Below are 115,343 nucleotides of genomic sequence, written 5' to 3'. Positions count from 1 at the left end.
CACGGCCTGGGCGTGGGGTGCCCAGACGACGAACGAGGTGCCCCAGACGGCGGAGTAGGTGCCCCAGTGCTCGCGGTGGTGGGCGCCGAAGACATGCCAGAGGCGCTCGTGGCGCCCCTCGCCGAAGAGGAACTGGTCGACCTCGCCCACGACTGGGAGGAAGCGGTAGGGGTCGTCGACGATGTGCGGAACGCCGTCGCTGTAGACCGTCTCGATGCGGTAGTCGTCGAGGCCGTGCTCGTGCACGCCCTGCCAGATACCGTGGGCGAGATGCTGCAGCTCGACCCGCTCGCCGCTGGACTCGAGGATCGCGGTGACGCGCTCCGCGAGGGGGCGACGCGCTCGGATGAGCGTGCGCCCGTCTTCCTGCAGGTGCTGCCCGAGGATCGCGTGGGGGCCGGAGTGCGTGCCCTCGGCGACCGAGCGCAGCTCACCCTCGGGAACGCCGATCGGTGCGGGAGCGGCGGGCTTGAGTTCGTCGGTCATGGTGTTTCCGTTCTCGAGATCGTCCGGTCGCGCCGCCTGGCGCGACCGGACGACGGGTCAGAGTGCCGAGTGCCTGACGCGCAGGATGTGCGCGGGGAGGGTGGATGGGTCGAGGCGCACGTAGTTCGCGCCGCCCCAGACCCATTCGTGCCCGCTGAGGAGGTCTTCCACCCCGAACTCCGTGTCGGACGCGAACCCGAACTTCGTCTGGTCGATGTAGACGGTCGCCTCCTCGATACCGGAGTGGTTGAGGTTCACCGCGACGATCACCGTGTTGGAGACGCCGTCGGCGGCGTACTCGGCGGGCAGGTGCTTGGAGAAGACGAGCACGTTCTCGTTGTCGCTGAACTGCACCTCGAAGTTGCGCAGCTGCTGGAGCGCCGGGTTGGCGCGGCGCAGCTCGTTGAGCTTCGTCAGCAGCGGAGCGAGGGAGTAGCCGCTCGCTTCCTGGGCCGCCCAGTCGCGCTGCTTGAACTCGTACTTCTCGTTGTCGATGTTCTCCTCCGAACCGGGGCGGGCCACGTTCTCGGCGAGCTCGAATCCGGCATAGACCCCCCACAGCGGGGAGGAGGTGGCGGCGACGATCGCTCGGATCTTCGCGGCGTTGCGCCCACCCTTCTGCAGGTACTCGGTGAGGATGTCCGGTGTGTTGACGAAGAAGTTCGGGCGAAGGAAGTCGCTGGACTCCTTCGATACCTCGGTGAGGTACTCCTCGAGCTCCGTCTTCGTGTTGCGCCAGGTGAAGTAGGTATACGACTGCTGGAAGCCGGCCTTCGCGAGCGCGTGCATGATGGCGGGTCGGGTGAACGCCTCGGCGAGGAAGATGACCTCGGGGTGCTTGGCGTTGACCTCGTGGATCAGCCACTCCCAGAACTGCAGGGGCTTCGTGTGCGGGTTGTCGACGCGGAAGATCTTGACGCCGAGGTCGATCCAGTACTCGACCGTGTCGAGGACCTCCGCGTACAGGCCGTTGCGGTCGCCGTCGAAGTTGATCGGGTAGATGTCCTGGTACTTCTTCGGCGGGTTCTCGGCGTAGGCGATGCTGCCGTCTGGCAGCTGCGTGAACCAATCAGGATGCTCAGCTACCCACGGGTGGTCGGGGGTCGCCTGCAGGGCGAGGTCGAGGGCGAGCTCCATGCCGTTCTTCTCGACCTCGCTGACGAAGTACCGGAAGTCCTCGACGGTGCCCAGGTCGGGGTGGATGTCGCGGTGGCCGCCTTCTGCGGACCCGATCGCCCACGGGGAGCCCGGGTCTCCAGGCTCCGTCGTAAGGGAGTTGTTCGGCCCCTTGCGGTTGGTGTGCCCGATCGGGTGGATCGGCGGAACGTAGAGCACGTCGAAGTTCATGGCTGCGACCGCAGGCACTCGCTCGGCAGCGGTGCGGAACGTGCCGGAGGTCCAGCTGCCGTCCGCCGCCTGCCTGGCGCCCTCCGAGCGGGGGAAGAACTCGTACCAGGCCGCGTTTCCGGCCAGCGCGCGGTCCACCTGGATGCTGCGCTTGGCCGAGCGCGTCACGAGGGAGCGGACGGGGTGCGCCTCGACGACCTCGAGCACGTCTTCGGCGAGCAGCGAGGCGAGGCGGAAGGAAGCGGACCGGGAGGTGAAGCGCGACGCGGTCGCCGCGTCCCGCAGCACGGCACTCTGATGCGCGGTGAGCTCAGGATTGGTGGCCGCACGGTCGACGACCATCGCACCGAGCTCGAGCATGACGTCGACATCGATGCCTGCGGGGATCTTGATCTCCGCGTTGTGCTGCCAGGTCGCGAAGTCGTCGTTCCAGGCTTCGACCCACCACTCGTGGGTGCCGGCGGCGGTGACCTGCGCCTCGGCGAGCCACGAGTCGGTGCCCTTCGGGCCAGGCTGCATGCGGATGCGCGTGGCCTCCGCGCCGGGCTCGGTGAGCACGAGCTCGACGCCGATGATGTCGTGTCCCTCGCGGAAGGCGACGCACGAGAAGGGCACGACATCGCCCACGTACCCCTTCGTCGGGAAGAGGTTGTCGACGAGCTGCGGCTGCAGGTCGAGGATGGGGATGCGGCCGATCACCGGGACGTAGCCGGAGCCCGGGAAAGCGTCGCCGGTCGGCGGGAGCGCCGTCGCGACGGCCGCGGCTGCGGCCGGCATCGCCGCTGGAGCCTTCGGCTTGCGCGCCCTTGGCGCCTTGGCCGAGGAGGGCTCGGGTGCTGCCGCTGCGCTCACTGGCGCGTCCTGCACCGCTGGGGCAGGCTTCGGCGAGGTGCTCGCTCGCTTCGCGGCTGCCCGACGTGGGCGGCTCGGTGGAATCTGGTCGTCTGACGCTGGTGTCGTTGCCACATCCGAACGCTACCAACACCCACCCGCATCGGGGCTGTTCGCGTGTCACGGAATGCGAACGACCCCCACGCCGTGGTCTAGATGTGGTGGTGTCCCGGCTCGACGTCCACGGCGTAGACCTGCACGGAGGGTCCCTCGAGACCGGTGAGCTGACCTGGGACGAGCACGCGACTGGCGCTGAGCGCCTCGTCCGGGTGCTCGTGCGTCGAGTCCCAGAGGAGCCGGTACCCGGTGATCTCGTCGACGGCTGGCGCGCGGAGCGCCGCGTCGTCCTCGCTGCCGTGCACGACGAGCAGGAGCCGGTCGGTGAGCATCCGCACCCCGTCGACGAGCTCGGCGTCGCCCGTGAAGTCGGCATCGGCTTCCGGGATGTAGGCGTCGAGCAGCACCTGCAGGGTTCGCCCGCCCGGCCCCTGCCAGGAGCCGTCGCCCATGGGGTTGCCGAGCGCGTCGAACCACCGGCGCCTGGTGCCGTGCTCGCTGAGCGCGTGCCCGTGGTTGAAGCTGCTCGGACGCAGCACCTGGTGCTGCGCACGCAGCTCGATGAGCCTGCGCGTGTGCGCGAGCTGGGCGAGCTGGACCTCGCTCAGCTCCCAGGAGAACCAGGTGAGGGGCGAATCCTGGTTGTACGGATTGTTGTTGCCCTTCTGCGACCGCGCGACCTCATCGCCCGCCGTCAGCATGGGCACACCCGCGCTCAGGAGCAGAGTGCCGAGGAGGTTGCGCATGGAGCGCCTGCGCAGCGCTTCGATGTCGCCGCGGTCGCTCGGCCCCTCGACGCCGAAGTTCCAGGAGCGGTTGTCGCCGGTCCCGTCGCGGCCGAGCTCGGCGTTCTGCAGGTTGTGCTTGACGTTGTAGGAGACGAGATCGCGAAGCGTGAAGCCGTCGTGGGCCGTCACGAAGTTGACGGAGGCGAGGGGCCCGCGGTCGTCGCTGAACATGTCGGACGAGCCGGCGAGCGAGGTGCTGAACGCGCCAGCACCCTCGGGATGCACGCCGGAGCTGCGCGCCTCGGCGATGTCCCTGACCCAGAACGAACGTGCGTGGTCGCGGAAGCTGTCGTTCCACTCCGACCAGTCCTCCGGGAAGTTGCCCGTCTGCCAGCCGCCCATGCCGACGTCCCACGGCTCCGCGATGAGCTTCGTGTCGGCCAGGCGGTCGTCGCGGACGATCGCCTCGAGCAGGGGGTGATGCGTCTCGAAGGCATGGTGCGCATTTCGGCCGAGCGTTGCCGCCAGGTCGAAGCGGAAGCCGTCGATGCGGAACTCCTCCACCCAGTACCTGAGCGAGTCGAGGATGAGCTCGCGCACGATCGCCTCCGACGTGTCGAGCGAGTTGCCGCAGCCGGTCTGGTCGATCGGGTTGCCGTGCATGTCGTGCCGGTAGTACGTGGCGTTGTCGAGGCCGCGGAACATGGACGTCTCGTCGCCGCGCCCACCCTCGGAGGTGTGGTTGTAGACGACGTCGAGGTACACCTCGATGCCGGCTGCGTGCAGGTGCTTGACCATGCCCTTGAACTCGCGCGCGATCGCGTGCGGGCCCGCCGCACGGGCGGCGGGGGAGGCGTAGTCGGCATGCGGGGCGAAGAATCCGAGCGTGTTGTAGCCCCAGTAGTTCGCCATGCCCTGGCGCCGCAGGAACGACTCGGACGCGAACGCGTGCACGGGAAGCAGCTCCACCGCCGTGACGCCGACCGATTGGAGGTAGGCGATCGTGTCCTCGTGCGCGAGGCCGGCGTAGCTGCCACGCAGGTCTTCCGGCATGTGCGGGGCGAGCTGCGTGAATCCCTTGACGTGCGCTTCGTAGACGACGACGTCGCGGAGGGGGAGGAGCGGTGCTCGCACCTGACCCCAGTCGAAGGGCTCGGACTCGACGACCTGGGCGGTCCAGACCGGGACGGCCGGGCTGCCGACGTTCGCGACCTGCCTGGCGTACGGCTCGACGAGCAGCCGATGCCTGTCGAAGGCGTTCGTTCCGCTCGACGGCCCGTCGGCGCGCACGGCGTACCGCTGCCCGTTCACGAGCTCGGCGCATTCTGCCTGCCAGACGCCGCCTGGCATGCTGGCCATCTCGATGGTCCGCGTGACCGTGCCGTCGGCGGCCACGAGGCACAGCGTCATCGAGGTCGCGTGCATCGAGAACACGCGGAGGCGCGCGATTCCCTGGCGGTGGGTCACGCCGAGGTCTGAGCGGGTCTGGGAATCGGGCATGAGGCCTAAACTGTTCGAATCGAGCGGCCGGGCGCCGTCCGGCGGCTTCCTGGTCACATGCGTGCGTCCTGGTGCGCACAGATCGCGCAAGTCTATGTCGAGAGTGAGGCGAGGAGCGAAATGGCCGTTTACCTCGACCACGCCGCGACGACGCCAATGGTGCCGGAGGCGAGGGCTGCGCTGCTCGCGGGACTCGAGCTGACGGGGAATCCGTCGTCGATTCACGGCCACGGGCAGGCAGCGAAGCGGATGCTCGAGGGGGCACGAGAGCGCGTCGCAGCCGCGCTCGGCGCGGACCCCATCGAGGTCGTGTTCACCTCTGGCGGCACCGAGGCCATCAACCTCGGCGTCAAGGGCCTCTACTGGTCGCGATTGCGGCAGCGGCCGACCCGAACGCGCATCCTGGCGCCTCGAGGTGAGCACCATGCGACGGTGGATGCGCTCGAATGGCTCGCCGCGCACGAGGGAGCGGTCATCGACTGGCTGCCTGTCGATGCAGCAGGCCTCGTCGATCTCGAGGTCGCGGCAGCACGAATGCGCGAGCACGCCGACGAGATCGCCCTGGTCACGGTCATCCTCGCGAACAACGAAGTGGGATCCGTGCAGCCCGTGCGTGCGCTCGCCGAGCTCGCGAATGAGCAGGGGATTCCCGTGCACGTCGACGCCGTCGCGGCGTTCGGGCACATTCCCGTCTCCCTCCGCGATCTCGGCGTCGCGGCGCTCAGCGTCTCCGCGCACAAGATCGGCGGACCCGTCGCGATGGGGGCTCTCGCCCTCGCGCGCGCCCACACGGTCGAGGCGCTGATCCACGGTGGAGGGCAGCAGCGGGGTGTGCGCTCGGGCACGCAGGACGTACCGGCGGCGCTCGCCTTCGCAGCGGCCACCGATGCCGCGATGACGCGTATGGCTGCGGAGGGGGCGCGCCTCGACGGCCTCGCGCTGCGGCTCTCGGAGGGCCTCGCGCGCATTCCGGGCGCGCAGCTTCGAGGGGCACCGCTGGACGGCGCGCTCGTCGATCGCGGCGTGGAGGTCAGGGCGCGGGTGCCCGGGAACGTCCACGTCACCTTCGAGGGCTGCCAGGGCGACTCGCTGCTCTTCCTGCTCGACATGGCAGGGTTCTCCGTCTCGACGGGCTCGGCCTGCCAGGCCGGCATCGCGGAGCCCTCTCACGTGCTGCTCGGCATGGGCCTCGACGAGCGTGCGGCGCTCAGCGCGCTCCGCTTCACGCTGGGCACCTCGACGTCAGCTGCGGACATCGACGCCCTCCTCGCAGTGCTGCCGCGGATCGTGGAGCAGGCGCGCACCGCCGGTTTCTCGGACCGCGCCGTCTAGTTTCAAGTCGTCTCCGCTGAGCAGGCCTCGGCTCTCGCCTCAGTGTCGGCGGATGCGCCTACGCTGACGCCATGACGATGCGAGGCGCTGGAGGCGGGCCCCCTGCCGGAGGCCGCGTGCGCGATGAGTCCGTGCTCCGCGCGGCGAACGAGCAGGCCCCACAGATCGACGACCTGTGGCAGCGGGTCATCCGACTGTTCTCGCCGTACCGGCGGAAGATCGCCATCGCGCTGGCGCTGGTGCTCGTCACCGCCGCCATCTCGGTGCTGCCTCCGCTGCTCACCGAGCAGGCGTTCGATGTCGGCCTCTTCCCGCCCGATGGAGCTGGGCCGAACATCGGCGAGCTGTGGAAGATCGTCGGGCTCATGGCGCTGCTGTGGGTCGCCTCGAGCGCGCTCGGGGTCGTGCAGACGTACTTCACGGCCAGCGTCGGCAACTCGGTCATGGGCGACCTCCGCGTGCGGCTCTTCGAGCACCTCCAGCGCATGGAGCTCGCGTTCTTCACGCGCACGAAGACCGGCGTCATCCAGTCCCGCCTGCAGAACGACGTCGGTGGCGTCGCATCCACGCTGCAGTCGATGATCACGAGCGTCGTCGGGAACATCGTCACCGTCCTCGCAGCCGTCGTCGCGATGGCGCTGCTCTCGTGGCAGCTCACGATCATCGCCTTCGTGCTCATGCCAGCGCTCGTCTGGGCGCAGCGTCGGGTCGGCCAGGTGCGTGCCCGGATCGCGACGAAGACGCAGGAGTCGCTCTCCGAGATGACGGCCATCACGCAGGAGTCGCTGAGCGTCTCCGGCATCCTGCTCGCGAAGTCGTTCGGTCGCGAGGAGGCCGAGGGGCAGCGGTATCGCGCTGAGAACCTCAAGCAGATCGGCCTCCAGGTCAAGCAGACCATGAGCGGCCAGAGCTTCTTCGCGTTCGTGTCGATCGTGTTCTCGCTCGTTCCCGCGGCCGTCTACATCGTCGCCGCGTACCTCATCACGGGTGGCGTCGATCTCACGGCCGGGGCGATCGTCGCCTTCACGACGGTGCAGACGAGGCTCACGATGCCGCTCATCGGACTCATGCGGATCGGTCTCGAGGTGCAGACGTCGAAGGCGCTCTTCGCCCGCATCTTCGAGTACCTCGACCTGGCGCCCGCCATCACGCCGTCGCCGGCGCCGACGCCCCTCGACGAGTCGAGGCTCGGCGAGGTGACGTTCGATCACGTGTCGTTCAGCTACCCGGACGCGGAGACCGACGCGGCCCCCACGCTCGACGACGTCTCGTTCACGGTCCGTCCCGGTGAGTTCGTCGCGTTCGTCGGGCCGAGCGGTGCCGGGAAGACGACCATCGGCTACCTGGTTCCGCGGCTCTACGAGGCGTCATCCGGAGCCGTGAGGTTCGCCGGCACCGACGTGCGAGACCTCGACCACGACGCGCTCATCGCCAACACGGGCATCGTGAGCCAGGAGAGCTACCTGTTCCATGCGTCGATCGCAGAGAATCTGCGCTTCGCGAAGCCCGAGGCGACGCAGGCGGAGATCGAGGATGCGTGCCGGCAGGCCAACATCCACGAGACCATCTCGAAGTTCCCCGACGGGTACGAGACGCTGGTGGGGGAGCGCGGGTATCGGCTCTCCGGCGGTGAGAAGCAGCGCGTCGCCATCGCGCGAGTTCTCCTCAAGGACCCGGCCGTCCTGGTCCTCGACGAGGCGACCAGCGCTCTGGACACACGGTCGGAGCGATTCGTGCAGCGTGCGCTGGACGCCGCATCGCGGGGGCGCACGGTGCTCGCCATCGCGCACCGCCTCTCGACGGTGAAGGACGCCGACGTGATCTGCGTCCTCGACGAGGGCCGCATCGTCGAGCGTGGCAGCCACGCAGAGCTCATGGCCGGCGGCGGGCTCTACGCCGCGCTCCACGAGGAGCAGCGCACCGACGTCGAGCCAGAGCTCGAATCCTGACTCAGCGGGCCAGCTGGATCTCGTCTTCGATCTTCCACTTGCCAGCAAGCGCGGGGGCGAGCGGGATGACGCCGAGGGTGAGCACGGCGAGGAGGCCAAGCGGGATCGACCAGTTGCCCGTCGCCGTGGCCAGCACGCCGACCGTGAACGGCGCGAGGGCAGCGAGGGCGTAGCCGACGAGCTGGACGAAGCCGCTCAGGATGGCCGACCCGCGCTGGCCCGATGCGCGAAGGCCGATGAGCGTGAGGCAGATGGGGAAGATCAGCTGTCCGAAGCCGATGAGCAGCACCCAGGCGACCGGGGCTGCCGTCGGGGCCAGGATGAGGCCCAGGTAGCCGAGCGCGAAGCCGGCCGCCGCGGAGATGAGCGGCCACGTGGTGCCGAGGTGCTTGATGACAAGCGGGGTCGCCAGCGAGAGCGGGATGCCCATGGCCGCGAACAGCGAGAGGTAGCCGGCCGCGGCGACCGTGTCTGCCCCCGCCCGCTCCTGCAGGATCGTGGGGAGCCAGCCGAAGCAGCAGTACGCGTTCATCGACGAGATCGCGAAGGTCGTGGCGAGCGCCCATGCCCGCTTGGAGCGCCAGATGGAGCGTGCGGGCCGTGCGGGCTTGCCGTTCGGCAGCGTCACGGCGCCCGTCGTCTCGGGCACGTGTCCGCGCGCCGCTCGCACCTGCGCGCGAACGAGGAGGATGAGCCACGGCACGGCTGCCGAGGCTGCGACGATGCCCCACATCGAGAGCGAGGTCCGCCAGCCGGAGGCCAGGGCGACGGGCGCCGCGAGCAGCGGAGGCAGCATCGTGCCGAGCGCGACGACGATCGCGTAGGTGGAGGTCATGACGGGGATGCGCGACCGGAAGTACGTGACGACGACCGGCGGCAGGAGGATGTTGCCGATGCCCATGCCGAGGAGGGCTATGCCGCTGCCGCCGAGGAGGGTGGGGACGTCGGGGGCCGCTCCTCGGAGCAGGTGGCCGGCGATGATGGCGGCCAGGGCGAGGACGATGAGCAGCTCGAGGCGCACGCGACGCAGCAGCCACGGGGTGACGAGGCCGGCGATCGCGAACGCGACGGGAGGCAGCATCGTGAGGAGCCCGGTGGTGGCGCCCTGGAGCGGGAGGTCGACGGAGATGAGATCGAAGATCGGCGAGGCGTTGGTGACGGCGGTCCTCAGGTTCAGTGCGAGGAGCACCAGCGCGAGGACGGCGAGTGCCGTCCAGAACCACGGGGACCGTGCGCTGCCTGAGGGGTTCGGAGCGGGGAGAGTCGACACGAGGTGCCACTGTACCCAGGACCTGCACAGGAAAGTTGCACTTGTGAAACTTTGCACTCATGCATATTCTTGAGTGGTGTCGAATCCAGCCCTTTCCCTCCGCGAACGCAACCGCATCGACTGCTGGCACGCCATCCACGATGCCGCTGCCGACCTCACGATCGAGCGGGGCCTCGACGAGACCACGATCGACGCGATCAGCGATCGCGCCGGCGTCTCACGCCGAACCTTCTTCAACTACTTCCCGAGCAAAGAGGATGCGGTGCTCGGCATGCAGGCACCGACCCTGCCCGACGGCGCCCTCGCGGACTTCCGCGCAAGCGCGGGTGACTCGTTCGGCCGCACGATGCGGCTCATGCTGGCTGTCCTCGATTCGGCAATTCCCGACCACGACGACTTCCCACGGCGGCGCACGCTCGCCGACCAGAACCCAGTGCTCGAGGAGCGCCTCAGGCGCCACATCAGCGCGGCTGAGGACATCGTCCTCGCGATCCTGACCGAGCAGGACGGCGACAGCTCGACCGAGCCGCTGCCTGACGGCATCGAGTCCGCCAAGGCACTCCTGTCGCTCGCCGCCACCATCCTGCGCTTCACCAGCCGGAACGACCCCCACGGCATCCTGGTCGACCGGGAAGCCGCCATCAACCGCTCTATCGACGTATTCAGGAAAGCGATCTCAGAATCCCTATGACGACTCCCCCCAGCATCGATTCGCAGGCCCGCGCCGAGACCGGCACAAGAACCGGCGCGAGCGACGGCGCGCGCGCAGCGAGGCCCGCGGCTGGCGCGACCACCGGCACGTCCCACAAGCGGAGCATCGTTCCGCTCTTCCTCGGCCTGATGGTCACGATGCTCATGGCATCGCTCAACAACACGGTCCTCTCCAGCGCCATGCCGACCATCGTGGGGGAGCTCCACGGAGTCGAGCACATGAGCTGGGTCGTGACGTCGTTCATCCTGGCGTCGACCGTCATGATGCCCGTCTACGGCAACCTCTCCGACCTGTTCGGACGCAAGCCGCTGCTGCTCATCGCCATCGGGCTGTTCATCGCCGGCTCGGTGCTCGGCGGCCTGGCTCCCTCGATCGAGCTGCTCATCGGCGCGCGCATCGTCCAGGGGCTCGGCGGCGGTGGCCTCATGATCCTGTCGCAGGCCGCCATCGCCGACGTCGTCCCCGCGCGCGAGCGTGGCAAGTACATGGGGGTCATGGGCGCGGTCTTCGCCTTCTCCTCCGTGGCTGGCCCGCTGCTCGGTGGCTGGTTCACGGAAGGGCCGGGATGGCGCTGGGTGTTCTGGATCAACCTGCCGCTCGGTGCTCTTGCGCTGCTGGCGACGATCTTCCTCCTCCGTCTCCCCAAGCGCCCCGCGCAGGAACGCACTCGGATCGATGTCAGCGGCATGGCCCTCATCTCCCTCGCGACGACCGCGCTCGTGCTCGTCGGAACGTGGGGCGGATCGCAGTACGCGTGGACGTCGCCGACGATCCTGCTGCTCGCAGCGCTTGCCGTCGTCTCGGCCACGGCGTTCGTCTTCGTCGAGCGCGGTGCCGCCAACCCGATCATGCCGCTCGGCATGTTCCGCGACCGCAACTTCATCCTGACGACGATCGCCAGCCTCTCCACGGGCGTCATCATGTTCGGCACGCTCGGCTACATGCCGACCTACCTGCAGATGGTGACGGGGTCCGGACCAACGGTGTCCGGCCTGCTGATGACCCCCATGATGGGTGCGCTGCTGATCACATCGATCCTGAGCGGCCAGTACGTCTCGCGCACGGGGCGCTACAAGTGGGTGCCCATCGCGGGGTCCGCCGTGCTCGGTGCCGGGCTCCTGGTGCTCTCGTTCGTCACGGTCGACAGCCCGGTGTGGATGATCTGCGTCGCCCTCGGCATCATGGGGATCGGACTCGGCGGGAGCATGCAGCTGCTCACGCTCATCGTGCAGAACTCGTTCCCCGCTCGCATCGTGGGCACCGCGACGGCGGCCAACAACTACTTCCGCCAGGTCGGCGCGACGCTCGGCTCCGCGGTTGTGGGCTCGGTCTTCGCAGCGCGGCTGACGCAGATGGTGGCCGACCGTCTTCCGGACGGGGCAGCCGCCGAGGACGGCGCGAGCTCCTTCACGCCGGCGGCGATCGCTGAGCTGCCCGATCAGCTCAGGGCCATCATCATCGGCTCGTACAACGAGGCGCTCATCCCGATCTTCCTCGCGCTTGTGCCCCTGACGGTCATCTCCATCATCGCGCTGTCCTTCCTGAAGGAGAAGCCGCTCGCGACCGGTGCTGAGCCGGCCACGACAACCTCGGCGACGCACATCGGCTGACCCCTACCTGTTCCGCACACGGGGCGGTGTCGGAGGCCCGACGTACACTTATCCGGTGAAAGTTCTAGCCGCCATGAGCGGCGGGGTCGATTCCGCCGTCGCAGCAGCCCGAGCCGTCGAGGCCGGGCACGAAGTCATCGGCGTGCACCTCGCGCTCTCCCGAATGCCAGGCACGCTCCGCACGGGGTCTCGAGGGTGCTGCACCATCGAGGACTCGATGGACGCCCGTCGTGCCGCCGACCTCCTCGGCATCCCGTTCTATGTGTGGGACTTCTCCGAGCGGTTCAAGCTCGACGTCGTCGATGACTTCATCGCGGAGTACAGCGCCGGCCGCACGCCGAATCCTTGCATGCGCTGCAACGAGAAGATCAAGTTCGCGGCGCTCCTCGAGAAGGCCATCGACCTCGGGTTCGATGCCGTGTGCACGGGGCACTACGCCACCCTCGCGACGGGCGAGGACGGACTCGTCGAACTGCACCGAGCGAGTGCTTGGGCGAAAGACCAGTCGTACGTGCTCGGCGTGCTCACCCAGCAGCAGCTCGAGCACTGCTACTTCCCGCTCGGAGACACGCCCTCCAAGGATCTCGTCCGTGCGGAGGCCGCCGAGCGCGGAATCAGCGTCGCGCAGAAGCCCGACTCGCACGACATCTGCTTCATCCCAGACGGCGACACTCGGGGATGGCTCGGTGACCGCATCGGCACAGCCACCGGCGAGGTCGTCGACAGCGCCGGCGCGAAGCTCGGCGAGCACGACGGAGCGACGGCCTACACCGTCGGCCAACGCAAGGGGCTCCGGCTCGGCGTTCCAGCCCCCGACGGGAAGCCGCGGTTCGTGCTCGAGATCCGCCCGAAGACCAACGAGGTCGTCGTGGGGCCGAAGGAGGCGCTGAACATCGCGGAGATCGCCGGCCAGCGGATGAGCTGGACGGGCGCCGCGAAGACGGAGGCCGACGGCGCGTTCCGCTGCGACGTCCAGATCCGCGCCCACGCCGATCCGGTCCCCGCCACCGCGCGTGTGAGCGCGAGCGCCGCGAGCACGCGTGACGACGCCACCATCCCGGGCGTCGAATGGAGCGTGGTCGTCGACGAGCCGCTTGTCGGGGTCGCACCAGGCCAGACTGCCGTGGTCTACGTCGGCACGAGCGTGCTCGGCCAGTTCACGATCGACCGAACCGTGAGCGCCGTGCAGGAGAGCACCGCGCAAGATGGCGTTGCAGGCAGCGCAGACGGGCAGGAGGCGGCATGAGCAAGCAGGCTGAGGGCTCGGTCCTGAAAGACGGCGAGGCGATGGACATGCTCACCGACCGAGCGGAGCGCTGGGCGGCGAAGTACAAGAACCTCTCCGACTCGGAGCGCTGGCGCAGTGACTACGACGAGCACTTCGACGCGCCAGCCCTCCAGCTCGCGAAGCGCTGCACCCTGGAGGCGCGCCCGTTCGGAGTGAAGGACTGGATCCTCGCCCTCGTGCTCTGGTTCCTCATCGGCGGCACGGTGTTCCTCGCCTCGAACTTCCTCATGCAGCTCGAACCCACCTGGCAGATCGTGTTCGCCGTCTTCGCGGTGCTCATCGCCGTCGTCGGCATCGTGCAGAGCTACCTCGAGACGACCAGCGAGCGGCGCGCCGCCAAGCGCCTCGCGGGCAAGAAAGACTGGCTGGTCTCCGTGAGCCGCAAGGCCGCGATGGCGACGCTCAGCTCCCGCGCAGGAGCGACAGCGTGACGAGCTTCGAGGATGCACGGGAACGCGTCGCCGAGGTGCGGGAGCTCGTCGCCGAGTACCAGGCGGCGTACTACGAGCGCGACGCGCAGCTCGTCTCGGACGCCGAGTACGACACGCTCGTCCGCGAGCTCGACGAGCTGGAGCGCGAGCATCCCGAGCTGCAGTCGCAGGACTCCCCGACGCAGACGGTCGGCGGCGGCGTCGCTGACGGCCTGCGGCCCATCGAGCACGCGGAGCGCATGCTCTCCCTCGACAACGTCTTCTCGATCGACGAGCTGCGCGAGTGGTGCGCCAAGACGGAGGCGGCCGCGGGCCGCCGAGTCGCCTGGCTCACGGAGCTGAAGATCGACGGCCTCGCCATCGCCCTGCGCTACGAGCACGGCAGGCTCGTCACCGCGGCAACCCGCGGTGACGGTCGCACGGGCGAGGAGGTCACGCAGAACGCGCTGCAGATCGACGGCATCCCCGAAGCGCTCTCGGGCGAGGGGCACCCGCCGATCGTCGAGGTCCGAGGCGAGGTCTACATCCCGGTCGCCGCGTTCACGCAGCTCAACGAGTTCCAGGCGTCGCTGCGCCCCCGTGCCGTCGACGAGTACCGGGCGAGGTGGGAAGCCCGGCCCGCCGCGACGCGCGGTGAGTTCGACGAGCAGGCCGAGCTGGAGCGGGCCACGAAGCGATTTCCCGACTTCGCGAACCCGCGCAACGCGGCCAGCGGGGGCCTGCGGCAGCAGCTCGAGAAGAAGAGCGGCCTCGAACGCGAGGCCGGCGAGCTCCGACTCCACTCGCTGCGGATGTATGTGCACGGGATCGGCGCGTGGCCCTCACCACCGGTCGATTCGCAGAGCCAGGTCTACGAGCTCCTCGCCGGATGGGGCCTGCCCGTCACCCCGTACGCCAAGGTCGCCGAGGCGGTCGACGACGTCGTCGACTTCGTCGAGCACTACGGGGCCGAACGCCACTCCGTCGAGCACGAGCTTGACGGCATCGTCGTGAAGGTCGACGAGCTCGAGCTGCACGACGAGCTCGGCATGACCAGCCGCGCGCCGCGCTGGGCCATCGCCTACAAGTACCCGCCAGAAGAGGTGCACACGAAGCTCCTCGACATCGCGGCGAGCGTGGGACGCACCGGGCGCGTCACGCCCTTCGCGATCATGGCACCCGTCAAGGTGGCGGGCAGCGTCGTGCGGATGGCGACCCTCCACAACCAGGACGTGGTGCGGGTCAAAGGCGTCAAGATCGGCGACACGGTCGTGCTGCGCAAGGCCGGCGACGTCATCCCGGAGGTGCTCGGGCCGGTGCTCGAGCTGCGCGGCGACGACGTGCGCGACTTCGTCATGCCGAGCGATTGCCCGGAGTGCGGGACCCCGTTGCGTGCCATGAAGGAGGGCGACGTCGACCTGCGCTGCCCGAACGCCCGCTCGTGTCCTGCCCAGGTCCGAGGCCGAGTCGAGCACATCGGCTCGCGCGGGGGACTCGACATCGATGCGCTCGGCGAGGTGACCGCCGCAGCGCTGACCCAGCCGACGGTGCCCGAGCTGCCGCCGCTCGAGACCGAGGCTCGGCTCTTCGCGCTCACCCTCGAGGAGATCGTCCCCATCGAGGTCGTCGTCCGCGACTCGGAGACGGGAGAGCCCAGGACCGACGATGAGACGGGCGAGCTCATCCGGAGGGCTCCGTTCCAGAAGGTCTCACTCGTCTACCCGCCGGGCTCCGAGGAGATGACGCCCGCCGAACGACGCAAGGCCGGCATCAAGAAGGACTTCAGGCTCGTCGAGCCTTCAAAGCAGGCGACGACCCTCCTCGAGCAGCTCGAGGTCGCCAAGACGAAAGACCTCTGGCGTCAGCTCGTCTCGCTCAACATCCGCCACGTCGGCCCCGTTGCCGCGCGGGCACTCGCGGACTGGTTCGGTTCCCTTGAGGCGATCGAGGCGGCTCCGGCCGAGGAGCTCGCCCAGGTCGAGGGCGTCGGCCCGACCATCGCGGACGCGATCGTCGAGTGGCTCGCGGAAGACTGGCACCGTGACATCGTCGAGGCCTGGCGGGCTGCCGGAGTGCGCTTCGCCACGCCGGACCATCCGGGCCCCGGCGCGCGGACCAGCACCGAGGGGCCGCTCTCCGGCCTGAGCGTCGTGGCGACGGGAACCCTCGAGGGGTTCACGCGGGACGGCGCCAAGGAGGCGATCATCGCCGCCGGCGGGAAGGCCGCTGGCAGCGTGTCGAAGAAGACCGACTTCGTCGCGGCAGGGCCCGGAGCGGGCTCGAAGCTGACGAAGGCCGAGGAACTCGGCATCCCCATCCTCGACGCAGACGGCTTCCGCCTGCTCCTCGAAGGTGGACCCAGCGCGGTCGAGCACCTGCGAGCCGTCGCGGAATGAGAGCTCGGCGCGCACCGACGACAGGAAGCGGATTCCGAGGCGGCGGACCGGTCGCTCGGCTACAGTGTGCAGGCCGTGGCAATGGCTCGCCGCGGGGGAACGGGGAACCATGCTCAGCGTGAGCTTGCAAGATCTGGCGGACGACGCCGCCATCCTCCACTTCGACGCGCACGCGCAGCTCACGGAGCAGCTCGGCGACGCCGGATGGGACGTCGACCTCACCGCCCCGTCGATCACGTATCAGACCCAACCGACCGCGACGGTACTTCCGGTGCAGCTGATCGGCAGCGTCGCGCAGAGCGCCGGCACGTGGATGTGGGGCTGGAACAACGTCAACGGCTTCCCGGAGCAGGCCATCGAGCTTGCCGGCCGGGTGCGCTCGTTCGTGCTCGACGGTGGCCCAGAGCAGCTCTCCTCGTCGGTCGTGAAGACCGACGAGGCGTCTCCGCTCCACCTCGTCCTCGCGGCCAAGGCGCTGACGCGCTCACGCGACAGCGTCGTCGTCGAAGCGGCGCCCGGCGTCCAGGTGCATCTCATGGTGCAGGCGGGGCCCGACGCGGCCACAACCGCAGAACGTGCGACCCGCGCCATCCTCGACGCCGTCGACGCGGGTGTCCTGAGCGACCACGTGCGTGCGCTGCACTCCTACGCGGCGCGGACGCACTCGCAGCTCCAGCGCACGGGAGCCGCGAGCTACGAGCTGGCGACCGGCGACGGACTGGTCGAGATCACACTCGACGACGCCCAGCAGGTGCTCGTGGTGCGCGTGGCGCCCGCCGCCGCGGTCCCGGCCGGAGACGACAGCGCTCCCGAGGCCGCAGTCGAGCCCGCGCCCGTCTCGGAGCCTGCGCCGATTTCGGAGCCTGAGCCCACTACGGAACCCGACCCCGCTCGGGGGCCCGCGCCTCTCTCGGATCCCGCGCCCGCTCCTCATCCCGGTGTCGAGCACACCACCGCAGCGGACCCCCACCCGGCTCCCGAATCGGCCGCGGACACCGCCTCCTCTTCGCTGACCGCCCCATCGGCCACCCTCGACTCGCGCACCGAGGGCGAGCAGGGCCCAGAGGCCGAGCTTTCATCGGAGAGCCAAGCGCCGGCCGAGCTGCACGTCAGCCCCACCGCCTCCTCGACCGCCGCTCCGCCGGTGCATCCTCGCGAGGCGCCGTCGTTCGAGGCCCAGCAGCCCGCGCCCGTCCCGGTCGTGCCGCCGGCGGGGCTCCCGACTCCGCCTCCGCCCGTCGTGCCGGCTTCAGCTCCGTACGTGCCGATCCCGCAGCGCCGGGATCAGCCGAGCGCGGCGTCGGCGTCGCAGGCGCCAGCAGCATCCTCGGCTACTGCCCAGCAGCAGGCGCCGAGCGCGCCCTGGCAGCCCTTCGACGCCTCGCCCCGATGGGAGCGCACACCAGCATCCGCCGTCGCTCCTCCCAACGGCGGACCTCCGCCCGTGCCAGCACCTGCGCCTGGTGAGGGCGCGGCCCAGGGGTTCCTGCCGCCGCACCTGGCCAACCCACCGCAGGACGCTCAGCCGACGCAGTTCGGGCAGCCGAGCAACCAGGGCCAGCCTCCTCGTCAGGGCTGGCCGCAGCCCGGCGCCCAGCCCGGGCCTGGCCAAGGCCAGGGAGCGTGGCAGCAACCTCAGCCGCAGCAGAATCCCGGACAGGCCTACCCGGCGGGGCAGTCATTCCCGGGCCAGCAGGCGCCGGGACGGCAGTTCCCCGGCCAGCAGGCGCCGGGGCAGCAGTTCCCAGGGCAGCAGTTCCCGGGTCAGCAGGCGCCGGGGCAGCAGTTCCCGGGCCAGCAGGCTCCAGGTCGGCAGTTCCCGGGTCAGCAGAATCAGGGAACCCAGGGGCAGCCTGGCCCGGCAGGCGGGTATCAGCCTCAGGCTCCATGGGGTGCAGCGCGCCCCGGACAGGGCCAGCAGCCAGGGCCGCAGGGCCAGCAGGGACAGCCGCCGCAGGGGCGGCCGCCGCAGCAAGGGGGTTCCTGGCAGGGGCAGCAGCCGGCAGCCGGCAACGACTTCGGTCGCGCGCCGTCCCAGCAGCAGCGTGACCCACGCCAGGGACAGCCGCAGTATCCGGGCCAGCACAACCAGGGTCAGCAGTATCCGGGCCAGCCCAACCCGGGCCAGCCCAACCCGGGCCAGCCCAACCCGGGCCAGCCGTACCCCGGCCAGCAGCAGCCGGGCCAGCCGTACCCGGGCACTCCCTACCCTGGCCCGGCCGGGGGCTTCGATCCCCGCCAGCAGGGCGCCCCGCAGCAGTTCCCGCCGACGCGCGGCGCGCAGCAGAACCCGCAGCCCGGCGGATGGAACGGCCAGCCTGCGCGCACGCAGCCCCAGCACGGCCAGCCGCCGTACCAGGGCCAGCCGCAGACTCCAGGCCAACCGCCGTACCAGGGCCAGCCGCAGTACCCGGGGCAACAGCCCGCTCAGCCGGGGCAGCCGCCCTACCAGGGGCAGCCGCAGTACCCGGGACAGCAGCCCGCCCAGCCGGGGCAGCCCGGATACGACCCCCGCTGGCAGGGCAATGGGCCATCGTCCCAGCCTCCCCAGCAGCAGCCACCACGCCAGTAGCCACGGATGGAGCACGGCCGCGTCAGCACGCGGCCTAGACTTGTCCAGCCCTGGCCGACTCACTATCGGAGACGAATGACCGACATCACTGCCGCCGACGTTGAGCACCTCGCTCAGCTCGCGCGCATCGACCTCGCCGAAGGCGAGATCGAGCGCGTCACCGGCGAACTCATCGAGATCCAGCACCTCATCCAGAAAGTGCAGGAGGTTGCGACGCCTGACGTCAAGGTGACGACCCACCCGATCGCCATGCACAACGTGACGCGAGCCGACGAGGTCGGCGAGCCGCTGGACCGCGACGCCGCACTCGCGGGTGCCCCGGACAGCGACGGAACTCGCTTCCGCGTGACCGCGATCCTGGGGGAAGAGCAGTGAGCACCGACATCACGCGCCTGAGCGCGACCGACCTCGCCGCGTCGATCGCCGACGGCAGCATCAGCTCCATCGAGGCGACCACCGCGCACCTCGAGCGCATCGAGGCAGTCGACGGAGACGTCCACGCCTTCCTCCACGTCGACGCCGACTCCGCACTCGCCGCAGCCGGACGTGTCGACGCGAAGCGCCAAGCGGGGGAGAAGCTCTCACCGCTGGCCGGCGTCCCCGTCGCGGTCAAGGACAACATCGCGACCAAGGGCACCCCGACGACCGCCGGCTCGCGCATTCTCGAAGGGTGGGTGCCTCCGTACGACGCGACCGTCGTCGAGCGCCTCCGCGACAACGACCTCGTCATCATCGGCAAGACCAACCTCGACGAGTTCGCGATGGGCTCCTCGACGGAGCACTCCGCCTACGGGCCGACCCACAACCCGTGGGACCTCGAGCGCATCCCAGGCGGGTCCGGCGGCGGTTCCGCCGCTGCCGTCGCCGCCTACGAGGCGCCGCTCGCGCTCGGCACCGACACGGGCGGGTCCATCCGTCAGCCCGCATCCGTCACCGGAACCGTCGGCATGAAGCCCACCTACGGTGGCGTGAGCCGCTACGGCGCGCTTGCGCTCGGCTCGTCGCTCGACCAGATCGGGCCGGCAGCACGCGGCGTGCTCGACACCGCCGCACTGCACGACGTCCTCGCCGGTCACGACCGACGCGACTCCACCTCCCTCACGGGCGAGTGGCCGTCGTTCACGCAGGCGGCGCTCGCGGGACGCGCGGACGACTCCGTCCGTGGCCTGCGCATCGGCGTCCCCAAGCAGATCGCCGACGGAGCCGGCTTTGAGGCCGGCGTCACGCAGCGATTCCAGGAGGCGCTCGCAGCCCTCGAGGAACGCGGCGCGATCATCTCCTGGATCGAGACCCCGCACTTCGAGTACGCCGTGGCCGCGTACTACCTGATCATGCCAGCGGAGGCCTCCAGCAACCTTGCGCGCTACGACTCCGTGCGCTTCGGCCTGCGGGTCACCGACCCCTCGGGGACCACCGTCGAGCGAGTCATGTCCGCGACGCGCAGCAAGGGCTTCGGCGACGAAGCCAAGCGCCGCATCCTCCTCGGCACGTACGCGCTCTCCGCCGGCTACTACGACGCGTTCTACGGCTCGGCGCAGAAGGTGCGCACACTCGTGCAGCAGGACTTCGCCGCCGCGTTCGCCGAGGTCGACGTGCTCGCAGCACCCACCTCGCCGACGACCGCCTACAAGCTCGGCGAGAAGGCGGAAGACCCGACGGCCATGTACCTGGCCGACCTCACGACGATCCCGGCGAACCTCGCCGGCGTCCCCGGCATCTCCGTTCCGGGCGGCCTCGCGCCGGAGAACGGCCTGCCCGTCGGCATCCAGTTCATGGCAGCCGCCCGTGACGACGCGCGCCTCTACAGGGTGGCCGCGGCACTCGAACAGACTCTCGAAGACCGCTGGGGTGGGCCCCTGCTCTCGCAGGCCCCCCAGCTGAAGGCAGGTGCACGCTGATGGCCAAGCCAGAGCTCATGGACTACGACCGCGCACTCGAACTCTACGAGCCCGTCATCGGTCTCGAGGTGCACGTCGAACTCGGCACCAAGACCAAGATGTTCTCCGACACCCCGAACCACTCGGGCAACGAGGTCGGCGGAGAGCCCAACACCAACATCGGGCCGGTCGACCTCGGCCTCCCGGGCACCCTGCCCGTCGTCAACGAGCAGGCAGTCCGCTACTCGATCGCACTCGGGCTCGCGCTTGGCTGCGAGATCGCGGAGGTCTCGGGCTTCGCGCGGAAGAACTACTTCTACCCGGACAACCCGAAGAACTACCAGATCTCGCAGTACGACGACCCCATCGCGTTCGACGGCGAGGTCGAGGTGGAGCTGGAAGACGGCACAGTGTTCCACGTGCCCATCGAGCGCGCCCACATGGAAGAGGATGCAGGGAAGCTGACCCACGTGGGCGGCTCCACCGGGCGCATCCAGGGCGCCGAGTACTCCCTGGTCGACTACAACCGCGCTGGCGTCCCCCTCGTCGAGATCGTGACGCGGCCCATCTTCGGCGGCGAGGCGCAGACGCCGCAGCTCGCGGCGGCCTACGTCTCGACGATCCGCGACATCGTGCGCGCACTCGGCGTCTCCGAGGCTCGCATGGAACGTGGCAACCTCCGCTGTGACGCGAACGTCTCGCTGCGTCCGCGCGGTGAGGAGAAGCTCGGCACCCGCACCGAGACGAAGAACGTCAACTCCTTCCGATCCATCGAGCGAGCCGTGCGCTACGAGATCCAGCGTCAGGCAGCGCTCCTCGCGGCAGGGGGCAGCATCACGCAGGAGACGCGACACTGGCACGAGGACACGGGACGCACCTCGTCCGGTCGTCCGAAGTCGGATGCCGACGACTACCGGTACTTCCCGGAGCCCGACCTCATGCCGCTGCGCCCGAGCCGCGAGCTGGTCGAGGAGCTGCGCGCCACGCTGCCAGAGGCACCCGTCGCTCGCCGCCGCCGCCTCAAGTCGGAGTGGGGCTTCGCCGACCAGGAGTTCCAGGACATCGCCAACGCTGGCCTCCTCGACGTCGTCCACGCGACCGTCGCCGCCGGCGCCACGCCTGCCGGTGCGAAGAAGTGGTGGATGGGCGAGCTCTCGCGCATCGCCAACGACCGTGGCGTGCAGGCGACCGACCTCGCGACGCCGGCGCAGATCGCGGAGCTCGACGGGCTCATCACGGCGGGCACCGTCAACGATCGACTCGCGCGAGACGTGCTCGAGGGTGTGCTCGCAGGCGAGGGCTCACCCGCGGAGGTCGTCGAGTCACGCGGACTCGCCGTCGTCAGCGATGACGGTCCGCTCATCGAGGCCATCGACGCTGCCCTCGCGCAGCAGCCCGACGTGCTCGCCAAGATCCGCGACGGCAAGGTGCAGGCCGCAGGCGCGGTCATCGGCGCCGTCATGAAGGCGATGAGGGGCAAGGCGGACGCGGCACGCGTTCGCGAGCTCGTGTTGGAGCGCGCGCAGAACTCGTAGGACCCACGTCGTACACCGAGGAATTGTCGGGCACGACTGAGGTGCCTCTGTGGCTCTGGCGCTAGCGTCAGAGCCACAGAGCCTCGGTGAACGGAGCAGTGAGTCGTATGGGCAAGAAGTCGAACAAGAAGTCAGGCAAGAACACGCCGGTCGAGCGACCCGACGCCACCCAGGGCGGCCCTCGGGCGAAGGTCAAGAAGGAGCGCGTGCAGCCGCCAAAGACGGTGCTGCGGCCGGCTTCCCTCGGAGACGTGGCCGCGCCGTCAGCTGCGGATCCCGTCGCCGCGGCAGAGCCCAAGGGCAAGAAGCAGCACGCCGAGTCCGCCACGAAGACCACGTCGGCCAAGAAGGCCAAGTCGGACAAGAAGAGCAAGTCGGACAAGAAAGATAAGTCAGACGAGAAAGCCAAGTCTGACAAGAAGACCAAGTCAGACGAGAAGGCTAAGTCGGACAAGAAAGCCGAGTCAGACGAAAAGTCGAAGTCGGGCAAGAAAGCCAAGTCGGACAAGAAGGCCAAGTCTGACAAGAAGAGCGAGACCGGCAATCCCGGCCGCGAAGCCAAGCAGGTCGGCAAGAGCTCCCTCGAGGAAGACTCGTCTGCCGAGAAGCCTCGCGCGTCAGCTCCGGACGACGGGCTCAGCACGCCAACGCAGCCAGGAGCGAGGAAGCCGGAGGCGAAGACGCCAGGCAGACCCGCTCCCGCAGCTGGCAAGCAGAAGCCGGGCAAGGCCGAACCGAGCGCGCGTGAGCGCACCGTCCGCGACGCGGCGCTGCTCTCCGACGAAGGCGACGAGGCGCACGGCTTCGCGCGTCTCATCCGCGCCATCCCTGGCATCGTCGCGCTTGTCGAGCAGCACGACACCTCCGTGCACCGTGCAGTCTTCGATACCTACGTGACCGCCGTCGTCGAGTTCGGCGTCGACGCGGCGGATCTCTCTCCCATCGACATCCGCACGGTGGCCCCCGATGCGCCGACGAAGGACGAGAGGCCCACCAGGTCGTCCGGCCGGAGCGGCTCCGGTGCCGCCAGCGTCGGGTCGGGGGTGGAGGCCAGCGCCAGACGCGCGCGCCGCCCCTCCGGGATCAACAGCGCCAAGGACCCGGAAGCCGTCTCGCCCTCGTCCGTGACCGGTGCGCCGGGGCGAGTCGAGGATGAAGCGGCAGGGCCAGGACGGGTGCGAAACCCAGGCTCGTCCGTGCGCGCGTCGACTCGAGTCCGTGCTGGTCAGGGGCGAGCGTCCGCTGCGGGGCGAGCCGGCGACTCAGCTCCAGACAGTCGCGGTGGGAGCACCAGCACTCCCATCGCATCCCGCACGAGGGCGGGTGCGCGCGGCGCCGCGTCGAGCCGATCTCGTGCCGCCTCGCAGGCGAAGCGCAGTCTCGAGGACCTCGCGTCCGACCTCAAGCCGACGAACAACGGGCAGCGCATCGCGATCGCGGTCGCCGCCATCCTCAGCGCCGATGGTGAGGTCACGGCCGCGGAGATCGCTAACGCATTCGAGCGCATGACGTGGCGTGTCCCCGTCAACGTCGCCGCGGCGGTCCGGCAGGCAGCACGAGCGGGTCTGGTCGAGCTCGAAGGCCCCACGGGGACCCGCCTGAGCGAAGACGGCGAACGGTACGTCGCAGGGGGCTGATCGCCTCCCGAGGCTGCGGCCCGCCCGTGCGTCGCAGGGGCGGGCCACCCGCTACTTTCCGGTCGTGTCGGAGGCTGACTCGGCCGCCGCTCCGCCATCCGCATCCGGAGCAGCGCTGTGATCGGCTGGCGCAGCTGTCGCGTTGCGGTTCTGCTGGAGCGCATCCCGCACCTTCTTGCGCAGCACCTTGCCGATGAGCGACTTCGGGAGCTCCTCCCACACGACGTAGGAGCGAGGGACCTTGTGCTCCGAGAGTCGCTCGCGAACGAATGCGCGGGCCGCTCCCTCGTCGAACGTCGCCCCCTCGTCGAGCACCACCACTGCGGTGACCACCTCAGCACCACCGCCGCGCTTGATGCCGACGACGGCTACCTCGGCGATGCCAGGGATCTCGGTGACGACCCGCTCGACCTCGGAGGGCGAGACGTTGAAGCCGCCCGTGATGATGAGCTCCTTCTTGCGGTCGACGACCGTCACGAATCCATCCTCGTCCTGCACGACCAGATCACCGGAGCGCACCCAGCCGCCCTCGATGAGCACCTCAGCGGTCTCCTGGGGGCGGTTCCAGTACCCCTGGAAGGTCTGCGGCCCCCGGATGAGCAGCTCGCCGACCTCGCCGAGCGCCACTTCCGTGCTCGGGTCGCTGGGGTCGGTGACCTTGATGTGCGTGGACGGGAAGGGGATGCCGATGGTGCCGGTCTTGCGCTTGTCGGTGAAGGGGTTCCCGAGCGCCACGGGGGAGGTCTCCGTGAGGCCGTAGCCCTCGACGAGCTGCCCGCCTGCGACAGCCTCCCACCGGTGCACGATGCCGTCGTTCAGCGTCATCGCGCCGGAGATCGCGTAGATGACGCCGGAGAGGTCGAGCTTGCCGTCCTTCGCGACGCGAGCGAGCCGGTCGTACATGGGCGGGACGGCCGGGATGAACGTCGCCGGCGACTTCTTTGACGCCTCGATGACGAGCTCGGGGTCGAACGTCGGGAAGAGCACGGCCTTCGCGCCGACGCTCACGGAGTAGATGACCGACAGCAGCACGCCGAACGCGTGGAACATCGGGAGGACGCCGTAGATGGTCTCGTTGCCTGCCGTGAACTCCGGCATCCACGCCGCGCCCTGACGGGCGTTGGACCACAGGTTGCGGTGCGTGAGCATGGCGCCCTTGGGGTTGCCGGTCGTCCCGCTCGTGTACTGCAGGCTCGCGAGATCCTCCGGTCCGGGCGTCGGGATGCTCGCGTCGAGGAGCTGCTGCTTCGCGAGCTTCTCGAACGGCACCGTCCCCGGAGCCTTGGCGCTGAGCTTGGCGCGCGACGCGCGTGCCTTGGCGATCGGCAGGCGCAGGAGCAGCTGCGTCTTGAGTGGCATGCCCTTCGTCACATCGACGGCGATGACGTGGCGGATGCCGAGGCTGTGGGGGAGGGACTGCACGGTCGGAGCGGCCTTGTCCCAGGCGATGACGATCTCGGCGCCGTGGTCTTCGAACTGAGTCCGGAGCTCGTCGCGCGTGTACAGCGGGTTGTGCTCCACGACGACGGCGCCGAGGCGCAGTACCGCGTAGAAGGCGACGACGTGCTGCGGCGCGTTCGGCATGATGAGCGCCACCCTGTCACCTCGCTTCACCCCGATGCGGCGGAGGCCCTGCGCGAACCGCAGCACCTGGTCCTGCAGCTCCGAGAAGGTCGTCTGGGCGCCGAAGAACTCGATCGCGGGCTTGTCCGGGAAGCGCTCGGCGATCTCCGCGAGCATGTCTGGGAGTGATCCTGTTGGGACTTCGATGTCCTTCGGGGTTCCGGGTGCGTAGAAGGCGGTCCAGGCGCGAGACTCGTTCAGCTGCATGCGCAGAGTCTATTCGCGCAGAGCGTCCAGCAGATGTCGGTGGGGCGACGCACAATGGATGCATGACCAGGAAAGACATGGGGGCGCGGCAGACGGGGGTGGCGTCCGACCGCGACGCATCCGCGAGCATCCTCCACGTCGACATGGACGCGTTCTTCGTGGCCGTCGAGCTGCTCGAGCGGCCCGATCTCGTCGGCAAGCCGGTGATCGTCGGTGGCACCCGGGAGCGGGGCGTGGTGTCGAGCGCCAGCTACGAGGCGCGGGCCAGGGGCGTCCGCAGCGCCATGCCGATGCATCAGGCGATCGCCCGCTGCCCGGAGGCGGTGGTGCTGCAGGGCAACATGGGCAAGTACCGTGACGCCTCGCAGCAGGTCATGGAGATCTTCCGCGAGTTCACGCCGCTCGTCGAGCCGCTCTCCATCGACGAGGCGTTCCTTGACGTGTCCGGCGCGAGTCTGCTGTTCGGCTCGCCGGGTGAGATCGCGGCGAGCCTTCGCGCGCGGGTGAAGGCGCAGACGGGGCTGACCTGCTCGGTGGGTGCCGCATCCACCAAGTTCGTGGCGAAGCTCGCGTCGGGCAAGTGCAAACCGGACGGCATGCTCGTGATCCCGCACGAGGAGACGATCCCGTTCCTGCACCACCTGCCGGTCGGCGCGCTCTGGGGTGTGGGAGAGAAGAGCGAGGCGAAGCTGCGCGGCATCGGCATCCACACGGTCTTCGACCTCGCGCACACGCCGGCGCCCGTGCTGGAGCGGGCGGTCGGCAAGGCGGGGGCGGGCAAGCTGCACGCACTCGCGTGGGGGAGGGACGAGCGGGGAGTCGAGGAGGCGAGCCGTGAGAAGTCGATCAGCCATGAGCAGACGTTCCTGGAGGACGTGACCGACTTCGTCTTCCTGGAGCGCGAGGTGCGGGCTCAGGCGGATGCGGTGGCGACACGCCTGCGTCGCGCGGGGCTGCAGGCGCGCCAGGTCGGCATCAAGCTGCGCTGGTCCGATTTCTCGACGATCACACGCTCGCACACGCTTGCCGAGCCCAGCGGTGTCGGCCACTCGCTGTACCTCGCTGCGCGGGAGATGCTGCGCGCGGCTCTCGTGCCGCCCAGGCCGGTGCGCCTCATCGGCGTGCGTGCTGAGCGGCTCGTGGAGGCGGGGAGCTCAGGTCAGCTGTCGCTCTTCGGGGCGGAGGAAGACGACGACTGGGAAGCGGCGGAGCGCGCCGTCGACCAGGCGGTCGCCCGCTTCGGGAAGTTCGCGCTTCGACCGGCGTCGCTGCTCGGCCGCGGGGAACGCAGCGACGGCACGGTCGGCATCAGCGAACGCCCGAACCGCAAGCAGGACGAGGCCCCGAACCAGCACTGAGACAGCGGGCTCGGCCGGGTGTGCGTGCCTAGGATGCCGCCTTTGCGCCGCTTGTCGTGGTGGCACTGCTTGCTCGGTTGCCGCCTGTTTCCCGGGCCGCGATGCGGGCCTGCACCTCAGGGCGACGCAACGGCGGCACGGTCTTCGGCGGCTGGCGCCGTTCCGGGAGGTCCTCGAGGAGGTGCTCGGTGATGTGCGCGATCTCGCGGACCGCCTTCTCGAAGGCCTCGCGCGTGCGCGCGGTCGGGTGCGTGATGCCGGAGACCTTGCGCACGTACTGGCGGGCGGCGGCTTCGATCTCGTTGTCGTTCGCGGCTGGTTCGAGCCCGCGCAGCTCTGTGATGTTTCTGCACATGCGCGACAGGGTACGCCGAGGCGCTGCAAGCGACAGGCGAACAGCGCCCCGCTCCGGTCTTCCCCGCCCCGGTTCCGGGCTCGGTTCGCGGTGCGCGTGTCCAACTTCAGTGCAGATTCCGGCGGTTGTGCCGGTTTCTGGTCGGCTGCGTCCGAATGTGCACTGATGTTGGTCAGCGCGGGCCGCCGCCGACTCTGCGCCGCCCCGGGCTCGCGGAGCGGCGTCCCGGTCCCGGTCTCGGCGGTGCGCCGGTCCGCCCCGCCCGGCCGCGCGCTCCGATTTCGGGCTCGGTTCGCGATGACTGTGTCCAACTTCAGTGCAGATCCTGGCGGTTGTGCCGGTTTCTGGTCGGCTGCGTCCGAATGTGCACTGATGTTGGTCAGCGCGGGCCGCCGCCGACTCTGCGGCGCCCCGGGCGGGCTGCCGGTGTTCCCGCCGGCAGCTCCGGGTAGCCGGTCAGAAGCTAGCTGACGCGGAGGACGGCGGCGCTCTCAGCCGGAAGGCGGAGCGGGACGGCGGACGCGCCCACCGGTGCGCCCGTGACGGTGCCGGTGGTCTGGCCGAGCGTGGCACGTGCATCCGTGGAGAAGAGCACCTCGGTGGCTCGGTCGACTCGCAGCTCCCGCTCGTCCGCCGAGAAGTTCACGGCGATGACAAGACCGCCTCGCGTGATGACCAGCGTGCCGTCTTCCTGCGACGCCTCGACGCTGCTCGCATCGATCCAGGGCGTCGTGATGTCCGCCTCCCGCCTGCGGAGTGCGATGAGCTCGCGGTAGGTCTCGAGGAGCTGGGCGTGCTCCGGCTTCTCGAGCTCGCTCCAGTCGAGCTTCGACCGCTCGAACGTCGCGACGTCCTGGGGATTCGGAACGACGGCTGCGTCCCAGCCCATGCGCGCGAACTCGCCGATGCGCCCCTCGGTGGTCGCCTTCGCCAGCTCCGGCTCCGGGTGGGAGGAGAAGAACTGGAAGGGGGTCGTGGCGCCCCACTCCTCGCCCATGAAGAGCATGGGAGTGAAGGGCGAGGTCAGCTCGAGTGTGGCCGCGATGGCCAGCTGGCCGGGGGAGAGCGTCGCCGTGAGGCGGTCGCCGATGGCTCGGTTGCCGATCTGGTCGTGATTCTGCGACGAGACGACGAGCCGCCAGGTGCGCGTGTGAGCCGGCAGGGGGCGGCCGTGATGGCGACCTCGGAAGCTCGACAGCGTGCCGTCGTGGAAGAACCCCTTCTCGAGCACCTTCGCGAGGGTATCGAGACCCTCGAAGTCGGCGTAGTAGCCGCTGGTCTCCCCGGTCAGGTTGACGTGCACGGCGTGGTGGAAGTCGTCCGACCACTGAGCATCGAGTCCGTAGCCGCCCGCCTCGTCCGACGTGATGAGGCGTGGGTTGTTGAGGTCGGACTCGGCGATGAGGGTCAGCGGGCGACCCACGTGCGCCTCGAGCTCGTCGACGTCCCGGGCCAGCTCCTCGAGGATGTGCACGGCGCGGTCGTCGATGAGGGCGTGGACCGCGTCGAGCCGGAGCCCGTCGACGTGGAAGTCGCGCAACCACATGGCCACGTTGGCGCGGATGAACGCGCGAACCTCGTCGGAGTTCTCCCCGTCGAGGTTGACGGTGTCGCCCCACGCCGTGGCGTGGTGATCGGAGAGGTAGGGCCCGAACTTTCCCAGGTAGTTGCCGGAGGGGCCGAGGTGGTTGTAGACGACGTCCTGGATGACGCCGATGCCACGCTCGTGGCAGGCCTCGACGAAGCGCTGGTAGGCGGCCGGTCCGCCGTAGCCCTCATGGACGGCGAACCAGTCGACGCCGTCGTAGCCCCAGCCGTGGGTGCCGCTGAACGCGTTGACGGGCATGACCTCGACGAAGTCGACGCCGAGCTCCTGCAGGTGGTCCAGGCGGTCGATCGCCGAGTCGAGCGTGCCCTCGGGGGTGAAGGTGCCGATGTGCACCTCGATGATGACGGACCCCGCGAGCGGGCGGCCGGTCCAGTCGCCGTCCACCCACGGGTGCCGGTCGGCGTCGAAGGTGCGCGAGAGGCCGTGCACGCCGTCCGGCTGCCACCGCGAGCGGGGGTCCGGGATGGGGGTCGTGTCGCCGTCGACGAGGTAGCCGTAGTCGTGGGTGTCCTCGTCGAGCTCGAGCGCCGTGTCCGGTACCCACCAGTCGCCGTCGGCGCGCCGCATCGGCAGCTCGGTGCCGTCGAGGTGCAGGGTCAGCGTCTCGGCGTGTGGTGCCCAGACATCGAAGCGGGAATCGCGCACGGGGAAAACTCCTTGGTGGGAAGCGAGGTGGTGTGGATGCGGGTGCCGGCTAGGACCTGGCGAGCAGCGCCACGGGGTACTGCTGCAGGAGCGCGGCGAGCGGGACGTCCTTGCCGCCGGTGAAGACGGCTGCGGTGAGCTGGTCGATCCACTCGCCCTCGGGGAGGGGGATGGTCGTGCCGATCCATCCGCCGCCCTGCTCGAGGCCGATGGGGAGACGCGTGCCGATCGTGATGGCACCGCCCCGCGAGAACGCGAGTGCGTGCTCTGCCGCCGGCCCGTCGGCGGTGATGCCCTCGTACTCGGTGAAGAGCTCCGGTCGGCTGCGGCGCAGGCGCAGGCAGGCCGCGGTCACGAGCAGCTTCGCGGCACCGGAGTCGTCGATCGCGGGGACCGCTCCGTGCAGGATCGCGTCGAGCGCCGCAGTGCGCGACGAGTAGTCGACGCTCTGCCGGTTGTCTGGGTCGACGAGGGTGCGCGTCCACAGCTCCGTGCCCTGGTAGACGTCGGGGATGCCCGGCATCGTGAGCTGCACGATCTTCGCGGTCAGCGAGTTCGACCAGCCCGCCTCCTGCGTCTCGGCGACGACGTTCTGGACGACGTTCGACGCGACGGGGTTGTCGAAGACGGCGTCGACGGCCGCGTGCAGCTGCCCCTCGAACGTCTCGTCCGGGTTGGTCCAGCTCGTGTGCAGGTCGGCCTCGCGCGCGGCCTTCTCGAGGTAGTCGGTGAGGCGCTCGCGGGATGCGGGCCAAGCGCCGACGATGGCCTGCCAGGTGAGCTGCGCGAACGCGTTGTCGTCGATGGGGGCCACGTTCTGGAGCTCGGCGACGCTCTCCGCCCAGAACTCGGGGACCTCGCTGAGGGCGGTGATGCGTGCGCGGGTGTCCTCGCCGCGCTTCGTGTCGTGGGTCGACAGCGTGGTCATGGCGTCTGGCCAGTCACGGGCGCGTGCCGTCTGGAGCTCGTGGAACCGCTCCGGGGTGATGGAGAAGACGTTCGGGTCGCCGCCGACCTCGTTGAGGGAGGTGAGGCGTGCGTAGCGGTAGAACGAGCGGTCTTCGACGGCCTTCGCCATGATCATGCCGGTGGTCTGCTGCAGGCGCAGCGCGGCCTCGGCTTCTGGCGCCTCGAGGAACGGCAGGATGCGGGCGATCGACGCCGCGAGATCCGGTCGCTGCTCGGTGGCGGCCTTGGCCGCATCGGCGAGGTGGTTCGCGCCCGTCGGAAGGTAGCTGCGGTACACGCTGAAGTGGGCGGCGATCTCGGCGACGGAGTCCTCGATGAGGTCGTCCTCGAGGCCCGTCGCGCGCAGTTCTCGCGCGATGCGGCGGATCTCGGCGTTCAGTGACACGTCGGCCACGGCGCGCTTCGCCTCGTGGATGAGCTGCTCCCAGTCGACCGGGTCGCCGTCTGCTCCCGCCGCGAGCTCGTCGAGCGGCTCCTCGGCGTCGGCGTCGACGAGCACCCGGTCGATCTGGCCGAGCGCGTCGTAGCCGGTCGTCCCTGCCGTGCGCCAGTCGGCGGGCAGCGCCTCGTCGCCCTCGAGGATCTTCTCGACGAGCACGTACGCTCCGCGCGTTCGGTCGGCGAGATGGCGCAGGTAGCCGCCCGGGTCGCGGAGTCCGTCCGGGTGGTCGATCCGGAGCCCGTCGACGAGGCGGTGCCGCATCCAGTCGAGGATCTCCGAGTGGGCTTCCTCGAACACGTGCTCGTCTTCGACGCGGATGCCCGCGAGCGAGGTGATGGTGAAGAAGCGGCGGTAGTTGAGGCGACTGTCGCCTTGGCGCCAGTGGATGAGCTGGTAGTGCTGGTTGTCGAGCACTTCCCGCACCGATGCGCCTTCGGGTGCCGAGCCTTCCGCGAGCGGGTACTCGGTGGAGTGGTAGCGCAGCACGCCGGCCTCGGTGTCGACGGTCACGTTGCCGATCGCGTCGCCCCGCTCCCTGGGCATGTCGTCGTCGCCGACGGTGGGGATGAGGAGCTTGCCGCCGCCCGCCTCCCAGTCGATGTCGAAGGACTCGGCGTGCGCGGCCTGCTGGCCGTGCTCGAGCACATCCCACCACCACGGGTTGTCGCGTGGTGTGCCGACTCCCATGTGGTTCGGGACGATGTCGACGAGCACGCCGAGGCCCAGCTCGCGGGCCTTCGCGGAGAACCGCTCGAGCCCCTCGCGCCCGCCACGTTCGTCGTCGACCCTCGAGGGGTCGACGACGTCGTAGCCGTGCGTGCTGCCTGGGGTCGCCTGGAGGATGGGCGAGAGGTACACCCATCCCACGCCGAGCCGCTCCAGGTAGGGCAGCTGCTCGGTCGCGGCGTCGAGGTCGAACTCCGACGTCAGTTGGAATCGGTACGTGCTGGATGGGATGCGCATCATGGTCTCCGTGGCGCGAGGTGCTTCTGAGATGGCTCTGGCGGGGTCAGCTGCCGAGGGGCGGCCGCGTGATGATGGGGATGGGGGTGGTCATCGCGGCGACGGAGGCGGCGACCGAATGGTCTGGCTTCTCCTTGAGCTCGGCTTCGCGCAGCACGACGAGCGAGCGCGGCTCGAGTGGGATGGTTGCTCCCGGCTCGACGGCCTCGAGGTCGGTGTGCATGCCGGAGGTGTCGATGACGATGTCCCAGTGGGAGGTGATCTCGACGCTGGGGATGGTCGCCTCGACGACCGTCTCGCTGGCGTTGAAGTAGACCATGAAGCTCACATCGGTGATCTCCTCGCCCCGCTCGTCGCGTCCGGCGATGGCGTTGCCGTTGAGGAACATGCCCATCGACTTCACGAACTCGGCGTTCCAGTCTTCGGATGCCATCTGCGTGCCGTCGGTCGAGAGCCACACGATGTCGGGCAGCGCGGATCCCTCGGCGCGCTCCTCGACGCGGCCGTTGAAGAAGCGGCGTCGACGGAACGTCGGGTGGTCGGCGCGCAGCTGCGCGACGGCCCGCGTGAACTCGACGAGCGGCTCGTCTGCGTTCTCCCAGTGGACCCAGCTGATCTCGCTGTCCTGCGCGTAGGTGTTGTTGTTGCCGTTCTGGGTGCGCCCCAGCTCGTCGCCGTGGAGGAGCATGGGCACGCCCTGGCTGAGCAGCATCGTCGCGATGATGTTGCGCTGCTGGCGGGCCCGCATGGCGTTGATCTCGGGGTCGTCGGTGGGGCCTTCGACGCCGAGGTTGTAGGAGCGGTTGTGACTCTCGCCGTCGTTCCCGTTCTCGCCGTTGGCGTCGTTGTGCTTCTCGTTGTAGGAGACGAGGTCTCTCAGCGTGAAGCCGTCGTGGGCCGTGACGAAGTTGATGGAGGCGAAGGGGCGGCGTCCGGAGTGCTCGTACAGGTCGGCGGAGCCGGTGATGCGGCTCGCGAATTCGCCGAGGGTCGATGGCTCGCCTCGCCAGAAGTCGCGCACGGTGTCGCGGTACTTGCCGTTCCACTCTGTCCACTGCGGTGGGAAGTTGCCGACCTGGTAGCCGCCGGGGCCGACGTCCCACGGCTCGGCGATGAGCTTCACCTGCGAGACCACCGGGTCCTGCTGCACGAGGTCGAAGAACGTGGACAGCTTGTCGACGTCGTGCAGCTCGCGCGCGAGGGTGGAGGCGAGGTCGAAGCGGAAGCCGTCGACGTGCATCTCGGTGACCCAGTAGCGCAGCGAGTCCATGATGAGCTGCAGCGAGTGCGGGTGGCGCATGTTGAGCGAGTTGCCGGTGCCCGTGTAGTCGGTGTAGTAGCGCTTGTCGTCGTCCTCGAGCCGGTAGTAGGCGGCGTTGTCGATGCCGCGGAAGCTGAGGGTCGGGCCGAGGTGGTTGCCTTCTGCCGTGTGGTTGTAGACGACGTCGAGGATGACCTCGATGTTGTTGGCGTGCAGGGTGCGCACCATCGACTTGAACTCCTGCACCTGCTGGCCTGCCGTGCCCTGGGAGGCGTAGTCGGCGTGCGGGGCGAGGAACGAGATGGTGTTGTACCCCCAGTAGTTGCGGAGTCCCTTCTCGATGAGGGTGCTGTCCTGCACGAACTGGTGCACGGGCATGAGCTCGATGGCGGTGACGCCGAGCCGCTTGAGGTGCTCGACGATCGCGGGGTGCGCGATGCCGGCGTACGTGCCGCGGATCTCCTCGGGCACATCCGGGTGCAGCTCGGTGAGCCCCTTGACGTGCGCCTCGTAGATGAGGGACTCGTTGTAGGGGATGCCGGGCTTCCGGTCGCCAGCCCAGTCGAAGTAGGGGTTGATGACAACGCCCTTCATCATGTGGGGCGCTGAGTCGAGATCGTTGAACGAGTCGGGGTCGCCGAAGTTGTAGCTGAAGAGCGACTGGTCCCAGTCGATCTCGCCCGTCGTCGCCTTCGCGTACGGATCGAGGAGGAGCTTCGCCGGGTTGCAGCGGCTTCCGTTGATCGGGTCGTAGTCGCCGTGCATCCGGTAGCCGTACTGCTGGCCGGGTTGCACGTGAGGGAGGTAGGCATGCCAGACGTGCGCATCCTGCTCGTAGAGCCTCACCCGCTCCTCGTTGCCGTCGTCATCGAAGAGGCACAGCTCGACCTTGTGGGCGGCCTCGCTGAAGATCGCGAAGTTGGTGCCACTTCCATCGAACGTCGCTCCGAGGGGGTAGGCATTTCCGGGCCACGTTTTCATGCACGCTCCTATTGCTTCATCGAAGAACATCGCGTGTGGATGCAGGCACTAAAGCTACCAAAGGGTGGGAGCGCTCTCGCCCGCAAGCACACAGGACTTCTCCTGGTTGGCAGGCATGTCGACGACCTACGCTGGCCGCATGACGAACCTCACACAGAACCTCACGGACTCGGTCAAGAAGCTCGGCGTCACCCTCGCCTACGGCGAGAAGGTGGAACTCGGCAAGTCCACGATCCTTCCGGTCGCTCTCGTCTCGTACGGCTACGGCGGTGGTGAGAGCACTGAGGAGGGTCAGGAGAACTCGTCAGGCGGCGGTGGCGGCGGGATGGCCGTGCCGGTCGGCGCGTACGTGGATGACGAGTTCGGCACGAGCTTCCGGCCGAACATCATCACGCTGCTCGTCGTGTCGATTCCGCTGGTGTGGACGGTCGGGCACGCGCTCCCGCGTCTCATCAAGGCGCTCAAGAAGTAGCTCAGGCGCGGTACGGCCTATACTCGGGGGTGTTCACGGGAGTCCGGTAGTCCGGGCTGAGAGGAAGGCTCAAGCCTTCGACCGTCAAACCTGATCTGGGTAATGCCAGCGCAGGGAGGCACATCTCCGAGCAGGGTCGCCCACGGCTCTGCGCCCGTGCACTTTCACTCGAAAGGGCACACAGCATGACAACTTCCCCGACTCCATCTCCGACTGCGGCAGCGCAGGTTCCGGCTCAGGCGAAGGCGCCGAAGAGCCGCTTCCGCTGGCGGGTCATCGACATCGTCACGGCGGCCGTTCTCGGTGTCGCGACGGGCCTCATCTTCGTCTTCTGGAACAGCGTCGGCTACCTGTGGTTCACGACGATGGACGCATTGACGCCGGGCTTCGGTGGCATCGCGGTCGGCATCTGGCTGCTCGGCGGCGTGCTGGGCGGGCTCATCATCCGCAAGCCGGGGGCTGCGCTCTTCGTCGAGGTGCTCGCGGCGTGCGTCTCCATGCTGCTCGGCAGCCAGTGGTCGATCGAGACCGTCTACTCGGGTATCGCGCAGGGCCTCGGTGCTGAGCTCATCTTCGCGCTCTTCCTCTACAAGCGCTTCGGTCTGAGCGTCGCGATGCTCGCGGGCGCTGGTGCTGCCGTCGCCGCGTGGGTGCTCGAGCTGTTCCTCAGCGCGAACATCGAGAAGGGCCCTGAATTCCTGACGATCTACCTGGTCGCTGTCGTGGTCTCGGGTGCGGTGCTGGCGGGAGTCGTCGGCTGGCTGCTCACGCGAGCACTCGCCGCGACCGGCGCGCTAAACCGCTTCGCGGCGGGCAGAAGCGCGAAGCGAATCGGCTAGCGGTCGTGGGCGCGAGAGTCGAGGCGAGGGGGTGGGGCTGGCGCCACGCCGATCGGGCGAAGCTGGCGGTCAGCCAGCTCGACCTGACGATCGAGCCCGGAGAGGCCGTGCTGCTGCTCGGGCCGTCGGGGGCGGGCAAGTCCACGCTCCTGGCGGCTCTTGCCGGGGTGCTCGGCGACCACGAGGACGATGGCCAGGAGCTGGGCTCGCTGCTGGTCGACGGCAGGCATCCGACGGATGCGCGCGGCGCGGTGGGGCTGGTCCTGCAGGATCCGCAGGCGAACACGGTGCTCGCCCGAATCGGCGACGACGTCGCGTTCGGCTGCGAGAACCTCGGTGTGCCGCGCGCCGAGACCTGGGTTCGGGTGCGCGAGGCGCTCGACGCCGTCGGGCTGCGGATGCCGCTCGACCGCTCGACCGCGCAGCTGTCCGGCGGTGAGCGCCAGCGCCTCGCGATCGCGGGCGTGCTCGCGATGCGGCCGAACCTCATCCTGCTCGACGAGCCGACCGCGAACCTCGACCCGGCCGGTGTCGAGGAGGTTCGCGAGGCGGTTGTGCGTGCCGCGGAGGTCACCGGCGCGACGCTCATCGTCATCGAGCATCGGGTGGATGTGTGGCGTTCGAGCGTCGACCGGGTCGTCGTACTCGGCACCGAGCAGCACCTGCTCGCAGACGGTGCCCCTGACGTGATCCTGGAGGAGCAGCGGGAGTCGCTCCTCGCGGCGGGTGTGTGGATAGGCGGCCACGAACCCTCGGTTCCCCGGGGCGAGCGTGCCCCGGGGGAGGACCTGCTCGTCGCCGACGGCCTCGGGTTCGGGCGTGCCGACCATCCGCTGCACACGCAGTTCGGCGCGACGCTGCGGGCGGGGGAGTCGACGGTGGTGCTCGGGCCCAACGGCGCGGGCAAGACGACGCTGGCGCTGACGCTTGCTGGCCTGCTCAAGCCGGTCGCGGGCGACGTGCGTGCGAGCAGTGCCCTGCGTGAAGCTGGCCAAGACGCTGGCCGTCGACGGGGTGGCTGGGCGCTCGACAGGTTCCGCGCGGCGGGCCCGGTCGGCCCGCATCCGTCTGCCTGGCGTTCCCGTCAGCTGCTGACGAGGATCGGCACGGTCTTCCAGCAGCCCGAGCACCAGTTCGTCGCGGGCACGGTGCGGCGCGAGCTCGAGGTGGGACCGGATGCGGTGGGGCGCGGCAGACGCGAGACGAGCGAACGCGTCGACGAGCTGCTCGCGGCGCTGCGCCTCTCGCACCTCGCGGAAGCGCACCCCTTCACGCTCTCCGGCGGTGAGCAGCGTCGCCTGTCCGTCGCGACGGTGCTCGCGACGGCGCCTCGGGTGCTCATCTTCGACGAGCCCACCTTCGGGCAGGACCGCAGGACCTGGACGGAGCTCGTCACGATCATGTCTCGCCTCGTCTCCGAGGGGCACTCGCTGGTCTCCGTGACTCACGACGAGCAGCTCGTGCGTGTGCTCGGCGACCAGCGCATCCGCATCGAAGCTCACGACCGCAAGAACGAGAAGGTGCCAGCATGATCGGCAGCGGCGCGGGCGTCGCCTCGGCGGATTCCCGCCCGGCACGGTCGGCCACATCGCCCCAGGTCGATGCCGACGGCGTGCCGCTCGAAGTGCTCCCCGTCGGCGGACGGTTCCTCGACCGCGTGAACCCGGTCACGCCGTTCCTGGCGGCGGTGCTGTACTCGATTCCCCTGCTGACGACGCTCGATGTCGTCTCGGCGGCCGTCGCGCTGACGCTCTCGCTCCTCGCCTTCGGCGTCGCCGGAGTGCGCCCCATGGAGGTCCTGCGATCGAGCTGGATCCTCCTCATCGCCGCCCCCGTCTCCGCCACGAGCATGCTGCTGTACGCCAAGCCCGGCGGGGCGAGCTACGGGCAGTTCCTCTACGCGAACATCACCGACAACTCCATCCAGCTCGCGATCGCCGTCGGCGTGCGCGTGCTCGCGATCGGCGTGCCGACGCTCGTCGCGTTGAGCCGCATCGACCCGACCCGCCTCGCCGACGGTCTGGCGCAGGTCGCGCACCTCCCGGCGAGGTTCGTGGTGTCGGCGCTCGCGGGCATCCGCCTCTTCGCCGTGTTCCGCGACGACTGGACGGCGATGAGCCAGGCGCGCCGCGCTCGCGGTCTCGGCGACTCGGGTGCCATCCGACGGTTCATGACGATGGCGTTCGCGCTGCTCGCTCTCGCGCTGCGACGGGCTGGGACACTGGCGACCGTCATGGAGGCTCGCGGCTTCGGCGCCGAGGACATCACGCGGACGTGGGCTCGCCCCTCACGTCTCGACTGGCGGGACCTCGTTCTCGTGCTTGCGGCAGTGGTCATCGCCGGCGCGGCTATCGGAGTGGCCGTCGCGGCGGGGTCGTACCGGCTCGTGGGCAGCGCGTGAGCGGGGTCGCGGCGCTGCTGGACCGCGTGCTCGCGGATGCCCGCGGCTCGCGCCCGGTCGTGATCATCGACGGCGGGTCGGGCTCGGGCAAGACGACGCTCGCGGGGGAGCTGCTGGCGGAGTTCCGGGCGCGCGGCTTCGAGAGCGCGCAGCTGGTGTCCCTCGACGACGCCTACCCGGGCTGGGGTGGCCTCGCTGCCGCCTCGCAGGCGGTGCACCGCGACATGCTCCATCCCGAGCAGCTGGGGCCTCCGCACCGCCCCGGCTATGAGAGCTGGGATTGGGCGGCGGATGCGCCCGGTCCGTGGCGCGAGCTCGATGGCTCCGCGCCGCTCATCGTCGAGGGCTGCGGTTCGCTGTCGCACGAGAGCGCGCCCCTCGCGACGACGAGCGTGTGGATAGAACTCGACGAGGCCCACCGGAAGCCGCGGGCGCTCTCGCGTCCTGCAGACGTCGGCGTCTTCGCGGAGTTCTGGGAGATGTGGGCGGCTCAAGAGCGCGAGCACTGGCGACGCAATGCGCCGTTCCTGCTCGCCGACGTCATCATCGAGGCCGTGCCCGGCGCGTGACGGGGTTTCGCGGCGGGAGCAGTGCCGTCAACGCGGGCCGGTGCCCGTCTGGTCTGAGCTCTGCCGGCGGCGAGCGCGCACGTAGCGCACGGTGAAGATCACGGCGATGACCAGCCCCACCAGCGCCGCGAGCAGCCAGATGCCACCGACGATGAGGCCGTAGACGGCGTCGTCGTAGTCGATGCTGGTGCCGGGACCGGCGTCGAGGGAGAGGCCGGTGCCGATGCTGTCGGCGACCGGCCGCAGCAGGAGACCGGCGAGCGCGCCGACTCCCGTCGCGAGGGGGATCGCGAATGCCCACCCCCAGAGCACGGAGCCGAACGTCGGACCGGCCGCGCCTGCTGTGCGACGAGCGGCCTGGATGCTCCGCGCCCCGAGCAGGATCAGCACGACGAGGCCGGCACCTGCCGAGACGAACATGGCCCAGAACGCGAACGCGGAGAGCAGCGTCTGCCCGGTCTCGACGAGCGGTGGGATGGGCCCGACGGCGTCGACCGTGATGCTCGCGGCAGCAAGCGCCGAGAGCAGACCGGTCACGGCCATCCACAGTGCGAAGGCTGGTGCCGCCAGGACGAGGACGATTCCCCAGAGGAGGCGTCCTGGCCGGAGGGGCCCGCGGGCTGGTGGCGTCTGCTGCATCCGGGAAGCGTACCGGGGACGCGCGAATCGGGAGGCTCTACGCCCAGCCGAGCTCGTGGAGCTGCGCGTCGTCGATGCCGTAGAAGTGCGCGATCTCGTGCACGAGCGTCGTGTGCACCTCGTCGCGGAGGGTCTCCTCGTCGTCGCAGATCGACAGGAGCGGTTCGCGGAACAGCACGATGCGGTCGGGCAGCTCGCCGAAGCCGTACTGGCCGCGATCCGTGAGCGCGAACCCCTCGTAGACGCCGAGCAGGTCGAGCGAGCCGTCCTCTGGCCGGTCCTCGACGACGAAGATCACGTTGTCGAGGCCGTCGACCATCTCGTCCGGCAGCTCATCGAGCTCGTCGACGACCAGGGCCTCGAAGTTCTCCCGCGACATCTCCATCCGCTCATTGTGTCGCAGGGTGGCTGGACAGGGACCGGCGGCGAACCGAACTTGCACTGCGAGCGCAGTACAAGTTGTGCTAACTTCGCAACACAATATTTTGTCCGCACCGCGCGAGCGGCACCTTCGGAGGCATGAGTGATCGACCCAATTCTCAACTTCATCCGCAGCCTCTCTTCCGGGGTGCGGGAGTTCCTGCCGCTGGAGGTGGCCATCACCTTCGGCTTGGTCCTGTTCGCCGTCTCGTGGGTGAGGCCGCGCCGAATCGTCGCGCTCCCTGATTCGGGTTTCAGGCGGACGGTGCTGCTCTGGTGCGGGGTCGGTGGCTGCCTCCTCATCGTGGCCGTGGCGACGCTCACGAGCGCCCTCGCTACCGCTGGAGGAGGATCTGACGTCTCCGGTTTCGATGGATGGTGGCGTCGGCCCGCTCCACTTGTCGCCGCGATCGTGGTGGTCGCAGTGGCCGGTCTGGCTCTGCGTTCGGTCCCGCTGACAGCTCCCGGCACGAGGGCCCTCGCGCCTCGGAGACGCTGGAACGCCTTCGCTCCCGGTCTGTGGCTCTGGGTGGTGCGATTCTCAGCCGTGCTGATCGCCGTCACTGCGCTCTGGCAGATCCTGATCGCCGTCTCGGCACCGCCAGAGGGTCCGTTCTTCGGCGACGTGGCTCGCTACACCACGCTTCCCATCTATTCGCACTTCAACGGCAGCTTCGGATACCTGGCGGGTGCCGGCTGGCCCAACCACCTGGCCACGCTTGCCACGCTTCTTGCCGCGGCGGGTGTCTTGATCTGGGTGCTGAAAGCAGACGCGAACCGCCCCGAAGCCCTTCCCGCAGCCACGCTCAAGACCCATCGCGACGCGACCGCGCGCGTGCTGACGCTCATCGTCCTCGCGGGACTGGTCACCACGTTGGGTGCTGTCTGGATGCACGTCGGCTCCACGAGCACGATGACGGTCGGTCTTGACGAGCGCTGGGTGTCAGCGGAGGTCTCCTACCCGCAGCTCTACATCGAGGGGGGCTTCAGCGCGCTGTCGTACCCGATGAACGTGACCGGGTATCTGCTCCAGGGGGTTGGGGTCGCACTCGCGCTCAGGCTCGCGGTGGACACCGTGCGTGCTGCCGCGGCGCGGCCGGCCGCAGCCGCAGCGGGGGCATCGGTCTCGGCGGCCGCGCGTTGACCGTGTCAAAGTCTGCCGAGGATCTCGCGGAGTTGTTTCGAGGTGCTATTCGATCTGGCGTTCTCGGTGACGGCGAGAGGCTTCCCACGGTGCGGCAGACCGCACGCGACTTCGAGGTGGCGCAGGCAACGGCGGCAAAGGCGTATCGCTCGCTGGAGCGGGAAGGGCTCGTTGTCACTCGCACTGCGGCGGGGACGCGTGTGGCTCCCGGGGCATCCCGAGCGCCTCAGGCGGTGATCGAGCACATCCGTTCGCTGCTGGATGCGAGCCGTGAAGCCCGGGTGCCGCTCGATGACGTCGTTGCGATTCTCAGGACAGTCGCCGCTCAGGAGTCAGGCAGCCGCGATGGTTTGCGCGAACCTGAGTGACACCGCGGGTTCTTCGCCTCGACCCCCAGGTGAGTTCACGCGTCTCTAGGCCTGCGCTGAGGCGTGGTCGTAGGCGAGGGGGAGGAGCTCGCGTGCGACCACACTGATCAGGCCGTCAGGCCCGGGCAGGATCACCCGAATGTCGGGGTAGTGGTCGGCGAGCACCTGGCGGTCACGCCCGCAGGGGCTCATCACCCCGCGGCCGTGGTTCGCGACGGCGACGATGTGCGTCAGCTCGAGGGCACCGGCAGCGCGGGCCGAGCCGAGCGCCACCAGCTCGGCGCAGGGCCCGCCCGTGAAATGGTGCAGGTTCACGCCGACGTGCACCCGGCCGTCCGCCGCGCGCACGGCAGCCCCTACCGTGTGGATGCCGTCCTCATCCGGCCCAGCATCCGTCGTCGCATCGATCGTCGACCGGGCGGCTTCGACGAGCTCGAGCTCGCCTTCCGAGACGGGCCGGGCGGATGCGAGTTCGAAAGCGGTCATGACGCGAGCCTAGGAGATGTCCTCGAGAGGGTCGTCCGGCTCGATACGGATGCTCCTCGCTAGGGTGCCTCTGTGACCGATGACGAATGCTCCCGCCCGCAGGAGTGGCGAGCTGCGCACGCCGCCGCCATGGTCGGCTGGGACTTCTCCGCCCTGGACGGGCGCATGACCGCCGACGAACCCCGCTGGGACTTCACCGCCGAGTGCCGTGCCGCGATGGCGACTGCCACGCGCATCGCCGACCTCGGCACGGGAGGGGGCGAGCGGCTCATCGAGCTCATCGACGACCTCGGCGCCGCCGCCGAGTCCCTGGCCATCGCGGCAACCGAGGGGTGGGAGCCGAATATCGAGATCGCGAGGCGGAACCTGGCGCCGTTCGGTGTGGACGTGCACCGCTACGACTCCGAGGTGGGTGACTCCCTGCCGTTCGAAGACGCGTCGCTGGACCTCGTCGTGTGCCGCCACGAGTCCTTCGACGCCGGGGAAGTCGCCCGTGTGCTCGCGCCGGGCGGCCGGTTCCTGACCCAGCAGGTCGACGGACGGGAAGCGCACGAGCTCCGGGAGTGGTTCGGCGGCGACCCGCTGCACGACGACGTGACGCTGGCGAACGCGAGCAGCGAGGTGGCAGCCGCCGGGCTCCGCATCGAGCTCGCCGACGAGTGGACTGGGCGGATGACGTTCGCGGATGCTCGTGCGCTGGTCGAGTACATGGCCCTGGTGCCGTGGGATGTCCCAGGCTTCGAGGTCGACGCCAACATCAGCACGCTGCGTCGCCTCGACGCAGCGCGGCCGATCAACGTCACGCAGCGGCGGTTCCGACTGGCCGCAGTGCGCGACTGAGCTGCTCGACGCGCCGGAGCGTCCGCGCTCGCTGGCGTGGTGCGACGCGGCCCGCGAGAATGGGGCCATGATCGACGTCTTCGGGGAGGCCCTGACCCATGAGACGGTCGCGCAGTTCGCCTTCTGGGGCATGGTCCTCGGCGTCGGAATCGCGCTGCGCATCGTCCAATCGGTGCGGCCGCACCTGCTCAACCGCACGCGCTGGGGAGTGCTGGCCGCCGCCATCCTCCTGCTCCTCGTCGCTCTGAGCATCGTGAACCTGTCAGCCTCCGTCGTCCTCTCAGTGGTGTCGAGCTTCCTGCTCGTCGCTCTGGGGGCAGCCGGCGCCGGTGCCCTCGTCGCGCTCGCGGTCTTCTCCCTGCTCGAGTTCATCGCGCCCAAGCGGCGGCGCGACCTGGTTGCGGCTCCCGCGGGCGCTCCGCAGCGCTGACACCTCACGGGGGAGCGAGGCGACCTCTCCTGCATCCACGTCCTAGGATGCTCGCGTGTACGTCAAAGTGTGTGGCCTGGATTCTGTCGAGTCGGCGGCGGTTGCCGTCGAGAGCGGAGCCGACGCGGTCGGCATCGTGATGAGCCGCACGAGCCCGCGCAGGCGTTCTGCGGAGGAGGCCGCGAAGATCTTCGGTTCCGTTGCGGCGGGCGTCGATCGGGTGCTGGTCGTGCACGACATGTCGGCCACGGATGCCGCCGAGATCGCGGGAGCGGTCGGCGCGAACGTGCTGCAGCTGCACGGCTCCTACTCGGGCGATGAGGTTCGAGCTGCCGGCGCGATCTTCCCGCGGATCTGGCGAGCCACCTCGCTCGCCGACGACCCTGAGCTGCGCGTCGGGGCGTTCGGTGAGGAACTCCTGCTGCTGGATGCGCCGAAACCTGGGTCTGGCGAGCGCTGGGACCTCTCGGAGCTCGTCCGTCGTCGCCCCGAGGGGCACTGGCTGCTGGCAGGCGGCCTGCACCCGGGGAATGTGGCAGAGGCGATCCGCCAGGCAGGGCCCTGGGGCGTCGACGTGTCGAGCGGGGTCGAGTCGAGCCCGGGCGTCAAGGACCACGCCCGGATCCGCGCCTTCGTGGAGTCCGCGAAGCGCGCCGGCTGACCGCTCGTGGCCCCTCGAGCAGCGGGTCAGGGACGCGGTGGGCCGACCTCCGCGAACTCCGCCTCCAGGTCGGCGCCCGCGGCGGTGAGGTGGTCGAGCACCGTGCGAACGGCGAAGCGCGCCTGACGGTCTGGACGTGCGATGGCGACGATGCTGCGCACGGACCGCACGCCGTCGAGCGGGCGCAGCACCACCCCTGGGCGCGGGCGAGTCGTGAAGCGCGGCAGCAGCGCGAGCCCCGTGCCGGTTGCGACCAGCGCTTCCACGAGCCGGTTGTCGCGGAGCCGCTGCACTCGATCGAGGTTGGTGCTCGTGGCGTTCTCGACGGCGATCAGGATGCTGTCGAACGGGTAGCCGACGGGCACACCCACCCAGGTGGTGCCGAGCAGATCGCCAGGGACGAGGTGGTCGAGGTGCGCCAGCGGATGCTCGGACGGCAGGGCGACGTCGATCGGCTCCCGGGCGAGGACTCGCGTGTGCAGGTGCTCTGCCCCGCGCGGGACGTCTCCCGTGAGGCTGTGCCCGATGACGATGTCGGCGTCGAGGGTTCGCGCTGCGTACTCGGATTCGGCGAGGTCGAAGTCGTCGAGGTCGAGCTGGATCGCCGACCCGGCCGTGCGGCGGAGCAGGCCGGGGACCAGCGCCTCGCTGGCGCTCGGGAGCGCGCCGATCGAGACGGTGCCGCTCGGCTCGCCGAGGCTCGCCTCGAGCTTCGCCTGCACTTCGGCGAGCGCCCGGCCCACGTCGTCGGCGCCGTCGGCGAGGATCCTCCCGGCCGCGGTGAGGCGCAGCCCTCGGGAGAACGGTTCGACCAGGCTCGCGCCGAGCTCCCGCTCTGCGGTCCTCAGCTGCTGCGAGAGGGCGGAGGGGGTGCGGTGCGTGGCCTCGGCCACCGCCGCGAGTGTGCCCCGCAGCGACAGCTCGCGAAGCAGCTCGAGGTGGCGGAATTCCATGTAGGGAGCCTACAGTTACCGGTCACGGATCATCACTGGTGCTTCAGGGTGGGCGCGCCGCACACTGATCCCGTGCCTCCTCGCCATGTCGCCCTCGCCTGCCTCGTCGCAGTCCTCTGGGGCGTGAACTTCCTCGCCATCCACGCCTCGCTCGAGCAGTTCCCGCCGTTCTTCCTCATCGCCCTGCGCTTCGGGCTGCTCGCGATCCCGACGATCCTGTTCATCCCGCGCCCGAACGTGAAGCTGCGGTGGCTCGTCGGGTACGGACTCGGCTTCGGCACCCTGCAGTTCGTCGGGCTCTACCTCGGTATGGCGGCGGGCTTCCCCACGGGGCTCGCGTCGCTCGTGCTGCAGATGTCGGCGCCGTTCACCGTGCTGCTCGGCGCGATCTTCCTCCGCGAGAAGCTCACGACGCGTCGTGTCATCGGCATCGCGGTCGCGGTTGCCGGCCTGCTGCTGGTCGGAGTCGCCCGGGGCGGTGCCGGAAGCTGGTGGCCGTTTGTGCTCGTGGTGATCGGCGCGTTCGGCTGGGCCATCGGCAACATCTCGAGCCGACTCGCCGAACCGCCGAAGCCCCTGCACCTTACGATGTGGATGGCCGTGGTGCCTCCCATCCCCATGCTGGCCGTCTCGCTGCTCGTGGAGGGTCCCGAGCAGATCTGGGCGTCGCTCGCGACGGCGTGGACCGCCGCGGCGGTTCCCGCGTGGGTTGGGCTCGTCTACACGATCGTGCTCGGCACGGTTCTCGGATCCGGCATCTGGGTGTGGCTCATGAAGCGCCACCCGGCGGGCGTGGTCGCACCGTTCTCGATGCTCGTCCCGGTGGTCGGCATCTCGACAGCGTGGCTCGTGCTGGGGGAGCGGCCCGGCCCGCTCGAGCTCGTCGGCGGCGCGATCGTGCTCTTCGGGGTCCTCTGGGCGAGCCGCATGCCGGCCACGGCGCTCGTGCCGGCCCCGGAACCGAGCATCCCGGATCCACCCGTCGCCGAATCGCGGCTCCCTGAGCCGCCTCGTGCTGAGCCGCCTCTGCCCGACTCACCGAAACTTGAGGCCCCCGCGCCTCGCTAGAAGCACGCAGGAGGCGCAGGTTCCCGGCACTGGGCATCTGCATCTCCCGCGTGGATGCGGCCGGACTGTCTTCGTACGGACCCGGCCCAACGACGAAGGCCCCGAGTTCCCCAGCACTGGAAAGTGCAGGGGGCTCGGGGCCTTCCAACATGGGGTGAGTAACGGGGCTTGAACCCGCGGCCTCCTAGACCACAACCAGGCGCTCTACCAGCTGAGCTATACCCACCATGTCTGTCGCACGCGTGCTCTCGCTCGCCTGCGACTACGAGAGTCTATTACAGATTTTGGGCGAAGTCGTTCACCACTTCTGCTGCGACCTCTCGAAGCTCCTCGCTGGTCGGTCCGGGCTCGGGCACGAGCACTGCTTTCCGGTAGTACTTGAGCTCGCGGATCGACTCGAGAATGTCGGCCTTCGCGCGGTGGCCGCCGTCCTTGTCGGGGGAGTGGAAGTACACGCGGGGGAACCAGCGGCGCGACAGCTCCTTCAGCGTGGAGACGTCGACGTTGCGGTAGTGGAGGTGCTCGTCGACCTCCGGCATGTACTTCGCGAGGAACATGCGATCGGTGCCGATGGTGTTGCCCGCGAGCGGCGCCGTGTTGGGCACGGGGACGTGCTTCTTCAGGTAGGCGAGCAGCTGCGCCGTCGCGGTCTCGAGGCTGGCGCCGTTGGGGATCTCCTCGATGAGCCCGGACGTGGTGTGCATCTGCGTCACGAACTCGCCCATGTTGGCCATGGCCGCGTCGCTCGCCGAGATCACGATCTCGAAGCCCTCGTCGAGGATTTTCAGGTCGCTGTCGGTGACAAAAGCGGCGACCTCGACCAGCTCGTCGATGGACGGGTCGAGGCCTGTCATCTCGCAGTCGATCCAGACGAGACGTTCCTGAGCAATAGGCATGAGGGACATCGTAGTGATTCCCCGGGTTTCGTGGCGGCCAGTGCACCCTTTCGTGGCCCGCTATGCTGGCTGGGATCGCGCCCCAGTAGCTCAGTGGATAGAGCAACGGCCTTCTAATCCGTCGGTCGCAGGTTCGAATCCTGCCTGGGGCACTCACTGTTGCCTGTCTCCCGGTCCCGAGGAGAGCGCGTTCGGTGCGCTCGTAGCCGGGGCCGTGGGCTTCCTCCTCAGGCACATCCCCCGAGGGGCCCGTGGCGGCGATCCTCGCCGTTTGACGCCGTGGTGTCCCCACGCACGTGATGGCGGGCCGTGCGGTTGTCGCTCGGACTCTCAGAAGAGGGAGTTGACGAGCACTCCGCCCACACCACCGGCGAGCATGGGGAGGAGTGCGGCGATACCGAGTGCCGCCGCCGTTGCCGCCGCCAGTCGGGGCTGTCCAGGCCGGAGGTAACCAATGACTCCGAGGACAGTTGCAACTATGGCGAGCACGATGACAGGCATCCGCAGCAGCGTGAAGATCTCTGCGACGTTGAAGGGCAGCTGGTAGGCAGCGTCGGGGACGAAGGGTGTGAGACCCGCAGCGATTGTTTGAGCGACCACAAGCGCTACTGCCACCACGAGGGCCGCGCGTCCGATCGGATTCCGGGCTGGCGCGCTCGAGTCCGCGCGACGGCTGGAACTTGGGCCTGGCATCGAAACCGCTTCTTCGGTCATTTCGCAAGTATGGCAGGGCGGCGTTGTCGAAGGTGTCCATTACAAGCTCATCCGCCGCTGGACGTCGATGGCGTTTCTTTGGATTCTCGACGCTGGGGAGGCCCTCGCTCGCGTTTGTCTCCTTGCGCGATCAAGCCGAGTCTGACAAAAAATCTGCCGTTCGCACGATGCCTGTGGCGACCCGCAGAAGCGGTGCAAGTGTGAGAATGGGCGCGTCTCTTCCGGCCAACAGCTCCTTGGAAGGGCAGCCGACATAACCTGTCGGTCGCAGGTTCGAATACCAGGCACCCTTCTCCGCAGCTCCTCGGCCCGGCCGACTTCGATTCCGGAGGCACTCCCGTGAACGTCACCCAGCTCTCTCCCCAGCTCGTGCGCGGCGCCGCGGAACTCGAGCAGACCGACCGGGGCTTTCGGCCCCACCGGCTGCCCGAGGCAGTCCGGTCGCAGTTCCCGGATCCGCAGCTGCTCCTGGTGGAGGCTCAGCCCTCGGGTGTTCGCGTGGTCTTCGATACGGCAGCCGCGAGCATCGCGCTCGAGCTGCACCCCACGAGATCCGCCTACGCCGGCATCGAACGTCCTCGCGGGCGCGTCGATGTCTTCGTCGACGGCACGCGGCTCGTCAGCGACGAGCTGACGGGTGGCGACGCCGTCGAGGTCGACCTGCAGACCGGGGCGACGTCGTTCCACGCGGGCGCGACGCACACGACGACGATCTCGGGGCTCGCGGCGGGCGAGGTGAAGCGAGTCGAGTTCTGGCTTCCGCACAACGAGTCGGTCGAGCTGGTCGAGCTGCGCTCGGACGCACCGCTTGAGCCGGTCACGTCGGCGGGCCCGGTGTGGCTGCACCACGGCAGCTCCATCAGCCACGGTTCGAATGCGTCCGCCCCGAGCGACATCTGGCCGGCCGTCGCGGCCCGCCGAGCTGGCGTCGAGCTCCTGAACCTCGGGCTCGGCGGCAGCGCGATGGTCGACCCGTTCCTCGCCCGCGTCCTGCGGGACACGCCCGCGGACTTCATCAGTGTGAAACTCGGCATCAACGTCGTGAACGTCGACGCGATGCGCATCCGGGCGTTCGTGCCCGCCGTCCACGGCTTCCTCGATACGATCCGGGACGGGCATCCAGACACCCCGATCGTGCTCATCTCGCCGGTCTTCTGCGGCATCCACGAGCACACGCCGGGCCCCGGCGCGCTCGACCCGGAATCGCTCAGGGTCGGACGCGTGAAGTTCCTGGCCACGGGCACCCCGGGGGATGAGTCGCAGGGGCGCCTCACCCTCAGCGTGATCAGGCGCGAGCTCGCCTCGCTCGCCGAACGCCGTGCTGCCGACCCGAAGCTGTACTTCCTCGAGGGCACCGAGCTCTACGGCGAAGCGGATGCGGAGCTGCTGCCGCTTCCCGACGACCTGCACCCTGGGCCCGAAGCCCACCAGCTCATGGGCGAGCGCTTCGCGGCATACGCGTTCTCACCCTCCGGTCCGTTCCGGCCGTCGTCCTGAGCGCAGCAGGCGCGTCTCCGAGGCGCGCCTGGCACGATGGAGCATGCCCTCTCGACTGCGGATGATCTTGGACGCGCTCACGCTCTCCGAACGCGATGGGCCGGTCCGGTCGCTGGTCGAGGCGTTCGGGGCCCCTCCTGTCTGGGTGTCCGAGGTGCTGGTGGGGGAGCCGGCCGTGCGGTCACGGCGGCTGCGGTTTGCCTCTGGTGGGGAGCTGATCCTGCAGGACGACGCGCTTGTCGCCGTGATCCTGCACACGGTGCCCACCGCCCACTCGCCATCGGCGATCGACCTGTCCGAGTGGCTCGAGGGCGCCCACAACGCGGCGACGCTCGACGACCTCAAGAAGGTCATCGCCGGACGCCGCCGCTTCGCCGGGCTCGGCACCCCCTACTTCGAGCTCGACGACGGATACGCGCGGGCGGAATTCCGCGACCGCCGCGGCTGGAATGACCCAGGCAACCTCGTTGCGCTCGTCTTCACACTCGAGCAGCCGGGCCTCGTCGTCCGCCCTGAAGACGATCTCTGCCCCAGCTGCAGCGGCCTCATCGTGCGCGACCGGGCCGGCGCCTGTGACCTCGAGCGCACCATCGACGCGATCGCGGAGGCGCTCGCGGCCGGCCTCCTCCAGGAGAGCACCAGCTGGGTGCGCCTGTCGGATCTTCGCCCCCTCCACGCCTCCGGCCTCATGGAGCGGGTCGAGAGCCAGCTGACCTGCCTCGCGTGCCGCCGCATCCTGTGCGTCACGCTCGTTCGTGGCGGCACCCCGGTCGTGAGCCACCTCGCGCTTGACCAGGCGCGGCGGCACCGTCTCGGCGCGATCCCGCCGGTCGAGCAGTGGGGCGACGCGGCACGCATCGCGGAAGAACGAGACGCCATGCGCTACGTCGACCACGAGCCCGGGCGCTGGTTCCTCGTCGCGCAAGGCGAGCGGCTGTACCTCGACGCGAGGTACGTGGTGACGAACATGGTCGACGACTCCGCCCTGATCTGCCTCGATGAGGACGAGCTCGAGCAGTACCGCCTCGCGGGCCGCACGTACCTCAGTGAGCTCGCAGAGCGAATCCACAACGGGTCGCCCCACCGTGAGACCTCGCCCTACTTCTCCCGTGATCTCCGGCGAGGTCCGGAGGGTGCCGCCTATCGCGAGGCGGTGAGTCGGGCCATCGTCAACCACACGTGGTTGGCCTCGCAGAGGCAGCAGGGCTAGCTCGCCGTGCCGTCGGCTGGGGTCTCAGAGCTTCGCCAGCACGGTTGGGATGAGGATCGGCGCGTTGATCAGGAAGTGGAGGAGCATCGTCGCGACGAGGTTGCGACGGATGAGGGTGAACGCGACGAGCGCCAGGGTGCCGACGAGCTGATGGAACAGCCAGCTCGGCCCGAAGAACACCACGTGGGGCGCGATGAAGATCACGAGGCTCACCGCCGCGCCGATCCACCGCGAGTGCAGGAGCGATCCGAGGCGCTCCTGCAGGTAGCCGCGGAAGGCCACCTCCTCCGTGACGGCGGCGGTGACGATGAGCAGCAGGACCCCGGCGATGCTCATGCTCGTGATCGTGGCGACACCGCTGTTCTCCTCCTGCGGGGCCACGAGGCTGGCGATCCAGGACCACGCCATGACGCCCCCGAAGGCGTAGAAGGCCCACTCGATGTCCTTGCTGGTGGGCTTCGTGATGAGCAGCGAGGCAAGCCCCCGACGCTCGCCCCAGAGCACGAGTGCGATCAGGAGGAGCGCCCCGAGCCATTTCCAGGCGTTGCTCGACGCGGGTCCCGCCATACCCAGTCGGAGGTCGATGCCTGCCAGTTCCGGAACCGGCGGGCCGTTGTAGACGACCCAGAACAGCAGGAGCCCCGCGAGGAAGATCCAGCCGTCACGCGTCCGCGGCTCGAACGTCGGCGTGCCGATGCCGCCGCGCGCGGCGTGCCTGTCGATTCGCTCCTCCGTCGTTTCGCTCATGCTCTAGAGTAAACACTCTAGAGTGAACGCTCTACATCGGTTTCGAGAAGGTGGCGGGAGGCAGCGGATGGCGGCACGCACCGGAGGAACGCGCACGGCGATCATCGAGGCCGGCTCTCAGCTCATCGCCGAGCTCGGCTACGCGGGGGCGACGACGGCACGGATCTGCGCACGCTCCGGTGTCTCGTCCGGGACCTTCTTCCATCACTTCCCGACGAAGCTGCACCTTCTGGTCGGCATCCTCGAGGCGGATGCAGCGCAGTCGCGCACCCGGTTCGCAGCGCTCGCGGAACGCGCCCCGGACGATCCGCGAGGTGCGCTGCTCGCCTGGCTCGACCTGCTGCTCGAGGAGGCGAGCGATCCGCACCTCGCCGGCTTCGTCGCCGGCCTGAGTGCAGCACCGAGCGACGAGCGCGTCGAGCAGCTGCTCGAGGAAGTCGCGTCGGGGCAGCAGGGCGCGCTCGAGGCGATCATCACGGCGGGGCAGCGCGAGCGGCTGTGGCGCTCGGATATCACCAGCGACCGGCTCGCCCTGTGGGTCGGGGTGATCGCCGACGGGGTCCTGACGCGCAGCGTCGAGGACACGACCTTCGACGCATCGGGCGCAGCTGACGAGCTGCATGACCTGATCCGCCGCTACCTGGCGCCCTAGGCACGGTTCGGTCGCAATTCGTCGCGTGGCCGAGAAGCGTCCGGTGCTCTGGAAGAATGGCGAACGTGACGAGCTTCGATGCCGCAGGTCTCCACGATTCCGCCAACACCGCGATCGACGCTGATCGTCGCGCCTCCGGTCACAGCCTGGAGCGAGATCCGGGCATGCCGACCAGCACCTGGCGCCTGCGCAGCGACGCGTGGGAGTACCTTCGCTTCGCGATCAAGCGGCTCGAGTCGGGGCACGAGACGTCGAGCATCCTGGATGCAGACGGCGAGATCTCGCGAAACCTCCGCGCGCTCGAGACGCTCGAGCTGTACTGGGCGGGCTTCGGGCAGCGCTACGTCGCAGAGATCCGCGAGTCGCTCGACAAGGGCGAGTACTCGACGGCCCTCGAGCGCATCGGCCGGGTCGTGAGTCGGCTGCGGGGCACGAGCATCCCTGCCGACCATCGCGAGGACCGCCTCGACGAGGCGGAGCGTGCGGAGCTGCAGGACGACGCCGACCCGCGTCCTCGCTTCGAGGTGCTGCTCGTCGACGAGACGACCACCGCCGACCGGGACGCGCTGCGCGCCGACATCCTCAAGCTCCGCAGCGCCGCGGATGCGTTCGTGTACGACTACGTGATCGTGCCGTCCGCGGACGACGCCGTCGCGGCCGTGCTCACGAACCCGAACATCCTCGCCGTCATCATCCGCCCCGGCTTCAGCGACCGCAGCCAGCAGCGCCTCAGCCGAGACATGCGCGAGACCATCGACCTGGCCCACGTCGACTCGGCGGGGACCACGGCGACGTCGCGCTCGAGCCTCGCCTCGGTGCAGCGCGTGCTCGGGCTCGCCGACACGCTCAACACCCTCCGGCCCGAGCTCGACCTGTACCTCGTCGCGGGCGCGCACATCGAAGACCTCGCCGGCGTGCTCACGAGACGCTTCCGCCGCGTGTTCCTGCGCGAGGACCAGCTCGAGCTGCACCTGTCGCTGCTGCGGCGGGTCTCCCACCTCTACGACACCCCGTTCTTCACGGCGATCCAGGAGCACGCCAGGCGCCCGGCCGGTGTGTTCCACGCCCTGCCGATCTCGCGCGGCGGGTCGGTCGTGACGTCGAAGTGGATCACGGACCTCGTCGACTTCTACGGCCTCAACCTCCTGCTCGCCGAGACGAGCGCCACCTCGGGCGGCCTCGACTCGCTGCTCGCCCCGGTCGGAGCGATCAAGAAGTCGCAGGAGCTCGCGGCCCGAGCCTTCGGGGCGAAGCACACCTTCTTCGTCACGAACGGCACCTCCACGGCCAACAAGATCGTGCACCAGGCGCTCGTCTCTCCCGGCGACATCGTGCTCGTCGATCGCAACTGCCACAAGTCGCACCACCACGCGCTCATGCTCACCGGTGCTCGAACGGCCTACCTCGAGGCCTACCCGCTCAACGAGTTCGCCTTCTACGGGGCGGTGCCGCTCGACCGCATCAAGCAGCTCCTGCTCGACTACCGCGCAGCGGGGCGCCTCGACGAGGTGCGCCTCGTGACGCTCACGAACTGCACCTTCGACGGCATCGTCTACGACCCGGAGCGGGTCATGGCGGAGTGCCTCGCCATCAAGCCGGACCTCGTGTTCCTCTGGGACGAAGCCTGGTTCGCGTTCGCCGCGTTCCACCCCATCACACGCCGCCGCACGGCCATGGCGGCCGCGAAGCACCTCGAGGAACGCCTGGGGACGATCTCGCACGCCGCGGCCTACGCGGAGCAGCAGGCACGCCTCTTCGACCCCGAGACGGGCGAGCCTGCCGCCGACGAGGTGTGGCTCGCCGAGCGGCTCCTGCCTTCCCCGGATGCACGGATCCGGGTCTACGCGACGCAGTCGACCCACAAGACCCTCACCGCGCTGCGTCAGGGCTCGATGATCCACGTCTACGACAAGGACTGGTACCGAGAGGCGGAGGAGCCGTTCCACGAGGCGTACATGACGCACACCTCGACGTCGCCGAACTATCAGATCCTCGCCTCGCTCGACCTCGGGCGACGCCAGGTGGAGCTGGAGGGGTTCGAGCTCGTCCAGCGTCAGCTGGATCTGGCGACGAGCATCGCGCAGGCCATCGCGCGTCACCCGCTGCTGCGCCGCACCTTCCGTGTGCTGTCCGGCCACGACCTGATCCCGGCCGAGAATCGAGCCAGCACGAGACCCATGCCCCACCGAGACGGGTTCTCGACGATGTGGCAGGCGTGGGAGGAAGACGAGTTCGTCGTCGACCCGAGCCGGATCACGGTGGAGATCTCGCGCACGGGTGTCGACGGTGACACGTTCAAGCACGAGCACCTCATGGATCGCTACGGCATCCAGGTCAACAAGACGAGCCGCAACACCGTGCTGTTCATGACGAACATCGGGACCTCCCGCAGCTCCGTCGGCTACCTCATCGAGGTGCTCGTGAAGCTCGCGGAGCGCTTCGAGGAGGAGTCCCAGGCGCGGGAGATCGATGGCGAGCGCCCCGCGCCCGCGCCGATGCCGCCGCTGCCCGACTTCAGCGCATTCGCGCCGGAGTACGCCTCAGCCGACGGGCTCCCGGACGGCGACCTGCGGACCGCGTTCTTCCGGGGTCAGCGCCGGGCGAACATCGAGCACCTCAGCCACGCCCAGCTCGCCGAACGGGTCAAGGGCGGCGCCGCGCCGATCTCCGCGGGCTTCGTCACGCCCTACCCGCCAGGGTTCCCCGTGCTCGTGCCAGGGCAGCTCGTCACCGACGAGGTGCTCGACTTCATGGCCGTCCTCGATACGCGCGAGATCCACGGCTACGACCCGCTGCGCGGCTACCGGATCCTGCGCGAAGACTGATCTGCGCGCACCTCGGTCGGCGACTCTCAGCCGTCGCAGGATTCTGGATCTGAGCCTGGGAATACCTGCCAGGGGTATACGGTTGCACACACCGTACATACCCCCAGGGGGCACTGCCCCGGCAAGGAGATCCAGGATGACCACCACCACATACCAGGTCACGGGCATGACCTGCGCCCACTGCGAGCGCGCCGTCACTCAGGAGGTCAGCGACCTCGCGGGCGTCGCGAGCGTCGACGTCTCGGCCGAGACCGGGCGCCTCGTCGTCGAGAGCGCAGAGCCCCTCGACGATGCGGCCGTGATCGCCGCCGTCGATGAGGCCGGCTACGCAGCGACCAGGGCCTGACGTGAACGTGCCGGTCAAGCTCAGCCTCTACGCCGCGCTCCTCGCGGCGGTCTTTGGCGCGGCCTTCTTCACGGCGCAGCTCGCCGTCGACGCGGGCCCGGCTGACGACTGGCGCCCACAGATCCATCAGACCCCAGACGAGCAGTCCGAAGCCCCCGAGCACGGAGAGGGAGAACGATGAACACGACGACCGACATCGAGCTCGAGATCGGCGGCATGACCTGCGCCTCCTGCGCCATGCGCATCGAGAAGAAGCTCAACAAGCTGGACGGCGTCACCGCATCCGTCAACTACGCGACCGAGAAGGCCCGCGTCAGCGCACCGGATGGGCTCGACCCGCAATCCCTCATCGACGAAGTCGAGAAGACGGGCTATACCGCCGCGCTGCCGACTCCGGACGCGGCAGAACCGAGCCAGGGGTCTGCGGAGGCTGATCCCGAGCTCGCGAGCCTGCGCCAGCGACTCATCGGCAGCATCGTCCTCTCCGTCCCCGTGATCCTGCTCGCCATGGTCCCCGCCTTCCAGTTCACGTACTGGCAGTGGGCCTCGCTCGCACTCGCGGCGCCGGTCATCGTCTGGGGAGCCTGGCCCTTCCACAGGGCGGCCTGGATGAACCTCCGCCACGGCAGCGCGACGATGGATACGCTCATCTCGGTCGGCACGCTCGCCGCCTTCGCGTGGTCGCTCTACGCGCTCTTCCTCGGCACGGCGGGCGAGGCGGGCATGACGCACCCGTTCGAGTTCACCATCGCCCCCTCCGACGGCGCGGCCAACATCTACCTCGAGGTCGCAGCCGGCGTCACGATGTTCGTGCTCGCCGGTCGGTACTTCGAGAAGCGATCCAAGCGACAGGCCAGTGCGGCCCTCCGTGCTCTCCTCGAGCTCGGCGCGAAAGACGTCGCCGTCTTGCGTGGGGGAGCGGAGACTCGCATCGCGATCAGCGAGCTGCGCGTCGGCGACGAGTTCGTCGTGCGCCCCGGCGAGAAGATCGCCACAGACGGAGTCGTCACGGGTGGCCGCTCCGCCGTCGACGCCTCGATGCTCACCGGAGAGTCCGTCCCCGTCGAGGTCATCGAAGGCGACCGAGTCGTCGGTGCGACGATCAACGCGGGTGGGCGCCTCGTGGTTCGCGCGACGAAGGTCGGCGGCGATACCCAGCTCGCGCAGATGGCGAAGCTCGTCGAAGACGCCCAGACCGGCAAGGCCGAGGTCCAGCGACTCGCTGACCGCATCTCCGGCGTCTTCGTCCCCATCGTCATCGTCATCTCCGTCGCGACGCTCGGCGCCTGGCTCGGCGCCGGCTTCCCCGCCGCGGCTGCCTTCACCGCGGCCGTCGCCGTGCTCATCATCGCCTGCCCGTGCGCGCTCGGCCTCGCGACCCCCACGGCGCTGCTCGTCGGCACCGGACGCGGCGCGCAGCTCGGCATCCTCATCAAGGGTCCAGAGGTCCTCGAGTCCACGCGCCGAGTCGACACGATCGTGCTCGACAAGACCGGCACGGTCACGAGCGGCAAGATGGCCCTCGTCGGGGCGTGGAGCGCGGATGGTGTCTCGAGAGGTGACCTCCTCAGGCTCGCGGGGGCGCTCGAATCCGCGTCGGAGCATCCCATCGCTCGCGCGCTCGCGATCGGGGCCGCAGCAGAGGTCGGCCCACTGCCCGCCGTCGACGCCTTCCAGAACCACGAGGGCACCGGAGTGCAGGGCATCGTCGACGGCCACCTCGTCGTCATCGGACGCGAGCAGCTGCTTGCCGACTGGGCTATAGACCTGGGCGAGGAGCTGGCGACTCGCAAGCGCGAGGCCGAGGCCCTCGGGCAGACGACCGTCATCGTCGCCTGGGACGGTGAGGCGCGGGGAGTGCTCTCCGTGGCCGACACCATCAAGCCGACGAGCGAGCGTGCCATCGCCGAGCTGCGCCGCCTCGGGCTCGCCCCGGTGCTGCTGACCGGCGACAACTCCACCGTCGCGAAGCAGGTTGCGGCCGCAGTCGGCATCGATGAGGTCATCGCCGAGGTGCTGCCGCAGGAGAAGGTCGATGTGATCCGCCGCCTGCAGGGTGAGGGGCGCGTCGTCGCGATGGTCGGAGACGGCGTCAACGACGCAGCGGCACTCGCCCAAGCCGACCTCGGTCTCGCCATGGGAACGGGATCGGACATCGCCATCGAGGCTGCCGACGTCACGCTCGTGCGCGACGACCTCCTCGCTGCGGTGGATGCGATCCGCCTCTCCCGTCGCACGCTCGGCACCATCAAGGGCAACCTCTTCTGGGCGTTCGCCTACAACGTCGCGGCAATCCCGCTCGCGGCGCTCGGCATGCTCAACCCCATGCTCGCAGGCGCGGCCATGGCATTCTCGAGCGTGTTCGTCGTCGGCAACAGCCTTCGGCTTCGGGCCTTCCGAGGCCTCGAAGCTCCGAGCGCCACCCCAGAGCACGCACCACGAAAGGCAGCATCATGAGCGAGATCACCGAAGCGGGCGGCCACGCCCATCACGGCTACATCGAGGACAAGAGCAGGTACCTCACTCGACTCAAGCGCATCGAGGGGCAGGCGAGGGGCATCCACCGGATGGTCGACGAGGAGCAGTACTGCATCGACATCCTCACCCAGATCTCCGCGATCACCTCCGCCCTCGAGAACGTCGCGCTCGGCCTCATGGACGACCACCTGAAGCACTGCGTCGCCGACGCCGTGCGGCTCGGGGGAGCCGAAGGCGAGCAGAAGCTCAAGGAAGCCTCCGATGCCATCGCCCGTCTCGTGCGCAGCTGAGCGGTCTCGCTCCGGGTCGCGGCGGCGACACTCTGGGTGCTTGCCCCTGAAAATGACTCCCCACCGAAACAGGCGCTCGCTAGGATCGGTCGCACCATGAGCGCACAACAGGAAATCATCACGGCCCTCGGCGTGAAGCCGGTCATCGATCCAGCGGCGGAGATCCGGGATCGAATCGCCTTCATGCGCGACTATCTGCTCGCAAGCGGCTCCAAGGGGCTCGTGCTCGGCATCAGCGGCGGCCAGGACTCGTCTCTGCTCGGCAAGCTCGCCCAGCTCGCCGTCGAGCAGGTCCGCGCGGAGGGTGGCGAGGCGACGTTCGTCGCGGTCCGCCTGCCGCACGGCATCCAGGCCGACGAAGACGACGCGCAGCTTGCGCTGGACTTCATCGAGCCGGACGAGCGCATCAGCTTCGACATCAAGCCAGCGACCGACGGTCTCCAGCATGCCTTCCTGCAGGCCATGGGCCGTGCCATCACCGATTTCAACAAGGGCAACTCCAAGGCCCGCCAGCGCATGGTCGCGCAGTACGCCATCGCGGGTGAGCGCGGCTTCCTCGTGCTGGGCACCGACCACGCGGCCGAAGCCGTCACGGGGTTCTTCACGAAGTACGGCGACGGCGGCACCGACCTCAATCCGCTCGCGGGGCTCACGAAGGGCCAGGGTCGCCAGCTGCTCGAAGAGCTCGGTGCTCCGGAGCGGCTGTACGTGAAGGCGCCCACCGCCGACCTGCTCGATGAGACCCCCGGTCAGACCGACGAGGCGAACCTCGGTCTCAGCTACACCCAGATCGACACCTACCTCACGGGTGGGGAGGTCGATGCTGAGACAGCAGCCCGCATCGAGGCCCTCTACCGGAAGACCGAGCACAAGCGGCAGCTGCCGGTGCTGCCCACCGATACCTGGTGGCGAGCCTGAGGATTCCCGGCCACGAAGCCTTCTCGGGGTGAGGGCGGCGCTGCTCAGAGGTAGCGGAACGCCTTCACCGCCTCGGGGAAGTCGGAGAACTCGTCGAGCGTGAGGAACGTGGTGGTCGTGCGGCTCATGCGGGTCGCGGCATACACCACGCCCGAGCCGCGCGGGTGCTCCTCGACGTAGCCGCGCACTGCTCCGTTGGACCCCGTGACGCGCCACCGCGCGGCGTGGACCTGAGTGGCGGTCAGCTCGGCGAAACGCTGGGTGAATGGTCCGGTGCGGGGCGCCAGAACGGGAGTTTGCGTGGGCTGGGTCAGCTGCGTCGTGAACATGAGGTCAGGCTAGGAGCGACCACCGACATTCTTCGTCCGGTGCCGTGTTCGCGCAGGGCTCAGCCAAGTTCTCGCGCACCGGCGTAGCCTGGCCGCATGACCGAATTCGTGCTTGCAGGTGGCTGCTTCTGGTGTCTCGATGCCGTGTACAGGAACGTCAAAGGCGTCAGCGATGTGATCTCCGGCTACACAGGTGGTGAGCACCCGAAGCCCGACTACGAGCTGGTGTGCACCGGCACGACCGGGCACGCCGAGGCGGTGCGCGTCGTCTTCGACGAGGACGTGGTGCCGGCTGATGTCATCCTCGACATCTTCTTCACACTCCACGACCCCCGCCAGCTCAACCGACAGGGGAACGACGTCGGCACCCAGTACCGCTCCGCGATGTACTACGCCGACGACGCTCAGCGGGAGCTCTTCGAAGCCGCGCGCGACCGTGCCGACGAGCTCTGGGGTGGCGGCATCGTCACCGAGATCTCGCCGCTCGGCCAGTACTTCGATGCCGAGGACTACCACCAGGACTTCTTCGCGAAGAACCCCGGCCAGGGCTACTGCAACTTCGTCGCCGTGCCCAAGGTCAACAAGGTGCGGTCGAAGTTCACGCAGTACATGCTCTGATCTCCCGGCACTCTGCCGACAGGGCGCCTGTGCACGCGATGCCGTGCACAGGCGCCTTTCCCATGGGCACGATCGTCTCCTCCCAGCTCGACACTGGTGCCACGATCCGGCGCGGAGCTCCCGGCACGAGCGCCGCGCCGGATCGCATCGCAGCCAGATCCAAGGGGGAGACATGCACGACCACATCACGCTCATCGGTAACCTCGGCAGCAAGCCGGAGCTCACGACGACGCCGAGCGGGCAGCTCGTCGTGAACTTCCGCATCGCCACCAACTCTCGTCGCCTGAACCGGGCGACGAACAGCTGGGAGGATGTCGACCCCAACTGGTACGACGTGGCCGCCTGGGGAGACCTCGCGACGCACGCGGAGAAGTCGCTCGAGAAGGGACAGCGGGTGATCGTCGTCGGCAAGCTCCGGATGCGCAGGTTCGACTCGCAGAACGGGCCTCGCACGAAGCACGAGGTGGTGGCGGATGCGCTCGGTCACGACCTCACGGCGGGCTCCTCGACGTTCGCGAAGCGTCTGCGCGTGCGCCAGGATGAGGGCGGCGCTGACCAGCGGCAGCGAGTCGGCGGGGCGCAGGGGCATGGAGGAATGCAGGGGCACGGCGGAATGCAGGGTGAGGCCCCGCCGGAAGCAGATGAACCGGCGCCAGCACCCGACGAGGTGGAGTGGCACAAGCCGCCCGTCTCCGACGAGAGCGAGTACCAGCCGCCCTTCTGAGCGCCTGGCCACCTACACTGGTGACCGCCCCGTCCGAGAAAGGTCACGAATGCGCCGTTTCGCTCTCATCGCCCCAGTGGCTCTGGTGGCGGCGCTGGCGCTGGCGGGATGCTCGTCGCAGGAGGCGCAGCCCCCGGCCGAGACGACCGCGGCCGCCGAGGCGACGCAAGCGCCACCCGCGGCCTTCGTTCCCGGCGGAACGGCGAGCGACAACAAGCCGATCTTCGACGAGACGAACCTGCAGACGATCGCGAGCAATGGCTCAGCGAGCTCCGTCGAACTCGTCGACGGGCTCACCGCGACCGGCTTCGACAAGGCCGCCATGGAGGTCACGTTCGACCGGACGAACGTCGATCTCGAAGCCGACTACATCATCGTCTCCGTGAAGATCGGCGAGGAGTGCCTCGTCGGCCAACGCGGCCCGCGCGGCTACACCTCGGACATCGTCGCCCCCGTCAGCACGGGCAAATGCCTCATCGGACTCACACAGCCCATCACCTGGTAGCGAAGCACCGCGCGCCGAGTGCCAACCAACTCCTAGACTGGAACCCATGGCCGAGTACATTTATCAGATGATCCGCGCCCGCAAGGCGGTCGGAGACAAGCTCATTCTCGACGACGTGACGATGTCGTTCCTCCCAGGTGCCAAGATCGGCATGGTCGGCCCCAATGGGGCCGGTAAGTCCACGATCCTCAAGATCATGGCTGGCCTCGACACCCCGTCGAACGGCGACGCGACCCTCAGCCCGGGTTTCACGGTCGGCATCCTCATGCAGGAGCCGGAGCTCGACGAGTCGAAGACGGTTCGCGAGAACGTCGAACTCGGCGTCGCCGAGACGAAGGCGAAGCTCGACCGCTTCAACGAGATCTCCGCGCTCATGGCGGAACCCGACGCCGACTTCGACGCGCTCATGGAAGAGATGGGCACCCTCCAGGAGTACATCGACCACGTCGATGCCTGGGACCTCGACTCGCAGCTCGAGCAGGCGATGGACGCCCTCCGCCTCCCACCGGGAGACGCCGACGTCAGCGTCCTGTCGGGTGGTGAGAAGCGCCGCGTCGCGCTCTGCAAGCTCCTGCTCGAGAAGCCCGACCTGCTGCTCCTCGACGAGCCCACGAACCACCTCGACGCCGAGAGCGTGCTCTGGCTCGAGCAGCACCTCCAGAAGTATCCAGGCGCAGTCATCGCCATCACGCACGACCGGTACTTCCTCGACCACGTCGCCCAGTGGATCGCCGAGATCGACCGCGGCCGCCTCCACGGCTACGAGGGCAACTACTCGAGCTACCTCGAGAAGAAGCAGGAGCGTCTCAAGGTCCAGGGCAAGAAGGACCAGAAGCTCGCGAAGCGCCTCGAAGAGGAGCTCGCCTGGGTGCGCACCAACGCCAAGGGCCGCCAGGCGAAGTCGAAGGCGCGCCTCGCCCGCTACGAGGAGATGGCTTCCGAGGCCGAGCGCACCAGGAAGCTCGACTTTGAGGAGATCCAGATCCCCGCAGGCCCCCGCCTCGGCAGCATCGTCCTCGAGGCGAACAAGCTGAAGAAGGGCTTCGGCGAGCGAGTTCTCATCGACGGGCTCAGCTTCTCGCTGCCCCGCAACGGCATCGTCGGCATCATCGGACCGAACGGCGTCGGCAAGACGACCCTCTTCAAGTCGATCGTCGGCTTCGAAGAGCTCGACGGTGGCGAGCTCAAGATCGGCGAGACGGTCAAGCTCTCCTACGTCGACCAGTCCCGCGGCGGCATCGACCCCGAGAAGAACGTGTGGGAGGTCGTCTCCGACGGCTTCGACTACATGCAGGTCGGGAACGTCGAGATCCCGTCACGGGCCTACGTCTCCACCTTCGGGTTCAAGGGACCAGACCAGCAGAAGAAGGCAGGCGTGCTCTCCGGTGGTGAGCGCAACCGCCTCAACCTGGCGCTCACCCTCAAGCAGGGCGGCAACCTGCTGCTGCTCGACGAGCCCACGAACGACCTCGACGTCGAAACGCTCTCGAGCCTCGAGAACGCGCTGCTCGAGTACCCCGGCTGCGCCGTGGTCATCACGCACGACCGGTGGTTCCTCGACCGCATCGCCACGCACATCCTCGCCTACGAGGGCACCGAGGAAGACCCGAGCCACTGGCACTGGTTCGAGGGCAACTTCGAGGGCTACGAGGAGAACAAGATCGAGCGCCTCGGCCCAGACGCGGCGAAGCCGTCGCGGATGACCTACCGCAAGCTCACGAGGGACTAGTCCCACCAAGAACCCCGGGGTCGCACAGCGCGACCCCGGGGTTTCCTCGTCCCACCCCGCCAGACGACGTCGGCTCGCGCCGGCGCCAAGCAGACCGAAGGACCACCGACTCCGATGCGCTTCCACGTTCCCACGCTCCTCCGCTGGAGCGACCTCGACGCCTACAACCACGTCAACAACTCGCGCGTGCTCACCCTCCTCGAGGAGGCCCGCGTCCGCGCGTTCTGGAACATCGGCGCATCCAACGACGACGAGCGCCCCCTCGCCATCATCGACGCGGCCGCGGAGGGTGGCGACACGCTCACCCTCATCGCCCGCAACGAGATCGAGTACCTCGCCCCGATCCCGTACTCCACGAAGCCCCTCGACGTGCAGCTGTGGATCTCCAAGATGGGCGCCGCCAGCGCGGAGGTCGACTACGAGATCTGGAGCCCCGAAGACGCGCAGCCAGAGGGCGGCGAACGCACGAAGTACGTCATCGCGTCCTCGACGCTCGTGTTCATCGACGCGGCGACCCAGCGGCCGCGGCGCATCAACGACCGCGAACGCGACGCCTGGACCGCCTACCTCGACGAGCCCCTCACGTTCCGCGGCGGCCGCAGCAACGCCTGACCGGGCGCGGGGCGGTATTGGCCTTCCTGGCGCCCTGGCCCCCGGCGCTGCGGTTCAGCGGCGCTTGCGGCGAACCATGCCCTCCTGGGCCACCGTCGCGACGAGCGCGCCGTCACGCGAGAACAGCTGGCCTCGCGAGAGGCCACGCCCGCCGCGCGCGACCGGGGAGTCCTGCACATAGAGCAGCCACTCGTCAGCCCGCGCATCCCGATGCCACCACACGCCGTGGTCGAGACTCGCAGCTCGCAGCCCCGGCGTCGACCAGGTCAGGCCGTGCCCACGCATGATGGGCTCGAGGATCGAGTAGTCGCTTGCGTACGCGATCGCCGCGCGGTGCAGCAGCGGGTCGTCCGGCATGCGCTCCACCGCCTTGATCCACACCGCCTGCGCCGGCGTCTGATCGGTGGCGGGCTCGAGGTACACGGGCCCGTTGACGTGCCGCATCGTGAACGGCCGCTTCATCAGCCAGTAGGCGGCGAGGGACTCCGGCGCCTCAGCGCCGAGCGTCGCCTTCACCGTCTCGAGGAGATCGGCCTCACTCGGGAGGTCATCCGGATCGGGGATGCCCTCCGGCATCGACACCTCGTGCTCGAACCCATCGTCCACGTCCTGGAACGACGCGATCATCGACCAGATCGGCTGCCCGCTCTGGAACGCGCTCACGGCGCGCGTCGTGAACGAGTTCCCGTCGTGGATGCGGTCGACGGCGAACGTGATCGGCAGCTTCACGTCGCCGGGACGCAGGAAGTATCCGTGCATGGAATGCACGGGTCGCTCACCCGACACGGTCCTGGCGGCCGCCACCAGCGACTGGGCCGCCACCTGGCCGCCGAACACGCGGCCGTGGGGCATCCATTGGCTCGGACCCGTGAAGATGTCGTCACGAGTGCGGGCACCCGTGTCGGTGAGGTCCAGCGTGTGCAGGAACGCTTCGAGCGGCGACAGCGCCTCCAGGGCGTCGAACGAGAGCGGCGCCGGCTGCTGCGGCGCGGGTGAGTGCGAGGGCGACTCGGGAACCAGATCTGCCATCTCAGCAGTCTAGGGACCCGCTGCCCCCGGAGAACTGAGTAGGTTAGAGGGCAATGTCTCCCGTTCTCCGCATCCCCGATCTGCACGCCGCACGCGACCTCGAATCGTTCCTCGGTCGAGCCGGTCGCATCGAGGACGGGGCCGTGCGCATCGTGCAGGCCGGCACGGTTGCCGCGTTCTGGGTTCCCGTGCTGCGACCGCAGGGACTCCTCGACACTTCGCCGCTCGTGCTCGGCGTCCGCGCGCTGCGAGCCGAACTCGAGGGGGCGGCTGACGACGACGTCCACGCGGGAGCGTTCGATGTGACCGTCCCCCTGCGGGGCCTCCTCGATCGCCTTGCTCGCCGTCGGACGGCCGGCGGTGACGCCCCGTCAGGGGAGGCGGATGCGGCCGTCGGGTTCGACCTCGCCGTCCCGCCGGAGCGCCTCCGCGAATCGTGGGCGGGCATCGCGGCACCGACCGGAGGCTGGACCCAGGCCGGGGCGCTGTCGGCGGCCACGCTCATCGCCGCCGCAGACCAGGGCATCGCCGAAGTCGCCGATGCCGTGCCGGGCAACCTGGGCACCGCGCTGGTCGAGCGCGTGCGCACGGAGGTCTGGACGCGCGTGATCGACGAGCAGAGCGGCCTCACGAGCGGAGCCGCCTTCGCCGCCCTCAGCCTCGGCTTCCTGCGCTCGGGTGAAGAGACCCGCATCCTCACCGCCGGAGCCTGGCTCCGACTCGAGACCACGCAGGGCAACGTGCTCCTGCGATCCAGCTCGGCACGCTGAACGCTGCCGTCGCCCACTGAGCGAGTCGATCGCTCAGCACCCGCGCACCCTGTGCGCCGCACCCCCGGAGGAAACCCATGGACCGCAGCATCGAACGGCTCAAGAAGGACATCTTCGCGAGCAACGCGGGGGAACCGGAGTTCCATCAGGCAGTGACCGAGGTGCTCGACACGCTCGGTCCAGTGCTCGAGCGCCACCCCGAGTACTTCGAGCTCGCGGTCATCCGCCGGCTGAGCGAGCCGGAGCGGCAGATCATCTTCCGTGTGCCGTGGGTCGACGACAACGGGCACGTGCAGGTGAACCGCGGCTATCGCGTCGAGTTCAGCTCGGCGCTCGGCCCCTACAAGGGCGGCCTGCGCTTCCACCCGTCGGTGAACCTCGGGATCATCAAGTTCCTCGGCTTCGAGCAGATCTTCAAGAACGCGCTCACGGGCATGCCGATCGGCGGCGGGAAGGGCGGCGCCGACTTCGACCCGCGCGGGCGCAGCGACCGCGAGATCATGGCCTTCTGCCAGTCGTTCATGTCCGAGCTGTACCGGCACATCGGCGAGCACACGGATGTGCCTGCCGGCGACATCGGCGTGGGCGGGCGCGAGATCGGCTACCTGTTCGGTCAGTACAAGCGCCTCACCAACCGCTTCGAGGCCGGCGTGCTGACGGGCAAGGGCATGACGTGGGGCGGGTCGCTGGTCCGACCCGAGGCCACTGGCTATGGGACGGTGCTGTTCGCGCAGGAGATGCTCAAGACCAAGGGCGACGACCTCGACGGCAAGGAGGTCGCGGTCTCCGGTTCCGGCAACGTCGCGATCTTCGCGATGGAGAAGGCCGTGGCCCTCGGAGCGAAGGTGGTCTCGGCCAGCGACTCCTCCGGTGCGGTGTACGACCCTGACGGCATCGATGTCGAGGTGCTCAAGCAGCTGAAGCTCGTCGAGCGGAAGCGTGTCGGGGCGTACGTCGACCGGGTGGGCGGGCGAGCGGAGGCGCTGTCGAGCGCCGCCGCGATGTGGCACGTTCCCGTCGACATCGCGCTGCCGTGCGCAACGCAGAACGAGCTCGATGGTGATGCCGCCGCGGCGCTGGTCAAGAACGGCGTGCGGGTCGTCGCCGAGGGGGCGAACATGCCGTGCACGAAGGAGGCCGCTGACCGATTCCGGGCGGAGGACGGTGTCCTCTTCGGCCCGGGCAAGGCCGCCAACGCCGGCGGTGTCGCGACGAGTGCGCTCGAGATGCAGCAGAACGCGCAGCGCGACTCGTGGACCTTCGAGTACACCGAGGCGCGTCTCGCGGAGATCATGCGCGACATCCACACCCGCTGCAGCGAGACGGCGGAGGAGTACGGGAAGCCGGGCGACTACGTGATCGGCGCGAACATCGCCGGCTTCTCACGGGTCGTCGACGCGATGCTCGCGCAGGGCGTCGTCTAGCCGCGGCTGCGTCGGGCGACCACGGCCGTTCGGGCCGGGCTCAGGAGGCGGACTCGGCTCCGGGGCTCGGCTCGAAGGTGTTCACCATCGCGGTCGCCGCGCGGTCGAAGTAGTCGGCCATCTGCTGGCGGTGGATGGGGGAGAGGTCGAGCTGGTCCATGGCCGCGTGCATGTGCCGAAGCCAGTGCTCTCTCGCCTCCGGGTTGATGTGGAACGCGTTGTGGCGCATCCGGAGCCGCGGATGTCCGCGTTCTGCGCTGTACTCGCTCGGCCCGCCGAAGTACTGGGCGAGGAAATGGCCGAGTCGCCAGGTCGCTCCCTCGAGGTCGTCCTGCGGGTACATGCGCCACATGAGCTCGTCGTCGCGCACCCCCTCGTAGAACGCGTGGGCCAGCTTGTCGAAGGCGGGCATGCCGCCGATCTCGTCGTAGAGCGTCGGCAGGGCAGAGCCCCCGCCCTCTGAGGCTCGGAGGTGGATGGGGTTGTTCGTCATCAGGCGGCTCCTCCGGCCGTCGGCTGGCCGTCAGCCCCATCGAGCACGATCGCCTTCAGGGACGGCAGGTTGATATCGGCCGACTTTAGCGCGTCCTGAGTGCGGGCCCGCAGCTCTCGCTCCACTTCCCAGCGCGTGCCGGGGCGGACGCGGATGGTGAGGCGCAGGACAACAGCGTCTGAGGAGATGGACTCCATGCCCCACATCTCGGGTGTGCCGATGAAGTAGTCCATCCAGTCCGGGTCTTCGGTGAGCTCCTTCGCCGCATGGAGCATGACCCGCTCGACGTGCGCGCGGGACGTCTCGTAGGGAACCGCGAGCTCGAACACGATGCGGTTCCAGCCCTGCGAGAAGCTGCCGACGCGCTGGATCTCGCCGTTGCGGACGAACCACAGTGTGCCCTCGACGTCGCGGATCTGCGTGATGCGCACGCCGACCTTCTCGACGACACCCGTCGCCTCGCCCATGTCGATGACGTCGCCGACGCCGAGCTGATCCTCCATGACCATGAAGAGGCCGTTGAGGACATCGCCGACGATGCGCTGCGCGCCGAAACCGAGACCGGCACCGACGGCCGCGCTCAGCAGGGAGAGGGACGCGAGGATGCCCGGATCGATCTTCGCGATGATCATGACGATGAGGATGACCACGATGAGGACGTTGACGATGTTCGTCAGCACCGACCCGATCGTGCGCGTGCGCTGCACCGTCCTCACCGCTGCGAGCGGCGAGCGGACCGAGATGGCCTGCGTGTCCGTCACCCCGCGCTTCTTCTTGACGCCGCTCACGATCTGCTTCACCGAGCGGTCGATGAGCCGCAGCAGGATCCACCGGAACACGAACGCCCCGAGGATATAGAAGACGATCGTGATGGGGATGTCGAAGGGGGCGAGCGCGGTCGTGAGGGAAGTCCAGAATTCTGCCATAGCGCCTCGAGTGTAGGCGGATGCGCCTATCCGTCTCGTGTGAGGCGGAATAGGCGGGCGCCTGCTCCGGTTGCCACACGTATGAGCCTGAACGTGAACGACATCGAAGTCACCACCATCGACGGCGAGGCCAAGAAGCTCGCCACCTACGAGCCGGTGAAGCTCGTGGTGAACGTCGCCTCGAAGTGCGGCCTCTCGGGGCAGTACGAGAAGCTCGAGGAGCTGCAGCGCCAGTACGGCGCGCAGGGCTTCACGGTGCTCGGATTCCCCAGCAACCAGTTCCTGCAGGAGTACTCCGACACCGACAAGATCAAGGAGTACTGCTCGCTCACGTGGGGCGTCAGCTTCCCCATGTTCGAGAAGGTCAAGGTCAACGGCCGGTCGCAGCACCCGCTCTACGCGGAGCTGACGAAGACTCCGGATGCGAACGGCAAGGCCGGCCGTGTGAGCTGGAACTTCGAGAAGTTCCTCATCGGACGTGACGGCAAGGTCACCCGCTTCCGCCCGACGACGGAGCCGGACGCTCCGGAGGTCGTCGCGGCGATCGAGGCGGCACTCGCAGAGTAGCGCCTCGACCCGCAGCACACCGCCGGCTGCAACGCGAAGAGGTCGCCTCCCAGGGGGAGGCGACCTCTTCGCGTTGCCGTGCTTACTCTGCTTGCGCGTCGCGCTCCTGAGCGGCGAGGGCGCGCACCACTCCGGCGCGGCCTTCGATGATCAGGCGGCGGAACGCGGGCGCCGCCCCCTCGTTGTTCGCGAGCCATTCGTCGGCGGCGTCTCGGACGCGTGCCGTCGCGAGGCCTGCGGGGAAGAACCCCTCGATGAGGGTCTCCGCGATCTGGAAGCTCCGGTCGGCCCAGATCGTCGAGATGTGACCGAAGTAGCGGTCGACGAACGGCTCGAGGAGCGCCTCGTCGGCGACTCGGTCGAAGCCGGCGACGGTGGCGCGCACGATGGCGTTGGTGGCGTCAGAGCGATCCATGACGGACGCCCAGGCCGCTTCCTTGCCCTCGGCCGTCGGGATCGCCGCGCGGGCATGTGCCGCGCTGCGCTCGCCGTCCGCCGTTCGGTCGGATTCGAGCCTCGCCGCGATCTCGGACTCGCCGGCGCGGCCGCCCGCGACGAGCGCGTAGAGGAGCTCCCAGCCGAGGTCGGTGTCGATGTCGATGCCCTCGAGCTTGAACGTGCCGTCGAAGAGCGCGGCGACGGCATCGAGCTGCGCTGGGCTCTCCGCGAGAGAGGCGAACGACTTGACGAAGCTGAACTGCGCGTCCGATCCCGCCTCAGCCTGCTTGGCCAGCTCGAAGAGCTCGTCGGTGACGACCTCGACGATCTCGGCCCGGTCTTCCGGCGCCGTGTAGAACTTCGCCGCGGAGATGAGCTGGCCGAGCACCGTGCGGCGAGTCGTCGACTCGGTCTCGGTGCCGATGACCCCGAGCACGGTGCGGATGAAGTCGCGTGCGCGCAGCTCCGCATCCCGGGTCGCATCCCAGAGCGAGCTGACGACGAGGGAGCGGGACAGGGGAGCACGCAGCTTCGGGAGATGCTGCTGCACCGTGCCGACCGAGTGCTCGTCGAGACGGATCTTCGCGTAGGCGAGGTCGTCGTCGTTCACGATGATGAGGTCCGGGAGCGCACCGCCCACGAAGCTCGGCACCTCGGTCCGCGCCCCGTCGACGTCGAGCTCGAAGCGGTGGATGCGCACGAGCTCGTCGCCCTGCACGTTGTAGAGGCCGATCGCGAGGCGGTGCGGACGGATCGTGGGGTGCTCGGCGGTCGCCGTCTGCTCGATGGCGAACGACGCGAAGTTCCCCTGCTCGTCCAGCTCGTAGACGGGGCGGAGCGTGTTGACTCCGGCCGTCTCGAGCCACTTGGCGCTCCACTCGGTGAGGTCGCGGCCACTTGTGGTCTCGAGCTCCACGAGCAGGTCGCGCAGCTCCGTGTTGCCCCACGCGTGCTTCTGGAAGTACGCGTTGATGCCGGCGAAGAACGCGTCGCGGCCGACCCAGGCGAAGAGCTGCTTGAGGACCGATCCGCCCTTGGCGTAGGTGATGCCGTCGAAGTTGACCTGCACGTCGTCGAGGTCGCGGATCTCTGCGACGATCGGGTGCGTGGAGGGCAGCTGGTCCTGTCGGTACGCCCACGACTTCTCGCTGGCGTTGAAGGTGACCCAGTTCTCGGTCCACTCGGTGGCCTCAGCGGTCGCGAGCGTCGAGATGAACTCCGCGAACGACTCGTTGAGCCAGAGGTCGTTCCACCACTTCATGGTGACGAGGTCGCCGAACCACATGTGGGCGAGCTCGTGGAGGATCGTGACGACGCGGCGCTCGCGCACCGCATCCGCGACCTTCGACCGGAACACGTAGGTCTCCGTGAACGTGACGCACCCGGCGTTCTCCATGGCGCCCGCGTTGAACTCGGGCACGAAGAGCTGGTCGTACTTCGTGAACGGGTACGGAACCCCGAAGGCCTTCTCGTAGTACTCGAAGCCCTGCTTCGTGGTGCGGAAGATGTTGTCGGCGTCGAGGTTCGGCGCGAGCGACGTGCGGCAGTACACGGCGAGCGGGATCGTGCGTCCGTCGATGGAGGTGAGCTCATCGCGCACGACCGTGTACGGGCCGGCCACGAGCGCCGTTATGTAGCTCGAGATGCGCGGCGTCGTCGCGAAGTGCCAGACGGCACGCTCGTCGTCGATGGGCTGAGGCGCCTGCGACGGCTCGTTGGAGATGACCTGCCACGCCGCGGGGGCCGTGACGTGGAACGTGAAGTTCGCCTTCAGGTCCGGCTGCTCGAACACCGTGAACATGCGGCGGGAGTCGGGCACCTCGAACTGCGAGTAGAGGTACACCTCGCCGTCGGCGGGGTCGACGAAGCGGTGCAGGCCCTCGCCCGTGTTCATGTAGATCGCGTCCGCGTCGACCGTGAGCGTGTTGTGCTCGGCGAGGTTCGGCAGCTGGATGCGCACCCCGTCGTTCACGGCGGCGACGTCGAGCGCCTCGCCGTTGAGCACGACGCTGTGCACCTGGCGTGTGATGGCGTCGATGAAGGTGGACGAGCCGGGAACCGCCGAGAACGTGACCGTCGTGATCGAGCGGAACGTCTCAGGACCCGTCGTGAGGTCGAGTGCGACGTCGTAGTGCTCGACGCCGAGCACAACTCCTCGACGCTCGACCGACTCAGCGCGAGTCAGGTTCTCTCCGGGCATTCCAGCTCCTTTGGTGTGAGGGAGCCCGGAGGTTCCGGGCTTGCGGCGCGGCCAGCCTAGTCCTGCCGAGTAGGCTTATGCGTATGCCCGCACCGATCAAAGTAGATTTCTGGTTCGACCCGATCTGCCCATTCGCCTGGATGACCTCGCGATGGATCGACGAGGTCGCTCGCCATCGTGACCTCGACATCACCTGGCACATCATGAGCCTCGAGCTCCTCAACGAGGAGAAGGACATCCCGCAGTCGTACCGCGACATGCTGCAGGGAACCTCTCGCCTCGGCCGCGTCGTCGCCGGCGTCGAGCAGGACCTCGGCAACGAGAAGGTCAAGGCGCTCTACGACGCGCTCGGCACGCGCATCCACCCGGGTGGGCGCAAGGACCGCGACGAGGTGCTGCAGGAGGCGATCACCGAGCTGGAGATCCCCGAGTCGATCGTCGAGCGTGCCGACGCCGGCGAGTTCGACGAGCGCTACCGCGCGAGCCACCTCTCCGGCATGGAGCGTGTCGGTGACGAGGTCGGAACGCCGATCATCGCCATCGACGGCGTCGCCTTCTTCGGCCCCGTCGTCTCTCCTGCGCCGAAGGGCGAGGAGGCGCTTCGCCTGTTCGACGGCGTCGTGATGGCCGCGTCGGTCGATGGCTTCTTCGAGCTCAAGCGCAGCCGCACCCGCGGACCGGTGTTCGACTGATGCGCATCCACGTGGCGACGGATCACGCTGGACTGGAGTTCTCGCAGCAGCTGCAGGAGCACCTGCGCGATCAGGGTCACGAGGTCGTCGACCACGGCCCGTCCGAGTACGACGCCCTCGACGACTACCCGTCGTTCTGCATCAACGCCGCGCAGGCTGTCGCCAACGACTGGGCCAACGGCTCGAAGTCGCTCGGCGTCGTCTTCGGCGGTTCTGGCAACGGCGAGCAGATCGCGGCCAACAAGGTCACGGGTGTGCGTGCGGCGCTGGCGTGGAGCGACGCCACGGCGCAGCTGGCGCGCGAGCACAACAACGCGAACGTGATCTCCATCGGCGCGAGGCAGCACGAGATCGTGGATGTGCTGCGGTTCATCGACATCTTCATCGCCGAGCCGTTCCCGGGAGAAGAGCGCCACCTGCGCCGTATCTCGCAGCTCGCCGAGTACGAGCAGACCGGCAAGATCGCCGGGAAGTCGGTGCTCGGCGCCGTCGGCACCGTCGTGCCGCCGATGGTGGAGTCTGAGACGCCGGCGGGGAATGCCTGAGGGTCACTCCGTCCACCGAATAGCCCGCCAGTTCACTGCGAACTATGCGGGGCGTGTCGTCTCGGCGTCCTCGCCGCAGGGGCGCTTCGTCGAGGGTGCTGCCGAGATCGACGGCCGCGAGATGGTCGAGACCTTCGCGGTCGGCAAGCACATGTTCTCGCGATTCGAGGGCGGCGTCTGGTTGCGCGTGCACCTCGGCATCTACGGTGCCTGGGATTTCTCCGGTCAGGTCTCGACGACGCTCGGGCAGACCGGCGAGTACTCGCGCACCCGTCCCGGCGTGACGATCGAGGACTCGCGGGGTGAGACCTCGCTCTCGAGCATCGGGGCCCCGAGGCGCACGCGATTGAAGATGGCCGAGGCTGAGCGCGAGCAGGAGCTCTCGCAGTGGCCGCCGGAGCCCGTCGGGGCAGTGCGGCTGCGGCTCCTCACCGCGGAGACGTGTGCCGACCTCCGTGGTCCGACCGCGTGTGAGCTGATGACGGGCGACGAGGTCGCTGCGCGCATCGAGAAGCTGGGCCCGGACCCGCTCGTCGACCGCGGCGCGAAGGCGGAGGCGCGCTTCCTCGAGCGTGCGCGGGGCAAGCGCACGCCCATCGGCATCGTGCTCATGGATCAGCAGATCGTGAGCGGCATCGGCAACGTGTACCGGGCCGAGATGCTCTACCGGGCGGGCATCAACCCGCACACGCCGACCTCGCAGCTCACCGACGAGCAGCTCAGGGAGCTGTGGCGCGATTGGACGAAGCTGCTCAAGATCGGCGTCGAGGTTGGCCAGATGATGACGATCGACGGGCTTCGCGGGAAGGCGAAGGCGGCGGCCCTCGAGAACCGCGAGGACCGGCACTGGGTCTACGGCCGTGCCGGGGAGCCGTGCCGTGTCTGCGGAACTCCCATCGCCCTCGAGGAGATGCAGGCCCGCAAGCTCTACTGGTGCCCCGGCTGCCAGCTCTGACGTTCTTCGCGAGCTGACAGCCGGCGCGCTCACCTGAGCGAGCGGATGGACGCGGCGGCGCGTTTCGCGTCGCGCAGTCGCGCCTCGTACGTGGTCGCGATGACGACGAGCACCGTGCCCGCGAGTGCGAGCCACACCCACCAGGGGACGACGCCGGCGACGACGGCGAGCTGCTGGCGGAACGCGGTGACCGCGTGGAGCGCGGTGATGATCGCGCCGAAGACGAGCGGCGCCTGGAGGCGACGCGTGGCTCCCCAGACGGTGACGCCGACCGCGCCGAGGCCGAGGGCGATGAGACGCCAGGGCGCCGGGTCGGCGAACTGCGCCAGGTAGCTCGGGACCAGCAGCAGGGCCAGGCCCGGGGTGAGCGCGGCCCAGCTGCGCAGCGCGGGGCGCTTGTCGAGGAAGAACAGGCCTCCCGCCAGCAGCGTGGCGCCGAGGGGTGCCGTCGCGAGCTCGAGCCAGGGGGCCGGGGTCTCGGTAGCCACGACGCCGATGATGGCGACGAGGGCGGCGGCGGAGAACGCGAGGACGGGGACGCGCAGCGAGGGCCGAGCGCCGGGGGCGGATTGCGTTGGCGCCAGAGTGGGGAGCAGCTCCGGGCGGACCAGGCTCGCCAGCGTGACGGCGCAGAGCACCAGGACCCAGGTGAGTGCGACCTGCTGGCCGTTCTCGACCTCGCGTCGCAGGACGCTCGGGAGGGCGGAGAGCACCAGCGCCGTGATGGCGAGGGGCACGAGCACCGTCGAGGCGAGCGCGGCGAGGCGCGGGTTCTCGAGCTGGTGCTGGCGCCGCCACAGCGCGCTCGCGAAGAGCAGCACGAAGCAGGCAGGCAGGACACCCCAGAGCGGCAGGGTGACCGGGGTCAGGGGGCCCTGCGCTGCGATGACCAGGGCGGGGCCGAGTACGGCGGCCGAGATCGACGAGCCGACGCCGAGCGCGTTGGCCGAGGCGCGCATCCGGGGTGCAACGGGCGCGACCGTGCAGACGACGACCAGCGCGAGGGTCAGGATGGCGAGTGCGAGCTCCGGCACCGAGAGCGACAGGATGCGGGCGCCGGGTTCGTCGAGGGGCTGCGCGACCGCGGCGATCGCGCCCGCACTGAGCCAGATGCCGGGTGCCGCTGCCAGCCACAGGAGGCTCTCGACGCTTGGCGGACGGGGCTCGTCGCCGAGACGGCCGCTCGCGGCAGTCGCGGTGCCGGCTGCGAAGAACACGAGGAACGCTCCGCCGAAGGCCACGAACAAGGAAGAGCCGTCCCAGTTCCCGAGCACCTCCCAGACCCACGCGAGCGCGAGCACCGGCACGCCGAGGTAGCGGAGGATCGAGTACGGCGAGCGCGCCCCGACGTGGAGGCTCGCGACGATGGCGGCGGCCGCGAGCAGGGCGACTGCGGTCGGAAGCGCGCTCCAATCGGCGAACCCTTCGACTCGGGCGCGTGAGGCTCCCGCTGCCAGGGGTACGCCGGCCAGCGCCGTCAGGAGGCCGAGCGCGCGCAGCGCGATCCCGTCTCCTCGGCGCGTTCCCTCGGGAGCCAGGAGCACACCGGCCAGGGCGGTGAGCGCTCCGATGACTCCGGCTGCGGCGGCGATCTGCACGGGGGAGACGCTTTCGACTCCGATGGCCTGCACGTGGTCGACGAGCAGCCAGGTCGCGAGGACCGTGGTGGCGTAGCTGGCGAGTCTCACGAGCAGGTTCGGGGCGGAGAGCACTCGGGCGATCACGACGATGGCTGCCGCGACGAGGCCGACGAGGAGCACGGTGATGCCGGTCTGCTGTTGAATCCATGGGCTGCTCGGCCCGCTGGGTGTGCCGACCGCCACGGCGACACCGTGGGATGCGAGCGCCAGGAAGCCGACGAGGGCGAGTCCGGCGCGGCCGGCGGCGGTGACGAGGCGATCGGGCAGGACGGCTGCGAGGAGGCCCGCGAGCAGCGCCAGGCCGAGCAGCAGGATGGCGCTCTCGAACCGCGTGGTGAGCAGGAGCGCGACGACGACGGCGCCGCCGGTCGCTGCGAGGAGAGCGATGAGCAGCTTGCGGCGGGCGCTGGCTTCATCCGCAGCCCAGACGCGGCGCAGCAGGAGCCACGACACGGTGCCGACGAGCAGGACGCAGGCCGTGAGCCACACGAGTGCCTCGACGCTCGTGATCAGGCCGGTGAGCACGCCGCGCGGGTTGAGGTCGCCGGTCAGGTTCGCTTCGACGTGGGCGAGCGCCGTGAGCACGGCCACGCCGGCGGCCGAGGCGCTCAGCGAGATGAGCAGCGGACGCGCGTGGGCTGGGACGCTGAGGATGCTCGCTGCAAGGGCGACCCCCAGGGCGACCACGATGCCGACGAGGAAGTACAGCAGCGTGCCCGTGGTCGTCTCGGCTGAGTTGATCGCGGGGACGACCGTCGAGAGCACGAGCCCGCCGGCGAGGACGAAGGCGGCCGCTCGTGCCGGCTCGCCAGCGCTCCGCGCCCGGCCGAACCACCAGAGCAGGAGCGCGGAGACGACAAGCGGGACTCCGGCGGGGAGATGGACGCCCTCGGAGCTCGTGATGCCGGGGGTGCCGGTGGCGAAGACGTACCAGGCGGCGGTGAGGAGGCCCACGCCGATCCAGGCGATCGAGGCTCGTCCTCGCGCGCGGAACAGCCCTGCGGGGGAGATCGCGAGCAGCACCGGCACGGCGGCCGAGGTCGCGATCGTCGCCGCGAGGTACTGCGCCCCGGCGGACGACCCGAAGGCGCCGGTGAAGAACGGCGTGCTCACGAGGGAGACGAGCGCGACGGCGGTGGCTGCGAGCTCGGCGGAGAGGACCCTGCTTCCCTGAGCGCCGCGAAGTCGGGCCGCGAGGGTGCCACCGGCAGCCAGCGCGGCGGCGGCGACGCCGAGGGAGGCCACGACCGGCGGAAGGAACTGCGCCGTCACGAACGCCGTGACGAGCGCCCCGAGCGTTGCCCAGAGGGCTGGGGGCAGGACGGCGAGGAGCGGCACCACGGCGGGTGCATCCTCGTCCTGCCGGCGGCGCAGGGCGACGAGCACGAACGCGGCGCACAGCAGCGCGCCGAACGCGGCGCAGCTCAGCCAGAGGGCTCCGAGCGGCCAACCGGCGTTCGTCAGGAGGGCGCCGTCGTCGCTTCGCGCCGCGCTCGACCTGAGGAGCGCGAGCAGCACGAAGGAGGCGACGAAGGCAGCGAGGGCTGCCGCGGAGGCGAGCAGGATGCGCTCGGCGGCGGAGAGCCACGGTCGTGGGAGCAGCAGCGAGGCGGCGAGCAGGAGCGCGATGCCGAGGTAGGAGCACGTGATGGCGAGGTTCGTCCCCGATGGCTCCGGGGTCCTCCAGGCGTCCCGCACGAACGCGACGAGCAGGGGGACGGCGAGCAGCTGCGCGGCCGTGAGTGCGGTGAGGACGGGCCGGAGCGGTGAGGTGCGCCCGGCCGAGAACCGGAGCCCGAAGGTGAGCGCAGCGCCGACGACAAGCGCGCCGATCTCGACGGGTCGCACCGCGAGCCCCGCCGCCAGCAGCGCGAGGATCGCGACGCCGGCGACGCACTGGAGCACGATTCTGAGGGCAGTCGTGGGGACTGCGGCGGCAGGTGCGGCCAGCCGCTCGCGGGCGAGCACGACCGCTCCCGCGACGGAGGCCGCGGCGATCAGCAGGTTCGCGATGGTGACGGCGGGCGCCCCAGGAGCGCTCGCGGCGGCGCACAGCGCGAGGAACGATCCCGCCGCCGTGAAGGCGGGGGTCAGCTGCCGGATCCGGCCGGGCACGAGCTGCAGCAGCCCTGCTGCCACGGCGAGCCCGAGCGCACCACCCGCGATGGCCCACGAGGTTCGGAGCCCGGCGCCCGAGAGCGCCTGCGCCATGCCGGCCTGGTCAGCGGCGGCGAAGGACAGCACGAAGTCGGCTGATACGACCGAGAGGCCGAGCGAGATCACCGGGACCGCAGCCGCTGCGAGCGTCGTGAAGCTCAGCGAGGTCACCGCGAGCTGCAACGCGGCGGACTGCGGGCGTGCTGTCGCGGCGAGTCGGGATCTGAGCACCTGGGCTGCGGCCAGCAGAATCGGGATGACCGCAAGCGAGAGCGCGAGGCGCACGGCCCCGGTGAAGCTCAGGGGGACTGCCCCGAGCGAGAGCGCCGTCAGGATGCCGAAGGCGATGAGGAGGCTGCGTGCGGCGAGTGCTCCGCGTTCCTGGCTGACGAGCCACGCCAGCAGGGCCGCCGAGGCCGCCGCGATGAGGAAGAGGAAGGCGTACCCGAGCCAGGGGTCGTTGCCAGTTGCCGCCGCCGCGCCGCAGAGCACGCCGCCGGCCAGGGCGACGACGCCTGTGACGGAGAGGATCCAGCGCTCGAGCGAGCGCGGAGTTGCACCGCTGAACGAGTCGGCGGCGGGTGGGCCCTGCGTCGCGGCCGAGACGGACGGCCTGACGCGCAGCAGAACGTGCAGCGCGGAGGCGGCACCGGCCAAGACGAGGGCGAGGACCAGGCGCTGCACGGGGGACAGGAACGTGGCGGTGGCTCCGGCCGCGGTGAGGGCGAGGGCGGGCAGCACGGTGAGACTCGCGGCAATGCCGGGGGCGCGCAGGTGCGAGAGGCGATGCCAGGCCTCGAAGGCCGCCGTCGCGACGAGGAGGCCGATGCCCCAGTAGAGCGTTCCCGGCACGTCGCCGGCACCGAGGAGACCCGTGGCCTGGACGGCCCACACGTCGAGGACGACCAGCACGACACCGAGCGCGCCGATTCCCTCCGCCGTGGCCGAGAGCCTCCGGCGCTTCAGGATGCTGGCGGTCGCGATGACCGCGAGCGTCACGCCGGCGGTGATGGCCGCCTTGACCTCGACGCCGAAGACGACCCAGGCGAAGGTGAGGAAGACGACCGCTGCGATGCTGAGGAGCCCGATGCCGAGCACGAGGAGCAGCAGCTGGACGCTCGAGCGACGGGGCCGGGGCGGCTGAGCTGGCGGGGTGGGCGGCAGGTGCTGGGCCGGTGGTGCCTGATACCCGGAGGGCGCGCGCTGCGTGGCCCAGGTCTCCGCCGGCTGCGGCGCCGGGTGCTGCGTCGTCTGTTGCGCCGGCGCGGACACGTGCTGGCCGCGCTGCTGCGTGTTCTGTCCCTGCCGCGGAGCCGGAGCCGGAGCGGCATCCGCCCCGAGGTGCCCTGCGGCTCCTTCGAGGAGCCTTGCGTGGTCGGCCGCGAGCAGCGCGTCGCTTGCCCGGCTCCTGCCCCGCTCCTCCTCCCGGAGTCGTGTCTGCTCGGCTCGAGCCAGCTGGTCCTGTCGCGCCGCGCGGGCCTTCGCCTTGGCCTGCTCGTTCGCCGCGACGATGAACTCACCGCGGGCCAGGAGGGGGCCGCGCGCCTGCGCGCCGAGGTCGAGAAGATGGCTGATGACCGCCGAGTCGCGGGTGAAGCCGCAGGCGGGGCAGGACGGCCCTGGAGCGCCATAGGTCTCGAAGCACGAAGGGCATTTGCTCGGGTCGGTGAGATCGCCGAGCGTCTTCGGGAACCGTGGCCTCTGGGCTTGTCTGCCCATTCCTGCGTCAGTCACTCTGCGTCTACCCCCGGGGTTGTCTGGGCGTCAGCCTAGCGAGCGAGCCGCGAGGATGCCGTTCTCCGGACAAGAATGGGGAGGCGAAAGCGGGAGCGGGGGAGGACTGCCCGGCCAGATCAGCCGGGCAGTCGGGCCCGAGACGCGCTCAGGCGCCGACGAACGGGAGGCGCTTGCGCCAGTGGCTGATGGAGACGGCGATGCGAGACGACGTCTGCCCGTCCCACTCGACCGCGAGGCCGTTGCTGCGCATGGTCGTGGCCACGAGACGTCCGAGCTGCTGCTCCGCCTCCGCGCGCTCTTCCGCCGTCTGCGAGGGGCTGGCCGCGAACGTGCCGAACGCGAGGAGCAGCTCCGCGTCGTCACCGGCGAGGCGCTCCGCGTCCTGCTGGTGGAAGAAGACGTAGCCGACGTGCTTGCCGATGGTCCTCTCGGCCTCGATCTCGGCGTGCCCGCAATTCTGGCAGCAGGCGAAGTTCATGCGCGCGACGACGCCGGCCTGCTCGAGGTCGGCGAACGCGGCTCGGAGCTTCTCGTAGTCGCCTTCGCTGGCCCAGTCACGCTGGCAGTCGGCGAGGTCGTCCCAGGTGGCGGTGACGATCCGCTCGATCTCATCGGGACGGACGGGCAGCGCCTCGTCCTCGGCGAACGAGCCAGCGGTCTCGAGGGCCTCGTCGAGGGAGACGAAGCCGGGTCGGATGAGTTCGACGGTCCGAGCGCGGAGGGTTTCCCGCGCGTTGTGAACGCCGTGCGGCTGGTGCTCGGCCTGGGGGGTGCTCGAGGCTGGGCGGAGGTACTTGAACAGATCCACGGCGGAGACTCTACGTCTCCACGGGTGGAACGTCCAACCGTGCGCTGTTCAGGGTCGCCTTCCCGCCGAGTCTGCTGGAGCTTTCCGGCGGGCTGGGGCGAGACTTGGCGCATGACTGAATGGAATGTGCGCCCTGTCACTGCGTCGGACGAGCCGGAATGGCGGGAGCTCTATCGCGGCTACCGAGCGTTCTACGGGGTTCCCGCCGACGAGGCCAAGATCGACACCGTCTGGTCGTGGCTGAGCGACGAGGCCCACGAGTCGCACGGCTTCGTCGCGGTCGACGCGGAGGGGCAGCTGGGTGGCATCGCGCATGTGCGTCGCTTCGCTCGACCGCTCTCCGCCACCACGGGGCTGTATCTCGACGACCTGTTCACCTCCCCGGCGGTCCGCGGCGGCGGCGCGGGCCGGGCCCTCCTGCTGCACCTCGGCGAGTACGCCGAGGATGCTGGCCTCAGCGTCGTGCGCTGGATCACGGCTGAGGACAACGCGACGGCTCGGCGCCTCTACGACTCAGTCGCGAAGCAGACGGCGTGGGTGACCTACGACATCGTGTCGTGACCCCGCGACGCTCGGTCGCGACGGCGTCTCTCGGCGTTCACCGAATCGCGAGAGACTGAGCCTCATCGAGCCGGAGCTCGACACTTCGACGAGGAAGGCCCCTCATGCCGACACACCTCAGCCGTCTGCAGCGCGATCGCGCGCCCCGGCCGACTCGCGACGAGCTCTACGCGGCGGGCAAGGCGCTCCGCAAGACGCAGCCGCACGTCGAGCACGCCATCTTCGTCCCTGGCGAGCGCGACCCCCGGGCGATCCTCGCCGAGCAGAACGAGGCGAGACTGCCAGAGCTCGTGGCGCTGCGCATGGGGCGCATGCTCGACAGTCCGTTCACGTTCTATCGCGGCACCGCCGCGATCATGGCGCACGACCTGTCCCAGGGGGCGAGCACCGGCATCCAGGTGGTGGCGTGCGGCGATGCGCACCTCAGCAACTTCGGGCTGTTCGCCTCGCCGCAGCGCACGCTCGTGTTCGACCTCAATGACTTCGATGAAGCCGCGTCTGCGCCGTGGGAGTGGGATCTGAAGCGGCTCGTGGCGAGCGTGGTCGTCGGCGCTCGAGACCTCGGACTCACCGAGGAGCAGACGAGGAAGGCGGCGAGGAAGGCCGCGGCCGCCTACCGGGAGGGGATGCGCGAGATGGTGGGCCACTCGGCCCTCGACCGCTACTACCTGCGGCTCGACACCGACGTGGCGCATCCCTCGTTCAGGACGGAGGCACAGGACGTGCTCGCGAAGGCGACGAAGAGTGCCAGGAAGCGCACGTCGCAGAAGTTCGTCGACAAGCTCACGGAGCGGGCGGCCGACGGCACCAGGCTCATCGTCGAGAACCCGCCCGTGATGACGCACGTGTCGCCAGAGGCCGAGGCGCGCGTCGAGGAGCTCTTCGAGCGGTACCGTGCGACGGTCGGCACCGACGTGGCGTTCCTGCTCGGCAACTTCACGCTCACGGACGTCGCGCGGCGTGCTGTCGGGGTCGGCAGCGTGGGCACCCGGTGCTTCATCCTGATCCTGACTGGGCCAGGCGGGGAGGCGCTCGTGCTGCAGGTGAAGGAGGCGCCGCCGTCGGTGCTCGAGGCCTACGGCCACGTCGACCCGAGGAGGCTCCTCCAGGCGCGATCTCGCCGCGAGTACGACGAACTCGGAGAGGGGTACCGGGTGGTGAGCTGCCAGCGCATCCTGCAGGCCGTCTCCGATCCGTTCCTCGGCTACCTGCGCTTCGAGGATGAGGACGGCGTCCCAAGGGACTTCTATGTGCGGCAGTTCAGGGATATGAAGGGCTCGGTCGACCTCGACCAGCTCACGCCGTCGGAGTTCTCGAAGTACGGGGAGGCGTGCGGCACGCTCCTCGCACGCGCCCACGCGCAGAGCCCCATCGCGCCGATGATCGCCGGGTACCTCGGCAAGAGCGGCTCGTTCGACGGCGCGATGGCCGAGTGGGCGATCGGCTACGCCGAGCAGTCCGCGCTCGACTACGCCGAGCTGCTCGCGGCGAGAGACCGCGGAGAGTTCGAGGCGGTCTCCGACCGCTGAGGTCTTGTGTGCGGCATCGCCTCGCTTACCCGGCCGCCCGGGAGCCTAGGAGGCGCGGCGCTGCTGTGCGTCGGTGACCGCATCCGCCGACCCGAAGGCGCTCGGCGGCTCCGGCGCGAGCCAGCCGTGCTCGCGCAGCGCGGCCACGGCGGCCTCGCGCGCCGAGTACGGCACGATGCGGCCGTCGACCTCGACGTCGGCCCGGTGCCCGTGCCCGCCGACGAAGATCAGGTCTCCGGGCTCGGCCAGTGCGACGGCGTGGTCGATGCCGGTCGCCGAGTCGGCGATCTCGTAGAGCTCCCGCTCGGGGAACTCGGCGCGGATCGTCTCGACGAGGGTGCGGCGGATGCCGTCGGGGTCTTCCGTTCGCGGGTTGTAGTCGGTGACGATGACGACGTCCGACTCCTCGCTCGCGGCGCGCGCCATCTCCGGGCGCTTTCCCTTGTCTCGGTCGCCGTCGGCACCGAAGATCATGAAGAGCCGGCCGGGGGTGAACGGGCGGAGGGCGTGCAGCACCGCGCGGAAGGACGCTGCCGTGTGTCCGTAGTCGACGTAGACGCGCAGCTCCGACTCGCCGGAGACGAGGTCGAGGCGACCCGGGACGACAGGGTGGAGCCCGTCCGTGGCGTTCAGCGCCTCCCGAATCTGCTCAAGCGACGCGAGTCCGGTGCCGATGATGGAGACGATCGCGAGCGCGAGGTCGAGCGCAGTGAAGGCGCCAGGGAGGCCGATGCTGGAGGTGAGCTCCTCGCCGTTCGGGCCCCGCAGGGTGAAGTCGGTGCGTTCGAGGCCCTCGGCGTCGATGTGCAGCACCCAGTCGGCGTCGGCTGCGCCCTCCGCGGTGTCGCGTGCGACCGTCACGACGGGGATCAGCGACTCGGCTGCCGCGCGGCGCCCCCACTCGTCCTCGATCGCGATGACGCCGCGCTTCGCGTGCCTCGGCGTGAAGAGCACCAGCTTCGACGCGAAGTAGTTCTCCAGCGTGCCGTAGACATCGAGGTGGTCCTGCGAGAGGTTCGTGAAGATGGCGCTCTCGAAGGGCAGGCCGTCGACCCGCCCACCGTCGAGGCCGTGGGAGGAGACCTCGATCGCGGCCGCCTGCACGTCGTCCTCGGTCATGCGAGCGACGAGGCCGTGCAGGTAGTCGGACTCGGGCGTCGTGAGCCGACCGGAGAGGCGGGTCTCGAGCCGCGCGTCGCCCACGATGCGCTCGACGGTTCCCGAGAGCCCGGCCTTGATGCCGAGCGAGAGGAAGAGCGCGTGCAGCAGGTAGCTCGTGGTCGTCTTGCCGTTCGTGCCGGTCACCGCGAAGAGCTGGGGCGAGGCGATCCCGGTGCCGAAGACAGTCGAGGCGGCGACGCTCATGACCTCGCGCGGGTTCTCGACGACGATGGCGGGCAGGTCGAACTCGGCGGCCTTTGCTGCGCCGGCCTCGTCGGAGAGCACGGCGACCGCGCCGGCCCGGACGACCGCTGGCAGGAAGTCTGCGCCGTGCATCCGTGCCCCGGGGATCGCGACGTAGAGGTCACCCGGGCGGATGCGCCGGGAATCGCTCGAGACCCCGGTCACCGTGACGGCGTCGCTCGCGGGGGACACGATCCCGCCGGTCGCAGCCGCGATCGTGGCGAGGGGAACAGCGTGTGGGCTGTTGGGGCGTGCGAGATCTGACTGCAATGGTGTTCCTCTCGGAGGGCGCTGGGGCGCCGCGGGTGGCCTTCACTGCAACGCCTCGGCCGACGCCGGTGCGAGGGACCTCAGTCACGCCAGCGTGCAGATAACAAGAAGATAACGACGACGCATATGCGGGCCACATGACGAACGTGTGAGTCGTCTATGCGCGGCGCATGAGTCGACGAAAAAGACCCCCTCGAGAGGGGGTCTTGCCTGGCTCGAAGCTGCAGGAGGATGCTGGTCGGGGTGACAGGATTCGAACCTGCGACTTCCCGCTCCCAAAGCGGGCGCTCTACCAAGCTGAGCTACACCCCGGTGCCGATCGCGCGGCGAACCGGAGGTAATGTTACCGGACTCCCGGGGCTACGCAGACCACATCCACGGCCGCGACTCGCTGATGGACGGTGGAGTTCACGGACCTCGCCGAGATGGGGTAGCATTCTCTTCGTCCCGATTCGGGGCTGTAGCTTAGTGGTAAAGCCTCTGTCTTCCAAACAGATGATGCGAGTTCGATTCTCGTCAGCCCCTCCAGAGAAAAGCCCGGTCAAGCCAGAGATGGCTCGGCCGGGCTTCGTGCTTCCACGCCCCTCGGCTACCGCAGCAGCTCCCTGATGTCCTCAGCCGAGAGTTCGGTGCTGAACAGCTCGTCGTCGTCGATGACGGCGTTGAAGAGCTTCGACTTGCGATCTTTGAGCGCCATGACCTTCTCCTCGATCGTGCCCTCCGCGATCATCCGGTAGACCATGACGCGACGCTCCTGCCCGATGCGGTGCGTGCGGTCGATGGCCTGCTCCTCGCTCGCCGGGTTCCACCACGGGTCGAGCAGGAACACGTAATCGGCCTCCGTCAGGTTGAGGCCGAACCCGCCCGCCTTGAGGCTGATGAGGAACACGGGGGCCGTGCCCTCCTTGAAGGAGGCGATGACCTCTGCCCGCTTCGTCGTCGCGCCGTCCAGGTACACGTAGGGGATTCCCTCCGCGTCGAGGCGCTTGGCGACGAGTTTGAGGTACGAGGTGAACTGGCTGAAGACCAGCGCCCGGTGCCCCTCGGCGGCGACGTCCGTGAGGTGCTCCAGCAGCGCGTCCAGCTTGCTCGAGGGCACTGTACCCGGCGGCATGCCGTCGAGGCTCGCCTGGATGAGCGCGGGGTCGAGCGCAAGGAGGCGGAGCAGCGTGAGCGAGCGGAACACGATGAATCGGTTCTTGTCGAGGTCCTCGAGCAGCCCGAAGAGCTTCTGGCGTTCGCGTTGGAGGTAGAGGTCGTAGAGCTCGCGGTGCTCCTCGCTGAGCTCGATGAAGAGCGTCTGCTCCTGCTTCTCCGGCAGCTCGGGGGCGACACGCTCCTTCGTGCGTCGGAGCAGGAAGGGGCGGATGCGCGCTCGCAGTCTCGCGAGGCGCTTGGCTCGCACCTCGGCGCTCGCGGGCTCGCTCAGCCCGGCACCGACGCCATCGCTCACGCCGTGCCGCTTGCCTTCGATCGTGCGCACGTACTCTTCCCCGAACCGCCTCGCCGAGGGGAACAGGCCAGGGGCGGTGATCGCGAGGAGCGCGTGCAGCTCGGTCAGCGAGTTCTCGAGGGGCGTGCCCGTGATGGCGAGCCTGAACGGCACCTCGAGATTCCTCGCGCATTCGCTCACGAGCGAGCTCGCGTTCTTCACGAACTGGGCCTCGTCGAGGACGAGCCCCGACCATCCGGTGTCTTCGGCGACGCCGCGGTAGGCCTCGAAGTCGAGTCGGAAGAGAGCGTAGCTCGTGACGACGATGCTCGCCCCGTCGGCGACGTCCGCGACGCGGCGCCCTGAGCTGGCCTGGGTCGCGTCGATGATCCGGGTCGTGAGCTCGGGGGTGAACCTGGCGGCCTCCGACACCCAGTTCGACACGACCGATGTCGGTGCGACCACCAGCAGCGGCGCCGGCTCGCGCCCATCGGCAGCCTGCTCGCGTGCGTGCTGCACCAGGGCGAGGGTCTGTACGGTCTTCCCGAGGCCCATGTCGTCGGCGAGGATGCCGCCGAGCTTGTTCCGCCAGAGGAACGCGAGCCAGTTGAGGCCCTCCTGCTGGTACGGGCGCAGTGACGCGTGCAGCCCCCGGGGAGGTTCGATGGGCGAGGGGGTGTCCTCCCGCAGCTCGCGAAGCAGCTCGCGCCATTCGACGGCTGGCTCGGCTTCGTCGGCGAGGTCCTCGAAGTCGGACCAGAGGCTGGCGTGCCTTCGGCTGATCTGCAGTCGGTTCGGCTCCCACTCGTTCAGGCCCTGCGCTTCGCTGATGAGCTCGCGCAGCGGCTCGAACGCCGGGTGCTTGAGGGAGAGGTAGCTGCCGTCGATGAGCAGCAGTCTGGGCTTCCCGAGCGCGAGGGCCTTGAAGAGCTTCGTGAAGGGGATCACCTTGCCGTCGACGGTGACGGTGACCCCGAGGTCGAACCAGTCGTGCCGCTCGGTGGGCACGGTCGTGACGGTCAGGTTCGGGGCCCCGCGGAGCTCCCGGTAGGCGGGTGGCGTGCCGACGGTCTCGACGCGGATGCCCGAGAGCCGTTCCAGCAGCGGCAGGGTCTCGGCCGCGAAGCGCGCCGCCTCGATCTGCGAGAGGGTGACCCGAGCGGGCAGGGCTCCGGGGGAGTCGACGTCCTCCGGCATCCAGTCGCGCGGGAGCATGCCCTCCTCGAGCACGCTCGAGAGTGCGGGCGGTGCGGCGAGGGACCGAGGATTGGCCCATCGCCAGCGCAGCTCGATGCTGTGCCGGGGGCCGAACGTCGTGGTGAGGATGAGCTCGGGAGGTGTCGGCTCAGGGATGCGGACCGACGAGTCTGCGCTGCCCAGCCGCAGGTGCGCCGCGAGCTCTGGCAGGTGCGAGCGCTCGAATTCGTCGGCGTCGTCGCTCGGTACCGTGAACTCGGTCCTGCGGGCGCGTCCGGGATCGAGGAGGGCCAGCTGCTGGTGGGAGAGCCTCGTGTCGCTCTTGGCGAGGCGGATGCGGTCGGGCTCGTCGGCGTCGAAGGCGTAGAAGCCGTGGTCGCCGACCGGTCGGGCCGTCTCGAAGTCGGCGGGCGCATCCCCGATGGTGAGGAGTGGCGCCACGGTCAATCCGCCCGGGGTCCGTTTGGCGTCGAGTGTGAGGCTCGAGCCGGCTTCGAGCGTGATGCTGGCGCGCTTGCCCGTGCCGACGAAGGCGATGTCCAGGCTGATGGCCTCCTGGAGCATCGTCCACATCACGGGGCTCTGCGCCTCGTCGAGGAAGAGCCATTCGCTGTCCTGGCCCGGTTCTGGCGGGCGCGCGGCTCGGTGCACCGCGAAGAACTGCGCGAACCACGCCTGGTGCCGCGGGTCGAGGTCTCGACGCCCGCGCAGGTGCTGCAGCTTCGCCCAGGTGAGATCTCCTTTCACCCACTTGCCGCGAACCCCCTGCATCACGGGTCGTGCCCCGAGCCGGAGCTCGTCGAGCGCCGTGGCCGCGCCGTCGTCGCCCGTGAACGCGCGGCGGGACGTGGGGCCGTTCCAGCGGTACATGGTGCGCGGGATGAGTTCACGAACTTCGAACTGCAGGGCAAGCGGCACGACTCGCTCGGAGGCGTTGCCCTCCACCGGGGCGGCAGGCTGCTCGAGGAGTCGCCCGAGTGCGCTGCGCCAGGACGCCTGCGTGGGACTCTCGCTCGGATTGCTCACCGGTGCAGTCTACGAACCACCACCCCCACCGGTCTTGCTTCGGCGCTTCGTGCGGCGTAACGTACAACCAAATGGTTACACAACAGCTCGGCCAGGACGACGTCAGCCGCATCTTCCAGGCCCTGGCGGATACGACGAGGCGCGACATCCTCACGCGCGTGCTCCGCGAGGAGCAGTCCGTGACCACCCTCGCCGAGGCCTACGCCATGAGCTTCGCGGCCGTGCAGAAGCACGTCGCCGTGCTCACGAAGGCAGGCCTCACGGCGAAACGGCGGCGGGGAAGGGAGCAGCTGGTCCATGCCGACCGGGCGACGATCGCCCAGACGACGCGGCTCCTCGAGTCCTACGAGCGGCTCTGGCGCGACCGAGCATCCCGCATCGACGCGCTCCTCGCCGACGACGACGAGAGCGCACCACCATCTCCGCGCGCCGACGCTGGCGAGCGGTGAACGAAGGAGAGAGCATCATGCCTGTCATCTCAACGCAGAAGGATCCGGATCAGCGCACGCTGACCGTCGTCACCGAGCACGCCGCGACGCCGGAGCGCGTCTGGCGGCTGTGGGAGGACCCCCGCCAGCTCGAGCGTTGGTGGGGTCCTCCGACCTGGCCGTCCACGGTCGACTCGTTCGAGTTCTCGCCTGGTGGCAGGGTCCTGTCGCACATGACGGGACCGGACGGCACGACGGCGGGGGAGTGGTGGGAGTTCGTCAGCATCGAACCGCACCACACGCTGTCGTTCGACAACGGGTTCGCGCACGACGACGGCTCACGCAACCTCGAGCTGCCCGTCATGCGCTGCACCGTCACGATCGAGGCTGCCGGCGACCTCACTCGCATGACCACCGTCTCCGTCTTCGCGTCTCCGGCCGACTTCGACAGCGTCATCGAGATGGGCATGGCGGAGGGCATGACGGAGGCCATGGGCCAGATCGACGCCGTCCTCGCCGGCTGAGACGTCCTGCTCAGCACAGCGCCGCGTGGGTGTCGGATCGGTCTCTGCCTACTTGTTGACCTTGCCGACGAGGTGCTCGCCGGCGGCGACGCGTTCCGCGTCGTCACTGCCGGGGATGACGTTGCCGCGCAGCGAGCGCCCGGCGGTCTCCTTGAAGGTCAGCACCGAGATGAGACCGATGAGTCCGGCACCCGCGAGGTAGAACCCCGGGATGAGGACGTTGCCGGTCTGATCGATGAGCCATGTGTTGGCCGAGGCCGCGGTTCCGCCGAAGATCGCCGTCGAGATGTTGTAGCCGATCGCGAAGCCCGAGTAGCGCACCGCGGTCGGGAACAGTGCGGGCAGCGTCGACGAGATGGTCGAGATGATCATGACGAGGAACAGGCCGAGGATGCCGAGGCCCGCGATCTGCGCGATGAGCGATCCGGTCTGGATGAGCATGACCGCCGGCACGGAGAAGACGGTGAAGCCGATGCTCGCGGCGATGAGCTGCGGCTTTCGGCCGATGCGGTCTGACAGCGCGCCGAACGGCACGATCACGGCCATCATGAGCAGCTGGATGACCACGAGCGAGAACGTCGATTCGGCGGTGCTCTGGTCGAGGGTCGTCGACAGGTACGTCGGCATGTAGGTCAGCACGAGGTAGAAGGCGACGTTGATGAGGATCACGAAGCCGAAGAGCTTCAGCACCTGCATCGGGTAGTTCTTCAGCAGCGACACGAGGGCGCCGATGGCGGTCTGCTTCTCGCCGGGCTCCTGGGCGTCGTCGACGAACGTCTCCGACTCGCTCAGGTGGCGGCGCATCCACAGGGCCACGAGGCCGAGGGGGAGCGTGAGCAGGAACGGCAGGCGCCACCAGCCCTCGAGCATCCCGTCGTCGCCGACGATGAAGGCGAGCGTGGTGCACAGGATGGCGGCGGCGCTTGCACCGGCGAGGGTGCCGAACTCGAGGAACGAGCCGAAGAAGCCGCGCTTGTCATCCGGTGCGTGCTCCGACATGAAGATCGCCGCACCGGCGTACTCGCCGCCGGCGGAGAAGCCCTGCAGCATGCGGAGCAGGATGAGCAGGATGGGCGCTGCGAAGCCGATCGAGTCGAACGACGGGAGGAGGCCGATCGCCGCCGTCGAGAGGCTGATCATGATGATCGTGAAGACGAGCACCTTCTGGCGGCCGATGCGGTCGCCGAGCGGGCCGAGCACGATGCCGCCGAGGGGGCGCACGAGGAACGAGACGGCGAAGGTCGCGAAGGTCAGGATGAGGGCGAGCGCGCCACCCTGGTCGTCGCTGAACGTGAAGAACAGCTGCGACACGTAGATTGCGAGGTAGCCGTAGATGCCGTAGTCGAACCACTCGATGGCGTTGCCGATCGCGGAACCGGCGACCGATCTCCGTGCCGTCTTGCGTTGGATTGGTGTGAGGTCGATCTCGCGGGTCAGGGGTGCAAGGGTGGCACCGGGGCCACCTCTGCTGGACTGATCAGAGGACATGGGGGTGCTCCTTGCTGAATTTTCCACACGGGTGATGTCTAAGCACAGCGCGCGGACCTGGGTGTTACCGGGACGCCTCCGCGAGACGTAGCGCTATCAACGCGTATGCGCGCGCGGCGACGAGCAGCTCGTCGGTGCGGACCCGCTCCTCAGGCTGGTGCGCCTGCGACTTCACGTCACCCGGCCCGAGGATGACGACGGGGATCTCGTGGTGACGGGCGATGAAGCCGCCCTCGCAGGCCGCGCTCCACCCGCCGATGCTCGAGGAGCCGCCGGCGTCGGCGACAGCCTGCACCGCCGCGGCCGGCACCACGGAGTCGGGTGGTGTCAGGAACCCCGGCATGGCCATGTCGAGGTGGCCCGCGACGGTGATGCGCTCGGAGTTGAGCATCCCGCTCCCTGCGATGGCTGCGCGGATGCGCGTGAGCACGTCCTCGAGGATGCGTTCCGGTTCCTCGTCGGGGAGCACGCGTCGGTCGACGTAGAGCGTGCACTCCTCGGCGACGATCGACGTGCCGTGCCCACCGGCGATCATGCCGACGTTCCAGCTGCCGGTGCCGATGAGGCCGGGGACGGCGGCGCTCTGCTGCGCGATGCGCCTGGCGTCGTCCTCGATGGCCTGCACCGCGATGGCGGCCGCGGCGATGGCACTGGCCCCGTCGGCCGGGTTGCCGGCGTGCGCCGCCGCGCCGCGCAGCGTGATGATGAAGTTCGTGGCGCCTCGGCAGGCGACGACGGTGTCGAGGCCTGTGGGCTCGGCGACGATGCACGCCGAATATGGCGCGATCTCCTCGTCGTCGTTCACGGCGAGGGTGGTCGGAGCGTCGGCGATGTAGCGGAGGGCGCCGGTCGCCGTGTCCTCCTCATCGACCGTGCAGAGAAGCGCGAGGCGGACCTCGGGTCGCTCGGCGTGCACCGCCGACATCGCCGCGACGACGGCCGCCAGGCCGCCCTTCATGTCGACGGCGCCGCGGCCGATGAGCATGCCATCGATGAGACGCGGCTCGAAGGGGTCGCCGAGCCAGCCCACGCCCGCTGGGACGACATCGCTGTGCCCGAGGAAGAGGAGCGCTGGTCCGTCGCCACTTCCCAGCTCGGCGAGCAGATTGTGCCGCCCCGGGGCGACCTCGGTGAGCGTGACCTGAGCGCCCGCCCGCTCGCACAGCGACGTGAGGACCTCGACGGTCGCCGCTTCCGTCTCGCCAGGGTTCTCGCCGCGTGCCCTGATCAGCTCCGCCGTGTCGGCGACGATGCTCTCCAGGTCGAGCCGGGAGAGCGCCGACGCCTCCGTCTGGCTCACGCCGCTCATGCATCGCCCTTGACGATGAGCTCGCGGGGAGCGCGGGTGAGCACCTCGACGCCCGTCTCGGTGATGCGGATCGACTCGGAGACCTCGAAGCCGAAGCCTGTCATCCACATGCCTGCGATGAGGTGGAACGTCATGTTGGGCTTGAGCACGGTCTCCTCGCCGGAGCGGATGCTCACCGTGTGCTCGCCCCAGTCGGGCGGGTAGCCGATGCCGATCGAGTAGCCGAGTCGGGATGCCTTGCTGAGCCCCTGCTTCGCGAGCTGGGCGTCCCAGGCCGCGACGGCGGCATCAGGGGTCTGGCCGGGGCGGAGCAGCTCGAGGGCCGCCTCGAACCCGTCGAGGGTCGTCGCCGCGACCCGCTGCAGCTCTGCGCTCGGGGTGCCGAGGCTCACGGTTCGCGCGAGCGGAGCGTGATAGCGGCGGTGCGCGCCAGCCAGCTCGAGCGAGACCGCCTCCCCGGCGACGATCTCGGCGCTCGACCACGTGAGGTGCGGCGTATCCGCCCCTTCCCCGGCCAGCATCATCGGCACGATCGACGGGTAGTCGCCCTCAGACGCCCCGACGCCCGCGGCCTGCGCCGCCTGGATCTCCGCGGCGACGTCGCTCTGTCGTCTGCCGCCGCGCAGCGCGTTGATGCCGACCGCCATCGCGTTGGAGCTCACGGCGGCCGCGGTCCGCATGAGCGAGATCTCCGCCTCCGACTTCACGAGACGCACCCAGTTGACCAGCTCCCCGCTGTCGACGAGGTCCCACTCGGGGAGGCGGCGCTGCAACGTCAGGAACGAGCGGACCGAGAAGAAGTGCGCCTCCGACTCGTAGCCGACCCGCATCCGCCGATCTGCCTGGCCCCGCTCCCGCAGCTCGGTCGCCGCCCAGTCCATGGGGTGCACCTCCGCCCGGTGCACGAGGCTCTCGGGGTAGCCGGCGACCTGCTCGCTCGGCAGCCAGGTTGTGTGGTGCGCGCCATGCGCATCCATCGCCCGCATGACGAGGAGGAGCTCACCCTCGGCCGGCACGTAGAGGAACTGCGGCATGTAGAACGACCAGGCGTTGTAGCCGGTCAGGTAGTAGAGGTTCGCCGGGTCGGTGACGAGCAGCGCGTCGAGGCCGGCGTCGCTCATGCGGACCCGAGTGTTCGCGAGCCTGACGTCGAACTCCTCGCGGCTGAAGTCTGCTGGCTGCGACATCTCGCTCCCTCTCTTGCGGCGGTCCCGAGAATCTACTCGCTCGCGGAGCCGGTCGAGTGCATGTAGTTCAATGGATGCGCGATCACTGCCCCGTCCGTCGCCCCGAGGAGCTCACGTGCCAGACAACTCGACACCAGAAGATCCTGAGAAGGACGGCGAGGTCGACTACTCGCAGCGCGACTACCAGGCCCCATCCGGCTACCGCGCCCCCGACTTCGTCTCGAAGTGGGCGGCGCAGGACAGCAGGGGCGACGAGCAGCGGCTGGAGGACGAGCGACGCGAGGCGGAGCGCGACGCCGAGGAGGCGGCCGAGGATCCCTACGCCGCTGCGCAGGAGCACACGCAGACCTTCGACACCCCGCCTGGGCTGCCCGACCCGCCGCGCACGCTCGAAGAGCTCGATGAGGCCATCAAACGCGATGCCGCCTCCCAGACGCCGGGATTTGTCGTGCAGGGCGGCGCGTCTGGCGAGGAGCTCACGCAGTCGGCCGACGGGCAGCTGGACCGGCAGGAGCTGCTGCAGCGTGTCGCCACCGACAGCAGCGCGCTCCTCGGGAACCGAGCTCGCGACGTGCAGCGGGCGGCGTCGGCTGGCGGGTCGGGGAGTATCGCCAAGCGTCTCGGAGACCTCGCATCCGCACCACCGAGCCAGATCCCAGGAGCCCCGGCCGCGGCATCCGCCTCGACGGCCGGAGGCGGGGCGACGGGCACCGCGAAGAAGAAGGGCGGGGGCGCCTGGTTCGGGCTCATCGCCGCGATCCTGGCCCTCACGTTCGCGATCTCGGGGATCTCGTTCATCGCCTGGGCGCTCATCGTGTTCGCGCTCATCTCGAGCGTCAGCCTCCTCCGCGCGGGTGGCGGGCGTCGGGCCGTCGGCGTCATCACCCTCCTCCTGACCGTCATCGCGCTCGTGATCCAGCTGATCGGGTCGACCGGCGGTTCGATCCGTGGCGCCGTGACCGAGCTGTCCGGCGGCACCGGCACCCTCGACCTCAACGGGACGGCAAGCGTCTCCGGCACCGGCAACGCGAGGTTCGACGTCGTCCTGCCGGACGGCGCCGACGACATCGGCCTGCTGCAGGTCGAGTTCGAGGGCGAGCAGCTGCGCATCTACGACGTCGACGCGGAGGGCGAGCAGATGGGCAGCTCCTCGATCAGCGCCTACTCCGACTACTCGGGCCTCGCCGTCATCAACGAATGGATGGACGACGAGTTCCGGGCCATCGACATCGAAGCGGAGGGGGAGTGGACCGTGACGCTCGTCTCCGTCGACACGCTCCCCTCGTTCGACGCCGAGTACTCGGGGACAGGCCAGGAAGTGCTCCTGTACGACGGCACCGGGGGTGACGCGACCTTCACGTTCGAGCCCGACCAGAGCGTCACGATCGACACGTTCGGCGCGGACGGCTGGTACGAGAACATCAGCGAGGTGACGTCGCTCACGCGGCCGTTCGAGGCCGGCCCGACGATCATCCGCATCGAGCCGTACGAGGAGGAGACCACCTGGAGCATCAGCTTCGACGGTGCAGCGCCGTCGCCGACGCCGACTCCCTGACTCGCGGCGCTCAGTCCTGCCGGCGATACCGCAGCTCGGGGCGCCCGCGCTTGCCGTAGACCGGCTCGACCTGGGCGAGTCCCCGCGCGCAGAGGTGGTCGAGGTAGCGACGAGCCGTGACCCGGGAGAGGCCGCAGCGCTCGGCGACCTCGAGCGCCGACTGCCACTCGGGGTGCAGCTGCGACGCGACGAGCTTGATGGTCGGCTCCGACAGCCCCTTCGGGAGCGGGCGGCTGCGGCCAGGCGGCTGCGCCTGCGCACCCTGCCGGTCGCCGCCAGTTGCCTGCGCGCCCGCCCGGCGAGCGAGCATCCCGTCGATGTCCTGCTGCCGCAGCGGCAGGGTCTGGGCCGGCGAGGACGCCAGGGGCGGAGCGAAGGTGCGGGTGTCGCGGTAGTTGGCGAGGCGCGCCTCGAAGTTCGCCTTCGAGAAGGGCTTCACGAGGTAGTCGGAGATGCTCGCCGTCGCCAGCTGAGCGACCGAGAGCCGGTCGTTGGCCGAGGAGATGATGATGGCGTCGAAGGAGTCCCCGAGGAGGTGGCGCAGGCGACGCAGTACCTCGACGCCGCTGAAGTCGGGCAGGTGCACATCGAGCAGCACGAGGTCGATGTCCGTGCTCGCGGCGACCTCGAGGGCTTCCTCTCCGGTTCCCGCGACCGCTACGACCTCGAAGCCGTCGACGCCCGCGAGCATCCGCTCGTGCAGGCGCCTGACGGCGGTCTCGTCGTCGACGATGAGGGTGCGGATCGTGGTCACTGGTCCATCCTCCCAGTGCTCGCCGCTTCCGAATCCGCGTCAGCCCGCGTGCTCGAGTTCGGAAGCGTCGCGACGAAGCGGGCCCCGCCGAGCTCGCTGTCCGAGATGACGAGCGCACCGCCGTGCGCCTCGGCGAGGCGGCGCACGAGCCCGAGGCCGACGCCGCGAGGGATCTCGAGGCCGTCCCTCGTCTCGGTGGTCTTCGTCGAGAAGCCAGCCTCCGTGATTCGGTCGCGCAGCCCTGGAGCGATGCCCGGCCCGCTGTCGTCGACCTGGATCCGGAGCCCGCCACCCTCCTCTTCGACGGCGACACGGACGACTCCCTGCTCGCCCTGCGCCTCGACGGCGTCGACGGCGTTGCGGACGAGGTTGCTGAGCACCGTGGCGGCATCGTCGCCGAAGGTGTGCCCCGTTCCCGCGCGGTCCTCGATCTCGACGTCGGCCTGCAGGTTCCCGCCGTGCTCGCAGAGGCGCGCGCTCGCGGCGGCCAGGATGGCGCGGACACGCACCGGGGCGTCCGCGAGCGTCTCCTCGAGATCGGGCGCCGCGGCGAGCGAATCGACGGGCGTGAGCGTGCGGATGTAGTCGAGCGCCTCCTCGCGCTCGTCGACCTCGATGAGGCCGAACAGCACATGCAGGCGGTTGGAGAACTCGTGCGTCTGCTCGCGCAGCGCGGACGCCAGACGGCGCTGCGTCTCGAACTCCTGCGCCGCGACGGTGAGCTGGTCGAACCGGCGGCCGAGGAGGAGGGAGACTCCCGCGGCGCAGGCGAGACCGAACAGGCCCGCGCCGACAACCCAGGGGACGACCTGCCAGATGCGTTCCTCGAGCTGCGCCGAGATGGAGGATTCGAGGATGCCGACCGAGGCGGTGCCGACGACGACGCCATCGCGCCAGACCGGCACCTTCGCGCGCAGGGTGGGGCCGACCGTGCCGACCTCGGTGCCGACGAAGGTCTCCCCGCCCAGCGCGATGCTGGGGTCGGTGGAGACGAGCTCACCCCGCCGCTCCGGCACGGGGTGCGTGATGCGGATGCCCGCATCGTCGGTGATGACCACGTAGTCGACGCCTGCCGACTCGGAGACGAGGTCCGCCAGCGGCTGCAGCGTCGCACCGGCATCCGGGGACCCGACCGCCTCGACGACGGCGGGCAGCTCGGCGAGGCTCATGGCGACGTCGAGCGCGCGCTCCCCGGTCTCCTCGCGGATCGAGGTGTGCTGCACCTGGAGGGCGACGAGCAGGGTCGTGAGCATGCAGATCGCCACGATGGAGAACTGCACGGCGACGAGCGTGATCACGCGCGGGCCGCGCAGCGCCGTCAGGCCGCCGATCCGCGTTCTGCCCATCCCCGCACCCCCTCGTGTCCCGGCTCTCCGCGACGGTCCCGCGTGTCCACAAAGACCACAAAGGCCAGAACCCGCCGACGGTCACCGCCGGTGCAATCGTAGACAGAAGCGCAGACCAGCGCGGCGACAGAGTCGTTGCCAACGGAAGGAATACTCCATTGAGTAGAACAAGACTCCCGAACAAGCTGCTCACCTCTCTCTTCGCGATCGTCACGGTTGCCGTCCTCGGCTTCGCGGTCGTGGATGCGAGCAGCGCGGGTGCCGGAGCCTCGGCCAGGAGCAAGCTCACGATCATGGCACCGGCCGCCCCGGGCGGCGGCTGGGATGCCTTCGCACGCGAGGCGCAGCAGGCGATGCGGGCGAACGGCATCGTCAACAACGCCCAGGTCGTGAACGTGCCAGGCGCTGGTGGAACGATCGGCCTCAGCCAGCTCCTGCAGATGCAGGGCCGAGACGACCTGCTCATGGTGACGGGCGGCGTCATGGTCGGCGCGACGGTCCTCTCGAACACCGGGGAGTCCCTCGCGGACACCGTGCCCATCGCGCGCCTCGCCGACGACTACAACGCGCTCGTCGTGCCGGCCTCGTCGCCGTACACCACCCTCGAGGAGTTCGTCGAGGGCATGAAGGCGGACCCGGGCAAGCACTCGATCGCCGGCGGCTCGCTCGGCGGCATCGACCACCTGCTCAGCGGAATGCTGGGCAAGTCCATCGGCGTCGACCCCAAGGACGTCAACTACGTCGCCTACTCGGGCGGCGGCGAGGTGCTCTCCTCGCTCCTCTCCAGCACCACCGCGGCGGGCCTGTCCGGCTACAACGAGTTCAGGGACCAGATCGAAGCGGGCACCCTCAAGGCGCTCGCCATCTCGGCCCCGGAGCCCGTCGACGGCATCGACATCCCCACCTTCAAGCAGGAGGGCGTCGACGTCGCGATGGTCAACTGGCGCGGAGTGGTCGCCCCTCCCGGCATCGACGACGCGACGCGCGACGAGCTCATCGACATCGTGACCGAGCTCGAGAACAGCCCCGAATGGGCGGAAGCGCTCGACCGGAACAACTGGACGGACAGCTTCCAGCCCGGCACCGATTTCGAGGACTTCCTCGTCGGTGAGACAGATCAGGTCACCGCACTCGTGAAGGAGCTCGGACTATGAGCACGCTGCAGAATCGACGCGAGGCGCAGAGCCCGCGTGAGACGGACGGGCCCGGAACGGGCAGCATCTCCACTCAGGGCCGCTCGTGGTGGCACGGTCGCAGCGAGCTCGGCGTCGCCGCGTTCGTCTTCGTCCTGGCCTGCGTCTTCGCCATCGGCACGGCCACCATGGATGTGCCGGAGACGGCAGGAGTCCCCGGCCCGCAGTTCTTCCCGACCATCGTCGTCATCCTCCTGTTCATCGTCTCCATCGCGCTCGCGATCACGGTCATCCGCAAGCCGGCCCGTGACGACGAGGACGAGGCCGGGCAGATGCTGGAGATGTCGCCAGAGCTGCTCGAGGACATCGGGCAGATCGACACGACGTCCGAGATCCGAGTGGTCACGGCCGCGGCGGGCGAGGAGCGCAAGAAGCGCACGGGCACCGACTGGAAGACGCTCGGCATCGTCTTCGCCGCCCTCGCGGGAACAGCGCTGCTGCTCGAACCGCTCGGCTGGATCATCACCGCCGCCGTGCTGTTCTGGGTCGTCGCGTACGCCCTCGGCAGCAAGCGCCACCTCTTCGACATCGGAGTCGCGTTCCTCTTCTCGTCACTTGTGCAGCTGTCGTTCTCGGCGGGCCTCGGCCTCACGCTGCCGTCCGGAATCCTGAGCGGAGTCCTCCCATGGATCAGCTGACCCACCTCCTCGAGGGCTTCACGGTCGCCCTCACCCCCATCAACCTGCTGTGGCTGCTCATCGGCGCCGTGCTCGGCACCGCCGTCGGCGTCCTGCCCGGCCTCGGCTCCGCGATGGCCGTCGCCCTCCTCCTGCCCGTCACGTTCAGCCTCGACCCGACCGGCGCGTTCATCATGTTCGCGAGCATCTACTTCGGTGGGCTCTTCGGCGACTCGACGTCCGGCATCCTCCTCAACACCCCTGGCAACTCCTCGGCCATCGCCACGACGTTCGAGGGGCACAGGATGGCGAAGGACGGCCGGGCTGCCAAGGCGCTCGGCACGTCGGCGATCGGCGCGTTCATCGGCGGCACCATCGCGACGGCGCTCGTCGTGTTCTTCTCGCCGTTCCTCGTCCAGCTCGCCACCCAGTTCGGCCCCGCCGAGTACTTCGCGCTCGCGGCGTTCGCGTTCGTCGCGATCTCCTCGGTCGTCGCGGACTCCGTGATCCGCGGCCTCATCGCGCTCGGCATCGGCCTCGCGATCGCCCTGGTCGGCGTCGACGGCCCGTCTGGTGCGGCCCGCTTCACGATGGATCTGCCGCAGTTCTTCGACGGCATCTCGATCATCGTCGTGACCGTCGGACTGCTCGCGATCGGCGAGGTCCTGCACGTCGCCAGCCGCATCCACCGCGAGGGCGGGCTCACGAAGATCCCCGCGTCCGGTTCGCCGTACCTCAACCTGCGCGAGTTCAAGCAGGCGCTGCCCGCGTGGCTGCGCGGCACGGCCTACGGTGTGCCGTTCGGTGCGATCCCCGTCGGCGGGTCCGAGGTTCCGACGTTCCTCGCCTACGGCACGGAGAAGCGGCTCGCGAAGCGCCGCAACGACCCCGACTTCGGCACGCGCGGCTCCATCCAGGGTGTCGCGGCGCCGGAAGCCGCCGGCAACGCGACGGCGGGCACCGCGATGGGCGCGCTCCTCGCACTCGGGCTCCCGACCTCGGCCACGGCGGCCATGATGCTCGCCGCATTCCAGCAGTACGGGATGCAGCCGGGACCGCTGCTCTTCGAGCGCAGCGGCGACCTCGTCTGGCCCCTGCTCGCGAGCCTCTTCGTGGGCCTCCTCATCCTGCTCATCATCAACCTGCCGTTCGCGGCGGTGTGGGCGAAGCTGCTGCTCATCCCGCGCCACTACCTGTACGCGGGGATCACGGGCTTCGCGATGCTGGGCGTGTACGCGATCGCCTCCTCGGCCGTCGACCTGTGGCTCGCGATCGCCATCGGCGTCTTCGGGTTCGTGATGCGCCGGTACGCGATCCCGCTCGCACCCGTGCTCATCGCGGCCATCCTGGGACCCCTCGCGGAGACCGAGCTGCGGCGAGCGCTCGCCGTCAGCGAGGGCGACCTCGGCATCCTGGTCGACTCGCCCATCACGATCGCCATCTACGTGCTCATGGTCGGGGCGATCGTCATCAGCGCCGTCCAGCACCTGCGCACCCGCACCCGCGAGAAGCTCATCCTGAAGGCGAAGACGGAAGCCGTCGCCGTGCAGGCCGCAGAGCGCGAGGACGCGAAGTAGGCGCGCTTCCTCGGAAGACACGCCGCGACGGGCGGGTGGATGCGCGAAAGCGCCCCACCCGCCCGTCGCGCTGCCCCCGTCCCGCGTTTGCCAGCCTGCTTCTTGCTGACTTCTCGCGCGCGGACGAGGGCGCGCATTGTGCCTGCCCGCCCACGACGATCCTGATTGCCGGTAGAGTGCTGTCGTTTGTGGGTGCCGTAGGCTGTCCGCAGCCGCATCAGTGCGGCGATACGCCCATCTGGGTGGTGCGCGGCGTGCAGTCGCACCCCGCTCCACGCGCGAATCCGCGCAGTCACCCCACGTATCTCAGGAGATGCCCCACGTGAAGACCTCGGTCGAACAGATCAACCCGACCCGCGTCAAGCTGACGATCAACGTAGAACCGGCTGAACTCAAGCCATACGTCGACTCGGCCTACCGCACCATCGCAGAGCAGATCCAGGTCCCCGGCTTCCGCCGCGGCAAGGTTCCGACGCCGATCATCGACCAGCGCGTCGGTCGCGCCGCGGTCCTCGACCAGGCGATCTCCGACGGACTCGACGTCTTCTTCAACCAGGCCGTCTCGGAGTCGGACGTGCAGCCGCTCGGACGCCCGAAGGCCGACGTCATCGAGACGCCGAACGTCGCCGACTTCTCCGGCGACCTCGTCGTCGAGGTCGAGGTCGACTCGCGTCCGTCCATCGAGCTCCCGTCGTACGACGGCATCAAGGTCGAGGTCGAGGCTGCAGTCGTCGACGCGGCTGACGTCGATGAGGAGCTCGAAGAGCTCCGCAAGCGCTTCGGCACGCTCGTCACGGCAGACCGCCCGATCGAGGACGGCGACTTCGTGACGCTCGACCTCATCGCCACGGTCGACGGCGACAAGGTCGACGAAGCCGAGGGAATCTCCTACGAGCTCGGCTCCGGCCAGCTCCTCGAGGGCACCGACGAGGCGCTCCTCACGCTCACCGCAGGCGAGGAGACCACCTTCCGCTCGACGCTGCTCGGCGGCGAGCACGAGGGCAAGGAAGCGGAGATCACCGTCACGGTGCAGTCCGTCAAGGACCGCGAGCTGCCCGAGATCGACGACGAGTTCGCGCAGATCGCGAGCGAGTTCGACACCATCGACGAGCTCCGCGCAGACCTCGAGACGCAGGCCAAGAGCAAGAAGACGTTCGCTCAGGTCGACGCGGCCCGCGAGAAGATCGTCGAGCAGCTCCTCGAGCTCGTCGAGATCCCGCTCCCCGAGACGCTCATCAACGACGAGGTCACGCGCCACCTCGAGCAGGAGGGCCTCCAGCCCGACGACGAGCACGGCGTCGAGGTCCGCGCAAACGCCGAGAAGTCGTTCCGCCAGCAGGTGCTCCTCGACGAGGTCATCAAGGCTGAGGGCGTCGAGGTCGAGCAGGACGAGCTCACGCAGTTCCTCATCCAGTCGGCAGCCCAGTACGGCATGGCTCCGCAGGAGTTCATCGGCGTGCTGCAGGAGAACAACCAGCTCCCCGGCATGATCGGCGAGGTCGCACGCTCGAAGGCGATCCTCTTCGTCCTCGACAAGGCCGAAGTCGTCGACACCAACGGCGAAGCCGTCGACATCTCCGAGTTCACGGTCGCCGTGCAGCGCGCCAAGGACAAGGCAGCAGCAGCGGAGGCCGAGGAATCGGCTGACGCCGTCGAGTCCGACGAGGTCGCCACCGACGAAGCGAAGGACGACGAGGCCAAGTAGCCTCCCGCCCACTTCGCGAAGCGCCGCCGGCATCACGCTGGCGGCGCTTCGTGCATCCCCTGCCCTTTGCCAGGCACCGTGTGCCGTGGGCGAACAGGCCAGCGCTGGCCTCGTGGCTCCACTAGATTCGGTGACGACCGTTAGGGAAATGGAGCGACCGTGGCTGATATTCAACTGCCGAACAGCGTCTTCGACAGGCTTTTGAAAGACCGCATCATCTGGCTCGGGTCCGAGGTGCGCGACGAGAACGCGAACGAGATCTGCGCCAAGATCCTGCTGCTTGCTGCAGAGGATCCTGAGCGAGACATCTACCTCTACATCAACTCGCCGGGTGGATCGATCACCGCCGGTATGGCGATCTTCGACACGATGGAGTTCGTGCCGAACGACATCGTGACCGTGGGAATCGGCATGGCGGCCTCGATGGGCCAGCTCCTGCTGACCGCAGGTGCGCCGGGCAAGCGCTACATCACGCCGAACGCGCGAGTGCTGCTGCACCAGCCGCACGGCGGATTCGGCGGCACGGCGAGCGACATCCAGACCCAGGCACAGCTGATCCTCGACATGAAGGCTCGCCTCGCGTCGATCACGGCGCAGCGCACGGGCAAGAGCCTCGAGCAGATCAACGAGGACGGCGACCGCGACCGCTGGTTCAACGCCGACGAGGCGCTGGCCTACGGGTTCGTCGACCACATCCGTTCCTCGGCAACCGAGGTCACGGGCGGCGGCGGCACCAAGCGCGACGCCGAGTCCACGTCCGAGTCGGCAGAGTAAGGAAAGCCAGAGCATATGAACACCCCATTTCTGACCGGCGGCTCGCCGGCAGGCGTCCAGACCCCGTCGTCGCGGTACATCCTGCCGACGTTCGAGGAGCGCACGGCCTACGGCTACAAGCGCCAGGACCCGTACGCGAAGCTCTTCGAGGACCGCATCATCTTCCTCGGCGTGCAGGTCGATGACGCGTCGGCGGACGACATCATGGCCCAGCTCCTCGTGCTCGAGAGCCAGGACCCGGACCGCGACATCACGCTGTACATCAACTCGCCCGGTGGCTCGTTCACGGCCATGACGGCGATCTACGACACCATGCAGTACATCCGCCCCGAGGTCTCCACCGTGTGCCTCGGCCAGGCGGCGTCGGCGGCTGCCGTGCTGCTCGCGGCCGGACAGCCAGGCAAGCGCCTGGCTCTGCCGAACGCTCGCGTGCTCATCCACCAGCCCTCCACCGGCGGTGCCGGCCAGGGGCAGGCATCGGACATCGAGATCCAGGCGCAGGAAGTGCTGCGGATGCGCACGTGGCTCGAAGAGGCGCTGGCGCGTCACTCCGGCACGTCGCTCGACAAGGTCAACCGCGACATCGAGCGCGACAAGATCCTGTCGGCCGCCGAGGCGCTCGAGTACGGCCTCATCGACCAGGTGCTCACGAGCCGCAAGGGCGCCGAGCCGGTCATCATCGACTAGTTCGATCCGACCGACTCGAACACGCTGCAATGTCCATGGCCGCGCCGGGGGAGTGCCCCTGGCGCGGCCATCCGGGCAATGTCGGTGGTTCGGGTTAGTCTTGGCAGACCGCGAAGGAGGTCCTCATGGCACGTATCGGTGAAAGCAGCGAGCTGCTGAAATGCTCGTTCTGCGCCAAGAGCCAGAAGCAGGTCAAGCAGCTCATCGCTGGTCCTGGTGTGTACATCTGCGACGAATGCGTCGAGCTGTGCAACGAGATCATCGAAGAGCGCATGGCCGATTCCGAGACCAGCGAGGTCAAGGACTTCGAGCTCCCGAAGCCGCGCGAGATCTTCGCGTTCCTCGAGGAGTACGTCATCGGTCAGGAGCCCGCGAAGAAGGCACTTGCCGTCGCGGTCTACAACCACTACAAGCGCGTCCGCGCGCTCGGCCAGATCACCTCGGCCGAAGACCGCGTCGACGAGGTGGAGATCTCGAAGAGCAACATCATGCTCATCGGCCCGACCGGGTGCGGGAAGACCTACCTGGCGCAGTCGCTCGCGAAGCGCCTCAACGTGCCGTTCGCGGTCGCTGACGCCACGGCGCTCACCGAGGCCGGCTACGTCGGCGAAGACGTCGAGAACATCCTCCTGAAGCTCCTCCAGGCAGCCGACTTCGATGTGAAGCGCGCCGAGACGGGCATCATCTACATCGACGAGATCGACAAGATCGCGCGCAAGGCGGAGAACCCGTCCATCACGCGCGACGTCTCCGGCGAGGGCGTGCAGCAGGCGCTGCTGAAGATCCTCGAGGGCACGGTCGCCTCGGTTCCGCCGCAGGGTGGCCGCAAGCACCCGCAGCAGGAGTTCATCCAGATCGACACCACCAACGTGCTGTTCATCGTTGCCGGGGCGTTTGCTGGGCTCGAGGAGATCGTCTCGCAGCGTGCTGGCAAGAAGGGCATCGGCTTCGGCGCCCCCTTGCACTCGAAGAACGACGACCGCGACCTCTACAGCGAGGTGCTGCCGGAAGACCTCCACAAGTTCGGGCTCATCCCGGAGTTCATCGGTCGTCTTCCCGTCATCACGACGGTGTCGCCGCTCGATCGTGGAGCACTCATCGACATCCTCACGCAGCCGCGCAACGCGCTCGTGAAGCAGTACCAGAAGATGTTCGAGCTCGACGGCGTCGAGCTCGTCTTCGACGAGGGTGCGCTCGAGGAGATCGCCGACCTGGCCGTGCTGCGGCAGACGGGCGCTCGTGGCCTCCGCGCCATCCTCGAGGAGACGCTCGGGCCGGTCATGTTCGACGTTCCGTCCCTCGACGACGCCAGTCGCGTCGAGATCACTCGCGACGTCGTGCTCAAGAACGCGGCGCCGACGATCATCCCGCGGCCGGAGCTGCGCGCCGAGAAGTCGGCGTAACTGTCCTCGGTCGATCGAAGACGGCAGCGCTTTGTCGCGTCCCAGCGGAAGCCCCGCGTGCACACGCACGTGGGGCTTCCGCCATTCGCACGGATCCGCGCTCCCGGGTCGCCCTCGATCTGAGGCGTCGCGTGGACCTCGCTGAGCTGCGACTCGGCAGCACGAGGCTCCTCAGTGCAGACGCGACGAGCCTGAGCCCCCGCCAGCGACGGCAGGCGCTCGGGGTGCTCTCGGCGGATGACCGGAAGCGCCTCGCTCACCTGAACGATGCCCGCGCGGATGCCTTCCTCACCGGGCGGCTGCTCGTCAGCACGGCCCTCGACGACCCCGCACCCCGCCTCGAGGCATCGTGTGGGCACTGCGGCTCCGCCGAGCACGGCAAGCCGCGCCTGCGCGAGCAGCCGATCCTCGTGAGCATCTCCTACACCGGCAGCGCCGTCTTCGTCGCACTCGCCGACAGCGACCGTGTCTCGGCCCTCGGGCTCGACGTCGAGGAGGTCGGCCTCGAGACGGGTGCCGGCGCCGTGGCAGAACTCGAACGCTGGACGGCCATCGAAGCGGTCCTCAAGGCCGACGGCCGTGGGCTCCGGGTCGACCCGAGCGAGGTGAAGCTCGGCGAGAACGGCCTGGCGCGCATCAGGGGCGAGGATGCGCGCTACCGCATCCGCCGGACGCTCGTCGACGGTCGATTCGTGGTTGCCGTCGCTACCGCTACCGCTACCGCCAGCGGCGAGTGACCTTCGCCGCAGGAGGCGGAGGAAGGTCGGGGAGCGTGAGCTGATAGAGCCAGGCGTCGAACAGCTCCTGGAGCGGAGCATCCGGCGCCAGCGACGCCGCATGCTCGAGGAACTCAGCCGTCGAGGCGACCGAGAAGCGCTTCACCTGAGTCCAGCTCGTGAGGATCTCGAAGAACGCAGAATCGCCGACCGTGAGCCGTAGGGCGTGCATGGTGAGCGCGCCGCGCTTGTACACGCGGTCGTCGAACATGTCCTCGGCGCCCGGATCTCCGAGCAGCAGGTCCTTGGGAAGCCTCGCCAGGGACGCCCGGGCACCCCGGGCCAGGCTGTCGGCACTCGGTCCGCCGCTCGCCTCTGACCAGATCCACTCGGCGTAGCAGGCGAAGCCCTCGTTGAGCCAGATGTGCTGCCAGCCCGCGACGCCGACGCTGTTGCCGAACCACTGGTGCGCGAGCTCGTGCGCGACGAGGCGCTCCTGGCCGCGTGCGCCGTCGATCTGGTTGGCGCCGAAGATGGCCATGCCCTGTGCTTCGAGGGGGATCTCGAGGTCGTCGGCCGTGACGATGACGGCGTACGTGTCGAACGGGTAGGGACCGAACGTCAGCTCGAAGGTCGCCATCATCTTCGCGAGGTCGGCGAAGTCGGTGCCGACGCGTCGTGCGAGCGAAGGGGGGTAGTGGAGGTGGCCCGCCACTCCCGCGAGCTGCACGTCCTCGCGCTGGTAGCGGCCGATCTGGAGGGTCACGAGGTAGCTGGCAGTGGGGGCCGCTTCCTCGTACACCCAGGTCGTGAGCCCGCCTGAGGCGCGTCTCGAGCTCAGGGTCCCGGTGGCGACGACGTCGTAGTTGCTGTCGACGGCGACCTGGATGCGGTAGCTGGCCTTGTCAGCCGGGTGGTCGTTGCAGGGGAACCAGGTCGGGGCTCCCGTGGGCTGCGAGGCGACGATGATGCCGTCCTCCAGCTCCTCCCAGCCGATGACTCCCCAGCGGGAGCGGCGCGGCCGGGGCGCGCCCTCGTAGATGATCTCGACCGTGATGGCGTCGCCGGCCTCGACCCGCTTCGAGAGCGTGACCTTCACCTTGCGGTCGCTCTGCTTGAAGCGGGCCTGCTTGTCGCCGCGCACGTTGACCTTGCTCGCGCGGAGCCCCACGAGGTCGAGGGAGAACGCGGTCAGGGGCACCGCCGTGCGGATGCTGAGCGTCGCCGTTCCCGAGAGGCGGTTGTTCTGCATCCGGTACTTGAGCGCCAGGTCGTAGTGCTCGACGCGGATGCTGACGTCGCCGCTCTGCGGCGTGTACGGGTTGCCTGGCAGCGGATCTGCGCTCGTCGAGAGGATCATGAAGCCTTCGACTGGTAGGCGCGCAGCTTCAGGGCCCGCCAGGGGCCGATCGGGTTGCCGCTCCAGCGGCTGCCGACGGGTACCGACTCGCCTCGCATGACGAGCGACGCGGGCCCGACGGTGGCGTGAGCGCCGATGGTGGCGGCGGGGAGGATCACGCTGTGTGGTCCCAGCGTTGCGCCTGCTTCGAGGGTGACGGTGTCCATGCTCATTATTCGATCATGGAACAGGTGCGTCTGGACGACGCATCCCCGGTTGACGGTGGCTCCGTCCCCGAGTGTGACGAGATCGGCCTCCGGCAGCCAGTACGAGTCGCACCAGACGCCCTTGCCGATCTTCGCTCCCAGGGAGCGCAGCCACATCGCGAGTGCCGGCGTTCCTGCAGCTCCGCGCGCGAACCAGGGCGCCGCGACCATCTCGACGAAGGTGTCGGCGACCTCGGTTCGCCACACGAAGCTAGACCAGAGGGGCTGCTCGGAGACGCGGATGCGACCGACGATGACCCACTTGGCGATGGTCGAGATGAGGGCGGATGCTGCGGCCGCACCCAGGAGGACGAATCCGGAGAGCACGATGCTCCAGGCGACGCCGACGGCGGTCTCGATGGCTGCGAGCCCAAGGAGGACGCCGAGGCCCAGCCCGCAGGTGACGATGACGGGCACGATGCGGCACAGCTCCCAGAGGGCACGCGCGACACGCAGCGCCCTTGGCGGGTTGTACGTGCGCGTCTCGTCTCCGTCGACCGCGACACGGCGGAGGCGGACGGGCGGGGACCCGAGCCAGGATGAGCCGGGCTTGGCCTTCGCCGGTGCTGCGGAGAGGACGGCGACGAGGCCGTCGCGGGGGACGGAGTGCCCGGCGGCGGCCATCCCGGAGTTGCCGAGGAAGGCGCGCGCGCCGATGCGTGCTCGTTCGATGCGCATCCATCCGTTATGCAGCTCGTAGGAGGCGACCATGGTGTCGTCGGCGAGGAACGCGCCGTCGTCGATCTGCGTCATGGAGGGGAGCAGGAGCACGGTCGAGGCTTCGACGTCGCGCCCGACCTTCGCGCCGAGCATCCGCAGCCAGACGGGGGTGAAGAGGCTCGCGTAGAACGGGAAGAGGGTGGTGCGGGCCGCGTCGAGGAGGCGCTCGATGCACCAGGCCTGCCAGGCGATCCTCGAGCGCACCGGGTGGGTGCCTTCCCTCAGGCCGATCGAGAGGAGGCGGACGAAGAGCACGACGAAGCCGGCGAAGGTGATGCCGGCCGCGATGACAGCGGGGGCGAGCCAGGCGAACGCGGAGAGGGTCGCCTCGCCGAGCGTCCCGGCCCCGCGCATCCCGGCGGCGATGACGACGCCGCCGACGGCGAACGCGAACAGGGGGAGCAGCGCGAGGGCGGCCGAGGCGATGGCGTAGACGACTGCCCAGCCGGCGGGCTGCGGTGGACGGTCCGCCGGCCAGTCGCTCGCGCGCACCTTTCCGACGCGCACGGCGGGGGAGCCTGCCCAGCTCTTGCCCGAGCGGACCCTGCCGAAGACCGCCGACCCCGGGGCGACTTCGGCGCCCTGCCCGATCTTGGTGCCGGGGGCGAGGGTGCTTCGGGCGCCGACGGTCGCCCCTGCGCCGATGCGGATGCCGCCGATGCGCACGAGGTTGCCGTCGATCCAGTAGCCGGTGAGGTCGACCTCCGGCTCGATGGCCGCGCCGTCTCCGAGCTGCAGCATGCCGGTGACGGGCGGCAGCGAGTGCAGGTCGACGTTGTTGCCGACCTTCGCGCCGAGAGCGCGAGCGTAGTAGACGACCCACGGTGCGCCAGCGAGGCCGACGGCGTCGATCTGCGTGGCCACCTGCTCGGCGAGCCACAGGCGCATGTGCGTCGCGCCGCCGCGTCGGTAGTCGCCGGGCCTGAGCCGGAAGAGGAGGATGCGCGCGGCGGCGACCGAGATCGCCATCTTCCCGAACGGGGTCACGAAGACGATCAGCAGGACGACGATGAGCCAGAGCGGCGCGTCCGGCAGCACTTCGAAGCCGGGGAGGAGCTGCAGGAGCGCGCTCGCCGCGAGCAGGTAGGTGACCCAGCGCGCGCCGGCCAGGATGTGCAGGGGCAGGCCTGCGACGATCTGCAGGATGCGCGCCGAGAGCGGCGTGGGGCCGGGCGTGCTGAACGAGGCGATGACGTCGTCCTCGTCGTCGAGCGCTTCGCTGATGGACTCGGTCATGGCGCCGAGGCGGGGGTGGTCGTAGACGTCGGCGACCGTGAACTCGGGCACGCGCGAGCGCACTCGGGTGACGAGCTGGGCGGCCGAGAGGGATCCGCCGCCGAGGTCGAAGAAGTCGGCGTCCTCGCTGCCGACGGGCAGCCCGAGCACGGCCTGCCATTGCTCGGCGAGCCAGGCGACGTGCCCGTCGAGGTCGCCGGAGACATCATCGGCGCCCGGCAGCGGCCAGGGCAGGGCGTTCTTGTCGACCTTGCCTGAGGTGCGGGTCGGGAGGGAGTCGATTTCCGCGAGGAGCGGGACGAGGGCCTTCGGGAGCTGCTCGCTGAGTTCTGCGCGCGCGAGCTGCCGCTCGTAGCCCGTGCCGGTGACGATGTAGCCGACGAGGATCGAGACGCCTGCGGAGGTCGTGCGGACGGCGACGGCCGAGCCGGTGACTCCGGTGACGGACTGGAGGGCTGCCTCCACCTCGCCGAGCTCGATGCGTCGTCCGCCGATCTTGACCTGGTCGTCGGCACGCCCGAGGAACACGAGGCCGGCTTCCTCGAATGTGACGAGGTCCCCCGAGCGGTAGGCGCGATCCCAGCCGAGGCTCTCCATCGGGGCGTACTTCTCGGCGTCCTTGGCGGGGTCGAGGTAGCGGGCGAGCCCGACGCCGCCGATGATCAGCTCGCCGGATTCGCCTTCCGCGACGCGCTTGCCGTCCGCGTCGACGACGGCGAGCTCCCAGCCGTCGAGTGGCAGGCCGATGCGGATGGGGGCGCTGCCGTCGAGGAGGGCGGCGCAGGCGACGACGGTGGCCTCGGTCGGTCCGTAGGTGTTCCAGACCTCCCGGCCTTCGCCGACGAGGCGCTGCGTGAGCTCCAGCGGGCAGGCTTCGCCGCCGAAGATGAGCAGTCTGACCTGTTCGATCGTCTCGCTGGGCCAGAGCGCCGCGAGGGTCGGCACGGTGGAGACGACCGAGATCTGGTGCCTGAGGAGCCAGGGGCCGAGGTCCTCGCCGGATCGCACGAGTGATCGCGGGGCCGGCACGAGGCAGGCGCCGTAGCGCCAGGCGAGCCACATCTCCTCGCAGGAGGCGTCGAAGGCGACGGAGAGGCCGGCGAGCACGCGGTCGCCCGGTCCGATGGGGTCGTGCTGCAGGAACAGCTTCGCCTCGGCGTCGACGAACGCGGCAGCCGAGCGGTGGGAGACCGCGACGCCCTTGGGCACACCGGTCGAGCCCGAGGTGAAGATGACCCAGGTGTCGTCGTCGAGGTGGGGGCTCTCGAGGTCGGCGAGGCTCGTGCTCTCCGGATGCGGTGCGCCTTCGTCGAAGAGGGGAACGGCTGCGTGGGCGCTCGGTTCGCCGTCGGCTGCCAGTACGAACTCGCCGTCGCCCTGGATGGTGCCTCGCACCTTGGCCTCGCCGAACACGAGCACGGCGCGCTCGTCGGGGTCGTCGACGTCGACGGGCACGTACGCGGCACCGGCTGCGATGACGGACAGGATCGCGATGTACAGCTCTCTGGTGCCCGAGACGAGGCGCACACCGACCTTGTCTCCTCGCCGCACTCCCGCATCCTGCAGCCGCTTCGCGGTCTGCGAGACGTAGGCGCTCAGGTCCTGGTAGCTGAGCGGGGCGTCGCCGTCGTCGATCGCGATGGCGTCGGGATGCGCGGCGACGGTGGCCGTGAGCACGTCGATGAGCGTGCGGGGCGTGGGCGCTGCCGCGGATCGGTCCAGGGGGGATTGCACGGAGCAACGCTACCGGGCCAAGGTAACGCGATGGTTGCCGACGGGGCGCATGTGATTCAGGGGTGGATTCGTGCCCGGATCGTCGTGCTCCATTGTCGAACCTGAAAATCTCCCGTAAGGTAACCCTTGCCTTACTTAGCGTTACCTAACCGGTTCCACCGGGTGGCGCCCAAGCGTAGGGCTTTCGGTACACGGCACTCGCCGCGCATCTGCGCGCGTGTCGGGGGGCCGTGACTTCTACTCAGGAGAACTCATGACAGCAGTGCAAGAACGGACGGCTGGTCGGTCGTCTGTGCTGGCTCGCGGTGGCGCGACACTCGCCGCGGCAGGCCTCATCGCGGCGGGCCTCGGCCTCGGCGCGGCACCAGCGTCAGCCGCGGAAGGCGACGCAACCGTCGAGAACGTCTCGTTCTCGTGGCAGCTCAACGACGAGACCGGCGGCGGCGCCTACTTCGGCGGCTGCAACTTCCTCGTCGCCGGTACGGCAGGCGACACGGGATCCTCCCGTCTCTGGACCGAAGCCGACGGCTTCTACAAGGCGGCGGAGGGCAACGTGACCATCACGAAGCCGAACGCAGCCGGCGAGCAGATCGCCCCCACCTGGGGCACCAAGTGCCAGAACGCGGCAGGCGCGGCCGTCTCCCCATCACCCGCTTCGACGACCAACAACCGGGTCAACTTCGCGGCGGGCGCTGGAACCGTCAACCCCGCAACCGACACCGGCACCATCTCGTGGGACGGCGACTTCACGATCGTCTTCTACGGCGGCCTGACGTACTGGACGGTCTCCGACCCAGTGCTCGACGTCGTGAACGGAGTCGGGACGCTCACGGGCACCGCCTCCGGATACGGCACGTCGATGGAGGACATGTCGCAGTGGGTCCCGATCGCACCAGAGACGATCGACCTCGCGACGTTCGACGGCGTCGACGTCACCGCGACAGGCATCGAGGTCTCGACGCCCGACTACCTGGGCGTCGAGGTCACCACGGCCGGATCGCCGCAGAACACCACGGCCGCGACGTGGGGCTCCTTCCCGCAGTCGCTCGTCGACTTCAACGCCAAGACGGGCCAGTCGTCGTACTGGTACTCGTCTGGTGGCGCGGCTGACCCGAAGAAGGTCGCGAAGGGCTTCTCCGCGAGCTACGCGGAGATCGCAGCACCCGAGGTTCCCGGCACGCCGGACGGCAACGTGGAGGTTGTCATCCCCGAAGCCGCAGTGACGCCGGTCGACCCCGAGACGGGGTCCTTCTCGTGGGCCTGGGCTGACCAGAACGGCGCCGACCTCGGCACCGCGGTCCAGACCGGCGACACCTTCGTCGCCAACGGCTCGATCAGCGACGTCGCGGTCACGGACACGCGTGCCGGCGGCACCGCGTCCTACGGCTGGACGGTCTCCGGCCAGTCGAGCGACTTCAGCAACGGCACCGACTCGATCTCCGCTGCGAACCTCGGCTGGGCTCCTGAGCTCATCGCGGGCAACGCCGCGAACGTGACCGCTGGCTCGGCGGCGACGGGTCTCAACACGGCGCAGCTCCTCGCGACGTCGAACGCCGCCGCGAGCGCAACGCTCGGTGCGGACCTCACGCTGACGGTCCCCACCACAACGCAGCAGGGCGCGTACTCCGCCACGCTCACCATCTCGGCCATCTCCTAGGGGCCGAGGAGTGCGCGGGAGCCCACCAGGCTCCCGCGCACTCGCACTCAGCTGCACGGGCATCCGCCCTCGCAGCACCCCGCTCCTCCGCATCGCTCGCTCGCTCCGCCGCGGCCCCGCCGCGAGCGCCCCACGTAAGGGACCACATGGCTCTCCCCATCCGTCTCCGCACTTGCGCCACAGCATCCGTCGTTCTCGCGACCTCGCTGCTGGCGCTGCTGTCGTTCGTCGCGCCGACCGCGGCGCAGGCTGACACGACGCAGCCGCCCGCGTGGAGCATCGACACGGTCGACGGCGACCGGGGCTCTGGGCGACCCAACTTCACCTACGACGTCAACCCGGGCGACGTCATCGCCGACTCCATGACCGTGACCAACACCGGGCCGGGCGCGCTCGAGCTCACGATCTACGCGGCCGACGCGTTCACGACCGCGACGGGCGCCGTCGACATCCTCGAGAACGGGGAGCCGTCGGTGGATGCGGGCACCTGGGTCGCCCCCGGCACAGGCTCGGTCTCCCTCGAACCGGGGGCGAGTATCGACGTGCCGTTCACCCTCACGGTGCCAGCGGATGCGACGCCAGGCGACCACTCCGCCGCGATCGTCGCCTCGCTCCTCCCCGCCGACTCGACCGACCAGGTCAAGGTCGAGCGGCGCCTCGGGCTGCGCATCGACATGCGCGTGAGCGGAGAGCTCGCGCCAACCGCCGAGATCCGCAGCCTCGCGACCGACTGGGGTGCCGCTGGCGTCAACCCCTTCGGCGGCGGCACCACCACCGTCAGCTACGAGCTCGTGAACACCGGCAACGTGCGGCTCTCGTCGCTCGAGGATCTGCGCCTGAGCGGGATCGGCGGGGCCGCCGGAGTCGCCATGACCGGCGGCGAGATCCCCGAGCTGCTCCCCGGATCGGCGGTCACGATCACGCGCGAGATCACGACGGGCGCCATCGGTCCGCTCACCGGTGCCCTCACCGTGTACCTGCAGCCCGTCGGAGCCTTCACGGACGTGCCCGTCGCCGTCACGGCCGACCTCTCGGCGTTCGCTCTGCCCTGGTCGCTCGTCATCCTCGGCGTCCTGCTGCTGGTCGCCGCGGCTGGCATCGTCTTCTGGTTCTGGCGTCGCCGTCGGCTCGATCTCCTCGTGGCCGGCTACGACTCCGAGGCGGCGCCGGGCGCCGAGCGGCTCGCCCCTCCCCGGACTGGGGGCCAAGCGGGAGGCGCGGTGCTCGCGGTCATCGCCGGGATCGCCCTCGCCCTGGCCACCGGCATCTGGAGCCCGACGCCCGCCGTCGCGGAGCCGGCCCCCACCGCCCCGTCGGGCATCGTCGAGGTGACCATCCCGGCGCCGACGGTCGCGCCCACCCCGACGAGTACCGCAGCGCCGACGACCGTTCCGAGCACCGGTCAGAGCATCGCGCCGGCGCTCAGCCCAGGAGCGAGCACCGGGATCGGGCCGGGAACCGGGGCGGCGGGCGGAGGCGCGGGACTCGCCAGCACCGGCACGGAGACGCTCGCGATCGCCCTCGGCGTCGGCGCCCTCGCGCTGACCGCCGGCATCATCCTGCTGCTCCGCCGCAGGGGGCGCGCCGGCTGAGCCGACCAGAGCGCGCATCCACGCGCATCCACGACCTGACGACACACGACCGAGGAACCCATGTCACTGCCACGCACGCTCCGCCGCTTCCGCCGCTCGACGATCCGTCGCGCCGGCTGGGCAGCGCTCGCCGTGGTCGTCGTCTCGGTGCTCTGGGTCAACGGGTTCCACAACATCGGCACCGCAAACGGCGCAGGCAACGAGCAGTGCGTCTCGCAGCCAGTGCAGGCCGACCCCGTGGCCCCCGTGCTCCCGCAGGTCACCTCCGCGGAGCTGCCGGAGCCGCGCAGCATCGCCGGCCCGACCACCGCGTACACGCAGACCGCGGCGATCAACCCCGTCACCGACGCGGCCACCGCCGTGCAGCAGCTGCCGACGACGTTCACGAGCTCCGACGGCGCCACGACCACCGTGACCGACACGACGCGCATCCTCGCCATCAACCAGAACGGCGGCCTCGCCGCAGCCGTCATCGGCCTCGGCTTCGGCTGCAACCTCATCGGGCGCGACACCGCCACCGACATCACGAAGCTCATGCCCGGCAATGAGCAACTGCCGCTCGTCACGCAGAACGGGCACGAGCTCAACGCCGAGTCGATCCTGCAGCTCGCCCCGACCGTGGTCGTGACCGACGCCTCCATCGGGCCGTACGACGTGCAGCTGCAGCTGCGGCAGGCGGGCATCCCCGTCGTCATGGTGCCCATCGCCTACGAGGACGGCGTCGACGGCGTCGCCCCGCAGATCCAGTTCGTGGCGGATGCCCTCGGCGTGCCGGCACTGGGGGAGAAGCTCTCCGAGCGCACGCAGGCCGAGATCGGCACGACCATCCAGCAGCTCGGCACGATGGCGCCCACCGACCCGGACAAGAAGCCACGAGTGGTATTCCTCTACCTGCGCGGCAGCGTCTACTACTGGTTCGGGGCAGGGTCGGGCGCCGACTCGATCATCCAGAGCATCGGGGCGCGTGACGTCGCGACCGAGGTCGGCTTCGCCGGAATGTCGCCGACCAACGCGGAAGCGCTCGTGCGTGCCGCCCCCGACGTGATCATCGTCATGACCCTCGGCCTCGCCTCCGTCGGCGGCATCGACGAGGCCGTCCAGCTGCCCGGCATCGGGCAGACCCCAGCAGGAGCCAACAAGCGCATCGTCGATATGAGCGACTACGAGGTCATGAGCTTCGGCCCCCGCACCGCCTCCGTCCTCGCGGCACTCGGCACCGCGATCTACGCGCCCGACCTCGCCTACGTGCCAGAAGCGGACCCCGCCGCCAGCACCGGAACGGGCGAATGATGAGAGATGCACACGTGAGAACGGCAACACCGCCAGACACCAGCCCACCGGCCGCACCCCAGCAGCCCCAGCGCCGCCGCCGCCTCGACGGGGCACAGGAGCGGCCACGGCGACGCGCCGAGCCGGTCGCCGAGCCGAAGGATGCGCCGCCCCGGACCAAGAAGGCGCGAGCGTCGCTGCTCGCAGCCGTGCTCACGATCCTCCTCATCGCGGGCTGCCTCGTGTCGGCGATGATCGGCCAGCTCTACATCCCGCCGCTCGAGGTGCTCGGCTTCCTCCTCAACCAGGTCGGCATCGACGCCCTGCCGGGCCCGAGCCACGAGTTCGGGGCTGCAGCGCTCGCGGAGGTGCGCTTCCCGCGACTCGTGCTCACCGTGCTCGTCGGCGCTGCGCTCGCCGTCGCCGGCGCGCTCATGCAGGGCATCTTCGGCAACCCGCTCGCCGAGCCAGGCTCGGTCGGTGTCTCGGCCGGCGCGGCAGTCGGCGCGAGCTTCTCGATTCTCTTCAGCCTCACGTTCCTCGGTCCCTTCACGACGCCGACGTTCGCGTTCGTCGCCGGCCTCATCACGACGTTCGTCGTCTACTCGCTGTCCCGCTCAGGCCGGCGCACCGACGTCATCACGCTCATCCTCACGGGAGTGGCCGTCAACGCCGTCTGCGGTGCCCTCATCGCGTTCATCACCTTCAGCGCTCCCACGCAGGCGCGCGAGCAGATCGTGTTCTGGCAGATGGGCAGCATGAACGGCTCGCGCTGGGAGCAGGTCTGGCTCGTCGCGCCGCTCATCATCGTCGGGTGCATCCTCGCCATCGGCATCGGCCGCCAGCTCGACCTGCTGTCGCTCGGCGAGAAAGCGGCCCGCCACGTCGGCGTCAACGTCGAGCGCGTGCGGCTGCTGGTCATGATCTACGTCGCCCTCCTCGTCTCGGCCGCCGTCGCCTTCGCCGGCATCATCGCCTTCGTCGGGCTCGTCGTGCCGCACATCATCCGCATGATCATCGGCCCGTCCCACCGGGCGCTGCTGCTCTGCTCCGTGCTCGGCGGCGCTCTGCTGCTCACGATCGCCGACCTCGGCGCGAGGACCCTCGTCGAATACGCGGACCTCCCCATCGGCATGCTCACCTCGCTCATCGGCGGGCCGTTCTTCTTCTACCTCATCCGGCGCAGCCGGGCCAAGGGCGGTGCGTGGTCGTGATCGGATCCATCCTCAGGAACCCCATCCGCAAGCCGCGCGCCACAGCGCCAGGCGATGTGGTGCTCTCCGTGCGCGACGTGAGCGTCGACTTCGGCGAGCGCACCGTGCTCGAGGGGCTCGACCTCGACATCCGCGCCGGGGAGGTGCTCGCCCTCGTCGGCCCGAACGGTGCCGGCAAGTCGACGCTCATCAATGTGATCACGGCCGACGTGGATGCGCGCAGCGGCACCGTCGAGATCGACGGCCTCCCCAGCTACGCCTGGACCAACACCGAGCTCGCCATGCGCCGCGCGGTGCTCCTGCAGCAGGTCGACATCGCCTTCCCGTTCTCGGTCGAGGAGGTCGTCGACATGGGCCGCGCGCCCTGGCAGCAGGTCAGCGAGCGCGACCGCGACGACCTCATCACGGCGGGCGCGATGCGGCGCACCGACATCGACCGCTTCGCCGACCGCCACTACCCGTCACTGTCCGGCGGCGAACGCGCGAGGGCCGCGCTCGCGCGAGTGCTCGCCCAGACCGCCTCGGTCATGCTCCTCGACGAGCCGACGGCCGCTATGGACATCAAGCATCAGGAGATGGTGCTCGACCTCGTGCGCAGCTACGCGAGCACCGGATGCGCCGTCGTCATCATCGTCCACAACCTCGACCTCGCCGCCGCCTACGCCGACCGCATCGCGCTCCTCAGCCGCGGCCGCATCGTTGCAGACGGGCCGCCCGCCGACGTGCTCACGGCTGAGCTCATCTCGCAGGTGTACGAGCACCCCGTCCACATCCTCGAAGACCCCATCACCGGGTCGCCGATCGTCGTCCCCAAGCGCACCCGGGAGAAGCGGCTGGCCGTTGGGGTGGTGGCGGTCATGCGT

General features: G+C 69.4%; 93 protein-coding genes, 4 tRNA genes, 1 pseudogene and 1 riboswitch (1 of these 99 running past the window's edge). Of the genes and pseudogenes, 64 read left to right on the top strand and 34 right to left on the bottom strand.

The annotated features are described in order from the left end of the window. The 3 genes from glgB to glgX (C5E05_RS07275) all read right to left on the bottom strand — a co-directional run. Positions 1 to 486 carry the 5' portion of a 1,4-alpha-glucan branching protein GlgB gene (gene glgB / locus C5E05_RS07285; protein WP_104341534.1) on the bottom strand. 1,719 nt of this gene lie to the left of the window's left edge, so the window shows 486 of its 2,205 coding nt (coding positions 1-486); the start codon lies at positions 484 to 486; the stop codon falls past the left edge of the window. Between the two features lie 57 nt (positions 487 to 543). After that, positions 544 to 2,610 (bottom strand): alpha-1,4-glucan--maltose-1-phosphate maltosyltransferase, encoded by a 2,067-nt coding sequence (locus tag C5E05_RS07280; RefSeq protein ID WP_104240784.1) that lies wholly within the window; start codon positions 2,608 to 2,610, stop codon positions 544 to 546. Positions 2,611 to 2,876: 266 nt separating this feature from the next. Continuing rightward, positions 2,877 to 5,009, bottom strand: a complete 2,133-nt coding sequence (gene glgX, locus C5E05_RS07275; protein WP_104341533.1) for a glycogen debranching protein GlgX — start codon at positions 5,007 to 5,009, stop codon at positions 2,877 to 2,879. 120 nt (positions 5,010 to 5,129) lie between these two features. On the opposite strand from glgX (C5E05_RS07275), the gene C5E05_RS07270 reads away from it, so the two are divergent. Together C5E05_RS07270 and C5E05_RS07265 are read left to right on the top strand one after the other, a co-directional pair. After that, positions 5,130 to 6,341, top strand: a complete 1,212-nt coding sequence (locus C5E05_RS07270; RefSeq protein ID WP_104341532.1) for a cysteine desulfurase family protein — start codon at positions 5,130 to 5,132, stop codon at positions 6,339 to 6,341. Positions 6,342 to 6,412: 71 nt separating this feature from the next. Next, positions 6,413 to 8,290 (top strand): ABC transporter ATP-binding protein, encoded by a 1,878-nt coding sequence (locus C5E05_RS07265; protein ID WP_104240701.1) that lies wholly within the window; start codon positions 6,413 to 6,415, stop codon positions 8,288 to 8,290. Between the two features lies 1 nt (position 8,291). Here C5E05_RS07265 and C5E05_RS07260 read toward each other — a convergent pair whose 3' ends face one another. Further along, entirely contained in the window at positions 8,292 to 9,560 is a 1,269-nt protein-coding gene (locus C5E05_RS07260; RefSeq protein WP_181059443.1) for a CynX/NimT family MFS transporter, read from the bottom strand. Between the two features lie 76 nt (positions 9,561 to 9,636). On the opposite strand from C5E05_RS07260, the gene C5E05_RS07255 reads away from it, so the two are divergent. From C5E05_RS07255 to C5E05_RS07205, 10 genes are all read left to right on the top strand, one after another. Then, a complete protein-coding gene (locus C5E05_RS07255; protein WP_181059441.1) occupies positions 9,637 to 10,251 on the top strand; it encodes a TetR/AcrR family transcriptional regulator in 615 nt (204 codons plus the stop codon). Next, on the top strand, positions 10,248 to 11,882 hold the full coding sequence (locus C5E05_RS07250; protein WP_104341529.1) for an MDR family MFS transporter: 1,635 nt from the start codon (positions 10,248 to 10,250) through the stop codon (positions 11,880 to 11,882). Before C5E05_RS07255 ends, C5E05_RS07250 begins: the two co-directional genes overlap by 4 nt. A 73-nt stretch (positions 11,883 to 11,955) precedes the next feature. Continuing rightward, entirely contained in the window at positions 11,956 to 13,128 is a 1,173-nt protein-coding gene (gene mnmA / locus C5E05_RS07245; RefSeq protein ID WP_104341528.1) for a tRNA 2-thiouridine(34) synthase MnmA, read from the top strand. Further along, on the top strand, positions 13,125 to 13,601 hold the full coding sequence (locus C5E05_RS07240; protein ID WP_104341527.1) for a hypothetical protein: 477 nt from the start codon (positions 13,125 to 13,127) through the stop codon (positions 13,599 to 13,601). Before mnmA ends, C5E05_RS07240 begins: the two co-directional genes overlap by 4 nt. Beyond that, complete coding sequence (gene ligA / locus C5E05_RS07235) at positions 13,598 to 15,976, top strand: NAD-dependent DNA ligase LigA (protein WP_104341526.1); 2,379 nt, start codon at positions 13,598 to 13,600, stop codon at positions 15,974 to 15,976. Before C5E05_RS07240 ends, ligA begins: the two co-directional genes overlap by 4 nt. A 118-nt stretch (positions 15,977 to 16,094) precedes the next feature. Continuing rightward, the gene (locus tag C5E05_RS20085; RefSeq protein ID WP_181059439.1) at positions 16,095 to 18,548 is read left to right on the top strand and encodes a DUF6882 domain-containing protein; all 2,454 of its coding nucleotides are present in this window, start codon (positions 16,095 to 16,097) and stop codon (positions 18,546 to 18,548) included. 75 nt (positions 18,549 to 18,623) lie between these two features. Continuing rightward, entirely contained in the window at positions 18,624 to 18,923 is a 300-nt protein-coding gene (gatC, locus tag C5E05_RS07220) for an Asp-tRNA(Asn)/Glu-tRNA(Gln) amidotransferase subunit GatC (protein WP_104298847.1), read from the top strand. Continuing rightward, positions 18,920 to 20,446, top strand: a complete 1,527-nt coding sequence (gene gatA, locus C5E05_RS07215) for an Asp-tRNA(Asn)/Glu-tRNA(Gln) amidotransferase subunit GatA (RefSeq protein ID WP_104341524.1) — start codon at positions 18,920 to 18,922, stop codon at positions 20,444 to 20,446. Before gatC ends, gatA begins: the two co-directional genes overlap by 4 nt. Further along, positions 20,446 to 21,960, top strand: coding sequence for an Asp-tRNA(Asn)/Glu-tRNA(Gln) amidotransferase subunit GatB (gatB, locus tag C5E05_RS07210; RefSeq protein ID WP_104306258.1), 1,515 nt, complete (start codon positions 20,446 to 20,448; stop codon positions 21,958 to 21,960). The genes gatA and gatB overlap by 1 nt, the downstream gene beginning before the upstream one ends. An 86-nt stretch (positions 21,961 to 22,046) precedes the next feature. Next, positions 22,047 to 23,597 (top strand): hypothetical protein, encoded by a 1,551-nt coding sequence (locus C5E05_RS07205; RefSeq protein ID WP_146081063.1) that lies wholly within the window; start codon positions 22,047 to 22,049, stop codon positions 23,595 to 23,597. Between the two features lie 51 nt (positions 23,598 to 23,648). On the opposite strand, the gene C5E05_RS07200 is transcribed toward C5E05_RS07205, so the two are convergent. Then, complete coding sequence (locus C5E05_RS07200; protein ID WP_104341522.1) at positions 23,649 to 25,427, bottom strand: long-chain-fatty-acid--CoA ligase; 1,779 nt, start codon at positions 25,425 to 25,427, stop codon at positions 23,649 to 23,651. Positions 25,428 to 25,489: 62 nt separating this feature from the next. Here C5E05_RS07200 and C5E05_RS07195 point away from each other — a divergent pair, with 62 nt between their 5' ends. Further along, complete coding sequence (locus tag C5E05_RS07195; RefSeq protein ID WP_104341521.1) at positions 25,490 to 26,785, top strand: DNA polymerase IV; 1,296 nt, start codon at positions 25,490 to 25,492, stop codon at positions 26,783 to 26,785. A 28-nt stretch (positions 26,786 to 26,813) separates the two neighbouring features. Here C5E05_RS07195 and C5E05_RS07190 read toward each other — a convergent pair whose 3' ends face one another. From C5E05_RS07190 to glgX (C5E05_RS07175), 4 genes are all read right to left on the bottom strand, one after another. Beyond that, positions 26,814 to 27,140: a DUF2277 domain-containing protein gene (locus tag C5E05_RS07190; protein WP_104341520.1), complete on the bottom strand. Its 327-nt coding sequence runs from the start codon at positions 27,138 to 27,140 to the stop codon at positions 26,814 to 26,816. 463 nt (positions 27,141 to 27,603) lie between these two features. Then, on the bottom strand, positions 27,604 to 29,394 hold the full coding sequence (treZ, locus tag C5E05_RS07185; RefSeq protein WP_104341519.1) for a malto-oligosyltrehalose trehalohydrolase: 1,791 nt from the start codon (positions 29,392 to 29,394) through the stop codon (positions 27,604 to 27,606). Between the two features lie 49 nt (positions 29,395 to 29,443). Next, entirely contained in the window at positions 29,444 to 31,768 is a 2,325-nt protein-coding gene (treY, locus tag C5E05_RS07180; RefSeq protein ID WP_104341615.1) for a malto-oligosyltrehalose synthase, read from the bottom strand. A gap of 46 nt (positions 31,769 to 31,814) precedes the next feature. Beyond that, positions 31,815 to 34,010, bottom strand: a complete 2,196-nt coding sequence (glgX, locus tag C5E05_RS07175) for a glycogen debranching protein GlgX (RefSeq protein WP_104306264.1) — start codon at positions 34,008 to 34,010, stop codon at positions 31,815 to 31,817. Positions 34,011 to 34,149: 139 nt separating this feature from the next. Between glgX (C5E05_RS07175) and C5E05_RS07170 the strand changes: the two genes are divergently transcribed. The 5 genes from C5E05_RS07170 to C5E05_RS07150 all read left to right on the top strand — a co-directional run bounded on the left by C5E05_RS07170 (position 34,150) and on the right by C5E05_RS07150 (position 38,291). After that, positions 34,150 to 34,482 carry a hypothetical protein gene (locus tag C5E05_RS07170; RefSeq protein WP_104298986.1) on the top strand — a complete coding sequence of 111 codons (333 nt, stop codon included), beginning with the start codon at positions 34,150 to 34,152 and terminating at the stop codon, positions 34,480 to 34,482. Between the two features lie 24 nt (positions 34,483 to 34,506). After that, positions 34,507 to 34,616: riboswitch (TPP riboswitch) on the top strand. 51 nt (positions 34,617 to 34,667) lie between these two features. Then, the gene (locus C5E05_RS07165) at positions 34,668 to 35,321 is read left to right on the top strand and encodes an ECF transporter S component (RefSeq protein ID WP_104341518.1); all 654 of its coding nucleotides are present in this window, start codon (positions 34,668 to 34,670) and stop codon (positions 35,319 to 35,321) included. Positions 35,322 to 35,326: 5 nt separating this feature from the next. Next, the gene (locus C5E05_RS07160) at positions 35,327 to 36,853 is read left to right on the top strand and encodes an ABC transporter ATP-binding protein (protein WP_258064788.1); all 1,527 of its coding nucleotides are present in this window, start codon (positions 35,327 to 35,329) and stop codon (positions 36,851 to 36,853) included. Next, complete coding sequence (locus C5E05_RS07155; protein WP_146081062.1) at positions 36,850 to 37,722, top strand: energy-coupling factor transporter transmembrane protein EcfT; 873 nt, start codon at positions 36,850 to 36,852, stop codon at positions 37,720 to 37,722. The genes C5E05_RS07160 and C5E05_RS07155 overlap by 4 nt, the downstream gene beginning before the upstream one ends. Then, positions 37,719 to 38,291, top strand: coding sequence for an ATP-binding protein (locus C5E05_RS07150; protein ID WP_258064787.1), 573 nt, complete (start codon positions 37,719 to 37,721; stop codon positions 38,289 to 38,291). The genes C5E05_RS07155 and C5E05_RS07150 overlap by 4 nt, the downstream gene beginning before the upstream one ends. 27 nt (positions 38,292 to 38,318) lie before the next feature. Here C5E05_RS07150 and C5E05_RS07145 read toward each other — a convergent pair whose 3' ends face one another. Beyond that, positions 38,319 to 38,930 carry a hypothetical protein gene (locus C5E05_RS07145; RefSeq protein ID WP_104341516.1) on the bottom strand — a complete coding sequence of 204 codons (612 nt, stop codon included), beginning with the start codon at positions 38,928 to 38,930 and terminating at the stop codon, positions 38,319 to 38,321. A 37-nt stretch (positions 38,931 to 38,967) separates the two neighbouring features. Then, the gene (locus C5E05_RS07140; protein ID WP_104240722.1) at positions 38,968 to 39,315 is read right to left on the bottom strand and encodes a metallopeptidase family protein; all 348 of its coding nucleotides are present in this window, start codon (positions 39,313 to 39,315) and stop codon (positions 38,968 to 38,970) included. 138 nt (positions 39,316 to 39,453) lie between these two features. On the opposite strand from C5E05_RS07140, the gene C5E05_RS07135 reads away from it, so the two are divergent. Both C5E05_RS07135 and C5E05_RS07130 read left to right on the top strand, forming a co-directional pair. Continuing rightward, positions 39,454 to 40,494 carry a hypothetical protein gene (locus C5E05_RS07135; RefSeq protein ID WP_104341515.1) on the top strand — a complete coding sequence of 347 codons (1,041 nt, stop codon included), beginning with the start codon at positions 39,454 to 39,456 and terminating at the stop codon, positions 40,492 to 40,494. 2 nt (positions 40,495 to 40,496) lie between these two features. Then, the gene (locus C5E05_RS07130; protein ID WP_258064800.1) at positions 40,497 to 40,862 is read left to right on the top strand and encodes a GntR family transcriptional regulator; all 366 of its coding nucleotides are present in this window, start codon (positions 40,497 to 40,499) and stop codon (positions 40,860 to 40,862) included. 45 nt (positions 40,863 to 40,907) lie between these two features. Here the strand turns inward: C5E05_RS07130 and C5E05_RS07125 are convergent, their stop codons facing one another. Continuing rightward, the gene (locus C5E05_RS07125) at positions 40,908 to 41,348 is read right to left on the bottom strand and encodes a cytidine deaminase (RefSeq protein ID WP_104341513.1); all 441 of its coding nucleotides are present in this window, start codon (positions 41,346 to 41,348) and stop codon (positions 40,908 to 40,910) included. Between the two features lie 72 nt (positions 41,349 to 41,420). On the opposite strand from C5E05_RS07125, the gene C5E05_RS07120 reads away from it, so the two are divergent. From C5E05_RS07120 to C5E05_RS07110, 3 genes are all read left to right on the top strand, one after another. After that, a complete protein-coding gene (locus C5E05_RS07120) occupies positions 41,421 to 42,188 on the top strand; it encodes a class I SAM-dependent methyltransferase (protein WP_258064786.1) in 768 nt (255 codons plus the stop codon). 67 nt (positions 42,189 to 42,255) lie between these two features. Beyond that, positions 42,256 to 42,618, top strand: a complete 363-nt coding sequence (locus tag C5E05_RS07115; RefSeq protein ID WP_104341511.1) for a hypothetical protein — start codon at positions 42,256 to 42,258, stop codon at positions 42,616 to 42,618. Positions 42,619 to 42,673: 55 nt separating this feature from the next. Then, on the top strand, positions 42,674 to 43,279 hold the full coding sequence (locus tag C5E05_RS07110) for a phosphoribosylanthranilate isomerase (RefSeq protein WP_104341510.1): 606 nt from the start codon (positions 42,674 to 42,676) through the stop codon (positions 43,277 to 43,279). A 26-nt stretch (positions 43,280 to 43,305) separates the two neighbouring features. On the opposite strand, the gene C5E05_RS07105 is transcribed toward C5E05_RS07110, so the two are convergent. Then, positions 43,306 to 44,232 (bottom strand): LysR family transcriptional regulator, encoded by a 927-nt coding sequence (locus C5E05_RS07105; protein WP_104341509.1) that lies wholly within the window; start codon positions 44,230 to 44,232, stop codon positions 43,306 to 43,308. Between the two features lie 72 nt (positions 44,233 to 44,304). Here C5E05_RS07105 and C5E05_RS07100 point away from each other — a divergent pair, with 72 nt between their 5' ends. Continuing rightward, positions 44,305 to 45,300, top strand: coding sequence for an EamA family transporter (locus C5E05_RS07100; RefSeq protein WP_104341613.1), 996 nt, complete (start codon positions 44,305 to 44,307; stop codon positions 45,298 to 45,300). 150 nt (positions 45,301 to 45,450) lie between these two features. On the opposite strand, the gene C5E05_RS07095 is transcribed toward C5E05_RS07100, so the two are convergent. Together C5E05_RS07095 and orn are read right to left on the bottom strand one after the other, a co-directional pair. Continuing rightward, positions 45,451 to 45,526 (bottom strand) — tRNA-His (locus C5E05_RS07095). Between the two features lie 49 nt (positions 45,527 to 45,575). Continuing rightward, complete coding sequence (gene orn / locus C5E05_RS07090) at positions 45,576 to 46,196, bottom strand: oligoribonuclease (RefSeq protein WP_104341612.1); 621 nt, start codon at positions 46,194 to 46,196, stop codon at positions 45,576 to 45,578. Between the two features lie 79 nt (positions 46,197 to 46,275). On the opposite strand from orn, the gene C5E05_RS07085 reads away from it, so the two are divergent. Continuing rightward, a tRNA-Arg gene (locus tag C5E05_RS07085) sits at positions 46,276 to 46,348 on the top strand. A gap of 178 nt (positions 46,349 to 46,526) precedes the next feature. Here C5E05_RS07085 and C5E05_RS07080 read toward each other — a convergent pair. Further along, positions 46,527 to 46,796, bottom strand: coding sequence for a hypothetical protein (locus C5E05_RS07080; RefSeq protein WP_104341508.1), 270 nt, complete (start codon positions 46,794 to 46,796; stop codon positions 46,527 to 46,529). Between the two features lie 453 nt (positions 46,797 to 47,249). Between C5E05_RS07080 and C5E05_RS07075 the strand changes: the two genes are divergently transcribed. Next, on the top strand, positions 47,250 to 48,407 hold the full coding sequence (locus tag C5E05_RS07075) for a GDSL-type esterase/lipase family protein (protein ID WP_104341507.1): 1,158 nt from the start codon (positions 47,250 to 47,252) through the stop codon (positions 48,405 to 48,407). 43 nt (positions 48,408 to 48,450) lie between these two features. Next, on the top strand, positions 48,451 to 49,617 hold the full coding sequence (locus tag C5E05_RS07070) for a hypothetical protein (protein ID WP_146081061.1): 1,167 nt from the start codon (positions 48,451 to 48,453) through the stop codon (positions 49,615 to 49,617). 24 nt (positions 49,618 to 49,641) lie between these two features. Here the strand turns inward: C5E05_RS07070 and C5E05_RS07065 are convergent, their stop codons facing one another. Next, positions 49,642 to 50,364, bottom strand: coding sequence for a CPBP family intramembrane glutamic endopeptidase (locus tag C5E05_RS07065; RefSeq protein WP_104341505.1), 723 nt, complete (start codon positions 50,362 to 50,364; stop codon positions 49,642 to 49,644). 67 nt (positions 50,365 to 50,431) lie between these two features. Between C5E05_RS07065 and C5E05_RS07060 the strand changes: the two genes are divergently transcribed. From C5E05_RS07060 to nadE, 7 genes are all read left to right on the top strand, one after another. Next, positions 50,432 to 51,016, top strand: coding sequence for a TetR/AcrR family transcriptional regulator (locus C5E05_RS07060; protein WP_104306279.1), 585 nt, complete (start codon positions 50,432 to 50,434; stop codon positions 51,014 to 51,016). A gap of 164 nt (positions 51,017 to 51,180) precedes the next feature. Next, a complete protein-coding gene (locus C5E05_RS07055; RefSeq protein WP_258064799.1) occupies positions 51,181 to 53,841 on the top strand; it encodes an aminotransferase class I/II-fold pyridoxal phosphate-dependent enzyme in 2,661 nt (886 codons plus the stop codon). A gap of 136 nt (positions 53,842 to 53,977) precedes the next feature. Next, positions 53,978 to 54,187 carry a heavy-metal-associated domain-containing protein gene (locus C5E05_RS07050; protein WP_104240733.1) on the top strand — a complete coding sequence of 70 codons (210 nt, stop codon included), beginning with the start codon at positions 53,978 to 53,980 and terminating at the stop codon, positions 54,185 to 54,187. A gap of 1 nt (position 54,188) precedes the next feature. Beyond that, positions 54,189 to 54,368 carry a hypothetical protein gene (locus C5E05_RS07045; RefSeq protein WP_104240734.1) on the top strand — a complete coding sequence of 60 codons (180 nt, stop codon included), beginning with the start codon at positions 54,189 to 54,191 and terminating at the stop codon, positions 54,366 to 54,368. Further along, on the top strand, positions 54,365 to 56,644 hold the full coding sequence (locus tag C5E05_RS07040; RefSeq protein WP_104341503.1) for a cation-translocating P-type ATPase: 2,280 nt from the start codon (positions 54,365 to 54,367) through the stop codon (positions 56,642 to 56,644). The genes C5E05_RS07045 and C5E05_RS07040 overlap by 4 nt, the downstream gene beginning before the upstream one ends. Further along, entirely contained in the window at positions 56,641 to 56,955 is a 315-nt protein-coding gene (locus tag C5E05_RS07035) for a metal-sensitive transcriptional regulator (RefSeq protein ID WP_104240736.1), read from the top strand. Before C5E05_RS07040 ends, C5E05_RS07035 begins: the two co-directional genes overlap by 4 nt. Before the next feature lie 96 nt (positions 56,956 to 57,051). Then, entirely contained in the window at positions 57,052 to 57,873 is an 822-nt protein-coding gene (gene nadE / locus C5E05_RS07030) for an ammonia-dependent NAD(+) synthetase (protein ID WP_104298870.1), read from the top strand. Positions 57,874 to 57,917: 44 nt separating this feature from the next. Here nadE and C5E05_RS07025 read toward each other — a convergent pair whose 3' ends face one another. Further along, positions 57,918 to 58,202, bottom strand: a complete 285-nt coding sequence (locus C5E05_RS07025; RefSeq protein WP_104341502.1) for a hypothetical protein — start codon at positions 58,200 to 58,202, stop codon at positions 57,918 to 57,920. A gap of 96 nt (positions 58,203 to 58,298) precedes the next feature. On the opposite strand from C5E05_RS07025, the gene msrA reads away from it, so the two are divergent. The 5 genes from msrA (at position 58,299) to C5E05_RS07000 (ending at position 62,390) form a co-directional block, all read left to right on the top strand. After that, positions 58,299 to 58,820 carry a peptide-methionine (S)-S-oxide reductase MsrA gene (gene msrA, locus C5E05_RS07020; protein ID WP_104240739.1) on the top strand — a complete coding sequence of 174 codons (522 nt, stop codon included), beginning with the start codon at positions 58,299 to 58,301 and terminating at the stop codon, positions 58,818 to 58,820. Positions 58,821 to 58,992: 172 nt separating this feature from the next. Beyond that, positions 58,993 to 59,544, top strand: a complete 552-nt coding sequence (locus C5E05_RS07015; protein WP_104341501.1) for a single-stranded DNA-binding protein — start codon at positions 58,993 to 58,995, stop codon at positions 59,542 to 59,544. A 49-nt stretch (positions 59,545 to 59,593) separates the two neighbouring features. After that, positions 59,594 to 60,049, top strand: coding sequence for a DUF6993 domain-containing protein (locus C5E05_RS07010; RefSeq protein ID WP_104341500.1), 456 nt, complete (start codon positions 59,594 to 59,596; stop codon positions 60,047 to 60,049). A 46-nt stretch (positions 60,050 to 60,095) separates the two neighbouring features. After that, positions 60,096 to 61,778 carry an energy-dependent translational throttle protein EttA gene (ettA, locus tag C5E05_RS07005; RefSeq protein WP_104240742.1) on the top strand — a complete coding sequence of 561 codons (1,683 nt, stop codon included), beginning with the start codon at positions 60,096 to 60,098 and terminating at the stop codon, positions 61,776 to 61,778. Positions 61,779 to 61,892: 114 nt separating this feature from the next. Continuing rightward, on the top strand, positions 61,893 to 62,390 hold the full coding sequence (locus C5E05_RS07000) for a thioesterase family protein (RefSeq protein WP_104240743.1): 498 nt from the start codon (positions 61,893 to 61,895) through the stop codon (positions 62,388 to 62,390). A 54-nt stretch (positions 62,391 to 62,444) separates the two neighbouring features. Here C5E05_RS07000 and C5E05_RS06995 read toward each other — a convergent pair whose 3' ends face one another. After that, the gene (locus C5E05_RS06995; RefSeq protein ID WP_104341499.1) at positions 62,445 to 63,419 is read right to left on the bottom strand and encodes an acyl-CoA thioesterase II; all 975 of its coding nucleotides are present in this window, start codon (positions 63,417 to 63,419) and stop codon (positions 62,445 to 62,447) included. Positions 63,420 to 63,472: 53 nt separating this feature from the next. Here C5E05_RS06995 and C5E05_RS06990 point away from each other — a divergent pair, with 53 nt between their 5' ends. Beyond that, on the top strand, positions 63,473 to 64,189 hold the full coding sequence (locus C5E05_RS06990; protein WP_104240745.1) for a hypothetical protein: 717 nt from the start codon (positions 63,473 to 63,475) through the stop codon (positions 64,187 to 64,189). Positions 64,190 to 64,266: 77 nt separating this feature from the next. Beyond that, complete coding sequence (gene gdhA, locus C5E05_RS06985; protein ID WP_104341498.1) at positions 64,267 to 65,613, top strand: NADP-specific glutamate dehydrogenase; 1,347 nt, start codon at positions 64,267 to 64,269, stop codon at positions 65,611 to 65,613. Between the two features lie 40 nt (positions 65,614 to 65,653). Here gdhA and C5E05_RS06980 read toward each other — a convergent pair whose 3' ends face one another. Beyond that, complete coding sequence (locus C5E05_RS06980; protein WP_104240747.1) at positions 65,654 to 66,106, bottom strand: globin; 453 nt, start codon at positions 66,104 to 66,106, stop codon at positions 65,654 to 65,656. Beyond that, positions 66,106 to 67,032 (bottom strand): mechanosensitive ion channel family protein, encoded by a 927-nt coding sequence (locus tag C5E05_RS06975; RefSeq protein WP_104341497.1) that lies wholly within the window; start codon positions 67,030 to 67,032, stop codon positions 66,106 to 66,108. The genes C5E05_RS06980 and C5E05_RS06975 overlap by 1 nt, the downstream gene beginning before the upstream one ends. Before the next feature lie 87 nt (positions 67,033 to 67,119). Here C5E05_RS06975 and C5E05_RS06970 point away from each other — a divergent pair, with 87 nt between their 5' ends. Further along, a complete protein-coding gene (locus C5E05_RS06970) occupies positions 67,120 to 67,599 on the top strand; it encodes a glutathione peroxidase (RefSeq protein WP_374953225.1) in 480 nt (159 codons plus the stop codon). 82 nt (positions 67,600 to 67,681) lie between these two features. Here C5E05_RS06970 and pepN read toward each other — a convergent pair whose 3' ends face one another. Then, a complete protein-coding gene (gene pepN / locus C5E05_RS06965; RefSeq protein ID WP_104341496.1) occupies positions 67,682 to 70,237 on the bottom strand; it encodes an aminopeptidase N in 2,556 nt (851 codons plus the stop codon). Between the two features lie 83 nt (positions 70,238 to 70,320). Here pepN and C5E05_RS06960 point away from each other — a divergent pair, with 83 nt between their 5' ends. Genes C5E05_RS06960 through C5E05_RS06950 form a run of 3 tightly spaced genes read left to right on the top strand, consistent with a single transcriptional unit; the run spans position 70,321 to position 72,429 of the window. Continuing rightward, positions 70,321 to 70,929: a DsbA family protein gene (locus tag C5E05_RS06960; RefSeq protein WP_104240751.1), complete on the top strand. Its 609-nt coding sequence runs from the start codon at positions 70,321 to 70,323 to the stop codon at positions 70,927 to 70,929. Then, a complete protein-coding gene (locus tag C5E05_RS06955) occupies positions 70,929 to 71,474 on the top strand; it encodes a ribose-5-phosphate isomerase (protein ID WP_104240752.1) in 546 nt (181 codons plus the stop codon). The genes C5E05_RS06960 and C5E05_RS06955 overlap by 1 nt, the downstream gene beginning before the upstream one ends. Further along, on the top strand, positions 71,467 to 72,429 hold the full coding sequence (locus C5E05_RS06950) for an Fpg/Nei family DNA glycosylase (RefSeq protein WP_104341495.1): 963 nt from the start codon (positions 71,467 to 71,469) through the stop codon (positions 72,427 to 72,429). Before C5E05_RS06955 ends, C5E05_RS06950 begins: the two co-directional genes overlap by 8 nt. A gap of 29 nt (positions 72,430 to 72,458) precedes the next feature. Here C5E05_RS06950 and C5E05_RS06945 read toward each other — a convergent pair whose 3' ends face one another. Together C5E05_RS06945 and C5E05_RS06940 are read right to left on the bottom strand one after the other, a co-directional pair. Beyond that, the gene (locus C5E05_RS06945; RefSeq protein ID WP_146081060.1) at positions 72,459 to 77,960 is read right to left on the bottom strand and encodes an SCO7613 C-terminal domain-containing membrane protein; all 5,502 of its coding nucleotides are present in this window, start codon (positions 77,958 to 77,960) and stop codon (positions 72,459 to 72,461) included. Between the two features lie 148 nt (positions 77,961 to 78,108). Further along, a complete protein-coding gene (locus C5E05_RS06940) occupies positions 78,109 to 78,771 on the bottom strand; it encodes a DUF6891 domain-containing protein (protein ID WP_104240755.1) in 663 nt (220 codons plus the stop codon). Between the two features lie 111 nt (positions 78,772 to 78,882). On the opposite strand from C5E05_RS06940, the gene C5E05_RS06935 reads away from it, so the two are divergent. Further along, entirely contained in the window at positions 78,883 to 79,332 is a 450-nt protein-coding gene (locus tag C5E05_RS06935) for a GNAT family N-acetyltransferase (protein WP_104341493.1), read from the top strand. 104 nt (positions 79,333 to 79,436) lie between these two features. Continuing rightward, positions 79,437 to 80,861: a DUF2252 domain-containing protein gene (locus tag C5E05_RS06930; protein WP_104306291.1), complete on the top strand. Its 1,425-nt coding sequence runs from the start codon at positions 79,437 to 79,439 to the stop codon at positions 80,859 to 80,861. Positions 80,862 to 80,906: 45 nt separating this feature from the next. On the opposite strand, the gene C5E05_RS06925 is transcribed toward C5E05_RS06930, so the two are convergent. Both C5E05_RS06925 and C5E05_RS06920 read right to left on the bottom strand, forming a co-directional pair. Next, positions 80,907 to 82,535: a Mur ligase family protein gene (locus C5E05_RS06925; protein WP_104341492.1), complete on the bottom strand. Its 1,629-nt coding sequence runs from the start codon at positions 82,533 to 82,535 to the stop codon at positions 80,907 to 80,909. A gap of 235 nt (positions 82,536 to 82,770) precedes the next feature. After that, positions 82,771 to 82,847: transfer RNA gene (locus tag C5E05_RS06920), tRNA-Pro, on the bottom strand. Positions 82,848 to 82,989: 142 nt separating this feature from the next. On the opposite strand from C5E05_RS06920, the gene C5E05_RS06915 reads away from it, so the two are divergent. Beyond that, positions 82,990 to 83,063, top strand: a tRNA-Gly gene (locus tag C5E05_RS06915). Positions 83,064 to 83,124: 61 nt separating this feature from the next. Here C5E05_RS06915 and C5E05_RS06910 read toward each other — a convergent pair. Then, positions 83,125 to 86,190: a DEAD/DEAH box helicase gene (locus tag C5E05_RS06910; protein WP_146081059.1), complete on the bottom strand. Its 3,066-nt coding sequence runs from the start codon at positions 86,188 to 86,190 to the stop codon at positions 83,125 to 83,127. 71 nt (positions 86,191 to 86,261) lie between these two features. On the opposite strand from C5E05_RS06910, the gene C5E05_RS06905 reads away from it, so the two are divergent. Further along, a complete protein-coding gene (locus tag C5E05_RS06905; protein WP_104306294.1) occupies positions 86,262 to 86,639 on the top strand; it encodes a helix-turn-helix transcriptional regulator in 378 nt (125 codons plus the stop codon). A 17-nt stretch (positions 86,640 to 86,656) separates the two neighbouring features. After that, on the top strand, positions 86,657 to 87,142 hold the full coding sequence (locus C5E05_RS06900; protein ID WP_104298988.1) for an SRPBCC domain-containing protein: 486 nt from the start codon (positions 86,657 to 86,659) through the stop codon (positions 87,140 to 87,142). Positions 87,143 to 87,190: 48 nt separating this feature from the next. Here the strand turns inward: C5E05_RS06900 and C5E05_RS06895 are convergent, their stop codons facing one another. The 3 genes from C5E05_RS06895 to C5E05_RS06885 form a co-directional block, all read right to left on the bottom strand. Then, positions 87,191 to 88,630, bottom strand: a complete 1,440-nt coding sequence (locus C5E05_RS06895) for an MFS transporter (RefSeq protein ID WP_104306295.1) — start codon at positions 88,628 to 88,630, stop codon at positions 87,191 to 87,193. A 64-nt stretch (positions 88,631 to 88,694) separates the two neighbouring features. Beyond that, entirely contained in the window at positions 88,695 to 89,939 is a 1,245-nt protein-coding gene (locus tag C5E05_RS06890; protein ID WP_104341490.1) for a M20 family metallopeptidase, read from the bottom strand. Then, positions 89,936 to 91,126 (bottom strand): M24 family metallopeptidase, encoded by a 1,191-nt coding sequence (locus tag C5E05_RS06885; protein WP_104240763.1) that lies wholly within the window; start codon positions 91,124 to 91,126, stop codon positions 89,936 to 89,938. The genes C5E05_RS06890 and C5E05_RS06885 overlap by 4 nt, the downstream gene beginning before the upstream one ends. Before the next feature lie 115 nt (positions 91,127 to 91,241). Here C5E05_RS06885 and C5E05_RS06880 point away from each other — a divergent pair, with 115 nt between their 5' ends. Further along, the gene (locus C5E05_RS06880; protein WP_104341489.1) at positions 91,242 to 92,681 is read left to right on the top strand and encodes a hypothetical protein; all 1,440 of its coding nucleotides are present in this window, start codon (positions 91,242 to 91,244) and stop codon (positions 92,679 to 92,681) included. A 10-nt stretch (positions 92,682 to 92,691) separates the two neighbouring features. Here C5E05_RS06880 and C5E05_RS06875 read toward each other — a convergent pair whose 3' ends face one another. Then, positions 92,692 to 93,435, bottom strand: coding sequence for a response regulator (locus tag C5E05_RS06875; RefSeq protein ID WP_104306298.1), 744 nt, complete (start codon positions 93,433 to 93,435; stop codon positions 92,692 to 92,694). Beyond that, complete coding sequence (locus C5E05_RS06870; RefSeq protein WP_104341488.1) at positions 93,432 to 94,781, bottom strand: ATP-binding protein; 1,350 nt, start codon at positions 94,779 to 94,781, stop codon at positions 93,432 to 93,434. Before C5E05_RS06870 ends, C5E05_RS06875 begins: the two co-directional genes overlap by 4 nt. A 158-nt stretch (positions 94,782 to 94,939) precedes the next feature. Here C5E05_RS06870 and C5E05_RS06865 point away from each other — a divergent pair, with 158 nt between their 5' ends. The 8 genes and pseudogenes from C5E05_RS06865 to C5E05_RS20080 all read left to right on the top strand — a co-directional run bounded on the left by C5E05_RS06865 (position 94,940) and on the right by C5E05_RS20080 (position 103,474). Further along, entirely contained in the window at positions 94,940 to 95,935 is a 996-nt protein-coding gene (locus C5E05_RS06865; protein ID WP_181059437.1) for a tripartite tricarboxylate transporter substrate binding protein, read from the top strand. Next, on the top strand, positions 95,932 to 96,612 hold the full coding sequence (locus C5E05_RS06860) for a tripartite tricarboxylate transporter TctB family protein (RefSeq protein WP_104341487.1): 681 nt from the start codon (positions 95,932 to 95,934) through the stop codon (positions 96,610 to 96,612). The genes C5E05_RS06865 and C5E05_RS06860 overlap by 4 nt, the downstream gene beginning before the upstream one ends. Further along, complete coding sequence (locus tag C5E05_RS06855; RefSeq protein ID WP_104240768.1) at positions 96,600 to 98,168, top strand: tripartite tricarboxylate transporter permease; 1,569 nt, start codon at positions 96,600 to 96,602, stop codon at positions 98,166 to 98,168. Before C5E05_RS06860 ends, C5E05_RS06855 begins: the two co-directional genes overlap by 13 nt. Before the next feature lie 322 nt (positions 98,169 to 98,490). Beyond that, positions 98,491 to 99,899, top strand: a pseudogene (gene tig, locus C5E05_RS06850) (trigger factor); the annotation flags it as partial. Positions 99,900 to 100,032: 133 nt separating this feature from the next. Further along, positions 100,033 to 100,647: an ATP-dependent Clp protease proteolytic subunit gene (locus C5E05_RS06845; protein ID WP_104240770.1), complete on the top strand. Its 615-nt coding sequence runs from the start codon at positions 100,033 to 100,035 to the stop codon at positions 100,645 to 100,647. Between the two features lie 15 nt (positions 100,648 to 100,662). After that, a complete protein-coding gene (locus C5E05_RS06840; protein ID WP_104240771.1) occupies positions 100,663 to 101,334 on the top strand; it encodes an ATP-dependent Clp protease proteolytic subunit in 672 nt (223 codons plus the stop codon). A 125-nt stretch (positions 101,335 to 101,459) separates the two neighbouring features. Beyond that, complete coding sequence (gene clpX, locus C5E05_RS06835) at positions 101,460 to 102,737, top strand: ATP-dependent Clp protease ATP-binding subunit ClpX (RefSeq protein ID WP_104240772.1); 1,278 nt, start codon at positions 101,460 to 101,462, stop codon at positions 102,735 to 102,737. A 131-nt stretch (positions 102,738 to 102,868) separates the two neighbouring features. After that, a complete protein-coding gene (locus C5E05_RS20080; protein WP_181059435.1) occupies positions 102,869 to 103,474 on the top strand; it encodes a 4'-phosphopantetheinyl transferase superfamily protein in 606 nt (201 codons plus the stop codon). On the opposite strand, the gene C5E05_RS06820 is transcribed toward C5E05_RS20080, so the two are convergent. Next, positions 103,455 to 104,813: a M1 family metallopeptidase gene (locus C5E05_RS06820; protein WP_104341484.1), complete on the bottom strand. Its 1,359-nt coding sequence runs from the start codon at positions 104,811 to 104,813 to the stop codon at positions 103,455 to 103,457. The genes C5E05_RS20080 and C5E05_RS06820 overlap by 20 nt on opposite strands. After that, a complete protein-coding gene (locus C5E05_RS06815; protein ID WP_104341483.1) occupies positions 104,810 to 108,748 on the bottom strand; it encodes a Pls/PosA family non-ribosomal peptide synthetase in 3,939 nt (1,312 codons plus the stop codon). The genes C5E05_RS06820 and C5E05_RS06815 overlap by 4 nt, the downstream gene beginning before the upstream one ends. A 253-nt stretch (positions 108,749 to 109,001) precedes the next feature. Between C5E05_RS06815 and C5E05_RS06810 the strand changes: the two genes are divergently transcribed. From C5E05_RS06810 to C5E05_RS06790, 5 genes are all read left to right on the top strand, one after another. After that, on the top strand, positions 109,002 to 110,405 hold the full coding sequence (locus tag C5E05_RS06810) for an HtaA domain-containing protein (RefSeq protein WP_104306304.1): 1,404 nt from the start codon (positions 109,002 to 109,004) through the stop codon (positions 110,403 to 110,405). Between the two features lie 146 nt (positions 110,406 to 110,551). Further along, a complete protein-coding gene (locus C5E05_RS06805; RefSeq protein ID WP_104341482.1) occupies positions 110,552 to 111,997 on the top strand; it encodes a hypothetical protein in 1,446 nt (481 codons plus the stop codon). A gap of 60 nt (positions 111,998 to 112,057) precedes the next feature. Next, a complete protein-coding gene (locus tag C5E05_RS06800) occupies positions 112,058 to 113,287 on the top strand; it encodes a hemin ABC transporter substrate-binding protein (RefSeq protein ID WP_104341481.1) in 1,230 nt (409 codons plus the stop codon). Positions 113,288 to 113,463: 176 nt separating this feature from the next. Further along, positions 113,464 to 114,480: an iron ABC transporter permease gene (locus tag C5E05_RS06795; protein ID WP_228497166.1), complete on the top strand. Its 1,017-nt coding sequence runs from the start codon at positions 113,464 to 113,466 to the stop codon at positions 114,478 to 114,480. Further along, on the top strand, positions 114,477 to 115,343 hold an 867-nt coding region (locus C5E05_RS06790), incomplete at its 3' end, for a heme ABC transporter ATP-binding protein (protein WP_104341609.1). The genes C5E05_RS06795 and C5E05_RS06790, both read left to right, overlap by 4 nt.

Source organism: Pseudoclavibacter sp. AY1H1, assembly GCF_002931055.1.
Classification (GTDB): domain Bacteria; phylum Actinomycetota; class Actinomycetes; order Actinomycetales; family Microbacteriaceae; genus Pseudoclavibacter.
This window is presented reverse-complemented; position numbering and strand designations above follow the sequence as displayed.

Excerpts from the sequence above, each read along its gene's own strand:
- C5E05_RS07280 (WP_104240784.1), bottom strand. The coding sequence starts at position 2,610 with ATGCCGGCCGCAGCCGCGGCCGTCGCGACGGCGCTCCCGCCGACCGGC.
- glgX (WP_104341533.1), bottom strand. The coding sequence starts at position 5,009 with ATGCCCGATTCCCAGACCCGCTCAGACCTCGGCGTGACCCACCGCCAG.
- C5E05_RS07270 (WP_104341532.1), top strand. The coding sequence starts at position 5,130 with ATGGCCGTTTACCTCGACCACGCCGCGACGACGCCAATGGTGCCGGAG.
- C5E05_RS07265 (WP_104240701.1), top strand. The coding sequence starts at position 6,413 with ATGACGATGCGAGGCGCTGGAGGCGGGCCCCCTGCCGGAGGCCGCGTG.
- C5E05_RS07250 (WP_104341529.1), top strand. The coding sequence starts at position 10,248 with ATGACGACTCCCCCCAGCATCGATTCGCAGGCCCGCGCCGAGACCGGC.
- mnmA (WP_104341528.1), top strand. The coding sequence starts at position 11,956 with ATGAGCGGCGGGGTCGATTCCGCCGTCGCAGCAGCCCGAGCCGTCGAG.
- C5E05_RS07240 (WP_104341527.1), top strand. The coding sequence starts at position 13,125 with ATGAGCAAGCAGGCTGAGGGCTCGGTCCTGAAAGACGGCGAGGCGATG.
- gatC (WP_104298847.1), top strand. The coding sequence starts at position 18,624 with ATGACCGACATCACTGCCGCCGACGTTGAGCACCTCGCTCAGCTCGCG.
- gatB (WP_104306258.1), top strand. The coding sequence starts at position 20,446 with ATGGCCAAGCCAGAGCTCATGGACTACGACCGCGCACTCGAACTCTAC.
- C5E05_RS07200 (WP_104341522.1), bottom strand. The coding sequence starts at position 25,427 with ATGCAGCTGAACGAGTCTCGCGCCTGGACCGCCTTCTACGCACCCGGA.
- C5E05_RS07195 (WP_104341521.1), top strand. The coding sequence starts at position 25,490 with ATGACCAGGAAAGACATGGGGGCGCGGCAGACGGGGGTGGCGTCCGAC.
- C5E05_RS07190 (WP_104341520.1), bottom strand. The coding sequence starts at position 27,140 with ATGTGCAGAAACATCACAGAGCTGCGCGGGCTCGAACCAGCCGCGAAC.
- treY (WP_104341615.1), bottom strand. The coding sequence starts at position 31,768 with ATGCGCATCCCATCCAGCACGTACCGATTCCAACTGACGTCGGAGTTC.
- glgX (WP_104306264.1), bottom strand. The coding sequence starts at position 34,010 with ATGAAAACGTGGCCCGGAAATGCCTACCCCCTCGGAGCGACGTTCGAT.
- C5E05_RS07170 (WP_104298986.1), top strand. The coding sequence starts at position 34,150 with ATGACGAACCTCACACAGAACCTCACGGACTCGGTCAAGAAGCTCGGC.
- C5E05_RS07165 (WP_104341518.1), top strand. The coding sequence starts at position 34,668 with ATGACAACTTCCCCGACTCCATCTCCGACTGCGGCAGCGCAGGTTCCG.
- C5E05_RS07155 (WP_146081062.1), top strand. The coding sequence starts at position 36,850 with ATGATCGGCAGCGGCGCGGGCGTCGCCTCGGCGGATTCCCGCCCGGCA.
- C5E05_RS07145 (WP_104341516.1), bottom strand. The coding sequence starts at position 38,930 with ATGCAGCAGACGCCACCAGCCCGCGGGCCCCTCCGGCCAGGACGCCTC.
- C5E05_RS07140 (WP_104240722.1), bottom strand. The coding sequence starts at position 39,315 with ATGGAGATGTCGCGGGAGAACTTCGAGGCCCTGGTCGTCGACGAGCTC.
- C5E05_RS07125 (WP_104341513.1), bottom strand. The coding sequence starts at position 41,348 with ATGACCGCTTTCGAACTCGCATCCGCCCGGCCCGTCTCGGAAGGCGAG.
- C5E05_RS07115 (WP_104341511.1), top strand. The coding sequence starts at position 42,256 with ATGATCGACGTCTTCGGGGAGGCCCTGACCCATGAGACGGTCGCGCAG.
- C5E05_RS07105 (WP_104341509.1), bottom strand. The coding sequence starts at position 44,232 with ATGGAATTCCGCCACCTCGAGCTGCTTCGCGAGCTGTCGCTGCGGGGC.
- orn (WP_104341612.1), bottom strand. The coding sequence starts at position 46,196 with ATGCCTATTGCTCAGGAACGTCTCGTCTGGATCGACTGCGAGATGACA.
- C5E05_RS07070 (WP_146081061.1), top strand. The coding sequence starts at position 48,451 with ATGCCCTCTCGACTGCGGATGATCTTGGACGCGCTCACGCTCTCCGAA.
- C5E05_RS07065 (WP_104341505.1), bottom strand. The coding sequence starts at position 50,364 with ATGAGCGAAACGACGGAGGAGCGAATCGACAGGCACGCCGCGCGCGGC.
- C5E05_RS07060 (WP_104306279.1), top strand. The coding sequence starts at position 50,432 with ATGGCGGCACGCACCGGAGGAACGCGCACGGCGATCATCGAGGCCGGC.
- C5E05_RS07055 (WP_258064799.1), top strand. The coding sequence starts at position 51,181 with ATGCCGACCAGCACCTGGCGCCTGCGCAGCGACGCGTGGGAGTACCTT.
- C5E05_RS07050 (WP_104240733.1), top strand. The coding sequence starts at position 53,978 with ATGACCACCACCACATACCAGGTCACGGGCATGACCTGCGCCCACTGC.
- C5E05_RS07040 (WP_104341503.1), top strand. The coding sequence starts at position 54,365 with ATGAACACGACGACCGACATCGAGCTCGAGATCGGCGGCATGACCTGC.
- C5E05_RS07035 (WP_104240736.1), top strand. The coding sequence starts at position 56,641 with ATGAGCGAGATCACCGAAGCGGGCGGCCACGCCCATCACGGCTACATC.
- nadE (WP_104298870.1), top strand. The coding sequence starts at position 57,052 with ATGAGCGCACAACAGGAAATCATCACGGCCCTCGGCGTGAAGCCGGTC.
- C5E05_RS07025 (WP_104341502.1), bottom strand. The coding sequence starts at position 58,202 with ATGTTCACGACGCAGCTGACCCAGCCCACGCAAACTCCCGTTCTGGCG.
- msrA (WP_104240739.1), top strand. The coding sequence starts at position 58,299 with ATGACCGAATTCGTGCTTGCAGGTGGCTGCTTCTGGTGTCTCGATGCC.
- C5E05_RS07015 (WP_104341501.1), top strand. The coding sequence starts at position 58,993 with ATGCACGACCACATCACGCTCATCGGTAACCTCGGCAGCAAGCCGGAG.
- C5E05_RS07010 (WP_104341500.1), top strand. The coding sequence starts at position 59,594 with ATGCGCCGTTTCGCTCTCATCGCCCCAGTGGCTCTGGTGGCGGCGCTG.
- ettA (WP_104240742.1), top strand. The coding sequence starts at position 60,096 with ATGGCCGAGTACATTTATCAGATGATCCGCGCCCGCAAGGCGGTCGGA.
- C5E05_RS07000 (WP_104240743.1), top strand. The coding sequence starts at position 61,893 with ATGCGCTTCCACGTTCCCACGCTCCTCCGCTGGAGCGACCTCGACGCC.
- C5E05_RS06995 (WP_104341499.1), bottom strand. The coding sequence starts at position 63,419 with ATGGCAGATCTGGTTCCCGAGTCGCCCTCGCACTCACCCGCGCCGCAG.
- C5E05_RS06990 (WP_104240745.1), top strand. The coding sequence starts at position 63,473 with ATGTCTCCCGTTCTCCGCATCCCCGATCTGCACGCCGCACGCGACCTC.
- gdhA (WP_104341498.1), top strand. The coding sequence starts at position 64,267 with ATGGACCGCAGCATCGAACGGCTCAAGAAGGACATCTTCGCGAGCAAC.
- C5E05_RS06980 (WP_104240747.1), bottom strand. The coding sequence starts at position 66,106 with ATGACGAACAACCCCATCCACCTCCGAGCCTCAGAGGGCGGGGGCTCT.
- C5E05_RS06975 (WP_104341497.1), bottom strand. The coding sequence starts at position 67,032 with ATGGCAGAATTCTGGACTTCCCTCACGACCGCGCTCGCCCCCTTCGAC.
- pepN (WP_104341496.1), bottom strand. The coding sequence starts at position 70,237 with ATGCCCGGAGAGAACCTGACTCGCGCTGAGTCGGTCGAGCGTCGAGGA.
- C5E05_RS06960 (WP_104240751.1), top strand. The coding sequence starts at position 70,321 with ATGCCCGCACCGATCAAAGTAGATTTCTGGTTCGACCCGATCTGCCCA.
- C5E05_RS06955 (WP_104240752.1), top strand. The coding sequence starts at position 70,929 with ATGCGCATCCACGTGGCGACGGATCACGCTGGACTGGAGTTCTCGCAG.
- C5E05_RS06950 (WP_104341495.1), top strand. The coding sequence starts at position 71,467 with ATGCCTGAGGGTCACTCCGTCCACCGAATAGCCCGCCAGTTCACTGCG.
- C5E05_RS06935 (WP_104341493.1), top strand. The coding sequence starts at position 78,883 with ATGACTGAATGGAATGTGCGCCCTGTCACTGCGTCGGACGAGCCGGAA.
- C5E05_RS06930 (WP_104306291.1), top strand. The coding sequence starts at position 79,437 with ATGCCGACACACCTCAGCCGTCTGCAGCGCGATCGCGCGCCCCGGCCG.
- C5E05_RS06905 (WP_104306294.1), top strand. The coding sequence starts at position 86,262 with ATGGTTACACAACAGCTCGGCCAGGACGACGTCAGCCGCATCTTCCAG.
- C5E05_RS06900 (WP_104298988.1), top strand. The coding sequence starts at position 86,657 with ATGCCTGTCATCTCAACGCAGAAGGATCCGGATCAGCGCACGCTGACC.
- C5E05_RS06895 (WP_104306295.1), bottom strand. The coding sequence starts at position 88,630 with ATGTCCTCTGATCAGTCCAGCAGAGGTGGCCCCGGTGCCACCCTTGCA.
- C5E05_RS06890 (WP_104341490.1), bottom strand. The coding sequence starts at position 89,939 with ATGAGCGGCGTGAGCCAGACGGAGGCGTCGGCGCTCTCCCGGCTCGAC.
- C5E05_RS06885 (WP_104240763.1), bottom strand. The coding sequence starts at position 91,126 with ATGTCGCAGCCAGCAGACTTCAGCCGCGAGGAGTTCGACGTCAGGCTC.
- C5E05_RS06870 (WP_104341488.1), bottom strand. The coding sequence starts at position 94,781 with ATGGGCAGAACGCGGATCGGCGGCCTGACGGCGCTGCGCGGCCCGCGC.
- C5E05_RS06860 (WP_104341487.1), top strand. The coding sequence starts at position 95,932 with ATGAGCACGCTGCAGAATCGACGCGAGGCGCAGAGCCCGCGTGAGACG.
- C5E05_RS06855 (WP_104240768.1), top strand. The coding sequence starts at position 96,600 with ATGGATCAGCTGACCCACCTCCTCGAGGGCTTCACGGTCGCCCTCACC.
- C5E05_RS06840 (WP_104240771.1), top strand. The coding sequence starts at position 100,663 with ATGAACACCCCATTTCTGACCGGCGGCTCGCCGGCAGGCGTCCAGACC.
- clpX (WP_104240772.1), top strand. The coding sequence starts at position 101,460 with ATGGCACGTATCGGTGAAAGCAGCGAGCTGCTGAAATGCTCGTTCTGC.
- C5E05_RS06820 (WP_104341484.1), bottom strand. The coding sequence starts at position 104,813 with ATGATCCTCTCGACGAGCGCAGATCCGCTGCCAGGCAACCCGTACACG.
- C5E05_RS06810 (WP_104306304.1), top strand. The coding sequence starts at position 109,002 with ATGACAGCAGTGCAAGAACGGACGGCTGGTCGGTCGTCTGTGCTGGCT.
- C5E05_RS06805 (WP_104341482.1), top strand. The coding sequence starts at position 110,552 with ATGGCTCTCCCCATCCGTCTCCGCACTTGCGCCACAGCATCCGTCGTT.
- C5E05_RS06800 (WP_104341481.1), top strand. The coding sequence starts at position 112,058 with ATGTCACTGCCACGCACGCTCCGCCGCTTCCGCCGCTCGACGATCCGT.